We start from the raw sequence: 114469 nt of genomic DNA, 5'->3' as shown, positions 1-114469 counted from the left end.
GCATGGCCTGGATGAAGTCAACGGGGTGGTAATAGGAAATGAATTGCAGGGCGTCGGCAACGCTCTGAATCAGGTCGTCTTGCTTGATCACGGTCATGAGTCGCGCTCCTCTATAAGGGAACATTCAATAAAGGTGGCTTCAGTATTGCGTCGGTCGGCTGAAACCATCTTTCCAAGGCACGCCAAAGTGGTGCAGGCGCGACGCTAAAAAGGCGCGGCAGTATAACCCGGCGCGGTGGCCGATACACCCGACTATGGTCACGAATGCCCGGCCCGGTTATCTGTAGGAGCGAGCTTGCTCGCGAAAAGCGTGAATCTGGTGGGTTTCATCAGGTTGTCCGCGTTATCGTTAGCGATCTTCGCGAGCAAGCTCGCTCCTACCAATAGAGGTAACGGTGTTATGCCTGAACTGCACGTCGGCGAACGCCATTGGTCGGTGCCCACCGGCACTAACCTGCTGGATGCCTTGAACCAGGCGGGAGTCGCCGTGCCGTACAGTTGCCGGGCCGGCAGCTGCCATGCGTGCCTGGTGCGTTGCCAGGGCGAGGTCGATGACCAGCAGCCCGAAGCCCTGAGCCCGACGCAACGTCAGCAGGGTTGGCGCCTGGCGTGTCAGTGCCGGGTCGTCGGCGACCTCCAGGTCGAAGCATTTGATCCGCTGCATGACGGCGTGGCGGCCCAGGTGGTGGGCGCTGATTGGCTGAGTTCCACGGTGCTTTGCCTGCGCCTGCTACCGGAGCGTAGCCTGCGGTATCGGGCCGGGCAGCATCTGGTGTTGTGGGCAGGGCAGGTGGCGCGCCCGTATTCCCTGGCGAGCTTGCCCCAGGAGGATGCATACCTGGAGTTTCATATTGATTGCCGTCAACCCGGTGAATTCAGCGATGCCGCTCGCCATTTCAAGGTTGGTGAGCCTCTGCGCCTGGGCGAGTTGCGGGGCGGGGCGCTGCACTATGACCCCGACTGGCAATCGCGACCGTTGTGGCTGCTGGCCGCCGGCACCGGCCTGGGCCCGTTGTGGGGCATATTGCGCGAAGCGCTGCGCCAGGATCATCAAGGTGCCATCCGTGTCATTCACCTGGCCCATGATGCCGAGGCTCATTACCTGGCCGAACCCCTGGCGGCGCTGGCCACGCAGCATGGGAACCTGACGGTGGAGCTATGGACGGCGGCAGAGTTGAACCAGGCATTGGCGCAACTGCGGCTTGTTTCGCGGCAAACGCTGGCTTTACTCTGCGGTCACCCTGTCAGCGTCGAGGCTTTTTCCAAGCGCCTGTTCCTGGCCGGGCTGCCGCGCAATCAACTGCTGGCCGATGTGTTCCTGCCCCGTGGTTGAGCGCTGAAACCTTTTGCCGCGAGATTCGCCATGACCGACGCCATCCTGCAGCAACGCGAACGCGGGTTGCTGACCTTGCAGCTCAATCGCCCTGACAAGAAAAACGCCCTGACCCGTGCCATGTATACGCAACTGGCCGAGGCGCTGGAACAGGCCGATGCAAACTCGGATATTCGCGCCGTACTGCTACAGGGCAGCAGCGAGTGTTTTACCGCCGGCAATGACATCAGCGATTTTCTCGAACAGCCACCCAACGACCTCGACAGCCCACCGTTTCACTTTATGAAAAGCCTGCTCAACTGCCGCAAACCGGTGATCGCCGCCGTGGCTGGAGCGGCGGTGGGCATTGGCACCACGCTGTTGCTGCATTGCGACCTGGTGTATATCAGCCGCAATGCACGCTTGCGCATGCCGTTCGTTAACCTGGGTTTGTGTCCGGAGTTTGGCTCGAGCCTGATCCTGCCGCGGTTGCTGGGGCATGCGAAGGCGGCTGAACTACTGTTGTTGGGCGAGGGGTTCACTGGCGAACAAGCCGCAGTGTGGGGGATTGCCACCGAGGCGTTGGGCAGTGGCGAGGCGGCCTTGGCCAAGGCGCGGGAAATGGCCGAACGTTTTGAAAGCCTGGCGCCGGGGGCGGTGCAGGTCACCAAGCAGTTGATGAAAAGCGTTGATCGCGAGCAGTTGCGGCAGGTGATCGAGGAGGAGGGGGCGTTGTTTACCCAGCGCTTGAGATCGCCGGAGGCGATTGCGGCGTTGTCGGGGTTTATCACCCGGCGATAAAACGGTGTTGGCTGTTCTGGCGCCATCGCGGGCAAGCCCGGCTCCCACAGTTGACCGCATTCCAATGTGGGCCCCACCACTCGGCACCTCGCCCAGGCTCGGTGTGCCTGAAATGCAAAAAGCCCCGTCATTCGCATAACGGGGCTTTTGTTTGCAGCGTGTCAATCAGACCTGCGGGTCGCCCACGTGCAGGATCTTCATGCCATTGGTGCCACCGGTGGTGTGGTAGCTGTCGCCCTTGGTGAGGATGACCCAGTCGCCTTTCTCTACCACGCCGCGCTTGACCAGCTCGTCGATAGCCTTCTGGCTGACTTCGTTCGGTGCCAGCGAAGCCGGGTCGAACGGGATGGTGTACACACCACGGAACAACGCCGCACGGGCCTGGGCTTCGCGGTGAGGGGTAAACGCGTAGATCGGCACCGAGGAACGGATGCGCGACATGATCAGCGGCGTATAGCCACTTTCGGTCAGGGCAATGATCGCCTTCACGCCCGGGAAGTGGTTGGCGGTGTACATGGCGGCCAGGGCGATGCTCTGGTCGCAGCTTTCGAAGACCTTGCCGATGCGGTGGCTGGAGGTCTTGCTGGTCGGATGCTTTTCAGCGCCGACGCAGATGCGCGCCATGGCCTGCACGGCTTCGAGCGGGTACGGGCCGGCGGCACTTTCAGCCGAGAGCATCACGGCGTCGGTGTAGTCGAGCACGGCGTTGGCCACGTCGGACACTTCGGCACGGGTCGGCATCGGGTTCTGGATCATCGACTCCATCATCTGGGTCGCAACGATCACGGCCTTGTTGTGGCGGCGTGCGTGCAGGATGATCTTCTTCTGGATACCGATCAGTTCGGCGTCACCAATTTCCACACCCAGGTCGCCACGGGCAACCATCACGGCGTCGGAGGCCTTGATCAGGCCGTCGAGGGTTTCGTCGTCGGCCACGGCTTCGGCGCGTTCGATCTTCGCCACCAGCCAGGCGGTGCCGCCGGCTTCGTCGCGCAGTTTACGGGCGTATTCCATGTCGGCGGCGTCGCGTGGGAAGGACACAGCGAGGTAGTCGACTTCCATTTCGGCAGCGAGTTTGATGTCGGCCTTGTCTTTTTCAGTCAGGGCTGGCGCCGTCAGGCCACCGCCGCGACGGTTGATACCTTTGTGGTCGGACAGCGGGCCGCCGATGATCACGGTGCAGTGCAGCTCGGTCGGGGTCGCGGTGTCGACGCGCATGACCACGCGGCCATCGTCCAGCAGCAGTTCGTCACCGACGCCGCAATCCTTGACCAAGTCCGGGTAGTCGATACCCACGACGTCCTGGGTGCCTTCGGTCAAAGGGTGGCTGGTGGAGAAGGTGAATTTGTCACCAATCTTCAGCTCGATCCGCTTGTTGGCAAATTTGGCGATACGGATTTTCGGGCCTTGCAGGTCTCCCAGCAGTGCGACGAAGCGGCCATGCTTGGCGGCCAGGTCACGCACCAGCTTGGCGCGAGCCTTGTGCTCGTCCGGGGTGCCGTGGGAGAAGTTCAGACGGGCGACGTCCAAACCAGCCAGAATCAGCTGTTCGAGGACTTCCGGCGAGTTGCTGGCCGGGCCAAGGGTGGCGACGATTTTGGTGCGACGGACGGACATGCACAGACTCCTGAGTTCAAGCGCTGGAGAAGGCTACTATGCTCTTTCGTTGTAGTCATTGTTCGTTTGCACTACTTATCGACGATTGGCTTGTTTTTGCTGCGCTTGACTGGGCAAACATCCTTGAAGATTTTCGACCAGGGGTCGATACACTGCACAAGACAGGAGAACCCCCATGCGAATTTTGCTCGTTGCTGCCCTGGCCGTCAGTGTTGTCGGCTGTACTCGCTGGTCGATGGACCACCATTTGAACAACGCTTACCGTGCCTATGGGGTGGGCGATTGCGCGCGCGTCACCCTGGAGTTGTCCCAGGTGGATCGCGAAAGCCGTACCCGTCGTTATGTGCAACCGGAGGTTTCGATGCTGCGCGGGCAGTGCCTGGAGCGACAGAAACTGTTTGTTGATGCCGCGCAAACCTATCAGTTCATCATCAGCCAATACCCTTCAAGTGAGTACGCCTATCGCGCCCGTGCGCGGCTCGATACCTTGCAGCAACTGGGGCATTTCCCGAGTGCAGCCGCCGTAAAACCACGGCCTGCATCTTTGTAATGAAATTTGTCATTTTAGAGCTGGCCCGTCGCCAGTCCTGGGCTATTCTTTGAATGTTCGTTTGTACAAGTTTCTATTCGAACGGATGCAGGGCCTGGATTCGGCAGCTGTCTGGTGACAAACGGTACCGTTGTCACACCGAGATCCAGGGAGAGCGAGCGACTGCTCGTTCCGAATCACTGGCACGGCCAGACTCTTGGCCATTGGATGGCGACTTCATCATGTTTACCGAGCGACGGATCGAACGGCATCAACTGCCTTATTTTTTGCAGGTGTTCAATCGTGTTACCGACAAGCCGATTGGGTTCTTGGGCAATGTGTCTGAAAATGGGCTGATGCTGATCAGCCAATTACCCATGATGGTCGATGTGGATTTTCAGCTGTGCTTGAAAATTCCGGTGGCTCAAGGTGAATTCCAGACGATTGATCTGACGGCGACCTGCTTGTGGAGCCATGAAGATGTCAACCCGCAGCATTACGATTCCGGGTTCACGGTGCATCAGCCACCCGAAGCGTATGGGCAATTGATCAACGCGCTGGTGCAGTACTTCAGCTTTGATCCCCAGCAGGCCTCCGTCTGAATGCAGGCAATTTAGAACGCACCGGCTTTTTTCCACCCCAGGTAGCGCGTCACCAGTGTGGCGCCCAGTTCCGACGGCAACGTATCCAATACTGCAAGCCCATGGGCGGTCAAACGATCATGGAGTTGATTGCGGGTGTTGAGGTAATCAACCGTGCCACTGTAAGCCAGGGCTTCGGGCAAGGTCTGCAAGGGGGCTTGGCGTAACTGGTCAAGGATTTCCTCTCGCAGGCTTGCCACAAGTACCCGATGTTGCCGGCCAATACGTTTGGCGGCGGTCATCAGCGCTTCATCATCCTCATCTCGCAGGTTGGTGACGATGATCACCAGTGCCCGGCGCTTTTGACGCGCCAGTAATTGGCTGGCGGCAGCCTGGTAGTCAGCGGTTCTACGGGTGGTGTCCAGGTCGTAGACCGCATTGAGCAAGCTGTTCAATTGGCCACTGCCCTTGACCGGCTTGAGGTAGCGCGGCTGGTCGCTGGCGAAGGTGCACATCCCTACGGCATCGCCCTGGCGCAAGGCGACATAACTGAGCAGCAGGCAGGCGTTGAGGGCGTGGTCGAAATGGGACAGTTCATCATCCTGGCTACGCATGCGCTGGCCGCAATCGAGCATGAACACGATTTGCTGGTCGCGCTCATCCTGGTATTCACGGGCAATCGGCGTGCGTTGGCGAGCGGTGGCCTTCCAGTCGATCTGGCGCAGGCTGTCACCTTCACGAAACTCGCGCAGTTGATGAAATTCCAGGCCCAACCCTCGCCGCTGATGTTGGCGCACGCCCAGTTGGCTCAGCCAGTTATCCACACCCAGCAACTGCGCGCCGTATAAACGGGCGAAATCCGGGTAAACCCGGGTGGCATCATGGGTTTCGACGAGTCTGCGCGCCGACCACAGCCCCAATGGGCTGGGCAGCAGCAGTTCGCAGCGACTGAAGCTGAAATGCCCGCGGCGCAAGGGGCGAACGCGATAGCCCAGCTCAGCACGTTCGCCGGGGCGCAGTTGGATGGATTGGGGCTGGTTATCCACACTCAGGCCGTCAGGCACGTGGTCGAACACCCCTACGGTCAGTGGTTGAGGATAGTCATGCTCCAGGCACAGGCGCACCTCTTCCCAGCGCCCCAGCGCCAGGCTGCCGGGCAGTTTCCTGGTTACGCGCGCCGAGGGCCGGCGGTGCAAGCGTGCCGCATCCAGCGTCGCCAATAGCAGCAGGGCCAGAAGCAGGCCCCAAGCGATGGAATGCAAGGTTTGAGGTAGCTTGACCTGCAGCGCCATCGAAGCGCCCAACAGGGTGTTCAGGCCAAGTAGCACACCCAGCCAGATCAGCAACAGACGGGTCGGCTTCATGGCTGCGTCATTGCCTTGGTGCAGCAATCTGGTCAAGTAGCTGCTGGAGCACCTGGTCAACTTCCAGGCCGTCGATGTCCAGTTCCGGCGCAATGCGCACCCGGTGACGCAGCACTGCCAGCGCACAGCCCTTGATGTCATCGGGCGTCACGAACTCGCCACCGCGCAATAGCGCCCGGGCGCGGGCGCCGCGTACCAGGGCGATGGAGGCCCTGGGACCGGCGCCGATGGTCAGCCCCGGCCAACTGCGTGTGGCCCGCGCCAGCCGCACCGCGTAGTCGAGTACCTGTTCATCCAGGGGCAGTGCGCTGGCAATTTCCTGCATCAGCACCACGTCCTCGGCTTGCAGCACGGTGCGCAAAGGCTGTACATCCAGCATGTCGGCCCTGGACGAGCGGGTCACTTCGCGGACCATCTCCAGTTCCTGCCGGGCGTCGGGGTAGCCCATGCGCACCTTGAGCATAAACCGGTCCAGCTCGGCCTCGGGCAGCGGGTAGGTGCCTTCCTGCTCGATGGGGTTCTGGGTCGCCAGCACCATGAAGGGCTGGCCGATGGGCAACGCCTCGCCCTCCAGGGTAACCTGGCGCTCCTGCATGGCTTCGAGCAGTGCCGCCTGGGTCTTGGCCGGGGCACGGTTGATTTCATCGGCCAGCAACAGGTGGGTGAACAGCGGCCCCTTGCGCAGCTTGAACTGTTCGGTCTGCAGGTCGTACACCGCATGGCCGGTGACATCGCTGGGCATCAGGTCCGGGGTGAACTGGATACGTGCGAAATCACCGCCAAAGCAACGGGCCAGGGCACGTACCAGCAAGGTCTTGCCCAGGCCTGGCACGCCTTCGAGCAGGACGTGACCACCTGCGATCAAGGCGGTGAGCACGTCGTCAATCACCTGGTCCTGGCCTATCACGGCCTTGCGTAATTCCACACGCAGGGCCTGGGCCTGCTGGCTGGCATGTCCAAGGTTGTCTGCGGTCAGGGGGGTGGCCATTGGAGAGTCGCTCATAAGGCATTCCTGAGGGTTTGCAGGCACGCTACCTGTCGGCTGAAATCGGCATTGGAGAGCCGTTTCAGCGCAAGTGGTTCAAGCGCCTGGCTGATGATATGGGAAGGTTGCCGTGTCAAGTGTTCCAGCACCTGCCGTTGCTCTGCGCTGTCGAGGTGTTCAAAGCCTGGGTGGCGTCGCCGGGCGGCGCGCAGGAGGTCGAGTTGCAAGGCTTGCAGCAAGGTGCCCTGGCCGCTGCGGCGTAGCAGGAAATCGGCACTGGCCTTCAAGTGTTCCTGTAATTGCCGACGAGCCTTGGGCGCTGGTGCCTGGACCGGGCCGTGGCGCATGCCAGCGTGCCACAGCGCCAGGGCAACCAATGCTGCGAGAGCGACGAGGGCCTGGGGGAAAAAACGCAGCAACAGGGTAAACAGATCGTCCACGTCACTGTTGAACAACAAGGTTACCTGGGTGCCCTGGTTCAGGTACCAGAGCAGCCAGGCGTTATCGTGGTTGCCGATGCCAGGGGTTTTCCACAGGTCGCTATCGGTCATCACCGTGACACGGCCTTGCCCCAGGTTCAGCTGCATCAGGTGGCTGGACTGCGCGCTGTTGGCAGAGAACTGTGCCAGGTGCCTGGGGTCGATGAGGTTGAAGTCGGTGTCAAAACTGAAATACGCAGGGGCGGTTTCGTTGTCGACATAGAGTTTGGTCAGGTCCGGTGCCGGCTTTTTACGAGGCCGTGGCGGTTCATCGAAGGTTTCGCTCAAGGTTTGGCGGATATTGAGGCGATCAAGCAACAGATCGCCACTTTTGCCGGTTTCTTCGTCCCACAAGGCCTCGGCGACCAGCAGCAGGTGGCCCCCGGCTTTGGCCCACTGCAGCAGTTGCTCGACCTGGCGTGGAGTCATGTTGCTGCGTTCCCCCAGCAGCAACAGGCTATGGCCTTTGGCGGGCAGGTCGGCAAGGTGTTCAAGACCGTTGGCATGCTCCACCGTGAGGCCTTGCTTGTGCAGGAAATGCTCGGCAGCCAGATAGGGGTTGGCCCGTGCAACCGGCGATGGGCCGCGATCCACCACTTCGTCGTAGGGAATTGCCTTGTGCCAGGCATACACGCCGCCCATGCCCAGCAGGCACGCCAGCAGCAGCGCCACCCACACCAGCGGGCGGTTCATTGGCTCGCTCCGTCGCTGAACAGTGCACGCCAGTCGTCGCACAGCTTCTGCTGGGCAGAGGAGGGAGGCAGGCGATGGCCATAGGCGAGGTTTTGCCAGTGCCGCGTCAGTTCGTCACTGAATGCCAGTAACTGCGGCTGCTGCAAGCGATGCACGTGCTCCAGCACCTGGCCTTCGGTGTCGGCGCTTTTCAGCGGCAGGTTGTATTCGTGCAATAGCCGGCTGAGCAGGCCGCGATACAGCAGGCCGAGGGCTTCCCGTGGCTGGGTGGGCCATAGCTGTTCGGCGGCGCCGGCAAGGTCATCGGGCAATGTGTCGGTGCCCAATTCCAAGCCGAACAGCTGGGTGGGCATGGCACTGGCCGTTTTCGGGCGAGGCCGTCGGCTGCGACTGACAAAGGTGCGCAACCATTCGCGGTAACGCCACATCACTAGGGCCAGCCCGCCAATCACCAGGCTCCATAGCAGTATTTCCAAGGCTTTAGCGACGTGCTTGAAGGCATCGCTGTTGAGGTTGTCGAGCAAGGCCTGGAGCCAGCGGGGTAGTTTGCCATCGCCATGGCCTTGGTTTCCAACCGGCGCCTTTTCCTTGCCAAACCGGTAGCGTGTGACGGTTTCCGGGTTCTTGAACGGTGGCTTTTCCAACACCGCTTTGATGGATTGGCTGGCGGCCTGGGTACTAAGCGGTTTGGGACCAGGCGGTTCCTGCGCCATGGCAGATGGGCTGAGCTGTAGCAGTGTCAGGCCCACGACCAGTAACAATGCTGGCGCAACACTGCTCAGGCGCTGGCGCAAGCGTCGGAATACCAACTCCAGGTCCCAGGCCTCCAGGACCGTACGCCGATTGAGGTACAGGCTGAAACCGCAGGCGACGTAGATGGGTTCCCAGAACACCAGCACCATGGCATAGAACGCGTTGCCCAGATGTTCCAGCCATAGCACGTCCGAGCCCGTTGCCAAGGCCATCCGTTGCCAATCCCAGTCCAGTTCCACGTTTTGCGGAATGAACAGATAGAACAGGGCCAAGGCGCCGAACCACAGGCCGATTTCCAGGTGTACGCCGATGATCGTCAGCCAGCGTGCGGCCCCGGCATTGCGTTGCAGTAATACCCCCAGGCGCTGTTGGCGCCCATGACCATCGAGGCCTTCAAGTTGGCTCACCGGCAGGGTAAAGCTGCGACTCAGGCTCAGTCGCCGCCAGGTCAGGCTGGCGAACAATTGCCCCTTCAGCAGGTGCGGCCAATCGCGAACGGCCTGTTTGAGGCTTGGTGTTTCGCCAAACAGGGCCTTGGACAGGATGTACAGCGGCAAGCGGTCAAAGGCCGGCTTGAGCCACCAGAACAGGAACATCGCCAGCGACGGGTAACGCCACAGCAGCACAGTGAGCACCATAAATACCGGCAGGCTTACCAGTGCCCAACTGCCCATCAGCAAGAGGCGGTGTTGCCTGGCCATCAACACACCCAGGTCCATGGCTTCCCAGGCGGTACGCGGGCGAATCATCACACTGGAGTCAGTCAGGCGCATGATGAGTCCGCCCGGCGAATATCAGGTAGGCGGCCACCAGCAGCCAGAGCGCGGCGCCCACCAGGTATTTGATCCAGGGGGCAATGCTGGTGGTGGAGGACCAGTAGGCTTCGATAAACGCAGCGATGAGCAGGAGCATCATGACACCGCAGAGCATTCGCACACTTTTACGGGCCGCCAGGCGTAGGGCCTCGCCGCGTGCCAATCGCCCCGGCGCGACCAGTGACCAGCCCAATTGCAGGCCCGCGGCACCGGCCAGGGTGATGGCGGTGAGCTCGAATGCGCCATGGCCAATGGCAAATGACCAGAAGGTCTGGCCATAGCCAATATCCGTAAGGTGCCCGGAGACCGCGCCGATGACCAAGCCGTTGAAAATCAGGAAGAACACGCTGCCCAGACCGAACAGCAGGCCGGCCGCAAACGTCTGGAAGGCGATGCCGATGTTGTGCATCACGTAGTAGCCAAACATCATCCAGTCTTCGCTGGCGGCCCGCTCGGCGGCCCGGCCCAGGCGGCTGGCCTGGGGGTCGTACATGCCCTGCATCTCAGCTACTTGTTGGGGGCTGACGATGCTGTAGATAAGGTCGGGAAACAGGTAGACCAGCAGCGCTATCCCCACCAGGCTGCCAAAAAACAGCAGGCCGGCGATCAGCACGAAGCGCCACTGCTGGCGTACCAGGCGTGGGAAGTCGGCGAGGATGAACGCCAGCACGTTTGCCGGCAGCTGGCTGCGATGGCGGTACAGTTGTTGGTGGCCGCGCAGCGCCAGTTGTTGCAGCGGGTCTACCAGGTAGCTGCTGTAGCCGCGCTCCTGGGCCAGGGCCAGGTGCTGGCACAGGCGCCGGTATTGATGGGGGAAGCCCGCGACATCGGCGGCCTTGGCTTTGCCTTGCTCCAGTTGCTTGAGCTGTTCGGCGAAGGCTTGCCATTGTGGCTGGTGGCGGCTTTCAAAAAGGCTCTGCTTCATGTCGGCCCCAACAAGCCACGGGCCACACCGTTGAGTTGCTCCACGGCGCGGGCCGGGGGTACTTGCAGGGGCTCGGCGAGGATCGCGGCCAGCTCATGCACCCGTTCGGCAGAGAGCTCGGCCTGGCGCTCGGCGAAACCGAGGATGGCCCGCTGTTCGCTAAGTTGCAGTGCGAAGGGCAGGCGCAGCGCGGAGGCTTGAGGGATTCGCGGGCGTAACAGCGGCAGTTCGCGGTAGACCACCAGCGTGCCCGCGGCCAGGTCGCCAAGCCGCTTGAAATGCGGGTGTTGCAGGCAACTGATCGCACCGAGGAAGTAACCGAAGGGCAGCATGTCGACAAAGCGTAAAAGGTTGCGGATCAACGACCCCGACCAGCCAATGGGCGTGCCGTCGTCCTGTACCACCCGCAGGCCCATCACCTGTTTGCCCGGGGAGCAACCCTGGTTGAGCACTTCGAACAGCACCATGTACCACCAGCTCACCACAAACAGCAGCAGCGAGCCTAGCCCGACGCCAATGTTGCCAAGCAGCGCCAGGGGCACCAGCAGGATACCCATGATGATCCCACGTACACCCAAGTCGAAAGCAAAGGCCAATGCCCGAGGCGGCAGGCCGGCAGGACGCAAGGGCAGGTCGATGCCTTCCGGCGTCTCGATCTGGTAGTGGGTATCCAGGGGTGTTGATGCCATTGCGGTCCTTTGCATTACGACTAAGAGACACGGATGCTAGCAGTGTCGACGGTGGAAGCAACCCTTCAAGGTTTTACTGGGTATTTATACAGTAAAGGTATCGCTGGCCCCGAGCGCCTTGCAGCGCCTAGACTTTGTCGGTCTTCAGCACAGGAATAGCCCGTGACCTCGATTTTCTGGTACGACTATGAAACCACCGGTATCAACCCGCGTAATGATCGCCCGCTTCAGGTAGCCGGTATCCGCACTGACCTGGACCTCAACGAGGTCGGTGCGCCGATCAACCTTTATTGCCAGCCCAGCGACGATATCCTGCCCCACCCGGCTGCGTGCGCGATCACGGGGATTACCCCGGGTGTTCTTGCGCAGAAGGGCCTTGCCGAAGCCGACTTCATGACCCGGGTGCACGCCGAGCTGGCGGCGCCAGGCACCTGCGGCGCCGGCTACAATACCCTGCGATTTGACGATGAAATGACGCGCTACAGCTTGTATCGCAACTTTTTCGATCCTTATGCGCGGGAATGGCAGGGCGGCAACAGCCGCTGGGACTTGATCGATGTGATGCGTACGGCCTATGCACTGCGGCCCGAGGGCATTACCTGGCCAGAGCAAGACGGGCGCGTGACGCTCAAGCTCGAGCGGTTGACCGAAGCAAACGGTATCGAGCATGGCCAGGCCCACGATGCGTTATCTGATGTGCGAGCGACTATCGCCCTGGCGCGGTTGGTCCGGGAGAAACAGCCCAAGCTATATGAATGGTTGTTTCAACTGCGCAGCAAGCAGCGGGTCATGGACCAGGTGCGATTGCTGCAACCGATGGTGCATATCTCCGGGCGCTTTTCTGCCGAGCGCCATTACCTGGGGGTGGTGTTGCCCCTGGCCTGGCACCCGCGCAATCGCAATGCCTTGATTGTCTGCGACCTGGGGCTCGACCCACAGGGGTTGCTGGATCTGGACGCCGAGACCCTGCGCGAGCGCCTTTACACGCGCCGTGGTGAGTTGGCCGAAGGTGAACTGCCGGTGCCTCTCAAGTTGTTGCATATCAACCGCTGCCCGGTGGTCGCGCCGTTGAAGGTGCTGCGCCCGCAAGATCGCGAGCGTCTGCAATTGGATATGGATACTTTTCAGGCACGGGCGCTGCGGCTAACTGACGCACAAGCAGTTTGGCGTGACAAGTTGGCGGCCATTTACGCCGAGGAAGACTTTGCGGCGAACCAAGACCCGGAGCAGCAGCTCTACGATGGCTTTATTGGCGACCGTGACCGGCGTTTATGTGAACAAGTTCGCATGGCAGAGCCCGCGCAGTTAGCGCGCCAGCAGTGGCCGTTCGATGATCATCGTTTGCCGGAATTATTATTTCGCTACCGCGCACGTAACTTTCCTGAAACCTTGAACAATGAGGAGCAACAGCGCTGGAAACTTTTCTGTCAGCAACGCTTGTCGGATCCGCAGTGGGGAGCACCGAATACCTTGCTGGCATTTAAGCAGGCGCGTGAGGAGTTGGCAGTTAGTGCTACATCGTTTCAGTGTGGGGTACTCGAGCAATGGCAGGACTATGCCGACTCTTTAGCCGCTCGACTGAATCTGTAGGTGGATAACTACAGAATATCCTGACAATAAAAAACGCCAGCAAGCTGGCGTTTTTAATGTGTTGCGTATCGGTCGAAGGTCTGAGCAGGCTTAGCCCAGCAGGGTAGCCCAACCTTCAACCACATCACCGCCCCACTTGGCTTTCCACTCTTTCAGAGTCTTGTGGTTGCCACCTTTGGTTTCAATCACTTCACCGTTGTGCGGGTTTTTGTACTGCTTGACCTTGCGAGCACGCTTGGTGCCGGTAGTTTTCACAGCGCCGCGTGGTGCTTTAACTTTCGACTCTGGATCCAGCAGCGCGATGATGTCACGCAGGGATTTGGAGTATTCACCCATCAGGGTGCGCAATTTGCCTTCGAATTCCAGCTCGGTTTGCAGCTTGTCGTCTTGGGACAGGTTCTTCAAACGAGCTTGCAGCTCTTTGATGGCTTCTTCGGTGGCGCGGTATTCGTTGATCAGTGACATGTGGACTACCTTATGTAGAACGCTGATTGGCAGGGTGAGTGGCCCAATAATAGTCAGGCAATTTCGCCAAGTAAACATTTAAGACGGTATTTGTGTGAATTACATTGAATGTTTGTGGCAAAGCGATGCAAACGAGTTAATTAATAGGCGCTGGGCAGAAAGATAATCGCGTTAATTTCCTGTTAACTGCTCGAGTTTGCCTTATACGATCAAACAGCGGTGGTAAAAACCTTACGCGAATAAGGGGTGTTGCCAGAGCCAGCACCGCGAATAAGGCGTCAGGAATACTGCAGTTTTTCTGCGCAATCGCTAGAATAGCGGCCTTTGCGAAGTTCTGGAGTTTCCCCCTAATGCGCACTTTTCGGCTGGTGATTGCTTGCCCGGACCGGGTTGGCATCGTTGCCAAGGTCAGTAACTTTCTGGCTTCCCACAATGGTTGGATCACCGAGGCGAGCCATCACTCGGACGATCTCAGCGGTTGGTTTTTCATGCGTCACGAAATTCGTGCCGATACACTGCCCTTTGGCCTGGAAGCCTTCCGCGAGGCGTTTGCGCCGATCGCCGAAGAGTTTTCGATGACCTGGCACATCACCGACACGGAGCAGAAGAAGCGTGTGGTGCTGATGGCCAGCCGCGAATCCCACTGCCTGGCGGACCTGCTGCACCGTTGGCACAGCGATGAGCTGGACTGCGAGATTGCCTGCGTGATCTCCAACCATGACGACCTGCGCAGCATGGTCGAATGGCATGGCATCCCGTACTACCACGTGCCGGTCAATCCCCAGGACAAGGAGCCTGCGTTCGCCGAGGTATCGCGCCTGGTCAAGCAGCACGACGCAGACGTGGTAGTGCTGGCGCGCTACATGCAGATCCTGCCGCCGGAACTGTGCCGTGAATACGCCGGCAAGGTGATCAATATTCATCACAGCTTCCTGCCGTCGTTTGTCGGGGCCAAGCCCTATCACCAGGCTTCCCTGCGCGGCGTGAAGTTGATTGGCGCGACCTGCCACTACGTCACTGAAGAGCTGGATGCCGGCCCGATCATCGAACAGGACGTGGTACGCGTCAGCCACAGCGACAGTATCGAAGACATGGTGCGTTTCGGCCGTGACGTCGAGAAGATGGTGCTGGCCCGTGGCCTGCGTTATCACCTGGAAGATCGCGTGTTGGTGCATGGCAACAAGACCGTGGTGTTCTGATCAGCCCGTTGGGTTGAATAGTTGAATAAGAAAGGGCCTGGGGGTACAACTCCCTAGGCCCTTTTTATTTGTAGGACACCCACATGACCGACCCCCTCGATAAAGCCACCTCCAGGGCGCCCGCTACCTTGGGCGAGGGCTGTCTGAGTCGCTACGACCCGGATGCGCTGGATGCCGAGGATGGTACTGATTTCCCCGGGGCTGCCCGCTTGTGGGAACAGCTGCAGCAGGACGAACCTTGCGTGCCCCCCGAAAAAGACGTTTGAGCAGTGGTTTGCCGACCATTAATAGAAACACCGGTGCGCCGGCCAGCAGGTAGAAGTAATAGGTCACCGCCCGCCAGATCAGAATCGCCGCCGCGGCCGTGGTTTTGCCTACCATGGGCGCCAACAGTGCCGCCGAGGTCAGCTCGGCCGCCCCGGCCCCGCCCGGCAACAGGCTGAATTGCCCCGCCGTCAATGCCAGCATCTGGATCAGGAAGCTCCAGGCCCACTGCACATCGCCGCCCAGGCCACGCAGCGCCAGGTACAACACGCTGTAGCGCAATAACCAATGCAGGCTGGTCAGCGCAAACACTCGTAACAGCGTGTGCCAAGGCAATTTCAGGGTTTGGGTAAAGGCTGCGAGAAAGCGCAGTAACTTGCGCGCCCAGCGTCGGCGGGTGCTGGCGCGTACTTTCAGGGTCTTGAGCGCCAAGCCCGTAAGGCGAATCAGGCGGCGATGAAAACGCACGACCAGCCAGCCGCTGATGATCCCGCCGACCATCGATACCGCGCTGAGCCCCAGCAGCCACTCCATTCGTGGGTTGAGGCTATGGAACAGCGCATACAAGAGAATGCCCGCCAGCGCGCAGAGAAAAAACAGCAAGTCGCTCAACTGGTCCATGGCAAACACCGCACTGCCATGGGCAGGACGTATGCCATTGCGCGCCAGCAGCGCCATCAGTGTCAGGGGGCCACCGCTGCCCCCGGGCGTAGCGCACATTGCGAACTCGGTGGAGATCACCACGCCAAGGCTTTTGAGCGGCCCCAACTGGCCGCGCTGCTCGCCGAGCAGCAGACGGATGCGCAGGCTGTTGATCAGCCAGCAGCCGATAATCATGGCAAACATCCCCAGCAATTGGGGCAAGGGGAACTGCCGCAGGCGCAACAGGGTTTCTCCGCCGCCCAGCCAAACGGGAATCACCAGCGCGATGAGCAGGGCCAGCAATAACCAGATCAGCCTGCTCATGGCTGCGTCGCCAGCCAGGCGGCCTTGGTCTGTGGAGTGCGCCCAGCATTGAGCAGGCGTTGCAGAGTTTGTAGCCAGGCACGACGAGAAAACTCGTGGCGCATGTCCACCGGGTGCAGCCCCAACCGGATCACCGGGGCGGTCTGCCAGCGCTGCTCCCGTTGGTCGCTGAGGACTTTGGACAGGCCGCGGCGCCATGCGCTGCGGGCGCTCCAGACCAGGCCTGGGGCGTCGATGCGCGTGAAGTCAGGCAGTCGATAAAGATGCTGCGGGTCGCTGGTGTAACTCAGCGGCAACTGGCGCAATGCCTGGCGGGTGCCGTCGCTCATCAACCAGGCGGGGGCGACAAACCCGTGCAGCGGCCAGTCATTGCGCTGGAATATCTCGATGCCGGCAGTAAGCCGCTTTAAGGCTTCGGCCTGGGACAACTGGTAAAACTCGCCTTCATGGGTATAGATGCGCCGCATGAACCAGTCTTTTGGTGTACGTGGCCTGGGCTGGTCGTCGCAATGATAGTAGCCGTGCAAGGTCAGTTCATCGCCCTTGGCCACGCGGCTGTCGAGCAAGCGGCGAAAGTCGGCGTGGGCGGCCAGGTCGTCATGGTGATGGAAGTCCGGCACCACCAGCCAGGTGATGGGCACGTTGCCCAGCGCATCCACGGCCTGGACAAACGGGCGATAGTCAGCCCAGGTGCTCGGTGCTACATCGTGCAACACCAGCATGACCGAACGCTCAGCCATGGGCGAGCATCGGTTTGTGCGTGCCCAGCACGGCGTGATAATGGCCCAGCAGGCTATCGACTACGGTGTCCCACGCATAATGCTGCTCAACGTGCTGCCGCGCCTGGGCGCCCAGGCGTCGGCTGTCGGCACCGAACAGTTCGCGCACCGCATCAGCCATCGCCTTGGGGTTGTTGGGCGCACACAGCAGGCCACAGCGCTCGTCGACAATTTCAGTGAAGGCCCCGGCCGCAACGGCGACGACCGGGATGCCACAGGCCATGGCTTCCAGAATCACCAGGCCGAAAGTTTCCTGGTCGCCGCCATGCAGCAAGGCGTCGGCGCTGGCCATCAGCCGGGCGACATGCTGGGCAGGGCGGAATCCATCGACCACGGTGACATTATCCGGCACGTTGACCGGCATGCCCGAGCCCACCAGCAGCAAGTGGTAGCCGTCGCCCAGGCGCTTCATGCAATTGAGCAGCACCGGCAGGTTTTTCTCCTTGGAACCGCGTCCGGCGAAGATCAACAATCGGGTGTCTTCGCCAATCCCCAGCTCGGCGCGCAGGCCAGGGTCGCGCACGTCGGGGGTGAAGGTTTGCAGGTCCACCCCCAGCGGTTGGACGAAGACATTTCTGACCCCGAGGCCGGTGAGTTTGTCGGCCATCACCTTACTGGGGGCCAGTACCCGATCGAAATTCCCGTAGAGCTTGCTGACATAGGCCTCGACGTTGGGCGTAAACCAGGGCCCCATGCGGTTGCTTACCAGCAGCGGCAGGTCGGAGTGGTAAAAGCCGATCACCGGCACGTCCAGCTGGCGCCGGGCATCGAGCGCGGCCCAGGCGGTGAGGTAGGGATCGCCGACTTCGATAAGATCGGGCTGTAGATCGTGCAGTACATTTCGCCAGGGCGCCAAGCGGAGGGGGAAGCGATAGCCCTTGCCAAAGGGCAGGGCAGGAGCCGGCACCTTGAAGATCCCATCGTGCTCGCTCAAGTGCGCGCCAGGCACCAGCAGGCTGTGGCGAATCCCAGGCTTGAGCGCCAGGCGTCGGTGCTTGGCGTCGAGATAGGTGCGTACGCCGCCACTCGCCGGGGCGTAGAACATGGTTATGTCAGCGATATGCACGATAAACATCCCTCCGATCCATTGCTCTCATTAACGTGGACCTGAGACGCGCAGAGATGTTCGATTGGGATTGATGCCTTGAGGTATGTTCAAGCATTGAAAATGCTGGCAAATGTGGGAGGGGGACGCAGCTGGACCCTGTGGGAGGGGGCTTGCTCCCGATGGCGGCCTGTCGGTGTACATATCTATTCCTGCGATAACCGCCACCTTAACCAGCCGTTACCTGAATACCGCATATGTACCCGGCCTGATCCACCATTCTAGTCGCCTGTCAGGCCGCCATCGGGAGCAAGCCCCCTCCCACAAGGTTCAGCGGCGTACCCGGAGTTGTGTAGTCGAGTCGTCGCACTGCCTCCCACATTTTGACTGAGTACCGCCAGGCCCCTCTGTCTATCAGATACGGAAGCTGCCCACCAATTGCTTCAGGCGTGACGCTTGCCGTTCCAGGTCCGAGCAGGCGCGCAGTGTCGATTGCAGGTTTTCCACGCCTTCCTGGTTGAGGGTGTTGATCTCGGTGATGTCCATATTGATCGACTCCACCACCGACGTCTGTTCTTCGGTAGCAGTGGCGACCGACTGGTTCATGCCGTCGATCTCGCCAATACGCTGGGTCACGCTGTTCAAGCGCTCGCCGGCCAGGTTGGCGATTTCCACGCTGTCCAGGCTGTGGCGTTGGCTTTCACTCATGGTGCTCACCGAGTCTCTTGCGCCGACCTGCAGCTCCTCAATCATCTTCTGCACCTGTTGCGCCGACTCCTGGGTGCGGTGGGCCAGGTTGCGCACTTCATCGGCCACTACCGCAAAGCCGCGTCCGGCCTCTCCGGCGCGTGCCGCTTCAATGGCCGCGTTGAGCGCCAGCAGGTTGGTTTGCTGGGAAATGCTGGTGATCACTTCAAGAATCTGACCGATATTCACGGTTTTGCTATTAAGTGCTTCGATATTGCTGCTCGAGGCGCTGATCATGCTCGATAGCTGTGTCATCGCCTTGATATTGCGTTCAACCACCTGCTGGCCGTCTTCGGCCAAGTGGCGCGCATCGCTGGCCTGGTTGGAGGCTTGGGCGGCGTTGCGGGCGATCTCCTGGGCGGCGGCACCGAGTTGATTGATGGCGGCGGCGACGCTGTTGGTGCGGTTGGCCTGCTCGTCGGAGTTGACCATCGACGAATTGGAGGCGCTGACCACGCGCAGCGCCACTTCATTGACCTGTTCGGTGGCCGAAGACACTTCGCGAATCGAAGTATGGATACGCTCGACGAAGCTGTTGAAGGCATTGCCGAGGGTGCCGAACTCGTCGTTGTTCTGGATGACCAGGCGTCGGGTCAGGTCGCCCTCGCCGTCGGCGATGTCTTGCATGGCGCGGGTCATCAGGTGCAGCGGTTGCAGCAAGACACGGATCAACATGCCCAGCAGGGCGATGATGATCACCACCGCAATGATCGTGGCGATCACGGCCGAGGTGCGAAATTCACTGAGCATGGCGAACGACTTGGCTTTATCCACCGACACACCCAGGTACCAGTTCACCGATGGCAGGCCCTTGATCGGGGTGAAGGTCACGATGTTGGTTTTGCCGTTGGCTTGTACTTCGCTGAAGTCGCCGCTGATCTTCGGCGTGTCCTTTGGATACACGTCAGCCAGGGTCTTCATCACCAGGGTCTTGTCCGGGTGCACCAGCACTTTGCCGTCGGCACTGACCAGGAACGCATAGCCCATGCCGCCGAAGTCCAGCGCACCGATGTTATCCACCAGGGTTTGCAGACTGAGGTCGCCGCCTACCACGCCGATGCTCTGGCCGGCCTTGGCGCTGGGGGTGGCTACAGAAATGATCAGTTGACCGGTGGCCGCGTCGATATAGGGTTCGGTCAGGGTTGAGCCGTTGCTGGCCTGGGCGCCCTTGTACCAGGGGCGAACACGCGGATCGAAGCCGTCGGGCATCTTTGTATCAGGGCGGATGGTGAAAGTGCCCTGGCTGTCGCCGACGTAGGTTGCCATGAATGAAGAGGTCAGCGCTTTCTGTTCCAGCAGGCTGGCGACCACGGACGGTTCTGGGTTGATGGCAATATTTTGTGCTGCGTTTTCCACCAGCGCGATACGCCCGGTGAGCCAGGTCTGGATATTGCCGGCGGTGACGTCGCCCATTTCATGCAGGTAGTTATTGAGGTCGTCGCGAATCGCATTGCGTTGCAGGTAGTCGTTGTAGAGGGTGAACAACGCGAAGGCGGCGATGACGATAAGGGAGGCTGCAAGCAGGATTTTGTGGCTGAAGCGCAGATTTTTATTCATGGCTTGTAGGGTCCGCTAAGGTCTTAATATCCGAGGCGCTTCCTGGACGGGAGGCGCAAAATGGCAGCGTCAAAAAAGGTGTGGTATTTCTGGTGATAGCTCCGTCGGTCCATATCGGAATTATCTGACCATTTTTTAGTCTTTGTCGGGCTTACATCTGTCTATATCGACCTTGCGGCACTAAAGATTAACCATAGGTGACGAAATGCCTGACTCCACACAACTGCTTATCGGTGCCGGCCCAGACGGCCAGCCCATCGCCCAGTCCATGCGCCTGGCCAACCGTCATGGGTTGATCGCCGGCGCCACGGGCACCGGCAAGACCGTCACCTTGCAGCGCCTGGCCGAAGCCTTCAGTGATGCGGGTGTGGCGGTGTTCGCCGCCGACATCAAGGGCGACCTTTGCGGCCTGGGCGCCGCTGCCAATCCGCAGGGCAAAGTCGCCGAGCGGATTGCCGGCATGCCATTCCTTGACTACAAGGCCCAGGCGTACCCCGTTACCCTATGGGATATCCATGGCCAGTCCGGTCATCCGCTGCGTACCACCATCAGCGAAATGGGCCCGTTATTGCTTGGCAGCCTGCTGGAACTCACCGACAGCCAGCAATCGGCGCTCTACGCGGCCTTCAAGGTGGCGGACCGCGAAGGCCTGTTGCTGCTGGACCTCAAGGACCTCAAGGCGCTCCTTAACCACCTGCGTTACCACCCGGAACTGCTGGGCGAAGACGCGGCATTGATGACCACGGGTTCCAGCCAGGCGCTGTTGCGGCGCCTGGCGGTATTGGAGCAGCAAGGCGCTGAAGCCCTGTTTGGCGAGCCTGCCCTGCAACTCGAAGATATTCTGCAGCCCGCCAGCGATGGCCGTGGGCGCATCCACCTGTTGGACGCCAGCCGCCTGGTGCATGAAGCGCCCAAGGTGTACGCGACCTTCCTATTGTGGCTGCTGGCCGAGTTGTTCGAACAGTTGCCGGAGCGCGGCGATGCTGAAAAGCCGCTGTTGGCGCTGTTTTTCGACGAGGCCCATTTGTTGTTCGCCGATACGCCCAGAGCCTTGCAGGAGCGCCTGGAGCAAGTGGTGCGCTTGATCCGCTCCAAAGGTGTCGGCGTGTACTTCGTCACCCAATCGCCGGGCGACCTGCCTGATACGGTGCTGGCGCAACTGGGCCTGCGTATCCAGCACGGTTTGCGCGCCTTTACCGCAAAAGAACAGAAATCCCTGCGGGCGGTGGCGGATGGTTTTCGGCCCAACCCGGCGTTCGATAGCTTGTCGGTACTGACAGAACTGGGCACCGGTGAGGCGTTGGTGGGCACCTTGCAGGAAAAAGGCACGCCAGAAGTCGTCCAGCGTGTGTTGGTTGCCCCCCCGCAATCGCGGATCGGGCCGCTCAGCGAAGCCGAACGTGCGGCCTTGGTCGCCAGTTCGCCGCTGCTGGGTCGCTATGACAAGCCGGTTGATCGTGAGTCGGCCTATGAAGTGCTGATGGCGCGCAAGGAACTTGGGCCTACTGGCGAGACTGCACCGACCGCCGAAGAACCGAGCTTTACCGACAAGGCCGGTGCATTCCTCGGCACCACCGCAGGCAAGGCGTTGAAGTCAGCGATGCAGCAGGCCGCCAATCAGATGGGGCGCCAGTTGGTGCGTGGCTTGCTGGGCTCGCTGTTGGGCGGCAGCAAACGCAAATAGCGTTTCAGGGCTTGGGCCGGGCGTGGGCGGCCAGCCGTTCCAGGGCTGCACGCAGGCCCGGGTCGCTGATCCCTTCGGCCGTTGCCTGCAGGGTTTCGGCCGCATTTACCGACAGGTCCAGCGTGTGTCCCACCGTGCGCTGCGGCACGGAGGGCGGCTGTACCTTAAATTGTATGCGCGTCAAACCGGCGAATTCATCGAATACCATCAATTGCCGCTGCAAGCGTTTTTGCTGGTAGCGCAAACGGGTCGCCCAATGGCCGTCGGTCACAATTAACAGCAGGTTGCCTTCTCGCCAGGACGCCACGTGGCAGTGTTCACGGGCGGCTGGTTGCAATTGACTTTCAAGCAGGCGTTGCAAATGACCCAAGCGTTGCGCCTGGCCGAAGATGGCTTTCAACGGCTTGGCTTCGCGGAGCAACACGCCGGGAGCGCGGGCTGTAGGAGGGCGAAATGCCATGTCTGGACACCTTAAGTAACAGAGCGCTCATCTTAACAGAAAGCGCCGGTACGGCCCGGAGCCATGCTTCTGCAGGGCTTTTTCCATGAAATCAATAGGTAACTTCTTCACTTCATGGGTTGAAGTTCCAGCAAAAGCCCTTATTTTAAACAAGCCCTCTCACAGGCCCATGCCAGCATCGGGGAACAACGCCACTTTCCTCACCCACGATTCCGGGTAGAATGCGCGTTCGCATGCGGCCGTGAGGGCTGCTCGGGCCACTGACGGTGCGCCCTCCATCCCTATGTGTGGAAGAACCTGCCGATATGTTTGCGCCTTTGTTAAAGAAACTTTTTGGAAGCAAGAATGAGCGCGAAGTCAAACGCATGCTCAAGACGGTGCAGCTGGTCAATGCCTTCGAAGAGCAGATGGTTGCCCTGTCGGACGAGCAATTGCGCGCCAAGACCGAAGAGTTCAAGGCCCGCATAGCCAAAGGTGAAACCCTCGACAAGCTGCTCCCCGAAGCCTTCGCGGTCGCCCGTGAAGCCGGTAAGCGTGTGATGGGCATGCGCCACTTCGACGTGCAGTTGATTGGCGGCATGACCTTGCATGAAGGCATGATTGCCGAAATGCGTACCGGTGAAGGCAAGACCCTGGTAGCCACCCTGGGTGTCTACCTCAACGCACTGTCCGGCAAGGGCGTGCACGTTGTGACGGTGAACGACTACCTGGCCCGCCGGGACGCCAACTGGATGCGCCCGCTGTATGAGTTCCTCGGCCTGACCGTCGGCGTGGTAACGCCGTTCCAGCCGCCGGAAGAAAAGCGCGCCGCCTATGCCGCCGACATCACCTACGGCACCAACAACGAATTCGGTTTCGACTACCTGCGCGACAACATGGCGTTCAGCATGGAAGAAAAATTCCAGCGCGAACTCAACTTTGCCGTGATCGACGAAGTCGACTCCATCCTCATCGACGAAGCCCGTACCCCGCTGATCATCTCCGGCCAGGCCGAAGACAGCTCGCGCCTGTACACCGAGATCAACAAGTTGATCCCGCGCCTGGAGCAGCACATCGAGGAAGTCGAAGGCGTGGTGACCAAAGAAGGTCACTTCACCATCGACGAGAAGACCCGCCAGGTCGAACTCAACGAAGCCGGTCACCAGTTCGTCGAAGAGATGCTGACCCAGATCGGCGAGCTGGCAGAAGGTGAAAGCCTGTACTCGGCGCACAACCTGGGCCTGTTGACCCACGTGTATGCCGGCCTGCGCGCCCACAAGCTGTTCCATCGCAACGTCGAATACATCGTCCAGGACGGCCAGGTCGTACTGGTCGACGAACACACCGGCCGTACCATGCCGGGCCGTCGCCTGTCCGAAGGCCTGCACCAGGCCATCGAAGCCAAGGAACACCTCAACATCCAGGCTGAAAGCCAGACGTTGGCGTCCACTACTTTCCAGAACTACTTCCGTCTGTACAACAAACTGTCCGGCATGACCGGTACGGCCGACACCGAAGCGTTCGAATTCCATCAGATCTACGGTCTGTCGGTGGTGGTCATCCCGCCGAACAAGCCGCTGGCCCGTAAAGACTACAACGACCTCGTGTTCCTGACCGCCGAAGAGAAATACGCGGCGATCATCAACGACATCAAGGATGGCATGGCCAAGGGCCGTCCGATCCTGGTGGGTACCGCCACCATCGAGACGTCCGAGCACGTGTCCAACCTGCTCAACAAGGAAGGTATCGAGCACAAGGTCCTCAACGCCAAGTTCCACGAGAAAGAAGCCGAGATCATCGCCCAGGCCGGTCGCCCAGGCGCGCTGACCATCGCCACCAACATGGCCGGTCGTGGTACCGACATCCTGTTGGGCGGTAACTGGGAAGTGGAAGTGGCCTCCCTCGATAACCCGACCCTCGAGCAGATCGCCCAGATCAAGGCTGATTGGCAGAAACGCCACCAGGCCGTGCTCGAATCCGGTGGCTTGCAGGTAATCGCGTCCGAGCGCCACGAATCGCGTCGTATCGACAACCAGCTGCGTGGCCGTGCCGGTCGCCAGGGTGACGCCGGTTCCAGCCGTTTCTACCTGTCGCTGGAAGACAGCCTGATGCGCATCTTCGCCTCGGACCGCGTGAAGAATTTCATGAAGGCCCTGGGCATGCAGTCCGGTGAAGCGATCGAGCACCGCATGGTGACCAACGCCATCGAGAAGGCCCAGCGCAAGGTCGAAGGCCGTAACTTCGACATTCGTAAGCAATTGCTCGAGTTCGATGACGTCAACAACGAACAGCGTAAAGTGATCTATCACATGCGTAACACGTTGCTGGCCGCCGACAATATTGGCGAGACCATCGCCGATTTCCGTCAGGACGTGCTCAACGCCACCGTCAGCGCCCACATCCCGCCACAGTCCCTGCCTGAGCAGTGGGACGTCGCCGGTTTGGAAGCGGCGTTGAAGAGCGACTTCGGTGTTGATCTGCCGGTCCAGCAGTGGCTGGACGAAGACGATCACCTGTACGAAGAAACCCTGCGCGAAAAACTGATGGCCGAACTGCTGGCCGCGTACAACGAAAAAGAAGAGCAGGCGAGTGCCGAAGCACTGCGCACCTTCGAGAAGCAAATCGTACTGCGCGTGCTGGACGACCTGTGGAAAGACCACCTGTCGACCATGGACCACCTGCGTCACGGCATCCACCTGCGTGGCTATGCCCAGAAGAACCCGAAGCAGGAGTACAAGCGCGAGTCGTTCACCTTGTTCTCCGAGCTGCTGGATTCGATCAAGCGCGATTCGATCCGTGTGCTGTCCCACGTTCAGGTGCGTCGCGAAGACCCAGTCGAGGAAGAGGCACGCCTGCGCCAGGAAGCCGAGGCACTGGCTGCGCGCATGCAGTTCCAGCATGACGAAGCACCGGGCCTGGAAGCGCCTGAGGCATTGGGCGAAGAGGTCGATGTGGCCTTGGCGCAAACTCCGGTGCGCAACGATCAGAAACTGGGCCGCAACGAGCTGTGCTGGTGCGGTTCGGGCAAGAAGTTCAAACACTGCCACGGCGAAATCAACTAAGATTTTCCCCTGACGCTGCAACACCCCGCGCCGCGACCGGCACTAGCCGTCGCGGCGTTTTGCCATTAATTCCCACCGTCGATCGCGACGGCACAGACATCACCTATTTTTGAGGAGCGCATTCATGGCTGTTGGTCTTGGTCCTTTGCCCACATTGCACCCGGTTGCCGGTTTTGAGCTCGGTATCGCCTCGGCGGGCATCAAGCGCCCGGGGCGCAAGGATGTGGTAGTGATGCGCTGTGCCGAAGGCTCGACCGTCGCCGGTGTGTTCACCCTCAATGCCTTCTGCGCCGCGCCGGTGATCCTGGCCAAGCAGCGCGTGGCCGGCACGATCCGTTACCTGCTGACCAACACCGGCAATGCCAACGCCGGCACCGGCGAGCCTGGCCTGGTGGCCGCGGCGCGCACCTGCGCCAAGCTGGCCCAATTGACCGGCGTGGACGCCAGCCAAGTGCTGCCTTACTCAACCGGCGTGATCGGTGAACCACTGCCCGTGGAAAAAATCGAAGGCGCCCTGCAAGCCGCGCTGGATGACCTGTCTGTGGATAACTGGGCGGCTGCGGCCACTGGCATCATGACCACCGACACCTTGCCAAAAGGCGCAAGCCGTCAGTTTGTGCACGACGGCGTGACGGTCACCGTGACCGGCATCAGCAAGGGCGCGGGCATGATCCGCCCGAACATGGCCACCATGCTCGGCTATATCGCCACCGATGCCAAAGTATCCCGCGACGTGCTGCAGAGCCTGATCTTGGACGCGGCCAACAAGTCGTTCAACCGCATCACCATCGATGGCGACACCTCGACCAACGACTGCTGCATGCTGATTGCTACCGGCCAGGCCGACCTGCCGCCCATCACGCAAGCCAGCGGCCCGCTGTTCGCGGCATTGAAGCAGGCGGTGTTTGAAGTGTGCATGGACGTGGCCCAGGCCATTGTGCGTGACGGCGAGGGCGCGACCAAGTTCGTGACGGTTGAAGTCAACGGCGGCGGCAACCATCAGGAATGCCTGGACGTGGGCTACACCGTGGCGCACTCGCCGCTGATCAAGACCGCGCTGTTTGCCTCGGATCCGAACTGGGGCCGTATCCTGGCGGCTGTCGGTCGTGCCGGCGTGCCGGACCTGGACGTGAGCAAGATCGACGTGTTCCTCGGCGACGTGTGCATCGCCAGCCGGGGTGCTCGCGCCGAAACCTACACCGAAGCCCAGGGCTCGGCGGTGATGCAGCAGGAAGAAATCACCATCCGCATCGAATTGGGGCGCGGCGCGTGCAGCGAAACCATCTGGACCACCGACCTGTCCCACGAGTACGTGAAGATCAATGCGGAATACCGTACCTGATACCAAGAGGAAACTGGCGGTGAAACGAGTGCATGTAGCAGCAGCGGTGATCCGCGGTGTCGATGGCAGGATCCTGCTGGCGCGCCGTGCCGATACCCAGCATCAGGGCGGGCTCTGGGAGTTTCCCGGCGGCAAGGTGGAGGCCGATGAGTCGGTCGCCACGGCCTTGTCACGAGAACTGCAGGAAGAGCTGGGTATTCAGGTCACTACGGCGCGGCCGTTGATCAAGGTGCGGCATGATTACCCGGACAAGCAGGTGTTGCTGGACGTCTGGGAAGTCTCGGCCTTTACCGGCGAGCCCCATGGGGCCGAAGGGCAGCCGTTGGAATGGGTGACGCCACGGGACCTGGTCAACTATGAGTTCCCGGCGGCAAATGCGCCGATTGTTGCCGCTGCGCGCTTGCCCGCCGAGTACCTGATCACCCCAGGCGAGCTGGAAACCCCAACGCTGTTGCGCGGCATCCAGAAGGCCATTGCAGGGGGTATCAAGCTGGTTCAACTGCGTGCGCCCAACGGCTACGACCCTAAATACCGTGATCTGGCGGTGGATGCGGTTGGCCTGTGTGCCGGCAAGGCGCAATTGATGCTCAAGGGGCCGTTCGAGTGGCTGGGGGATTTCCCTGCTGCTGGCTGGCACATGACCTCGGCGCAATTGCGCAAATACGCGAGCAAGGGCCGCCCGCTGCCGAAAGACCGTTGGTTGGCGGCTTCTTGCCACAATGCTGAAGAGCTGGCGCTGGCAGAGATGATGGACGTGGACTTTGTCACCCTCTCGCCGGTGCAGCCGACCCAGACCCATCCGGATGCGCAGCCGTTGGGTTGGGAGCAGGCGGCGCAGTTGATTGCCGGGTTCAGTAAACCGGTATTCCTGCTGGGCGGGGTTGGGCCTGCGCAGCGGCAGCAGGCGTGGGAAGCCGGGGCGCAAGGGGTGGCTGGGATTCGGGCGTTCTGGCCTGAGGTTTGATGGTGCCCTCACGGGCCTAATCGGGGGCAAGCCCCTCCCACACTTGAATGTATTCACAATTTAAAATGTGGGAGGGGGCTTGCCCCCGATAGGGCCTTGCCACTCACCCGATAAATCTCAGTGTGGCTTGGCAGCGGCCTGCCATAACACTTCGGCAACACCTTGGCGCCGGGCAATCACCCTGGCCGCCACAAACAGCAAGTCAGACAACCGATTGATATACGCCAACCCGACCCCCTCCAGCGGCTCCAGCGCATTCAGGTGCTGACACCGCCGCTCAGCGCTGCGCGCCAGGCTACGGCACACATGGGCTTGGGCGATCAGCGCCGAACCACCGGGCAGGATGAAGTTCTCCAGCGGCCCCACTTCTTCGTTCCAGCGATCAATCGCCGCTTCCAGCCGATCCACCTCCGCTGCGTTCAGTGCCTTGTACACCGGCATCGCCAGCTCGCCGCCCAGATCGAACAGACGGTGCTGGCACGGCGTGAGCACTTCAATCACATCATTTAACGCCGGGTGCTTGCCGCTTTGTTCTTCCAGGTTGGCCAGCAACAGGCCCAACTGGCTGTTCAGAGTATCCACCTCGCCGATCGCTTCCACGCGCGGGTGGTCCTTGGGCACGCGGCGGCCGTCACCAAGGCCGGTTTCGCCCTTGTCGCCGGTACGGGTGTAGATTTTCGACAGGCGAAAGCCCATGGTCAGTGCTCCAGTTGGGTGAGTTCTGTGGGGGACAATTGGCTGCCGGCCAGGGGCAGGCGCAAGGTAAAGCAGGTGCCTTGGCCTGGGGTGGAATGCACTTCCATCTGGCCCTTGTGGTTGTTGGTGATGATGAAATACGACACCGACAACCCAAGCCCGGTGCCCTGGCCAATTTCCTTGGTGGTGAAGAACGGTTCGAAGGTGCGCTTGCGCACGTTTTCGCTCATGCCGATGCCGTTGTCTTCCACCTGTATTTCTGCCCACGGCGGGTTGAGGCGGGTGCGCAGGATAATACGCCCCGGCTCGCTGTCGTCTTCGCGCAGGTGAATGGCTTGGGCGGCGTTCTTCAGCAGGTTGAGCAGCACTTGTTCCAGCTCGTTGGCGGTGCCGGGCACAGGGCCCAATTGCGGGTCGAACTGACGGATGATCGCCTGGCCCTTGAAGTCGAAGCCGATGGTCAGGTCGAAATCGTTGCCGGCGATTTCCACGGCCTGGTCGATCAAGGCCGGCAAGTCGCAGGGTGCCATCTGGCGATTACTGCGGCGGCTGAAACTGAGCATATGGGTGACGATTTTCGCCGCCCGCGCCCCGGCCTGCTGAATACCGTCGAGCAACTGCGGCACTTCGCGGCCTTGCAGGTAACGATTGACCGTGTCCAGCTCGATGCCCACCTGCTCGGCGTACTCCAGGTTCTTGGGCAGCTCCGGAGACAGGCGGCGACGGATGTTCTGCACGTTATGCAGGATCGCGCCCAGTGGGTTGTTGATTTCGTGGGCCATGCCGGCGGCCAGGCCGCCCACCGAGAGCATTTTTTCCGACTGCACCATCATTTCTTCCAGGGACAGGCGTTGGGTGATGTCGTCGATTCGGATCACCACGCCACGCCCGGCACCACCCATCAATGGGTAAAACGTCAGGGCGTAATGCTTGGGTTCATCGTCCTTGATCCAGGTGACCCGCTCGATCCGCTCCACCGTATGTTGCTCCACGGTAGCCTTGATTTGCGGCAGGTACGGCTTGAGCGGCTGGAAGGCAAGGAAGATCGGCTGGTTCAGTGCTTCGTCCAGGCGCGTGCCGGAAAGGGCGGTGGCTTCCTGGTTCCACTGGGTGACATAGAGCTGTTCATCCAGGGCGATCAGCGCAGAGGGCATTGAGTCGATAATGCTGTTGAGGTAGTTCTGGAAGCCCGTGAGTTTTTTCTCGATCTTGCTGCGCACCTGGACTTCCAGTTCCAGCTTGCGGTTGGTATGCCGGGTTTCTTCGGCCAGCCCCTGGGCCTGGTCGTAAGCGGCCTGGGAATCGTCACGCGCACGCTTGAGCTGCTGCTCGCGGGCTTCGATACGCGACAACATGGTGTTGAAGGCTTCGGCCAGACTGCCGATCTCGTCATGGTTGCCACGCCCGGCGCGCAGGGCGTAGTTCTCTTCACGGGTGACCTGCCGCGACAGTTCTTCCAGTTCATGGATGGGCCGCGTGATCAGACGTTTGATTTGCCGGGCGATGACCAGCCACAACAGCACGCTGAAAATCAGGATGCCCAGGCTCGCGGTCAGCGTGCCGGTATAGAAGGCCACCGGCAGCTCACTGCTGGCCACCAGCAGTAAATGCCCGGAAGGCTGGGTGCCGCGGGGCAGGGTGATGACCTGGTTGCTGCGAAACTCGGTCAGGCGCCAGGCCTCGATATGCCGGTAATTGTCCGGCAGGTGCAGGCGGTCGCCGTGCTGCATCTGCGCCAGACGGTTGCCTTCACCGTCGTAGAGTGCGGCGGCGCGCAGGGGTGAGTAGCTGGTCAGTTCATTGAGCAGCGCCTCGGCCTTGGCCGGGGATTCGAGCGCGTCGGCGGCGAGCGATGGGTTGGACACCAGTCGGCCAATGGCCTGCAATGCCTGGGGCGCCATGCTTTCCTGGGAGATCCAGTAGGCGGCGCTGATAAATGTGAGATTGGCCACCAGCAACACCGTGGTCAATAGCACCAGCAGGGCCACCAGCAGTTTCTGCCCTACCGGTAGATTTTCAAGACGCTGGCGCAGTGGCATCAGGGTTTTCCCAGGTGATAGACAGGTAGGCAGGGTAGCGCGTGCCTCAGTCGCTGGCCAATCCGCGTGCCAGCAAATGTTCGACCAGCCGCGCTTGCAGCTGTTGCAAATGCGGCAATACCAACTGGTGGCGGGCCGCGGCCTGGCAAGCGTAGCCCAGCAGGTAGCTGATCTCGGTACGCCGGGCGTTGGCGACATCCTGGTACATGGACGAGTAATTGGCGGCGGTGGCCTGGATCACACGCTCCACTTCGCTGTGCAGGTCCTGTGCGGCCGCAGGCTGGCCGCAGCACTCCAGCAGTTCGGCCAGTTCGGCGCAGAGCGTGGCGACCTCACACTGATGGTCTTGCAAGCCGCCGTTGCGGCATTGGTAAAGCACGGTCAACGGGTTGATGGCGCAATTGAGCGCCAGCTTGCGCCACAGCCGCGTGAGGATATCGGTGGCCCATTGGTGAGGGATGCCCGCAGCTTGCAGGTCATCCAACCATAGCGGCGGGGTGGGATGGTTTGCGTCGCCCAGCCAGGTGTAGCCATGGCCGGCAAACACTACCCGCCAATCGCCATCGCGAAATGCGCCTTCGGTGCTGGACGCGTAGATGCAGCGGGCCGACGGCACTTGTGCAGCCACGGCGTCCTGGCTGCCGAGACCGTTCTGCAGCAGGATCAGTTCGGCATCCGGCGCCAGTCGAGGTTGCAACTGGGCGATAGCGCGTTGGGCGTCATAGGCTTTGCATGCCACCAGCAGGCGATGAATCGGCTCCGGGCTTTCGGCTGTTTCGCCAATCACCGCATAGGTGTGTTCCACACCGTGCTCAACCAGGGTCAGGCCCTGGCCGGCGCGATAGCTGGCCAGGCGCGCCTCATTACGCAGGATCAGCCTGACCGGTACGCCGGCACGCGCCAGCCGCGTGGCCCATAGGGTGCCCAGGCTGCCAGCGCCGAGAATATGCCAGGGGGTCGACATCAGTTTGTGCTCCGTAGGGTCGCTCACAGTGAACGGGGCGAAAGAACCGCTATAATGCCTCGGCATTTTAGCTCGGGCGCGCTCCATCTTTACTGAGCCCGCCCCTTATATTGGAGAAATCACATGCCTTCGTTCGACGTGGTATCTGAACTGGACAAACACGAAGTCACCAACGCCGTCGAGAACGCCGTCAAGGAACTGGACCGTCGCTATGACTTGAAAGGCAAGGGCAGCTTCGAATTCAAGGAAAAGGAACTGACCGTCAACCTGACCGCTGAAGCCGATTTCCAGCTGGAAGCGATGATCGAGATCCTCAAGCTGGCCCTGGTCAAGCGCAAGATCGACGTGCAGTGCCTTGAAGTCAAGGACGCCTACGCCTCCGGCAAGCTGATGAAGCAGGAAGCCGTGCTCAAGGAAGGCATCGACAAGGAGCTGGCGAAGAAGATCGTCGCGCATATCAAGGATGCCAAGCTGAAAGTCCAGGCCGCCATTCAGGGCGAGCAGGTGCGTGTCACCGGCAAGAAGCGCGACGACCTGCAAGAGGCCATCGCGGCCCTGCGCGCCAAGACCTTCGACATGCCGCTGCAGTTCAATAACTTCCGCGACTGATGGCACTTTGGGGAACCTGTGAGGTTTTTTGACGTCCCACGCCCCAGACTCAGCGCCTACAATTGAGCCCTACGGGGCTCAATTGCGTTTTCAGGCAGTCAATCAAGCCGCATATCCGCGAAGACAGGAGAAGCTACATGGATTTAAACGCAGAAGTGGATCATTTGATCAAGGCCTCCCAGTCCTGGATCCCGATGATCATGGAGTACGGCAGCCGTGTATTGCTGGCCGTGCTGACCCTGGCCATCGGCTGGTGGCTGATCAACAAACTGACCCATCGCGTGGGCCGCTTGCTGGCGGTGCGCAACGCTGACCTGGCGCTGCAGCACTTCATTACCAGCCTGGCAAACATCGTGCTCAAAGTCATGCTGGTGGTCAGCGTGGCCTCGATGATCGGTGTGGAAACCACCTCGTTCGTCGCCGCTATCGGCGCCGCGACCCTGGCCATCGGCCTGGCACTGCAAGGCAGCCTGGCCAACTTCGCCGGTGGCGTGCTGATCCTGCTGTTCCGCCCGTTCCGCATTGGCGACTGGATTGAAGCCCAAGGCACCTCCGGCACTGTCGACAGCATCCAGATTTTCCACACCGTGCTGCGTACCGGCGACAACAAGACGGTGATCCTGCCCAACGGCATCCTCTCCAACGGCATCATCACCAACACCAACCGCCAGCCAACCCGCAAGGTGGTGTTTGATGTCGGTGTGGATTACGAGGCTGACCTGCAAAAAGCTCGCGAAGTGCTGCTGGAACTGGCCAAGGACCCACGGGTGCTGGCCGACCCTGCACCGGTGGCGGTTGTTTCGACCTTGGGCGACAGCTCCATTACGGTTTCCCTGCGCTGCTGGACCAGTACCCCGGATTATTGGGACGTGATGTTCATGTTTAATGAACTGGCGCGTGATCGTTTGAAAGCAGCGGGGATTGATATTCCGTTTCCGCAGCGTGTTATTCGTGTGATGCAGGAAAGTGCGGCGAAATAATTTGGCGTGAAGCTGCCGAACTTGGCCGATAGGTCAGCTTCGGTAAACTAGTTACTTAGCTTGCTAGTTGTTTTTTTGGTTGAAACAAAACTGCAATAAAAAAGCCGCTCCTTGTTTAAACAGGGAGCGGCTTTTTTGTTTAAGGCCGAAGCCTTAAGCCATCGTTGTAATTAAAGAGACGATTACAAGATGTTCAGCGGGTAGTTTGCGATCAGGCGCAGTTCGTCGATAGAAGGCGAACCGTAGTAAACGCCATCACCGGAGCGGTAAGTCGCTTGACGCAGACGCAGGCTGAGGTCTTTAGCCGGGCCGCTCTGAATCACGTACTTGGCTTCGATGTCGCGTTCCCACTCTTTGCCGTTGCTGGTTGTGCCAGTGTTGGCGCCGCTACCGGTGACGTAGCGAGTCATGAAGCTCAGGCCAGGAATGCCGAAGGTCGCCATGTTGATGTCGTAACGCGCCTGGTAGGACTTCTCGCCTTCGGCGTTGAAGTCGGAACGGGCGATGGAGTTGGCGAGGAACACCGTGCCGCCGCCGTCTACGCCGTAACCGTAGTCGCCGTCACCGGTAACCTTCTGGGCTGCCAGGGTGAAGGTGTGAGCGCCGATGGTGTACGCGCCCTGCAAGCTGAACGCGCGGTTGTCGAGCTTGGTCACGCCATCCTTCTCTGCGCGTTGCAGGCCTGCGCCCTCGCTTTTGGTGTCGTAGATGTTGAAGTCCAGCGCGAAGGACTGATCATCGCTCAGTGCGTGGGTCCAGTTCAGGTTGCTGTAGTACTTGCGGAAGTAATCTTCGGTTTTCGCGTAGTACAGGCTACCGGTGAATTCCGGAGTGAACGCGTAGACGCCGCCGACAAAGTCGGTTTTCGTCAGGCCCAGGCTGTCATGGTAGGTCTGTGCCTGCGCGACGCTGGAAGTAAAGTGGCCGCCCTCAAGCTTGAGGCCCTTGATCTCGTTACTGGTGATCGAGATACCCTGTGGCAGTTCCGGCAACAGACGGCTGTCGTCGGAGGCGAACACTGGCGCGGTAGTGTACTGGTCACCGACTTTCAACACGGTGTTGGAGATGCGGAACTTAACCGCGCCGCCGCCCTTGGAGTAATCGTCCTGCGAACGACCGTCGGAGCCTGTAGGGAATAGGCCGGTGCCAGCGCGACCCTTGCCGCTGTCGAGCTTGAGGCCCATCAGGCCGATCACGTCAACACCGACACCAATGGTGCCTTGGGTGAAGCCCGACTCGTACAGGGCATTGAAGCCAAGGCCGGTCTCTTCTGCACGGCTCTTCGAACCCGGGCCCGAAGGGTTGTTACGGAAGTCGCGGCTGAAGTACAGGGCGCGAGTATTGATAGTGAACGTACTGTCTTCAACAAAGCCCTTGGAATCGTCCTGGGCGGACGCCATTGCGAACTGCGAGGTGCCTGCTGAAACAGCCAGGGCGATCATGCTCCACTTCATCACGCGCATCGTGATTTGCTCCTTTGGTTTTAGGAAGAGTACTGCCGTCCCACCTGTATTTTTATCTGGGCGGCTCTTTCTTTATTTGTGTCGGCGCAAAGTTATATCACGCAGACTCTAATGACGATACTTACCCATCTTTCCTTTCAGCTTCTTTACGAGGCTGTCGTAAATCGCTAGATCCATGTCGCAAATTCACAGCCCGAATGTAACCGGGCTGACAACTTCAATGCTCTTTTCCTACATCTTTCTAACTTTGAAGGCTTCCTTGATGCGCATTGAACCGCCGCTGGTTTTTATCGCGAAACACCTGCTTCCAAACGGGTGCCGTTGCCGACGATATGAGGGTGAATGCAACAAGCGTGCTCAAACTGGTAGCCGAATGTCATTTTTTCGTGAAAAGCGTGAAGGGAGTGTAAAAACCGCATAAACACGGGGCCTTTAGACCCTTTGGTTCGAGCTTGGCGACGGGCTGTTACACCTGTGCGTTCATTCACAAAAGCGTTCGCCTGGGTAAAACGTTACCGGTCCACCCCATCAGTGGGTACTTGGCGGATCCCTTTGATGCACAAGCGAGTCATTTTGGTGCGTGCCGCCGAGGCCCGAGGTAGCGTGTTCGACCGTGCGCCTGCCTCGAAAGGGTGCGTAGTTTTTATCCGATTGCCTCAAGGCTTGTGCCCATTCGCCGTGAACGCGTAGGCATTCGAAGGTATGCTGGGCGCCTGAAACTGACCTGCCGAACGGAGTGCCCACGTGTTCGCCCTAGATCAACGCCTGCAACAAGATACCTTGGCCATTGGGGACTTCCCGCTGTGTCGCCTGCTGCTGTCCAATGACTCGAACTACCCCTGGTTCATCTTGGTACCGCGCATCGACGGTATCAGCGAAGTGTTTCAACTGGATGTCGCAGATCAACAAACCTTGTGGCAAGAGACGACGGCCCTGGCGCAGCTGCTTAATGAAGGGCTGGCCGCCGATAAGATGAACATCGGCGCGCTGGGCAACGTGGTCAGCCAGTTGCATGTGCACGTGATCGTGCGCAAACGCGATGACGCCGCCTGGCCGGCTCCGGTGTGGGGCAAACATCCCGCTCAACCTTATAACCACGAGCAAGTGTCGGCGATGCGCGCCCGTTTGCGTGAGCTATTGCCCGCCGACTTCATCTTTACCCAGGACTGAACCATGGACCTGCAAGATCGCGTCACCGACCTGGAAAGCCGCCTGGCCTTCCAGGACGACACCATCGAGACCCTCAATGACATCCTGGTCACCCAGCAGCGGGCGGTCGAGCGCCTGCAATTGCAGATGACGGCATTGCTCAAGCGTCAGGAAGAAATGGGCGGGCAGTTCGAGTCGTCCGAAGAAGAAGCGCCGCCGCCGCACTATTGAAACGGCAGGCAATAAAAAACCGCGATCCAGGCAACGCTGGATCGCGGTTTTTTTTGCTGCGAAGGCTGGGATCAGCGACGCGGCAGGGCAGCGATGACATCTTCGGCTTGCAGACCCTTGTCACGGTTCATCACCGAGAACTCCACGCGCTGGCCTTCGACCAGGACGCGGTGGCCTTCGCCACGGATAGCCCGGAAGTGGACGAAGATGTCGTCGCCCGAATCGCGGGAAATGAAGCCGAAGCCTTTGGAGGTGTTGAACCACTTGACGGTCCCGGTATCCCGGTTGGTCATGTCGTAGCTTTGCGACGCGGCCGCTGGGGACGAACGGTAGAAGCTGATGGCCAGGTGAAGAACGATGGCAACCACAGCAATCACCAGGCTGAGCAGGATAGCCGGATGGCCACCGACTTCAGGCATGGGCGCCAGGAGGGTGAGGGTTTGTACGACAACAGTCAGCACCAGCAGCGCACTGACCAGGTTTTGCAGTTGATGACGCGTGCCTTTGTTCCAGTAAGGGATTACCGGTGCGAGCGTCAGGTTAAGAAGGCCGAACAAGGCCAGGTACAGAGCGTCGTGTTGTTGCAGGTAGGGCAGGCTTTCAGGCTGCAGGCTCGGGATAAAGGACAGCAGCAAAGCCGCAACGCCCGTTAGCAGGTGGACGATTTTCAACATTTTGATTAACTCACGTTAAGACGGATCACAAGGAAGAGCTGACTGGCACGGTTCGCTTCTGAACAATGGGAGGCGTTGAGCACGTACGCGGGTATCAGCCTATGTGGCGTGCCGCAGAAATAAACGGCAGCCACACGGCGTCTATTTAACAGCAAAGGCCGTGCCTACTCAAATCAAGCATTTCGGCGTGTTGCGCCGGGTACGGCATTTCTGCGGCAAACCCTTGTCCTAGACAGGTGCAGGTTTTTTTGGTGGCCTACAGAGACGCTTCCTACGGGGAGAAAGGCTTGCCAATTCACGTCTGCAGGCGGTGCAGGGGCGATTTGCCGCACGCTGCCCGGGTGTGTGGGGCTGCACGAGGCCCGCTCTCTTGCTAGAGTGGTCCTGCACCTGATCAATGAATGCTCGTCAATTGAAGGGGAAAAACATGGCAATCGATATTGGTATCAGTGAAGAAGACCGTAAATCCATCGTCGACGGACTCTCGCGGCTGCTGTCCGATACCTATGTTCTTTATCTGAAGACCCACAACTTCCACTGGAACGTCACGGGCCCCATGTTTCGTACGCTGCACCTGATGTTCGAGGAGCAGTACAACGAACTGGCGCTGGCAGTGGACTCCATCGCCGAGCGCATCCGGGCCCTGGGTTTCCCGGCACCTGGCGCCTATTCGATCTACGCCCGCTTGTCTTCGATCAAGGAAGAAGAGGGTGTGCCGAGCGCCGAAGAGATGATCAAGCAACTGGTGGCAGGCCAGGAAGCGGTCACGCGTACCGCCCGTGGCATTTTCCCATTGCTCGACAAGGTCAGTGATGAGCCGACGGCGGACCTGTTGACCCAGCGTATGCAGGTCCACGAAAAAACCGCGTGGATGCTGCGTTCCCTGCTCGAAAACCAGTAACTGTCGAACCCTGGCGGCGCCTTCTGGGCGCTGCCTGCTTGTTTCCCTGCGCTTCCTGGCGTTGTCCTACGACTAACAACTCTCCGTCTTCTGGCTGCTCCGCGCGTCCTGCGGTTTTATAGGCCCATCGCCCAATGGGAGAAGCCCATTGGCTGCTGTTTGGCAATGGAGTGTCAGGTGTATGTCATGTGGAATAGGTAAGGGAGTGATGGAAACCGGTGGTTTTCACAAGATAAAGATCGACCCCTTCGATAAGGGGTTCGATATGGGGATGGCCAAGCCATTGTCACGGTCGGTCAGGCTCAACGGGTTCTCTACCTGCCTGCGGCTTGAGCAGATCTATTGGAACATCCTGACGGAGATCGCCAGGATCAATACCTGCTCAGTCAGTGCCTTGTTGTCCTATGTCGATCGGGAAGTGCATTTGCGCTACGGAGGAGTGAAGAACTTCAGTGGGTTGGTGAGGGTGGTATGCGTGGTTCATGTACTCAAGGGCCGCGCCGCCGCCGCGTCTGCGGACACGCTTGCGCAATAGCCCGCTGGCTTCGGGGCCGGCCCTTCAACCTCGCGGGCCGGGCCAGGGGCAGAAAGCCGGCTGCGCTGCCTCGATTTACCAGATATAATCCCGCGCTTTGCTGCGCATGCCGGGCTTTATGCACAGGGCAGGGCGTGGCGCTGTAACGTTCTGATCGCCGAGACATCCCCATGCCCATGTACGACTATCAATGCGCTTCCTGTGGTCACCAGTTGGAAGCCATTCAGAAGATCAGCGCAGCGCCGCTGGTCGATTGCCCTGCCTGCCAGGCACCTGAGTTGAAGAAGATGTTGTCCATGCCGGGCTTCCGCCTGAGCGGCAGCGGCTGGTACGAGACCGATTTCAAGACCGGCGCCAAGAAGAACCTGGCGGGCGGCGACAAAGCAGACTGAGTTGAACTCTACGCGCAGGCTCCTGCATTATCCGTCCCCTGCTTTAATGTACGGTGACGAGGCAAGCCTGCCACCGAAATTCGAATTACGAGAAGTGAAACCACGACCATGATGCGCAGCCACTATTGCGGCCAACTGAACGAGACCCTGGAAGGTCAGGAAATCACCCTTTGCGGATGGGTTCACCGTCGCCGCGACCACGGCGGGGTAATCTTCCTCGATATCCGTGATCGTGATGGTCTGGCCCAGGTGGTGTTTGACCCGGACCGCGCCGAGAGCTTCGCCGCCGCCGACCGTGTGCGCAGCGAATACGTGGTGAAGATCACCGGCAAGGTACGCCTGCGTCCGGCCGGTGCCGTGAACAAGAACATGGCTTCCGGCGGCATCGAGGTGCTGGGCTATGAGCTGGAAGTGCTGAACGAGTCGGAAACCCCGCCGTTCCCGCTCAACGAATACTCCGACGTGGGCGAAGAAACCCGCCTGCGCTACCGCTTCCTGGACCTGCGTCGTCCGGAAATGGCCGAGAAGCTGCGCCTGCGTTCGCGCATGACCACCAGCATTCGCCGTTTCCTGGATGAGAACGGCTTCCTCGATGTCGAGACGCCGATCCTCACCCGGGCTACCCCGGAAGGCGCACGTGACTACCTGGTGCCTAGCCGTACCCACGCGGGCAGCTTCTTTGCCTTGCCGCAATCGCCGCAGTTGTTCAAGCAGCTGCTGATGGTGGCCGGCTTCGACCGTTACTACCAGATCGCCAAGTGCTTCCGTGACGAAGACCTGCGTGCCGACCGCCAGCCTGAATTCACCCAGATCGACATCGAGACCAGTTTCCTCGATGAAAAAGAGATCATGGGCCTGACCGAGCAGATGATCCGCAACCTGTTCAAGGAAGTGCTGGACCTGGAGTTCGGCGAATTCCCGCACATGACCTTCGAAGAGGCCATGCGCCGCTACGGTTCCGACAAGCCAGACCTGCGTAACCCGCTGGAACTGGTGGACGTGGCCGACCAGCTCAAGGACGTCGACTTCAAGGTGTTCAGCGGCCCGGCCAACGACCCCAAATGCCGCATTGCCGCCCTGCGCGTGCCTGGCGGCGCGAGCATGCCGCGCAAGCAGATCGACGACTACACCAAGTTCGTCGGCATCTACGGTGCCAAGGGCCTGGCGTACATCAAGGTCAACGAGCGCGCCAACGGCGTTGACGGCCTGCAGTCGCCGATCGTGAAAAACATCCCTGAAGCCAACCTGAACACGATCCTTGATCGCGTCGGTGCGGTCGATGGCGACATCGTGTTCTTCGGTGCCGACAAGGCCAAGATCGTCAGCGAAGCCCTGGGCGCCCTGCGTATCAAGCTCGGTCACGACCTGAACCTGCTGACCTGCGAATGGGCACCGATGTGGGTCGTCGACTTCCCGATGTTCGAAGAGAACGACGACGGCAGCTTCAGCGCCTTGCACCACCCGTTCACCGCGCCTAAGTGCTCCCCGCAGGAGCTGGAAGCCAACCCGGCAGGCGCGCTGTCCCGTGCCTACGACATGGTGTTGAACGGTACCGAGCTGGGTGGCGGTTCGATCCGTATCCACCGCAAAGAGATGCAACAAGCGGTGTTCCGCCTGCTGGGCATCAACGAAGCGGAACAGGAAGAGAAGTTCGGCTTCCTGCTCGACGCCCTGAAGTACGGTGCACCGCCCCACGGTGGCTTGGCCTTCGGCCTGGACCGTCTGGTCATGCTGATGACCGGCGCCCAGTCGATCCGTGAAGTGATTGCATTCCCGAAAACCCAGAGCGCTGCGGACGTCATGACCCAGGCTCCGGGTGTGGTGGATGCCAAGGCACTGCGCGAGCTGCACATTCGCCTGCGCGAGACGCCGAAGGCTGAGTAAGGCTGCGGCGTGAAAGCGCGATAAGGTTGTACGCAGTCAAAAAGGCGCATCTTCGGATGCGCCTTTGCGTTTAGAAAGAAGGAAATCCTGCCTGGTGCGGGATTGATAAGGTTTCTAGAGAATTCGGAGTTGTGTTATGGCTGGCCATTCCAAGTGGGCGAACATCAAGCACCGCAAAGAGCGTCAGGATGCCAAGAAGGGCAAGATCTTCACCAAGTGGATTCGCGAACTGACCGTCGCTGCCCGCCAGGGTGGCGGTGATCCTGGCTCCAACCCGCGCCTGCGCCTGGCGCTGGACAAAGCCTTGGGCGCGAACATGAGCCGCGACATCATTGACCGCGCCGTGGCCCGTGGTGCTGGTGCGGCCGATACCGACGACATGGTCGAGTTGACCTACGAAGGCTACGGCCCAGGCGGCGTGGCGGTGATGGTCGAGTGCATGACCGACAACCGCAACCGGACCGCCGCAGCTGTACGCCATGCGTTCAGCAAGTGCGGTGGTAACCTCGGCACGGATGGTTCGGTCGCGTACCTGTTCGAACGCAAAGGGCAGATCACCTTCGCCCCCGGCACCGATGAAGACGCACTGATGGAAGCCGCAATGGAAGCGGACGCCGACGACGTGGTTACCAACGAAGACGGTTCCATCGACGTGTTTACCTCGTTCGCCAGCTTCTACGCCGTGCGTAATGCCCTGGAAGCCGCTGGTTTCAACGGCACCGATGCAGAAATCGTGATGCTGCCGACCACCAGTGCCGAACTGGACCTGGAGGGAGCGCAGAAGGTGTTGAAGATGCTGGATATGCTTGAAGACCTGGATGATGTGCAGAATGTCTACTCGAATGCCGACATCCCGGAATCGGTGGCTGAACAGCTAGGCTGAAGAACGATGTAGATCCCAATGTGGGAGGGGCTTGTGTGGGAGGGGGCTTGCTCCCGATGGCGGGGAGTCAGTCACAAATTTACTTACTGACACTCCCTCATCGGGGGCAAGCCCCCTCCCACATTAGAGTCTCTGTGTATCAAAAAATGTGTTTACCCCAACCGCAGGCGTTATGACTTTAATCCTAGGTATCGACCCCGGTTCGCGCATCACCGGTTTTGGCGTGGTGCAGCACACCCCGCGCGGCTGTATCTATGTGGCCTCGGGTTGCATCCGCACCGGCGCCGGCGAGTTGGCCGAGCGTTTGCAGATCGTCTATCGCGGCGTACGTGAAGTCATCCAGACTTACGGCCCGGTCACCATGGGCATCGAAAAGGTGTTCATGGCCAAGAACGCCGACTCTGCGTTGAAACTCGGCCAGGCCCGTGGCGCGGCGATCGTGGCGGGGGCCGAGGAGGGCATGGAGATCGCCGAATACACCGCGACCCAGGTCAAGCAGGCCGTCGTTGGCACTGGTGCAGCGAACAAGGAGCAGGTGCAGATGATGGTCATGCACATGCTCAAGCTCACTTCAAAACCGCAGATCGACGCCTCCGATGCCCTGGCCATCGCCATTTGCCATGCGCACACCCGCTCCAGCCTGTTGCCTCACGGCTTGGGCACCGCACGTAGTCGTGGCGGGCGGCTACGTCTCTGATAGCATCAGCGCATTCGTTATTTGCGGTCAGGCCCTGACCTGACCCTCAAGCCTTAAGGATCTGAACCGTGATTGGACGCTTGCGCGGCACCCTGGCTGAAAAACAGCCGCCGCACCTGATTCTGGATGTGAATGGATTGGGTTATGAGCTGGAAGTGCCCATGACCACCTTGTATCGGCTGCCGTCGGTCGGCGAGCCGATAACCCTGCACACGCATTTAGTGGTGCGTGAAGACGCGCAACTGCTCTATGGTTTCATCGGCAAGCGTGATCGCGATTTCTTCCGCGAGCTGATTCGCCTCAATGGCGTGGGGCCAAAACTAGCCCTGGCATTGATGTCGAGCCTGGAAGTGGATGAGCTGGTACGTGCCGTTTCCGCCCAGGACACCTCGGCCCTGACCAAGGTGCCGGGCGTGGGCAAGAAAACCGCCGAGCGCCTGCTGGTGGAACTCAAGGACCGCTTCAAGGCCTGGGAGGTGGTGCCGAACATGTTCGCCCTGGTACCGAACCAGCCGGATATGCCGGCAGGCCAGGTCGCGAGCGCCGAAAGCGATGCAGTCAGTGCGTTGATCTCCCTGGGCTACAAGCCCCAGGAAGCGAGCAAGGCGGTATCGGCCATCAAGGACAAGAACCTGAGCAGCGAAGACATGATCCGCCGAGCCCTGAAGGGAATGATTTAAGTGATTGAAGCTGATCGTCTGATCGCGGCCACCGGCCCGCGTGACCGTGAAGAAGTCCAGGACCGGGCCATCCGCCCCCTGAGCCTGGCCGACTACATCGGCCAGCCTACCGTGCGCGAGCAGATGGAGCTGTTCATCCAGGCTGCGCGCGGGCGTAGTGAATCCCTGGACCACACCTTGATCTTCGGCCCGCCGGGGTTGGGCAAGACCACCCTGGCCAATATCATCGCCCAGGAAATGGGCGTGTCGATCAAGTCCACCTCCGGCCCGGTGCTGGAGCGTCCTGGCGACCTGGCGGCGCTGTTGACCAATCTTGAACCTCACGATGTGCTGTTTATCGACGAGATCCATCGATTGTCGCCGATTGTCGAGGAAGTACTGTACCCGGCGATGGAGGATTTCCAGCTCGACATCATGATTGGCGAAGGCCCGGCGGCCCGTTCGATCAAGCTGGATCTGCCACCGTTCACCCTGGTCGGGGCGACCACCCGCGCGGGCATGCTGACCAACCCGTTGCGAGACCGTTTCGGCATTGTTCAACGTCTAGAGTTCTATAGCACTGCCGACCTTGCGACCATCGTCAGCCGTTCGGCGAGCATCCTGGGCTTGCCCCTGGACCCGGAAGGCGCGTTTGAAATCGCCCGCCGCGCCCGCGGTACGCCACGGATTGCCAACCGCTTGCTGCGTCGGGTGCGCGACTTTGCCGAGGTGCGTGCCAAGGGCCATATCACCAAGGCGGTGGCGGACCTGGCATTGAACCTGCTGGACGTGGACGAACATGGCTTCGATCACCAGGACCGGCGCCTGCTCTTGACCATGATCGAGAAATTCGACGGTGGCCCGGTTGGCGTGGACAGCCTGGCCGCGGCCATCAGTGAAGAGCGCCATACCATCGAGGATGTGCTGGAGCCATATCTGATCCAGCAGGGCTACATCATGCGGACGCCGCGGGGCAGGGTGGTCACGCGCCACGCTTACCTGCACTTCGGGTTAAATATTCCGTCACGATTGGGGGAGATGCCTGCTGTAGACGAATTCCTCGATGCAGTGGACGATTAAAAAGGTCACGCCAGACGATTTATCTGAAGTTTGTGCTGTCCCAGTGTCTGGTGTCGTCATTCAGGCAGTGGAAAATGTTGTCAGGCATTGAAAAAACAGTTGCCCAGCCAATTGGCAACCTGAGGAGTAAGCACTAGAGTATGCGCGCGCAAAACGGGGATCAGTCGTTCGCACATCGCTGTCGCGTTTATTACGAGGACACCGATGCCGGCGGCATCGTGTATTACGTCAACTACCTCAAGTTCATGGAGCGGGCTCGCACCGAGCGGCTACGGGAGCTGGGCTTTGCCCAATCCACGCTGGCAGGGGAGGACCTGTTATTTGTCGTGCATTCCAGCGAGGCGCGTTACCACGCACCGGCGCGACTGGACGACGAGTTGCTGGTCAGCGCTGAAGTCATCGAATTGAACCGTGCCAGCCTGCGCTTCAAACAGCAGGTCAGGCGGGCTACGGATGCAACGCTGCTCTGCGAGGGGCAGTTCCTGGTGGCGTGTGTGCGCACCAACAGCTTGAAACCTCGGGCCATTCCCGAAACTCTACGTGCGGCCTTTGCTGCCGTGAGCGGCGCGGGTCAACAATCAAAGCAGGAGATTTAGCGTGGAACCTACCGTCGTCGACCATTCCTCCATGTGGAGCCTGGTCAGCAATGCCAGTGTCGTGGTTCAACTGGTCATGCTGACCCTGGTAGCCGCATCGGTTACCTCTTGGGTCATGATTTTTCAGCGCAGCAATATGCTGCGCGCCGGTCGACGTGCCCTGGAGAGCTTTGAAGAGCGCTTCTGGTCGGGTATCGATCTGTCCAAGCTGTACCGCCAGGCCGGCAGCAACCCGGACCCGGATTCGGGTGTCGAGCAGATTTTCCGCGCCGGCTTCAAGGAATTCTCGCGTCTGCGCCAGCAGCCTGGGGTTGACCCGGAAGCCGTGATGGAAGGTGTGGCCCGTGCCATGCGCGTGGCCATCTCCCGTGAGGAAGAAAAGCTCGAGCAAGGCCTGCCGTACCTCGCCACCGTAGGTTCCGTCAGCCCGTATATCGGCCTGTTCGGTACCGTGTGGGGGATCATGAACTCCTTCCGCGGCCTGGCCCAGGCCCAGCAAGCCACATTGGCCACCGTGGCCCCGGGTATTGCCGAAGCCCTGATCGCCACCGCGATCGGCCTGTTCGCCGCGATCCCCGCAGTAATCGCCTACAACCGTTTTGCTGCAACCAGCGAAACCTTGATCGGCCGTTACTACACCTTCGCCGATGAATTCCAGGCGATCCTGCACCGTAAAGTGCACACCAGCGAAGAATAAGCAGGTAATTCCCAATGGCTTTAATCGCTCGAGCTCGCAAAAAGCGCAAGCCGGTCGCCGAGATGAACGTAGTGCCCTACATCGACGTGATGCTGGTGCTGCTGGTGATCTTCATGGTGACCGCGCCGATGCTCAACCAGGGCGTGAAGGTTGATCTGCCCAAGGTTTCCAGTGAAGCCTTGCCGCAGGACAACAACACTCAGGTCCTGACCATTTCGATCAAGGCTGACAAGACCTACTACTGGAACCTTGGCAGCGAAGTCGACACCCAGAAGCAGCAGGACAAGGCCCTGACCTTGCCGGCGATGACCGATGCGGTGACCAAGATCATTCGCTCCGGCAACGAAGGCGGCAAGCACACCCAGGTGTTCATCCGCGGCGACAAATCGGTCGACTACGGTTCCGTCATGGGCGCCATGGGCGGGCTGCAGAAGGCCGGCGTCGGTAACGTTGGCTTGATTACCGAGGCGCCCTGATGCAGCAACAGCGAGAGCCGTCCGCCTCGGAAAGCTACTTCTGGCCTGGCGTGTGGGCGATTGCCCTGCACGTACTGGTGTTCGGCATGCTGTTCGTCAGCTTCGCCATGACCCCGGACCTGCCGCCAGCCAAGCCGATCGTGCAGGCGACCCTGTATCAGCTGAAATCGAAAAGCCAGGCCACCACCCAGACCAATCAGAAGATTGCGGGTGAGGCCCAGAAGTCGGCTGCGCGCCAGACTGAAGTCGAGCAGATGGAACAGAAGAAGGTCGAGCAGGAAGCGGTGAAGGCTGCTGCGGAACAAAAGAAAGAAGAGGCGGCTCAAAAGGCCGAGGAATCGAAAAAGGCTGACGAAGCCAAGAAAGCTGACGAGGCGAAAAAGGCTGATGAAGCCAAGAAAGCCGAGAAAGCTGCCGAAGCGAAAAAGGCCGAAGAGAAACAACTGGCTGATATAGCCAAGAAGAAATCTGAAGAAGAAGCCAAGAAGGCTGCCGAGGAAGAGGCCAAGAAGAAGGCCGCTGAAGAAGCCAAGAAAAAGATAGTCGAAGACGCGAAGAAGAAAGCCGCCGAAGACGCCAAGAAAAAAGCTGAAGCAGACGAGGCGAAAAAGAAAGTCGCCGACGAAGCGAAGAAGAAAGCTGCCGCCGACGCCTCCAAGAAGAAGGCCCAGGAAGCAGCACGCAAATCCGCCGAAGAGAAAAAGGCCCAGGCCCTGGCAGATTTGCTTTCCGACACGCCGCAGCGTCAGCAAGCCTTGGCCGATGAGCGTGGTGATGAAGTCGCGGGCAGTTTCGACGACCTGATTCGGGCGCGGGCAGCGGAAGGCTGGACACGTCCACCTTCGGCACGTAAAGGCATGACAGTAGTGCTGCAGATCGGCATGTTGCCGGACGGTACGGTGACTTCGGTCAGCGTGGCCAAGTCCAGTGGTGACGGTTCGTTCGACAGTTCGGCGGTTGCCGCGGTCAAGAATATTGGCCGGTTGACCGAGATGCAGGGAATGAAACCAAGTGACTTCGCTCCCTATCGTTCATTCAAGATGACATTCACACCTGAGGATCTAGCCTTGTGAGAAACCTTCTTCGAGGAATGCTTGTCGTTATTTGCTGTATGGCAGGGATAGCGGCGGCGGATGAAAAGAACATCCTGGTAACCAGCGGCAGCGATCGGGCCACCCCGATCGCCGTCGTACCCTTCGGTTGGCAGGGCGGCAGCGTGCTGCCGGACGACATGGCCCAGATCGTCAGCGACGACCTGCGTAACTCCGGTTACTACGCGCCGATTCCCAAAGGCAACATGATCAGCCAGCCCAACCAGGCCAGCGAAGTCGTGTTCCGTGACTGGAAAGCCGTGGGCGCGCAGTACCTGATGGTCGGCAACATCACGCCGGCCGGCGGTCGCCTGCAGATCCAGTACACCTTGTTCAACGTGGCTACCGAGCAGCAGGTCCTGACCGGCAGCGTATCGGGTACCGCCGAGCAACTGCGCGACATGGCCCACTACATCTCGGACCAGTCGTTTGAAAAACTCACCGGCATCAAGGGCGCTTTCTCGACACGCCTGCTGTATGTAACGGCTGAGCGTTTCTCGGTGGACAACACCCGCTACACCTTGCAACGCTCGGACTACGACGGTGCACGTGCAGTGACGTTGCTGCAGTCCCGTGAGCCGATCCTGTCGCCGCGCTTTGCGCCGGACGGCAAGCGTATCGCTTATGTATCGTTCGAACAGCGCCGTCCGCGTATCTTCGTCCAGCACATCGATACCGGCCGCCGTGAGCAGATCACCAACTTTGAAGGCCTCAACGGTGCCCCGGCCTGGTCGCCGGATGGTTCGCGCCTGGCTTTCGTACTGTCCAAGGACGGCAACCCGGATATCTACGTGATGAACATGGCCTCGCGCCAACTGAGTCGCGTGACCAGCGGCCCGGGTATCAACACCGAACCGTTCTGGGGTAAAGATGGTTCCACCATCTATTTCACCTCCGACCGTGGCGGCAAGCCTCAGGTCTACAAGGCAAACGTGAACGGTGGGGGTGCTGAGCGTGTGACCTTTATCGGTAACTACAACGCCAACCCTAAGCTTTCGGCCGATGAAAAGACGTTGGTGATGATTCACCGTCAGGATGGTTTCACTAATTTCCGGGTTGCGGCCCAGGATTTGCAGCGCGGAACCGTGAAAATCCTTACAGATACCAACCTTGATGAGTCAGCCACTGTTGCGCCCAACGGCACCATGGTAATCTACGCCACCCGCCAGCAGGGCCGGGGAGTCTTGATGCTCGTGTCCATTAACGGACGCGTAAGGCTCCCGCTTCCTACCGCACAAGGCGAAGTCAGAGAACCATCCTGGTCCCCTTACCTGAACTGACGCGGCGCTACAAAAAGAAGTACTTAACACACTGGGGTTCATTAGGAGTTTCACGATGGAAATGCTGAAGTTTGGTAAGTTTGCTGCTCTGGCTCTGGCTCTGTCCGTAGCCGTTGGTTGCTCCTCTAAAGGCGGCGACAATGCCGGTGAAGGCGCTGCTGTTGATCCAAACGCTGGTTACGGCGCTAACACTGGTGCAGTTGACGGCTCCCTGAGCGAAGAAGCTGCTCTGCGCGCTATCACCACTTTCTACTTCGAATACGACAGTTCGGACCTGAAGCCAGAAGCCATGCGCGCTCTGGACGTTCACGCCAAGGACCTGAAAGCTAACGGCGCTCGCGTTGTTCTGGAAGGTAACACTGACGCCCGTGGTACTCGTGAGTACAACATGGCACTGGGCGAGCGTCGTGCGAAAGCCGTTCAGCGCTACCTGGTACTGCAAGGTGTTGCTCCAGGCCAACTGGAACTGGTTTCCTACGGTAAAGAGCGTCCAGTTGCAACTGGCAACGACGAGCAGTCGTGGGCTCAGAACCGTCGCGTCGAACTGCGTAAGTAATTCGTCATGCGAACGTGCCGTCGTGCTCTAACTGTATTGGCTCTCAGCCTCGCACCGCTTGCGGTGTGGGCTGCGGTTCCTGTAACGGATAGCAACTCAGGCTATAACAATAGCGGGAGCAGTTATCCGCCAGCGGGTTATGGCACGAACGGCGCCTATGCTGGGGGAGCGGCTACGTCCGCTCCCTCGGCACAGGGCGAGCTGTTCAACCAACTGCAACGCATGCAGGATCAATTGTCGCAGCAACAAGGCGCCATTGAAGTGCTGCAGAATCAGGTGAACCAGCTCAAGCAAGAAGGCCTGGAGCGATACCAGGATCTTGATCGTCGTATTGGAGCCGGTGTTGCACCTGCCGCTACTCCTGATAATTCTTCTACCGGTGGCGCGCCAAGCGCTGCCGCCGGTGGCGCAGCAGCTGGGGCCGCCGCGGCTGCCCCTGCCGCCAGCAGCGAACCGGGTGATCCAGCGAAGGAAAAGCTGTATTACGATGCAGCCTTCGACCTGATCAAGGCCAAGGATTTCGATAAGGCCAGCCAGGCCTTTACCGCATTCCTGCGCAAGTACCCCAACAGCCAGTACGCGGGCAATGCCCAGTACTGGTTGGGCGAGGTCAACCTGGCAAAGGGCGATTTGCAGGGGGCAGGCCAGGCTTTTGCCAAGGTCAGCCAGTTGTACCCCAAGCACGCCAAGGTGCCGGATTCGCTGTACAAGCTTGCTGACGTAGAACGCCGCCTGGGTCATACCGACAAGGTCAAAGGCATTCTGCAACAGGTGGTTGCCCAATATCCGGGGACGTCCGCCGCCCAGTTGGCCCAGCGGGATCTGCAGCGCTTGTAAGCGCATCTTTCCCGTTGAGAAGAAACCCGCGCCTGGCGCGGGTTTTTTCGTTAGAATCCACGCCCTTTTATGAAATACGCTTCCTGGGGTTGGCGCGTTGGCGCAATCCCTTGAAGTGCCTGACGGAGGCGGACAGCCTGTTTAGCTGTTACGCCCGTGGCGACTATGCAAGACACATTACGTATTACCGAAGTCTTTTACTCGTTGCAGGGTGAAACGCGCACTGCCGGCCTGCCCACTGTATTTGTGCGGTTGACCGGCTGCCCATTGCGTTGCCAATACTGTGACAGCGCCTACGCCTTCAGTGGCGGCACTGTGCGCACCCTCGACGACATCCTGGAACAGGTTGCCAGTTACCGGCCGCGCTACGTCTGTGTGACGGGCGGTGAGCCGCTGGCGCAACCCAATGCCATTCCCTTGCTCAAGCAGTTGTGTGACGCCGGTTACGAGGTCTCACTGGAAACCAGTGGCGCCCTGGACATTTCCGCTGTTGATCCGCGTGTAAGCCGGGTGGTCGACCTCAAGACGCCAGGCTCCAAGGAAGCGCATCGCAACCTGTACGCAAACATGGACCTGCTGACGGCCAATGATCAGGTCAAGTTCGTGATCTGTTCCCGTGACGATTATGACTGGGCCAGCTCCAAGCTGATCCAATACGGCCTGGATCGTCGTGCGGGCGAGGTGCTGTTCTCGCCCAGCCACCACGACCTCAACGCTCGCGACCTGGCTGACTGGGTCGTGGCAGACAACCTGCCGGTGCGCCTGCAATTGCAGCTGCATAAGTACCTGTGGAACGACGAGCCGGGGCGTTGATCAGGCGGCTGCGAGAGGCGTTCTACCGGCCGAATTACCGTTCAAATGCGTTTTTTCTGATTTATTTCAAATAAGGTGTTGAATAATCCTTAGAAATCAGTATTATACGCGCCACAACACAGCGGGTCGTTAGCTCAGTTGGTAGAGCAGTTGGCTTTTAACCAATTGGTCGTAGGTTCGAATCCCACACGACCCACCATTTTTGGCGGTTTAGAAAATCCGGAAGGCCCACGTAAGTGAGGATTTCCGGGTTTTTTTTTGCCTGTGAATTGAGGGCGAAGCTGCAAGTTTGCAGAAAAATCGCCGCGCATGTCTGATATGCAGCCGTCAGCGCTTCACATCATTTTTTTAAAGCCCACCGGTTTCCATTCCTGCGCGCTCGGTGACCATTCTAGCTGTCGCCGCGTGTAGCCCCTTACCCCTCTCTCCGATCTCACCATTAAATCGCTTGACGAATTGAGCGACTGCTCAATATCATTGTTTTGAGCAGTCGCTCAATAAATTCACAAGACGATGACGACGATGAACAAGCCACTCAGGAACACGTCAGTTGACCTGATCCGTACCGCCGCCCTGATCGGTATCTGCGTAGTTAACCTGCCGTTTCTTGCGCTGCCGCCGGCGCAGGCAATCGGCATTCCCGATGCCCACGGTGACCGCGTCGCGGCGTTCTTGATCGAGTTCTTGTTCCAAGGGAAGTTTTTCCTGATTTTCTCATTCATTTTTGGCTGGGGCGTGCATATTCAAATCCAATCTGCGGCGAGGGCCGGTGTGCAATTCAAAGGGCGCTATTTCAGAAGGCTCATCGGTTTAGCGATCTTTGGCTGCCTGCATGCGGTTCTGGTTTTTCCCGGTGATATATTGTTGCTCTATGCATTTCTTGGATGTTTACTTTGGCCATTTCGGAACTGTGCACCTCGCACGCTTATAAGAACGGCGATGTCCATGGTCGGTTTAGAGCTTATAACCTTAGTTGTCCTGGCGGTTCTTCTTTCGATCTACCCGACTACACCTGTTAATCATGCGTTGGATTACAACTTTGTAGGATCCACGCTTACAAGGATTTCCGAATGGCCAGGAACGTTCGGTTTTCTAATTCTATTTCAAGGGCCATTAGCCTTTGGTGCAATCCTCTTGGGCCTGGCGGCTGCGAAAGCAGGTTTTTTTGAGCCTGGGAGTCGAGGGCAAAAACAACTCACGCGTATTACCCCTTTATTGCTGTTACAAGCAGTCCTGACAAATCTCGCTTTCGCGCTAGCGCCTAAAGAAGGTGATCTTGTAGAGCTAATGGGGCTTTTATCTTTCGCAGTAGGCGCTCCTTTAATGTCAGCTGTCTACATCAACGTGCTATTGCGATACAGCACATGGATAAACTTGCCAGATGTTCTGATTGCAGCAGGCCGAAACTCTCTCACTGCCTATGTCCTTCAAGGGCTCATTGCAGGTGTGTTTTTCGGTGGGTATGGGCTTGGCTTCTTCGGTGAGCTTGGCAATCTCGCGTTGATACCACTTGCTGTAGGCATAGCGCTCATCTCGATGACCCTCACTGGCTTGATAGCCAAGTATGCGGGCCAGGCCCCTTTAGAAAAAATTTTGCGGTTAATCACCTATGGCCCTCAGCGTAACGGGGGTAAAGAGCAGAGGGCCTGACCGATCTTTACAAATATAAGTTTTCTTTGATTTCGCTGAGCAATATTCAAATATTTAAATACTGGAGTACATCATGAATGATCTACCTACCCGAGATTCAAGTGTTTCCTTTCGCCGAATAACTTCTGCGACAGTGTGGGATGTATGCATGCTCAGTGAGACGCTTTCAGCGGCTCAGAGAAGTATGATTGCAGACAACGGCGCTTCGATTGCAGAAGCACACTTCTCTGAGAACGCTTGGTTTCGAGCAATCTACGCAGATGAAACCTTGATTGGTTTTATCATGCTGCATATTGGCGCCGATCACGATGAGGGCATTTATTACCCTGGCGTATTTCTTTGGCGTTTTATGATCGCTGGTCCCTATCAGAAAATGGGATATGGCAAGAAGGCAATCGAGCTTCTTACCTATGAGTTGAGCTATCGGGGCTTTAAGGAGATTCGCGTAGGATACGGAGTAGGAGAGGGCAGCCCAGAACCTTTTTATAAGCGCATGGGCTTTGAACTGACCGGGGGCACCTATGGTGACGATGAAGATGAACTTGAGGCGGTACTCAAGTTCGCAAGTTGATCCCTGAACATGAGGCCGGGTTTTTTTGCCTGGAGTCTGGCCTGCCCCACCGACGCGGTGCCAGCTGCGATCAGATGCTGATTGACGTTCAAGAGCAGCCTTAATTTGTCCATTTTTGAAACCACCACGGGCGCACTTCGCATCGAAAACAGTGGCCTGCTGTCTGTGAACGGCACAGATGCTTCCGTATTGTTTTTTATGCAGGCACCGTCGACTCCATCCTCAACACCGGCACCCTCGAAGCCAAAGGCACCAACGCCAAAGCGGTCGATCTCCTGAGCGCCACCTTCACCCAAAACAGCCACCGGCTCCCGTGGCATCATCAACCGCGGCACGATCACCGCCGATGGCACGGCGATTTCTGTCGACGCGGCTGAGCAAACCTCCGTCTTCGAAATCAACCAGCAAGCCGGTGAGATTCGCAGCAACGCCGGTATCGCCATCGACGCAGCCAGCCGCGCCGTCCTGAACTGGACCGGCGGCAAAATCGTCGGTGATGTGCTCGATGTCAGCGCGATGAACATCGCGGGCCAGGCTGATTTTTCCGGTAATCGCATCATCGCGCCGGTGTCTATCAACTCGGGTTCCTTGAACCTGACGGCCCCAGGCACCGTGCTTACGGGCGACCTCAACGTCGCCAGCGGTGCAGGCATTGATATGCGCCTGGCCAATAGCGTGGTACCGACCACGCCGTACCTGACTGTCAATGGTGCGGCAAATTTTGCCCAGGCATCGAAAGTGACCTTGAGCGCCAACCCAGGTGATTTCACCGCCGTGCCAAGCGGCACGGAGTACACCTTGTTGCAAGCCAGCAGTGTGCAGAACAACGGCCTGTCCAGTACCTCTTCGTTGCTGGATCTGCTCAGTTACTCGGCCGATCGCCTCTCGGGCCAGCGTGATAATCGTGAAGCCGTGAGTGTGTGGTTGCAAGGCTTGAGCAGCAACATGGATCAGGATGGCCACAGCGGCGATAACGGCTATTCGGCCAACAGCAGCGGCATGGCGGTGGGGGTGGATGGTCGGTTGAACGACAGCACCACGGTGGGTGTGGCTTACAGCTACCTCAATTCCAACATCCATTCGGACCTGGGCACCAAGACCGACGTGCAGGGCCATGCGCTGTCGTTGTACGGCAACTGGTCGCTGCAGAACTGGTTCGTCGACGGCAGCCTGAGCTATGGCCATAACGACAATGACAGCAAGCGTCGTGTGGCGGGCACTACCGCCAAGGGCAGCTACGACAGCAATGTGTTGTCGGCCAGCGTATTGGGCGGCTACAGCTTCAAGCTGTCGGATGCTGCCGTGATAGAGCCGAGAGTGGCGGCGCGTTATTCCAACGTGCGCATGGACAGCTTTACCGAGAAGGGCTCTTCAGCGGCGCTGAGCACCGGCTCGCAACGCTATGAAGTGGGCGAGTTGGGTGCGGGTGTGCGCTTGGCTGGCAACTTCCCGTTGGCCACTGGCAGCCTGCAACCGGAAGCGACCTTGATGGCTTATCACGACCTGATGGGCGACCGCGTGGCGCAAACCTCCAGTTTTGTGCTGGGTGGTTCGGCGTTTACCGTCACTGGCGCTTCGGTCGCACGTGACAGTTACGAAGCCAGCCTGGGCCTGAATTATCAGGTGTCGGCGCTGACGGTGGGCGCCAGCTATACCCGCCAGGCGCGTAGCGGGTTTGATGCTGATGGCGTGATGGTCAAGGCGCGTTACGCGTTTTAGGGTTAAACGCAAACAGGGGCTCTTTGCGAGCCCCAGAAGAAAAGGGGACGGATTTATTTGGTTCCCCATTTTTGAGGCTCACCCCGCCAGACAAACCACACGCATTCATCAAAAATATGCGCCAATGCATTTGAATATTTGCGTATATGCATATTAACGCCTAGGGTTACCCCGAGCCAGATCGCAACGCCCCCATCAAATATGGGCCACCTTGAACGTCCATAGCTCAGCAACACCGCTACGCGCTTACCAGCAGGACGCTGGTTTTCATTCATGGAGGATTGAAAAATGTTATCCACTGAAACAACCCGACTCACCGGCGACACACCGCCCAATTGCCTGGTCGGCCATCTGCTCGATCCGCAACTGGTCGAAGTCAAAGCGGCTGCACAGCCCCAAGCAATGGCTGCCGCCAGTCTCAATTTCAGCATGCAGAGACAAACCCAGAGCAATTGGTGCTGGGCGGCGCTCTCTGCCTCGGTCGGCAACTACTATGGCACCGGGTCCTGGACCCAGTGCGGTGTAGCCAGCAGCGAGCTTGACCGCAACTGCTGCAACCAACCTGGACCGTGCAACGTCTACGGCTATCTGGATTCCGCCTTACGAACCACGCGCAGCTACAACGGCATGAATCAAGGCTCGTTGCAGATGTCGGCCATCCAGAACCAGATCAACAGGGGCCGCCCCATCGGTTTGCGTTGTGCCTGGTACGGTGGCGGTGCGCACTTTTTGGTGATCTATGGGACCAACGGCAACTACTTGTTGATCGCAGATTCGATCTACGGTTACTCGACCCGTGCGTTGAACGCGTTCCCCGGTTCGTACAACGGCGGCGGCAATTGGACCAACACTTACTTCACCGTAAAAAACTGAGGAGGGCTGCATCATGCAACTGATTTATCCAAAGGCGCCCTCAAACGGCGTACAGACACTGCGTCCGGCGTTGCAAGCCGCGCTGCAAACCCAGGGCCTGGGACGCAATCACTCATTCGCGGCCGCCGCACCGGGCAACATCAGGCTGAGCGAGGCCTATCGTGGGTACTCGCTCACCCTCGAGGATTTGACTCACGGTAAAGGCCTGAAAGACGCTGAGGTCGGCGATTGGCATTACTTGGTGTTTGCCGATGGTGTGACGATTGCGGATGCGCAATTGGCCGACCTAGGCGGGCATGTCGAGTTCGCTTCGCTCAACCATGGGCCCCTGGCTGCGGCGACGGTGGATGCGCTGAAAATGGCGGAACAGTCCGCGCAATTGCAAGGTAAAACCGTTGAGCTGCGAGTGCTGTTCATCTCGGCATTGCACGTTGTGGCAATCTGGCTGCACGCAGACAGCGAAGATGTGCTGATCCCGATTGAGCCGACCCCCAAGGAACTGGCGGTCACTCAGTTGTACAGTGAGGCGGCGCTGCTCATGCAGCTCAAACCGGCGGCTGATCAGGCCCGCAAGCGCTTCGAGGCGGACACCAGTGGACTGTTGGGCAGTTGATCAACCCTTAGGTAATCACCGGACACTGTCCGGGTTTGCCTTGTAAATAAAGGCGCCGCCTGTAAAAAGGCGGCGTTGAATGGAGTTTTTCCATGATTCGTGCACCTTGGGGAAATAAGCAGTATTGGGATGATCATGAGGCAAAAGATCTGCAATGGATTGAGCGTGCCGGCAAGATTCTGTCGGAGCCTTCGGCTAATCCCGTATATAGAGCGCAATTTACATTCGACTTTGCCAAAGATAATTTGCGTGCGGCTATACGGGGCTACTCGAGTGGCGGAAATATTACGACGATTGCAACATTCTTCCCCGGCGTTCTGGATGCATGGGAAATTTCCAACCGAGAGTCCGACAAAATATGCGCTGAAAATTATCTTAAGACTTGCCGAGACTGGACCTTCGAACTGACCGATTTAAACCATTACATCTATTGTTTCTGGTTGGTGGGGCTAGCGCTTGCTCTGGAAATTCCCGATGAGCAGTGGCTTCGATTGGTTGCGTTAATAGGTGATGGGGGGCAGGATATTCTGCTGGATCGGATCATTGCGTACCGCCAACCAGAGCGGGAAATTGGGGAGAAGCTGCTACACGCCAAGCCATATGCGAGACTGCTCAAGGCAATTGATGCGCAACAGGCGCAGCAAGCAACTCTACTGCTGGCGTTCGTGGAGCATTGGTATCCAGAGCTGAACCGGCGCGGTAAACAGCAACCGTGGTGGTACATTTATGGTGATCCGGTAATGCACCCACTTGAGATGGGAAGCTACTTCGGCCGCTGGTGTTTTGAGGCGGTCGCCGCCGTGAAAGTATTTGGGCTTGAGGACAGCGATTGCATTGGGCACGAGCACTATCCGGGTGATTTGCTACATCCCAATGAGAAAGTGATACCAACACCTAATTCAAGTGCCGAGTCTGGGTGGTGGGGGCGGTTGCTGGGGCTGAAAAGCCGTAAAGACAGCAAAGGGCACTAGTATTGGTGTGGCAGTGGGAGAAGGGGATATGGTCTCCAATCCGAAATAGGCTTACACCTGTTTCGGGACTAAATATCCTTTTATCCGTCATATTGCTATAAGGCGTGAAGCTAGTGCTGTTTATTCTTTTTTATTAAAAGTCTCGGTATGTATAATAAAGAGAAGTATGAAATCAAGGTAATAAAGTAAATGATAAATAGCACGCCCGAAGAGAATGTTGCATATGTGAATATGTGTGTGCCAAACAATCGCCATTTCAAGTTGTGAGCCGCCAGATCATGCGGGTAAAAATAGCTCACGGATACGATCATATAGATAAAGCTCGATAAAACTATCAAGCCGAACAGATATTTGCTGATGGTCATGTTTGCATATTGATCGGCATCGATGATCATCCCCTTGCGGACCTTCAAGAAAAAGATCACCGCAAATATCGGTCCGAGCAAGCCAATGTAGTTTGTTATGACTGTGGAGCTGAAAGGGAAGTTAGACGACCAAAACCCTACCACGCCGAGCAGGTAGGTGTTTATGAAGCTTTCAATATTTGTATAGGGCGCGGATGTGGCCTTTGCAGGAAACAAAAAAGCTATGAAAAATATAGGTGCCATGGTCATTGCAATGAATAAATAGGGCAGAGGTATGCACTGTTTGATTGACTTGTTCATTGCTCGGAAATCCTGTTGTACGATTTTTAATGCTAACACGCTGGGTCCGGACGAGACTCGGCTCGCCCGGATCCTTTGTTTTAGTTAAGAATCAGGTTGTTGATCTCATCGACTTTGGCTGCATCAAAATACGCAGCGGTGGCTGCCATCATCAAGGCCACCACGACGACTCCAGCGGCAGCCGACGCAAAAACAGGAAAGAAGAACGCCATGCTGGTGGCGAGCAAAATTCCAGCACCTGTGCCGACTGCCATCGCTTCAAGTTCAAGCATCAGAGGCTTCCAGTCGCCGGTTTGAAAACCGGAGACGGTTTTCTCGCGGATGGCTTCTGCTTGTACGACTTTACCGACCACGCCGAATGCTTTGCCCAAACGGGTGATGTTATCCGCAAAGGTCGCCTTATCCAGTGCATTCAGCGCATCGACCACTGCTTGTGTGTCCAACGCATTCAGTTTCATAGCGGGGTTGGCGCTGATTTTCTCAAAGGTCGCCATTGCTTCTGCATAACTTCTGATTTTCTTGCCAGAGATCTCAGCTTGCATGTCTTGGGCAACTTTGCTCAAGTTGGCACCATATTTTTGAAGCATTTGTTCATTGGCAGTCGATACGAAGCTGACAGCGTCTGTATAGGCAGCCTTTTCATCGGGTGTGAGCTCTTTGGTAACGGTAACTGCGGTTTCGCCTTTGATCACGACCTCAAAGGGCATAGCGCCATGAGCGTCAAATACGCTTTGAAGCGTATTTGCAGCCGCTTCGCCGATGGCTGCTTTGAAACCGGCAGGCATCGAATCGTAGGTGTGGTTGGCGGCGGATACGGAGCCGTTAAATTGATAACTACCGTCCTGAGCCTTATTGAGGGTGCCTTGCAAGGTCAGGGAAAGATTGTCTATCCACGTTGCAAGCTGCCAGGACGTGGCATCTGGCGTAAAAGGAATGTTGCCAATGGAAATCGGCGACGTTCCAATTGGCGCTGAGGCTAGAACATCATTGAACACAGCGCTTGAGATACTCGGTGAGTTCAGCCCGAATAAGTTGATTGAGGTTTCGGTTGGAGTACCTTTGCCGTAAAGGAAGTGCCCAACGGCTGCGACCGGAGTCAGGTCGCCGCCCGAGAGGCCTGGAGAGGAGGTTACGCCACCTGATTGGAAATATTGCTGGGCGTAATTCAAACCATGGCCAGAAGTCAGGCCCGGATTAAAGTAAAGGTAGCTATCTGCAAACGGCACCGATTGCAAATCATGGACGATCCCTGGCGCTGGCCCACCTGTCATTCCCCAGGTGACCTGTTCGTTGGCGATTTTGATTAGCATCTCGCGCCACAACCCCTGGCGATAATAAGCAAAGCGTTCCAGCATCTGCCCTTGGAACACAACTGCCGGGTTCGGCGCGGGAAACGGCAGGCCTCCAGGATTTGCCGGGTAACCGGGCTCGGTGGCAGTGACGACGATGGGTGGAAGAACGATAGTCATGAGTCGATATCCTTATCGATATATATTTCGGTCAATTGTTGGGAATTACCCCTCTGGCTCGGCCTCGCCGCGCTGCTCGTCGGTAGCGATGAATCGGCATAAGATGAGGCCTGTTGGTACTGTGTATCCGTACAGTAAAATTTTCAAGGCGAAAATATGCATTTGTGCATTTTTCTGGTGTGCGGGTTGTTTCTGCACTCAAGACGCGCCGGAGGCTCCTGGCGGTCTGCCCTAAAAAGGAGAAACGATATGATGCTCACAGCCTCTTCCTGCAATTGCCGACATAGCTCGCTTCTCTCAAGACGAGCAAACGCCGCGATGGCCTGCTGAAATGAACGCGCCTACCCCATTAGCCGCGCTCGCCGCTAACTATGAACACGGCCACATCGTGGCGCCCCATCGGCATGACGAGGGCCAGCTCGTCTATGCCATCAACGGCGTGATGCTGGTGTCGGTGGAGGCGACGGCCTGGGTGGTGCCTTCCGGGCATGCATTGTGGGTGCCTTCAGGGAGGGAGCATCAGATCCGCATGACCGGTGAGGTGCGTATGCGCACCTTGTTGATCTCGCCGGGGGCGCATCGTGGCTTGACGGCGGAGTGCGAGGTCATCAGGGTTTCGCCGCTGTTGCGCGAGCTGATTGTCGCTGCGGGCGATGAAGTCGACAGTGAGCCGGCGTTGTTGCGCCATGCGCAAATTGTCGAGTTGATTTTCTCGGAGCTCGACCGGGCACAACGGGTGCTGGCGCATGTGCCGATTCCGGATGAGCCGAGGCTCAAGTCGCTGTGTGCGGGCTTTATCGACAACCCTTCCCAGGAGTCGACACTGGAGAGTTGGGCGCTGCAGCTCAATATGAGTTCGCGTACCTTGGCGCGGCTGTTCCAGAAAGAGTTGGGCATGAGTTATGGCGAATGGCGCAAGCGCACGCGGTTGTTGCTCAGCATGCAGCGCCTGGCCTGTGGCGTGTCGATCCTGGAAGTGGCGCTGGAGCATGGTTATCAGAGCCCGAGTGCGTTTACTGCGATGTTCAAGCGCACCATGGGTTACACCCCGCGTAACTGTCGATTGGTGTGATTTGACTCGGCGACAGGCTTCCCTGTCACCCTCGGTTCAAATGTGGGAGGGGGCTTGCCCCCGATGGCGGTGGGTCAGTTACAGATTTGCTAACTGATACTCCCTCATCGAGGGCAAGCCCCCTCCCACATTTGGACTAAGTACTGCCAAGCCACCCCGCACCTTGTCCCAATCAAAACGATGGTTGTCCGGAACTCGGGAGATTCGTACCTCGTTGCGCTCTTACCCTGGGTCTCTACTTGGCCTTCTGGATTTCTTCGATGGGTTCGCCTTCTTTCCCCCCACGGCATGGCCGTCTTGCGCTGCTTGGCATTGCGCTGGTGTTGTCGGCGGGGTGTTCGTCCTGGGTTGCCCATGCGCCCGCACAGCCACATCCGCAGCGCATCAATGCCCTGAGCCACTTGCCACAAGGCGTATCGGCCCAGGCGTTACCCGAGCGCTGGTGGCAGTTGTACAACGACCCGCAGCTCGATGGGCTGGTGCTGCAGGCATTGCTGCACAACCGCGACCTGGCGGCGGCCCAGGCCCATGTGCAAGCGATGCTGGCCGGGATCATGCAGGCCGATGCCGAGCGCTGGCCGGCCACCCAGGCGTCAGTGGGCGCCGAGTACGGCAAGACGGCCGATGACCAGACCCTGGCCAAGGCCACCGATAGTCATGCGCCGTCAGAGTGGGCGTTCAACCCGGGCTTTGAACTGGCTTATCAAGTGGACGTCTGGGGCAAGGTCCAGCGCAGTATCGAGCGGGCCCAGGTGCAAGCCGCGGCGGCGCAGGACGCCGAAGACTTGTTGCGCATTACCGTCGTGGCGCAAACCACCCGCGCCTATGTGAATGCCTGCGCCCTCGGTGCACGTGCCAAGGTCCAGCGTCATTCGTTGGACGTGGTCGGGCGCAGCCTGGCGTTGATCGATCGCCAGCGCCAGGCCGGTGTGGTGACGGACCTTGAATACACGCGCATGCAAGCCCTGCAGGGCGAAACCCAGGCCTTGCTGCCGATGCTTGAGGCGCGTCGGCAAGCGGCGCTGTACGAGCTGGCGATGCTGACCGGCGTGGCTGATCTGGAACAAAGCGCTGGCGCTGCGAGCTGTGAAGTGGTGCCACAACTCAATGCCGAACTGCCGGTGGGCGATGGCTGGCAATTATTGGCGCGCCGCCCCGATATCCGTCAGGCCGAGCGAGCGTTGCAGGCGGCCACGCTGCAAGTGGATATCGTCCAGGCCGACCTGTACCCGAAGGTTACCTTCGGCGCCTCGGTGTCTTCATCGGCCAACAGGCCCCATGAGCTGGGCGACAGCAGCGCGGTGATGTTCGGCATCGGCCCGCTGATCACCTGGCAGTTCCCCAATTGGCGCGCCAACCGCGCACGGGTCAACCAGGCGCGGGCGCTTGAGCAGGTGGAGGTGGCGCAATTCGAGGCCAGCGTACTCAAGGCCCTCAAGGAGGTGCGCCAGGCCCTGGCCTTGTATGACGGCGAGCGCCAGCGCCACGCGGCCTTGAGCCAGGCACTGGACAGCAGCCGCCACGCTTACAGGTTGGCCCAATTCAACTACGACGCCGGGTCTATCGATTTCCTGGACGTGCTGGACAGCGAGCGTGAACTGATCCGCCTACAGGCCACTCGCGCCGACGCCGATGGCCAGTTGCTGCAACGCCAGATCAGCCTGTTTCGGGCGCTCGGCGGTGGTTGGCAACCTTCAGCTCCCACCCACGCTTACACCACTTTTTCCGGTACCCAACCATGAATATCGCCGTTGATGAAAAAACTGCTGTCCAGGATGAATCGGCGCATACGCGCAAGCAACGTCGCAAACGGCACCTGATCCTGCTGGGCGGCGCGGCGCTGTTGATCGCAGCGGTGGTGTTCGGCGTGTACTGGATGACGGTCGGCCGGTATCTGGAACAGACCGATGATGCCTATGTGCGTGCCGACTGGATTCCCATCAGCCCCAAGGTCTCCGGGTATGTGGCCGAGGTATTGGTTGCGGACGACCAGCCCGTCAAGGCCGGGGATGTGCTGGTGCGCATCGAGGACCATGACTACCAGGCACGTTTGGAACAGGCCCGTGCACAACTGGCCGAAACCCAAGCCTCGGTGGCGGCGCAACAGGCCAACCTCAACGTCACCGACAGCCTGATCGCCCAGCAACAGGCCGGCGTTGCCCAGGCTCAGGCCCACGCCCGCAGCGTGGCGGCCGAGTTGCACCGCGCACGCCTCGACCAGCGTCGCTACGAAGGGTTGGTGCGCGACCACGCCGCCAGTGCCCAGCGCCTGGAAACGGCGGCCGCCAGCTACACCCAGGCCAGCGCCGCGGTGGAAATTGCCAAGGCCATGCAACGTCAACAGGAAACCCGGCTGACCGTTGCCATCAATCGCCGCCAATTGGCCCAAGCCTCGCTCCAACAACAGATAGCCCGACGCAGCCAAGCCCAGGCGCAGTTGAACCTGGCGACCCATGCGCAGGAAGACACCTTGATCCGCTCGCCCATCGACGGCGTGGTAGGGCAGCGCAAAGTGCGCACCCGCCAGTACGTCGCGCCAGGCTTGCCGCTGCTTGCGGTGGTGCCCTTGCAGCAGGCCTACGTGGTGGCCAACTACAAGGAAACCCAATTGCGCGACATGCGCGCCGGCCAACCCGTCGACATCAGCATCGACAGCTATTCAGGACGCAAGCTCAAGGGCCACGTGGTGAGTTTTTCGCCAGGTTCGGGGGCGGTGTTCGCACTGTTGCCGTCGGATAACGCCACCGGCAACTTCACCAAGATCGTGCAGCGCTTCCCGGTGAAGATTGTCATCGATGAGCATGATCAGGGCGGGCCTATCCTGCCAGGCATGTCGGTGATCACTACGGTCGATACCCGGCCAGCCAACCAGGGCGTTGCACATGACTGAAGCCGCTGAAAAGAGCGTGTCCTTTCGCGCCTGGGTGGCGGTGATCGGTGGGCTGTTCGGCTGTTTCATGGCCGGCATGAACGTGCACGTGACCAGCGCGGCATTGCCGGAAATCGAAGGCTCCCTGGGGGCGACGTTCGAGGAGGGCTCGTGGATCTCCACCGCCTACCTGGTCGCAGAAATCGTGATGATCCCGCTGACCGCCTGGCTGGTGCAGGTGTTCTCCCTGCGCCGGGTGATGCTGGTGGGTTCGTTTGTATTCCTGGTGGCGTCCATTGCCTGCTCCTGGGCGCCCAACCTGGAAGTGATGATCATCATTCGGGTGATCCAGGGTGCGGCCGGCGCGGTACTTATCCCCTTGTCATTCCAGTTGATCATCACCGAGCTGCCGCCAAGCAAGATTGCCATGGGCATGGCCTTGTTCGCCCTGTCCAACAGCGTTGCCCAGGCCGCCGGGCCGTCCATCGGTGGCTGGCTGACGGATGCTTATTCCTGGCGCTGGATTTTCTACCTGCAACTGGCCCCGGGTATTCTCTTGCTGCTGGCGGTGGCGTGGTCCATCGACGCCAAGCCCATGCAGTTGAGCCTGCTCAAACGCGGCGACTGGGGCGGCATCATCGCCATGATCGTCGGCCTGGGTGGCTTGCAGATCGTGCTGGAAGAAGGCGGGCGCAAGGATTGGTTCGGCTCCGATTTCATTGTGTGGATGTCACTGGTCGCAGGCGTTGCCCTGGTGTACTTCGTGATGTCGCAGCTGTATGGCAGTCGCTCCTTCATCAACCTGCGCCTGCTCAAGAGCTATAACTTCGGGGTGGCCAGTGCGGCGATGTTCATTTTCGGCGGGGCGACCTTCGGCCTGGTGTTCCTGGTGCCCAACTACCTGTCCCAGTTGCAGGGCTACAACGCCCGGGAAATCGGCATCAGCCTGATCGCCTACGGCATGGTGCAACTGGTGCTGGCGCCGTTCATGCCACGCTTGATGAAGTGGCTCAACCCGAAACTGATGGTCGCCAGCGGCTTTTTCATCATGGCGCTGGGGTGTTATCTGGGGGCGCATCTGGATGTGGATAGCGCTGCCAACGTGATCATTCCTTCCACGGTGGTGCGCGGTATCGGACAACCGCTGATCATGGTGGCGCTGTCGGTGCTGGCGGTATCCGGCCTGGCCAAGGATGAAGCCGGTTCCGCCTCTGCCTTGTTCTCCATGCTGCGTAACCTGGGTGGGGCTGTAGGTACTGCGGGGTTGACGCAGATCGTCGCCATGCGCGAGCGCTTTCACTCCGAGCGGGTAGGGGAGTCGATCACCTTGTTTTCGCCGTCCTTGCAGGAGCGTTTGCGCGTCAGCATGGCCGACAGCGAGGGTTTCATCTTCAACCAACTGTTACCCGCTCAACAGCAGGTTCTTGAGGGGCTGATCCATACCGTGCGGCGGGAGGCGTACCTGATGGCTTACAGCGACGCGTTCTACGTGTCCTGTATAGCGTTGGTGCTATGTGGTGTGGCGGCCCTTGCCTTGCGGCAACAAGCCAGGAATTAGGTCTACAAATGTGGGAGGGGGCTTGCTCCCGATAGCGGTGGGTCAGATACAGATAAGCTGACTGACACACTGCAATCGGGAGCAAGCCCCCTCCTACATTTGGATCTGTTTCGTTTAGTAAATCGGGTGCTTAACCTTTTAGTTGATGCCTTGATCAATCCCCGCCTGCAAGGCCTGGCTTTCACTGTGCCCACCCGCTCGCAGTGGTCCCAGGTTGAAGGCTTGATCCTTGCGCGTGGCGTCGTCCTGCTTCTGAGTCAATTCATCCTTGGCCCCCAGTGCGAGGTTGACCGGTGATTTCGAGACGTTCAGGCCGACATCAGCACGGTAGTCGCTGCCGGCCAATGCCGTAGCGGTGACTTTGGAACCGCCCAGCTCGACCTTGCCATGCTCGGCGCCGATCCGCGCACCCGTGAGGCGCGTATCACCGCTCACCTGCAGATTGACGCCCTGGCTTGCGCGAATGCCAGACGCCTGGGTGACGCTGTCCTTGACCACGTGGCTGACGTCCAGATACAGGGTCGGGGTGTAGTTGGTGTTGCCACTCTTGTCACCGAACAACACGCTTTCGGCGGTATTGGCTACCGAGCTGCCGGTGGTGTTCTTGCCGCTGACGACGTAGCTGTCGCTGTTTTTCGGCCAGACCTTATCCTTGAAGCCCGACAGGCGTGTGCCCAGGGCCTCCTTCTTGTCCGCCAGGTAAGCCTTGGCCTTGTCCACACGGGTGCCGAAAGCGCCACGGGGCTCGGGGTTCACATCGTAACTGCCGCTGCGGGTGAGTTTTTCTTCCAGGCGTTCCTTGGCGTTGACGACGCCGTTGACCACTTTGTCCTTGGCCGAAGCCAGGTGCCCGGTGCTTTTGTCTACGACGTTCTCCAGTTTGTCGCGATGCTTGTCGAACGCACCTTCGGCCTTGGCTTGCACTTTGTCCTTGAGCGGGCCAGTGGCAGTGGCGAGTTTATCCACCACGCCGGGCTGGTTTTTTTCCACATCCAGCCTGGCATCGACATTCACCTGGGTGCTGTTGACCTGGTCCTTGCGACTTTCGACGATGAGATCGCCACCTACCTTGCCGTTCACCTGGTCGGCTTCGATGCGTGCCCCGGCCAGGTGGTTGTCGCCGGCACTGTTGATGACCACGTTGTCGGCCTTGATCAGGCTGTCGTGCTGGGTGGTGCTTTGCAGGTGATCCACGTCGACCTTGGCTCGCGCATTGATGCCGCGCTGGGTCTTGGGTGTGGCGTGCTCACCGGCATCGGCCAAGGTGGTCTTGCCAACGCTGCCACCCGCGCCCAGGGTCACGCCCCAGTTGTCATGGGCCTGGGTTGACTGTGCAGACTCTTGCAGGATGCCGCCGTTCTGCGCGACGAGGTCGACTCTGGCCGCGTTGATCTGAGTACCCTGCAAGTGCAGGGCATCAGCCGCCTCGGCACCACTGGCGAGGCTGACCTTGCCGTTGCTGTGCAACTGCCCGACGACGATGCCCTGGTCATTTTCCGCCACCTTACCGATGTTGAAATTGGCACTGAGGCTGCCGGTCTTGCTGCTGCTTTCGGCAGTGCTGGTCTTGCCGGCGCCGGCAGTCAGGCCGCCACCCAGGTTGCTGCCTTTGCTGATGTGGCTGTTGGTGGCGGCTTGCAGGTCGAGCTTGCCCCCGGCATTGAGGCTGATATCGCCGGTCTTGGCGTTGGCGGTGCCGATGTGCGTGCCTTGCAGGGTCATGTCGCCGCCGCTGCTGAGCTGGATCGGCCCGCTGCCCTGGACCGACGCGACGCGGGCCTGGCTGTCCTGGGTGTCCAGGCGTTTGTTGTCCAGTTGCACACCGGCACCGAGGTTGACGTTGTTGCCATTGGCGCCCGGCGCGGTGCCCACGGTCAATGAACCGTTGCCGCGCAAGGTGCTGCTGTTTTTGCTCTGGGTTTCGTTGGCCTGGTTGAGCGCCAACTCACCGCCGGTCTTGAGGTTGACGCCTGCCTGGCCGCCGTTGAACTTGCTGCCTTCATAGCGTGCATCGCCCTTGGCCTCGATGCTCACCCCCTGGGTGCCGGCATAGCTGCCGACCACCGCCGTGCTGCTGGTTTCACGCACATCGCTACTGCCACCCAAACCGCTGCCGCGCAGATTCAGGTCTTCACCGGTGGTGGTGTAGATCCGCACGCCCGCCTTGGCGTCAACGCCTTGCTCGCCGCTGTCGTGGGTATTGGCCGCTGCCGTGGCGACATGTTCGCCGGCCTTGATCGTCAGCCCGCCATCGGTGGCCCGATATTGAGTGCCTGTATCCTGCAGTTTCCCAGCGGTATCGACCTGCACCGTGGCGCCACTGAACTGGCTGACCACCGCCGTGCTGTCCTGCTGTGTGCGGGTTTTGTTGGTATGTCCGACTTCAACGTCCAGGCCGACATTCGGCTGCTCGAACGCGTCCAGTAGACCGGGCTGATGAAACTTGACCTGGGCCACACCTTCGACAGCTTTTTCGATCGGGCGGGTGATGCCTTTGTACTCCACGTTGGCGCCGACATCGGCGGTCCAGCCGTTTTGCTTATGGGTGCTGCTCTCGGTGGAATGGGCTGCCTGGTTGTCGATCTGGCCTGCATTGACCAGCAACTCGGAGCCAGCCTTTACCTGTGCGCCCTGGCTGGTGAGGGTGTTGCCGGCGTTGATGGTCAGCTTGCCGGCCGCTGCCACGGTGCTGGTGTGCGCGGTAGTTTTGCTGCTGGTGTCCTCGCTGCTCTGGTGGCTGAATTGCGCACCACTGCCAGCCCGATCAAGGCCGCCGGTGTAGTAGAAGCTACCGCCGGTGGTGGTCTTGTCGACGGCTTGGGTGCGGCTGTCGTCAGCTGCCAACAGCTCGACGTTTTTACCGCTCAGGCTTGCATCACCCTGGGTCGCCTTGACGTTAGAACCCTTGATGCTCACATCGCCGCCAGCGCTGACTGCCACACTGTCGCCTTCAAGGCTGGACGCCTGTTGCCGGGTGGTGTCGGTCTTGCGGGTTTGCTGCTGGTCTTCATAGCTCACCCCCGCACGATACTGACGGCTGCCGTCGGCGGTTTCCTTGGCGTAGCCATCGAAGCCACGGGTGTGCGTGCTGGTGGTGTCGTGGCGGGTATTTTCAGCCGCAACCACCTTGATATCGCCTTTGGCATCCGCCTGCAGTTCGCCGGCGGCAGACACCTGCGAGCCGCTGACGGTGATGTCCTTGGCGCTTTGCAGCTTGAGGTTGCTGTCCGAGCGCAGGTTGCTGGCGACAACGGTGCTGTCCTTGAGGTTCTTGCGGCTTTCATCCTTGGAGATGCCGAAGAATTTGCTGTCGTTGCTGTAGCGGTTGTCGTGGGAGCTGTCCTGTACGCCGTCGATCACCAGCGAGCCCTTATCGCTGATGACACTGGCCTGCTTGCCGCCACGGGCCTGGCTGCCGCTGATACGTACGGCGTCGGCCTTGACGATCAGCTTGCCATCGGCGTTGACCTTGCTGGCAGTGTTCAAGGTCTTGCCCTGATTGCCGTCGCCATTCTTGCCGAAGAAGCTGCCACCTGTCAGGTCACCGGAGTAGGCGTTGTCGCTGCTGCTCTGGGTACGGCTGGCGCTGGCAATTTCTACTTGGCGGCCAGCCAACTGGATATCGCCTGGGGTTTGCAGTTCGGCGCCTTGCAATTGCAGTTTTTGCTTGCTGGTCAGCTCCAGCGTGTTGCCTGCCTTGAGGCTGCTGGTGATGCTGCGTTGTTCGCTGCTGGATTTGTCCCAGTTGGCTTTCCACAGGTGCTTGCGATGGTTGCCCTGGTCGCGGGTTTCATGGGTTTCGGTGGCGGCGTTCACCTGCAAGTCGGCGCCGCTGTTGACGCGCAAGGCGTTGCCCGCTTCCACGTGACTGGCTTTGATCTCGGTCTTGGTGCCGGACGACAGCGCGGCATCTTGTTGCGCGACAACCTTGTTGCCGTGCTGGCGCGAGTCCTTGTCGGTGGTGGTGCGGTCATAGTTTTCGTAGGTGAACAGGAAGTTGCTGTTGTCCCACTGTTCACGCTTTTCCTGGAGCTTGCGGCTTTCCAGGCTGCTGAGGGTCAGGTTGCGGCTGGCAGCAAGCTTGACGTTACGCCCGCTGATGTCGGTGGCCGCCAGGTTCAAGTCCCTGGCACTGTGCAAGTCGACATCGCCCTGGCGGCTCTGCACACCGGCGCGGGCGGCGTCGAGGCTGTTTGCGTGAACCTGGCCGCTGATATCGAGGTCGCCGGCCGAGCTGATTTTCACGCCGTCACGGCCGTCCACCTGCACGCCGCCCACGCGCACTCCGGCACCTTCGGCAGTGCTGATGATATTGATGCGCCCGGCCAGCATCGCCCCGAACAGGCGTGCGTCGATGCGCTGGTCCTGGGTCTTGCTGGCCGGGTCCACGTGGCTGACTTGCCCGCTGGCGAAGTCGACCTGATTGCGCCCGACCGTGAGGTTCAATTGATCATGGGCACTGATGCTGCCGTCGCTGTCGATACGTGGCGCGATCAGGTTGATGGAGCCTTCGCGGTTGTGCAGGCCCTGGCCTTGCACCGTCAGTTGGCCGGTGGCATCCCGGGTGCTCAAGGCTTGCAGTTTGCCGTTGTCGAGTTCAGGGCGGCCGACCACCAGGTTGGCATTCGGGGTGTTGATGAAACTGCCTCCATTCACAGAAATGCCGTTGGGGTTGGCCAGTACATAATCGGCGGCCTGGCCGAAAATCTCCTGGGCGCCGTTGAGGGCCGAGGCATTGCGACTGATCACTTCGTTGAGGATCACGCTCGCCGCCTGGCCGTGGAACTGCGGGTTGGCCGCCAGTTGCCCGGCGAGCTTGGACACGTCGGCCTGCAAGGCATTGTTCAGCACCAGGCCCTGGCGGTCGACGTTGTAATCCAGAAACTGGTTATGAGACAGGCCGCCGGCATTCGGCGCAACGATATTGACGATGGGCACGCCGCCCTGGTTTTGCAGTTGCGGCGTGCCGCCAGGGCCTTCGACCACGGTCACGCCCGCGGCGAGCACAAGCTGGGGCAGCAGGAACAGGCTGGCAATGGCCCAGCGCAGTTTGCCCTGGGGCGAAAGGTGAAAGCTGTGGGAAGTAGTCGGCATAAATGATCTCGCTCTGTGTTGGCTGATCCACGACGTGCGTTGTTCGTTGCAACGCTATTGGGGTGATCAGGTACGGCGGTTGACTCAGGCTAAAAAACAGCTCATGGCTCAAATCTGTAGGCTCAGGCGTGTCAGCCAGACCTCCGGCTCCTGGCGAAAACCTGTTGGGGTGTTGAGGTTGCGTTGGTAATCGAAGTCGAGCTGCACGTTTTTCCAGCTCAGGTTGAGCCCCGCGCTGGCGCCACTCAGGCGTTGGCTTTGGGCGCCGTGTTCGCGCTTGACCCAGCCGTTGTCGAAGCCCAGGCGCGGGGTGATTTTCACCGGCAAATCGCTGTTCAACGGCAGGCGCAAAGTGTTGCGCCACACCGCGCCAATCGCGCCGGAGCTGCTGTTGTCGCGGTAGCCGCGCACGGCCGAGTCGTCGGTGACCAGTAGTTGTTCGATGGCAGGCAGCGCGTCCGGGCTGTATTGCAACGACAACTGGCTCTGCCACTGCCAGGGTTGCGCCGACCATTGGCCATTGCGCCATTGGCTGAGGTTGGCGCGGTACTTGTGGAACTGGGCCTTTGGCCGGTTTTTCTGCACCTGATCGGCATCGCGATCGGCGCCGAACCAAGTCAGGCCCTGGGCGTAATTGACGTCCAGGTTCCACACCGCGCTGTTGAGCCAGAACAGGTTCAGGCCGGCCTCGGCCACCGTCAGCGTCGGGCTCTGGATGTCCAGGTGGGCTTTCTGCAGGTAGCTGTCGACGTCCTTGTAGGCCAGTTGCAGGTTGGCGCTCAGTTGATGACCCTGGTCGCGCCACAGCACCCGGTCGCTGCGCAGGCTGACCTGATCGGTGCGGCCGCTGTTGTAGAGCGTCGTGCGGCTGAGTTTGAACGGCGAGCGGTATTCGGCATGGCTGGCGAACAGGCTGTAGGTCCAGTAGCCATAGGGGATTGAGTAGAACAGGCTGTGGCTGCGGCTGTAGCGCGGCCCATGGTTGAGCGTGTCGCTGAAACTCAGGTTGAGCGAATCGCCCAATTGCAGCGGGCTGTCCAGGCTCAGGCTGAGGGCATTGCGATCACGCCCGGTGCCGGCGCTGCCGAGGTTATCCAACCCAAGCCCCAGGGCCCAGCGCGACGCACTGCTGCGCGAGCGCAGGATGATGCGCGAGGCGCCCGCCTGGCTGCCAGGGGCGATATCGGCGGTGAGGTCGACCGAGCGCAGGCGGTTGAGCTGGTCCAGGCCCTGTTCCAGGTCGCGCAGGTTCAGCGGCTTGCCGAGCATCCCGGGAAACGCTGCGCCTAACGACACGGGCAGGCTCTGGTCGGCTAGTTCGATGGCTTCGAGATAACCTTCCTCGACGTGAATATCCAGTGGGTGCCCGGCGCTCGGCGCACTGATCAAGTAGGGGCGGCTGGCGATATAGCCGGCCTCGACATACAGCCGTGTGATCTCGGCCAGCAGGCGGTTGATCTGGGTGACGCCCATGCAGGGGGCAACGTAGGGCTCAATGTGGTTGTCCAGCTCGGTGCGGCTGAACAATGTGACCCCGGCCAGGCGTGTACCGCGCAGGGGCCAGCAGCGTTCATCCTGGGCGATGTCTTTGGGCGCGGTCGGTGTGCTCGGCGGTGTACCGAAACGGCCGCGCTGCATCTGGCGCTGGCGCTGCTCCAGTTGTAACTGCTGCAGGTCGCGCTGCTGTTGCTGCTGCAAGCGAAGGGCTTCCTGGCCTGGCTGCGGCGCATCGGCGGCAGCCGCAGGCAGCGCGCACAGGCAGAGCAGGGTGATGCCCCACTTTTGAATACGACACCAGTGTCCGGTTGTGGGCTGAATTGGCACTCGACATCCTTAACGTAGAAATACACACGATCTATGCCTCCTGAGCCAAACCGTTAACTCAGGGGAGTTGCCACACTGGAGTCATCATTAAACGGTTCGTTACATGAGTGGGGGATTTATTGCACAAAACGTGAGGAGTACCACGTTATTTAGGGAAAAAACGCACAAAAATAGTGCGTAATAGGCGAGTGGTAACCTGAGGTTTCAGTGTTTCAAGGGTGTTGGTGGCGATGGAGGGGGTGGAGGTTTTTTGGATTGTTGCAGTTATTGCGCTTAATCATTGTGTTTATGGCAGGCGGCGGTGCGCCCAACAGCCGCGTACCGGCATACCAGATTAGGCTTTTGAATCCATTCGATATTCTGTAGCCTTGCGCGGCTTCATCTTTACCCGTGCTTGATGAACACAAACACTTCGTCCGGCGGCGCCCGAAGGGCTCCAGAGCCGGTGGTACACTCGACTTTCGCGCTACTGCGCCTGCAGGTCTTGCGAACATGACGCACATTTCCGAACGCCTACTGGTTCAAGCCCACCTCGACGCCAAGCAGCCCAAGGTGCTCAGCGCCGCGCAAGAGGCGAGCCTGCGCGCCGCCATCGCCGCCGAGCTCAAGGCTCAGGATGCGGTGCTGGTTGCCCACTTCTATTGCGACCCGGTGATCCAGGCCCTGGCCGAAGAAACCGGTGGCTGTGTTTCCGACTCCCTGGAAATGGCGCGCTTTGGCGCCGCCCATCCGGCCAAGACCGTGCTGGTGGCCGGTGTGCGGTTCATGGGCGAGACCGCCAAAATTCTCACCCCTGAAAAACGCATCCTCATGCCGACCCTGGAAGCCACTTGCTCCCTGGACCTTGGTTGCCCGGTGGATGAGTTTTCAGCGTTCTGCGACCAGCATCCGGAGCGCACCGTGGTGGTGTATGCCAACACCTCGGCGGCGGTCAAAGCCCGTGCCGATTGGGTCGTGACCTCCAGCTGCGCGCTGGAAATCGTCGAAAGCCTGATGGACAACGGCGAGACCATTATCTGGGGCCCGGACAAACACCTGGGCACCTACATCCAGCGCCAGACCGGTGCCGACATGCTGCTGTGGGACGGTGCCTGCATCGTCCATGAAGAGTTCAAGTCCAAGCAGTTGGAAGACATGAAGGCGTTGTACCCGGACGCGGCGATCCTGGTGCACCCGGAATCGCCGACCTCGGTGATCGAGTTGGCGGATGCCGTAGGCTCGACGAGCCAACTGATTGCTGCGGCGCAGCGCCTGCCGAACAAGACTTTTATCGTGGCAACTGATCGCGGCATTTTCTACAAGATGCAGCAGCTGTGCCCGGACAAAGTCTTCATCGAGGCGCCGACTGCGGGTAACGGCGCGGCATGTCGCAGTTGCGCGCACTGCCCGTGGATGGCGATGAATACGCTGGAGCGTACGTTGCAGTGTCTGCGTGAGGGCAGTAATGAGATTTTCGTCGAGCCGTCGGTGATTCCACAGGCGGTGCGACCGCTCAAGCGCATGCTCGACTTCACCCAGGCTGCACGCCTCAAGCTGGCAGGTAACGCATAGCCCAGGTGTGAACACTTGGATCTACGCTATTGTGCGATTACTTCTTTTGCTTGGGGATCCGCACCAGCTGCGTATCCGAATAGATGTCATGCCAGCTGCGTTTGTGTTTATCGAACAACGACCAGACAAACCCCAGCCCCACGCATAACCACGACGCAATCGACACCACAAAACGCAACAACGCCTGCCATAGGCTGATCCGCGAACCGTCGGCATTTTGTACACGCACGCCCCACACCTGCATGCCCAGGGTTTGCCCGGAATGGGTCCAGAACTTGGCGAAGAATCCAAACAGCACAAACAACAGGATTGTCGACAGCAACGGATCACCGTCCAGGGCGCCGGACTCGGTGAGGGTGCGCATTTTCGCTTCGCCCACAAAGGCGATCCACACCAGCTTGTAGACAAATGCAGTGACGATCAGCAGCGCCGTGCACAACAGGAAATCGTAGAACATCGCTGCCAGGCGACGGCCCAGGCCAACGGCGGGGAATTGGCCTTGGGGGCTTAGCAGGTGCTTCGACATGGCAGGGCTCTCAGAAGGAAAAGCAGCATTTTACGGACAAACGCCCATAAAAAAGCCCCTGATGTCATATCAGGGGCTTTTTGTCGCAGGAAGGATCAGGCTTCTGGTTCTACTTCGTCAGCCTGCATGCCTTTCTGGCCTTGTGCCGGAACGAAAGTTACTTTCTGGCCTTCTTTCAAGCTCTTGAAGCCGTTGCCTTTAATGGCGCGGAAATGCACGAACAGATCCGGGCCGCTTTCAGGAGTGATAAAACCAAACCCTTTTTCGTCGTTAAACCACTTGACGGTACCGCTCTGACGTTCAGCCATTTTCTTCTTTCCTTTGACGCTAAAATTAATGACAGCCCCTTTCACATGAAAGAGTACTGGGCTGGGTTGCAGGAAAGTAAGAGACGTCGAACGGGTTGTAGCAAAACTTTTAGCTACTGCCCAGGTCCAGGTTCCAAGCGACCCATGCAAACACAGTGAACGAACTCTACGCCAACTAATATGAAAAAAACAAGCCCTGCGAAAGGCCTTGTTTTTGCTCGGGCATATGACACTTTGTTGAACGTAGGAGTGGTGAGTTATTCGATAGAGTTATTCACTTGTTATAGGAGATTTCCTATAGAAAAGACTATCGGATATGCACTGTTTTATGGCGGCTGCGTTACAGTTTAGTGCGCGTTAACGCAGCCGCGTTACTTATTGAAACATTTATTCAGCCGCGATAGTAACGCTGTGGCACGAATGGCATTTTACTTACACGTAATGGCACCTTTTTCCCACGTACCAGTGCAGAGACTTCGGTATCCAGTGCAGTAAAGGCGTTGTCCAGGTAACCCATGGCGAGCGGGCCGCCCAGAGTTGGGCCAAAGCCACCGCTGCACACGCTGCCGATCACGGTGCCGTGTTCGTCGACGATCTCGGCACCTTCACGCACCGGGGTGCGTTCCTGGGGCAATAAGCCTACGCGCTTGCGGCTGACGCCGGCTTGCTGCTGGGTGAAAATCCGGTCGGCACCCGGGAAGCCACCTGCGCGTGCGCCGTCAGCGCGACGAGCCTTGGAGATCGCCCACAACAGGCTGGCTTCGATTGGCGTAGTGTCGGTGTTCATGTCATGTCCATAGAGGCACAGGCCGGCTTCCAGGCGCAGGGAGTCGCGGGCGCCCAGGCCGATGGCCTGTACTTCGGTTTCGGCCAGCAGGCTGCGGGCGAGGCTTTCTGCGTTGGCCGCCGGTACGGAGATTTCAAAACCGTCTTCACCGGTGTAGCCGGAGCGGCTGACGTAGCAGTCGACGCCCAGCAGACGCAAGGTGGCAAATTGCATGAAGGTCATCTGGGTGACCTCCGGCGCCAGGCGCGCCAGTACCTTCACCGCCGCCGGGCCCTGCAGGGCCAGCAGGGCACGCTCTTCAAACAGCGGCTCGATGGTGCATTGGTCGCCGATATGGTTGCGCAGATGCGCCAGGTCCTGGTCCTTGCAGGCGGCGTTGACCACCAGGAACAGTTCGTCGTTGCCTAGGTTGGCGACCATCAGGTCGTCGAGGATGCCGCCTTGCTCGTTGGTGAACATCGCGTAGCGCTGCATGCCCACCGGCAGGTCGATGATATCCACCGGTACCAGGGTTTCCAGGGCCTTGGCGGCATTGGCGCCGGTCAGACGGATCTGGCCCATGTGGGACACGTCGAACAAGCCGGCCTGTTCACGAGTGTGCAGGTGTTCCTTCATCACGCCCAGCGGGTATTGCACCGGCATGTCGTAGCCGGCGAAAGGCACCATGCGCGCGCCCAGTTCGAGGTGCAGGGCGTGCAATGGGGTTTTCAACAGGGTTTCGGTGGACATATTCAGCTCCTGAACAACGTGCTGGCGCGCTGGTAGGCGCCAGCACTCGATAATGTTGTCAAAAATGTGGGAGCAGGCTTGCTCGCTCCCACATTTGATCGAGTTGACCTTCAGGTTATGCGTAGCTCTCGATCGAGGGGCATGCGCAGACGAGGTTGCGATCGCCAAACACGTTGTCGACCCGGCCAACCGGTGGCCAGTATTTGCCTTCGATCAATGACGGCACCGGGTACACCGCTTGTTCGCGGGTGTATGGATGCGTCCACTCGCTCACCAATTCAGCCGCGGTGTGTGGTGCGTTTTTCAGCGGGTTGTCGTCCTTGTCCAACGTGCCGTTTTCCACCGCACGGATCTCTTCGCGGATGGCGATCATGGCGTCGCAGAAGCGGTCCAGTTCTTCCTTGGATTCACTTTCGGTCGGCTCGATCATCAAGGTGCCAGCCACCGGGAACGACATGGTCGGCGCATGGAAACCAAAATCGATCAAGCGCTTGGCCACGTCGTCCACGCTGATGCCGCTGCTGTCTTTCAAGGGGCGCAGGTCGAGGATGCATTCATGGGCCACCAGGCCGTTGCTGCCGGTGTAGAGCACGGGGTAGTGCTCTTCCAGGCGACGGGAGATGTAATTGGCATTCAGGATCGCCAACTGCGACGCACGCTTGAGGCCAGCGCCGCCCATCATGCTGATGTACATCCAGGTAATCGGCAAAATGCTTGCGCTGCCGAACGGTGCGGCACACACCGCGCCTTCCTTGCGTTCCATGGCCGCGTGGCCGGGCAGGAATGGCGTGAGGTGCGACTTGACGCCAATCGGGCCGACACCCGGGCCACCACCGCCGTGGGGGATGCAGAAGGTCTTGTGCAGGTTCAGGTGGGACACGTCGCCGCCGAACTTGCCCGGTGCGCACAGGCCAACCATGGCGTTCATGTTGGCGCCGTCGATGTACACCTGGCCGCCGTTGTCGTGGATGATCGCGCAGATGTCGCGGATGCCTTCCTCGAACACGCCGTGGGTGGACGGGTAGGTGATCATCAGTGCGGCGAGGTGCTCGCGGTGCTCGATGGCCTTGGCGCGCAGGTCTTCGATATCGACGTTGCCACGCGCATCGCAGGCGGTCACCACCACGCGCATGCCGGCCATGTTGGCGGTGGCCGGGTTGGTGCCGTGGGCTGATGACGGGATCAGGCAGATGTCGCGACGTGCTTCGCCACGGCTCTGGTGATAGGCGCGGATAGCCAAGAGGCCTGCGTATTCACCTTGGGAGCCTGCGTTTGGCTGCAGGGAGATCGCGTCGTAACCGGTGGCCGCGCAGAGCATGGCTTCCAGTTCGGTGGTCAGTTGCTGGTAACCGGCGCTTTGCTCAGCCGGGGCGAACGGGTGCAGGGCGCCGAACTCGGCCCAAGTCACCGGGATCATTTCGCTGGCGGCGTTGAGCTTCATGGTGCACGAGCCCAGCGGGATCATGGTGCGGTCCAGTGCCAGGTCCTTGTCGGCCAGCTTGCGCAGGTAGCGCATCAGCTCGGTTTCCGAGTGATAGCGGTTGAATACCGGGTGGCTGAGGATTGGTGACTGGCGCAGCAAGGCGGCAGGCAGCGCGCTGTCGGTGGCGGCGAAGGCGGGCAGGGCCTTGCCGTCGGCGAAGATCGCCCACAAGGCCTGGATATCGGCCTGGGTGGTGGTTTCGTCGACCGACAGGCCAACGTGCTGGGCGTCCACTACGCGCAGGTTGATGCGCTGGGCGTGAGCCTTGTCATGCAGGGCTTTGGTGTTGGCGCCGGTGTTGAGTGTGATCGTGTCGAAGAAGTTTTTCTGCTCGACCTCAAGACCCAGGGCGGTCAAACCCTTGGCCAGGATCGCAGTCAGCTGGTGTATGCGCTGGGCGATCTGGGTCAGTCCCTTGGGACCGTGGTACACGGCGTACATGCTGGCGATGTTGGCGAGCAGCACTTGGGCGGTGCAGATGTTGCTGGTGGCTTTCTCGCGACGGATATGTTGTTCGCGGGTCTGCATGGCCAGGCGCAATGCCGGCTTGCCGAAGCGGTCGACGGAAACACCGACCAGGCGCCCTGGCATATCACGCTTGAACGCATCCTTGGTGGAGAAGTACGCCGCGTGCGGGCCACCAAAGCCCAGCGGCACGCCGAAGCGTTGCGCACTGCCGATAGCGACATCGGCGCCGAACTCACCCGGTGGGGTCAGCAGGGTCAGGGCCAGCAGGTCGGCGGCTACGGCCACCAGGGCGTTGGCGGCGTGGAAGCGTTCGGTCAGCTCGCGGTAATCAAATACATCGCCATTGCTGGCCGGGTATTGCAGCAGGGCACCGAAGAACGGGCTGACGTCGGTCAGTTCGCGCTCATCGCCCACCACCACGTCGATGCCCAGTGGTTCGGCACGGGTGCGCAGTACGTCGAGGGTTTGCGGGTGGCTGTGGACTGAGGCGAAGAAGGCATTGCTGCCTTTGTTCTTGCTCAGGCGCTTGCAGAAGGTCATGGCTTCGGCGGCGGCGGTGGCTTCGTCGAGCAATGAGGCGTTGGCAATCGGCAGGCCGGTGAGGTCACTGATCAGGGTCTGGAAGTTCAGCAGCGCTTCCAGGCGGCCTTGGGAAATCTCAGGCTGGTATGGGGTGTAGGCGGTGTACCAGGCCGGGTTTTCCAGCAGGTTGCGCAGGATCGGCGACGGCGTATGGCAGTTGTAGTAGCCCTGGCCGATGTAGGTCTTGAACAGTTGGTTCTGGCTGGCAATGGCCTTGATTTTGGCCAGGGCCTCGGCTTCGCTCAAGCCGTCTTCCAGGCCGAGCACGCTGGTGCCCTTGATGCTTTCCGGGATCACGCTGGCGCTCAGGCCTTCGAGGGAGTCAAAGCCCAGGGTGGCGAGCATCTGCTGCTCATCTGCCTGGCGCGGGCCGATGTGGCGGGCGATGAATTCGTTGGCGGTGGTCAGATTAACGGTCATGGCGCGCTCCTCAGGCTTCTGCGTTGGCTTTGATCAGGCGGTCGTACGCATCCTGATCCAACAGCTTAGCCACTGCCTCGGCGTCGGTCGGTTTAAAGCGGAAGAACCAGCCTTCACCCATCGGGTCTTCGTTGACCAGTTCCGGGCTGTCACTCAGCTTTTCGTTTACTTCCAGCACTTCACCCTTCAACGGCATATACACGCCGCTGGCGGCTTTTACCGATTCCACGGTGGAGGCTTCAGCGCCTTTGTCGTAAGCCTGCAACTCCGGCAGTTGCACGAAAACCACATCACCCAGCGCATTCTGCGCAAAAGCGGTGATGCCCACGGTGACGCTGCCATCGGCTTCGGCGCGCAGCCATTCGTGATCTTCAGTGAAACGCAACTCGCTCATGGAAACTCCTCAGGGCCAGAATCGTCTGGTGGACGGGATTGGAATAATGGGGAGTTGATTAGCAATATTGCGGCCAAGGTTGTTAAATCGTTATAAATCAATAAGTTAATAAAATTGGTTATGGCGTTAGTGCATTTGACTGTAGCGATTTCGCTACAGTCGGGTGCTTGAAAAAAAGCCTATGTGGATCAAAGCCTTGCATGGCGCGTAAAAAACAGGGCTGTGGCGATATCGTTACGCTGTAGCGCTTTCAGTACACGCAATGTCGTTCTCAGACCAAATCTGTAATGCGCCCCACTGTAGGAGCGAGCTTGCTCGCGAAGATCGTCCACGATGACGCGGGAAGCCTGGATGAACGTGGCGCCCTCGGGTTTTTCGCGAGCAAGCTCGCTCCTACAGTGGATAGCACATGGCTCAAGGCTTGTTGGGGATGCCGTACTTGCGCAAGCGATGGGCAATCGCTGTATGGGAAGTCTGTAACCGACTGGCCAGTTGGCGGGTCGAGGGGTAGCTGGTGTAGAGCTTTTCCAGCAGGTCGCGCTCGAAATCCTCCACGGCCTGTTCCAGGCTGTCGATTTCGCCATCGTTCTGGCGTGCTACGGAGGTGCCGGCGATGTCCAGGTCGCCGATGTCCACCAGGCTGCTTTCGCAGATGGCAGCGGCGCGGAAGATCACGTTTTGCAGTTGCCGCACATTGCCCGGCCAGCGATTGTCCAGCAGTGCCGGATAAGTGCCGGGCGCCAGGCGGCAGACCGGGCGCTGGATCTGCGCACAAGCCTGCTGCATGAAGTAGCGGGCTAGCAGCAGGATGTCCTGGCCGCGTTCGCGCAGGGGCGGTACTTCGACGTTGAGCACGTTGAGGCGGTAAAACAGATCTTCGCGAAAAGTGCCTTCGCTGACCATCTTTTCCAGGTTGCGGTGGGTGGCGCTGAGGATGCGCACATTGACCTTCACTTCGCGGTCACCGCCCACACGGCGAAAGCTGCCGTCATTGAGAAAGCGCAGCAACTTGGCTTGCAGGTACGGCGACATCTCGCCGATTTCATCCAGAAATACCGTGCCCTGGTTGGCCAGTTCCATCAGCCCCGGCTTGCCGCCGCGTTGGGCGCCGGTAAAGGCGCCCGGGGCGTAACCGAACAACTCGCTCTCCGCGAGGTTTTCCGGGAGTGCCGCGCAGTTCAAGGCCAAAAACGGCGCACTGTGGCGTGCGCTGGTGGCGTGACAGGCGCGGGCCACCAGCTCCTTGCCGGTGCCGGTTTCGCCCTGGATCAGCAGCGGTGCATCCAACGCCGCCACCCGTTGCGCTCGCGCCTTGAGGGTGCGGATGGCCGGGGATTCGCCCAGCAGCGCATCAAAACCTTCGGCATGGTCGTGGTGCAGTGCCGACAGTTGCTCGCCGATGCGATTGGGTTGGTAGAGGGTGAGCAGGGCGCCTGCGTCAGTGATTGGCGTGGCGTCCAGCAACAGGGTCTGGCCGTTGACGCTGATCTCGCGCAACGGTAAGCGAAAGCCATGTTCCAGCAAGGTGTCCAGCAGCGTTGGGTCATTGAACAGCTCGGCAATGCTTTCCCCGGCAGGCTCGCGTCCGTACAGGGCGATCAACGCCGGGTTGGCCAACAGGATCTTGCCCGCGCTGTCCAGGGCCAGTACCGGGTCGGTCATGGCCGCCAGCAGGGCGTCGAGTTGCAGGTGGCGGCGTTGGCCCGGCAGGATGTCGACCACCTTTACCGCTTGCACGCCGTGCACGCTGAACAAGGCGTCACGCAGTTCCTCGAGTACCTCGGCGCTGAGGGTCGGCGCATCGATATAGACGTTGGGCGGCACCATCTCCACCGCATCCAGGTTGAGATTGCGCCCACCGAGCAAGGCCAGGACTTCCTGGGTGATGCCGACGCGGTCGATGAAGCTGACGTGGATACGCATGGGGCGGTTGGTAATTCTGGAGAGCAGAGGCGGCAAGTATGCCTTGGAGCGGGGCGTAGGTGAAATCTGACAAATGATGGAGATCAAAATGTGGGAGGGGGCTTGCTCCCGATTGCGGTGGATCAGCCAATCAACCTGTGGCTGACACACTGCTATCGGGAGCAAGCCCCCTCCCACATTTTGAACTGTATTGTGTCAGTGCAGGCGTGTTACTCCAGGTGTTCGGGTTTGACCGGGTCGCCTGGCTTCACATCCAACTGATGCCGCACGTCCTCAAACATCAAGTCGTACTGCTTGTGCATCGAACCGTTCAACACCGCGACCTTCGGCATGCCGTATTTCTGCGCGATGTTCATCGCATGCCGCGCAAAGTCGAATGCCTGGTCCTTGGGCAGGAAGAACTCCTCCTTGAGGTCCTTGCCCTGCACCGAACCGTGCAGTTTGAATAACATGCCTTTGCCTTCCTTGGGGTCCTGGCTGACTTCATAGTCGATGCACAGGTTGTAGCTGTAGTCGTCCTTGTTGAGCGCGTGGCGTTCAACGTGCAAGTGGCCGGGTTCAAAGGTAGCCATAGGCGTATCTCCTCTACTTCACAGATAGGTGATGCCAGGTTTCGCCGTGCTGATGCGGGTGCCGGCGCTGCCCTGGACGATGGCTTCGATGTCGGAGAGTGAACCGATCACCGCGGTTTTGCCAGTCTGGCGGGCGAACTCGCAGGCCGCTTGCACCTTGGGGCCCATGGAGCCGGCGGCGAAGCCGAGTTTTTCCATGTCATCCGGGTGAGCCTGGCCGATGGCCTTCTGGGTTGGCTTGCCGAAGTCGATAAAAGCGGCATTGACGTCGGTGGCGATTACCAACAGGTCGGCGTCCAGTTGCGCGGCCAGCAGCGACGAGCACAGGTCTTTGTCGATCACCGCTTCAATGCCGCGCAGCTTGCCGTCTTCGCCATACATCGTCGGGATGCCGCCGCCGCCGGCGCAGATCACGATGGCTTTTTTCTCCAGCAGCCATTTGATCGGGCGGATTTCAAAGATGCGTTTGGGGCGCGGGCTGGCAACCACACGGCGGTATTTGTCGCCGTCGGGGGCGATGGCCCAGCCTTTTTCGGCGGCGAGTTTTTCTGCTTCGGCCTTGGAATACACTGGGCCGATGGGTTTGGTCGGGTTCTGGAACGCCGGGTCCTTGGCATCGACTTCAACCTGGGTGAGCAGGGTGGCGAACGGCACTTCGAAGTCCAGCAGGTTGCCCAGTTCTTGTTCGATGATGTAGCCGATCATCCCCTCGGTCTCGGCGCCCAGCACGTCCAGCGGGTAGGGCGAGACACTGGTGTAGGCCGCCGCCTGCAACGACAGCAGGCCGACTTGCGGGCCATTGCCGTGGGCGATCACCAGCTCGTTGCCGGCGTGGATCTTGGCGATCTGTTCGGTAGCGATGCGGATATTGGCGCGTTGGTTGTCTGCGGTCATGGGTTCACCACGGCGCAGGAGGGCGTTGCCGCCCAGGGCTACGACGATGCGCATAATGCAATCCTTTTAGGGTGTGAGCAGAGCCCAATGTGGGAGGGGGCTTGCTCCCGATGGCGGCAGGACAGTCAATCTATCTATAGCTGAGCCACCGCTATCGGGAGCAAGCCCCCTCCCACATTTTTGAACCCTGTTCCGACAGTGAGAGTTAGATATCCGCCAACGCCGACACCAGAATCGCCTTGATGGTATGCATGCGGTTTTCCGCCTGTTCAAACGCGATGTTGGCCGGCGACTCGAAGACTTCTTCGGTCACTTCCACACCATTGGCCAGGTTCGGGTACCGCGCAGCGATGTCCTTGCCGACCTTGGTTTCGCTGTTATGGAACGCCGGCAAACAGTGCATGAATTTCACCCGGGGGTTGCCCGAGGCTTTCATCATCTTGGCGTTGACCTGGTAGGGCAGCAGTTGCTCGATACGCTCGTCCCAGGCTTCCACCGGCTCACCCATGGACACCCAGATATCGGTGTGGATAAAGTCCACGCCTTTCACTGCTTCTTTCGGGTCTTCGGTGATGGTGATGCGTGCGCCGCTTTCCTCGGCAAACGCCTGGCATTGCTTGATGAAATCCTCGTGTGGCCACAGCGCTTTCGGCGCGCCGATGCGCACGTCCATGCCGAGCTTGGCGCCGATCATCAGCAACGAGTTGCCCATGTTGTAGCGCGCATCACCCAGGTACGCGTAGCTGATGTCATGCAGCGGCTTATCGCTGTGCTCGCGCATGGTCAGGGTGTCGGCGATCATCTGGGTCGGGTGGAATTCAGCGGTAAGGCCGTTGAACACCGGCACACCGGCGAACTTGGCCAGTTCTTCGACGATTTCCTGTTCGAAGCCACGGTACTCAATGGCATCGAACATCCGGCCCAAGACGCGGGCGGTGTCTTTCATACTTTCTTTGTGGCCGATCTGCGACGACACCGGGTCGATGTAGGTTACGTGGGCGCCCTGGTCATGGGCCGCGACTTCGAAGGCGCAACGGGTGCGGGTCGAGGTTTTTTCGAAGATCAGTGCGATGTTCTTGCCTTGCAGGTGCGGACGCTCGGTGCCGGTGTATTTGGCGCGCTTGAGGTCGCGGGACAGGTCCAGCAGGTAATGCAGCTCGCGGGTGGTGTGGTGCATCAGCGACAGCAGGCTGCGGTTGCGCATATTGAAAGCCATGATGGAATCTCCTTAATAGTCGATAGGGTCGCGGATGATCGGGCAGGTCATGCAGTGGCCGCCGCCACGGCCACGGCCGAGTTCACCGGCGCTGATGGTGATGACTTCCACACCGGCCTTGCGCAGCAAGGTGTTGGTGTAGGTGTTGCGGTCGTAGCCGATCACCACGCCAGGCTCTACAGCCACCACGTTATTGCCGTCATCCCACTGCTCGCGTTCGGCGGCGAAGCTGTTGCCGCCGGTCTCGACCACGCGCAGGGCCTTGAGGTTGAGGGCCGCGGCAACGGTATCGAGGAAGTTGGTGGTCTCGCGTTGGATATCGATGCCATGGGGCTTGCTGTCGTCAGGGCGCAGGGTAAAAGGCACGATCTGGTTGACCACTTCGGGGAAGATGGTGACCAGGTCGCGGTCGCAGAAGCTGAACACGGTGTCCAGGTGCATGGCTGCGCGGGATTTGGGCAGACCGGCAACGATCACCCGCTCAACGGCGTTGTTCTTGAACAGGTTGCGCGCCAGTTGGCCGATGGCCTGGTGGGACGAGCGCTCGCCCATGCCGATCAACACCACGCCATTGCCAATCGGCATGACGTCACCGCCTTCCAATGTGGCGGCGCCGTGTTCCTGGTCGGGGTCGCCGTACCAGATCTGGAAGTCGGCGTTGGTGAATTCCGGGTGGAACTTGTAGATGGCGGAGGCCAGCAGGGTTTCCTGGCGTCGCGCCGGCCAGTACATCGGGTTGAGCGTTACACCGCCGTAGATCCAGCAGGTGGTGTCGCGGGTGAACTGGGTGTTGGGCAGCGGCGGCAAGATGAAGCTGGCGTGGCCGAGGAAGTCGCGGAACATCTCGATGGTCTTGCCACCAAAGCTGCTCGGCAGGTCATCGGCCGACACACCACCAATCAGGAACTCGGTGATCTTGCGTGGCTCCAGGCTGCGCAGCCACGAGCCGACTTCATCGACCAGGCCCAGGCCTACGGTATTGGCGGTGATCTTGCGCTCCAGGATCCAGTCCAGGGCTTCGGGGATGGCGACGATGTCGGTGAGCAGGTTGTGCATTTCCAGCACATCAATATCCCGCTCGCGCATCTTGGTCACGAAGTCGAAATGGTCGCGCTTGGCCTGGGCCACCCACAGCACGTCATCGAACAGCAGTTCGTCGCAATTGTTGGGGGTCAGCCGCTGGTGGGCCAAGCCTGGGGAGCACACCATGACTTTGCGCAGTTTGCCGGCTTCGGAATGTACGCCGTACTTAACTTTTTCCGTGGTCATTACAAATCCTCCAGTGAACATACAATTACAGAGTCAGGAAGCCGTCGTAGAGCCCATAGGCCGCCACCAGGGCGCCAATGACCACTGCGGCGAAAATCAGCTTCTCGACGTTGGTGAAAATCGGTTTGCCCAGTTCACGCTTGGCCTTGGCGAACAGGATCGCGCCGGGGGCATAGAGCAGGGCGGAGAGCAGCAGGTACTTGGTGCCGCCGGCATAGAGCAGCCAGATCGCGTAGATCAGCGCGACGGCGCCGATGAACAGGTCTTTCTTGCGCTCCTTGAGGGCGTTTTCGTAGGTTTCGCCACGCACCGCCAGCAGCAGGGCGTAGGCCGCCGACCACAGGTAAGGCACCAGGATCATCGAGGTGGCGAGGTAGATCAGCGACAGGTAGGTGCTGGCCGAAAACAGCGTGATCACCAGGAAGATCTGCACCATCGCGTTGGTCAGCCACAGGGCATTGACCGGCACGTGGTTGGCGTTTTCCTTACGCAGGAACTCCGGCATGGTGTGGTCCTTGGCGGCGGCGAACATGATCTCCGCACACAGCAGCACCCACGACAGCAACGCGCCCAACAGCGAGATGATCAAGCCGACGCTGATCAGCACCGCACCCCAGTGGCCCACCACATGCTCAAGCACGGCAGCCATCGACGGGTTCTGCAACTTGGCCAGTTCCGGTTGGGTCATGATCCCCAAAGACAGCACGTTCACCAGCATCAGGAACAGCAGTACGGTGATAAAGCCGATCACGGTGGCCTTGCCCACGTCGCTGCGTTTCTCGGCACGGGAGGAGAAGATGCTCGCGCCTTCGATGCCGATGAAGACCCACACGGTGACCAGCATCATGTTGCGCACCTGGTTCATCACACTGCCCAGGTCGGGGTTTTTCACGCCCCAGATGTCAGCGGTGAAGATATTCAGCTTGAACGCGAACAGGGCGATGAGCACGAACAGCAGCAGCGGCACGACCTTGGCAACGGTGGTCACCAGGTTGATGAACGCCGCTTCCTTGATCCCGCGCAGCACCAGGAAATGCACGGCCCACAGCAGCACCGACGCACCGATCACCGCCGCCGGAGTATTGCCTTCGCCAAAGATCGGGAAGAAGTAGCCGAGGGTGCTGAACAAGAGTACGAAGTACCCGACGTTGCCCAGCCAGGCACTGATCCAGTAACCCCAGGCGGACGAGAACCCCATGTAGTCGCCGAAACCGGCCTTGGCGTAGGCGTACACGCCGCCGTCCAGGTCAGGCTTGCGGTTGGCGAGGGTCTGGAAGACGAATGCGAGGGTCAGCATGCCGATGGCGGTAATTACCCAGCCAATCAATACTGCCCCTACGTCGGCACTGGCGGCCATGTTTTGCGGCAGTGAGAAGATCCCGCCGCCAATCATTGAGCCCACGACAAGTGCAACCAGCGCACCAAGCCTAAGTTTTCCGGGAGAATCAGACATTGCGTGACTCCAATGCAGGAGAAGAGAGATCACAGAATAATTCCGTGCGCTAAACAAACAGCTGACTCAGATCACTTCATTGGCACATTCCATTGTGAATTAACGACTTAGGGAGCAGAAGTTGCTGGGCGACGCAGTCCGCGGGGGGCGCTTGCTAGAGCGGGCTCCTCCGATGTGGTTAATCATTTCGTCCGGGACATGGTGGTTGACGCTAGTTCGTATTTGCGGATGTGCAAACTTTTTGTACGGCGTCTGACGAACGCTTCATAATTGACTTATTTAAATTCTAAATAAGCCTAAACTTCTCGCGTTTACATGCACTTATGTTATGAAGCGCTAGCGTGATTAAATTGAATTAGTTGAGTTCGCAGTGGTCGGCTCAAACTTTTATTGCGAGGAACCTGCATGTCCCAACCAGCCCAGAAACTTAGGCTCAGTGCCCTGATCGCCCTGGTCGTGGGTTCGATGATTGGCGGCGGGATCTTCTCGCTCCCGCAAAACATGGCGGCCCGTGCAGAAGTGGGCGCCGTGCTGATTGGCTGGGCAATCACGGCGGTCGGCATGTTGACCCTGGCCTTTGTGTTCCAGACCCTGGCCAACCGCAAACCGGAACTGGATTCCGGGGTGTACGCCTACGCCAAGGCCGGTTTTGGCGATTACATGGGGTTCTCATCCGCCTGGGGTTACTGGATCAGCGCGTGGATGGGCAACGTCGGTTATTTCGTGTTGCTGTTCAGCACCCTGGGTTACTTTTTCCCGGCGTTCGGCCAGGGCAATACCCCGCTGGCCATCGGCTGTGCGTCGCTGTTGCTGTGGGCGGTGCATTTCCTTGTGATGCGCGGGATCAAGGAGGCGGCGTTTATCAACCAGGTCACCACGGTGGCGAAGATTGTGCCGTTGTTGATGTTTATCGTGATCGCCGCGGTGGCATTCAAGGCGGATATCTTCACCCGCGACATCTGGGGCCTGGGTAACCCGCAGATGGGCAGCGTGGTCGAGCAGGTGCGCCACATGATGCTGGTCACGGTGTTTGTGTTTATCGGCATCGAAGGCGCCAGCGTGTACTCGGCGCGGGCCGAGAAACGCTCGGATGTAGGTCGCGCCACGGTGATTGGTTTCCTGGGCGTGCTGGCGCTGTTGGTGCTGGTGAATGTGCTGTCCCTGGGCATCATGAGCCAGCCGCAATTAGCGCAGTTGCAGAACCCATCCCTGGCGGGCGTGCTGGAACACATCGTCGGGCCCTGGGGCGCGGTATTGATCAGCATCGGCCTGGCGGTTTCGCTGCTCGGGGCGTTGCTTTCATGGGCGCTGCTCTGCGCGGAAATCCTCTATGCCACTGCCCAGGACAAGACCATGCCGGCGTTCCTGAAAAAGGAAAATGCCAATCAGGTGCCGGTTAACGCGTTGTGGCTGACCAATGTGATGATCCAGGCGTTCCTGGTGATCACGCTGTTTTCGGCCAGCACCTACACCACCCTGATCTACCTGGCGTCGTCGATGATCCTGGTGCCCTACCTGTGGTCGGCGGCCTATGCGGTGTTGTTGAGCGGGCGCGGCGAGACCTATGCCGGCGCCCAGCGCCAGCGCCTGAAAGACTTGGCAGTGGGGCTGATTGCCCTCGGCTATGCGGTATGGCTGTTGTACGCCGGAGGCTTGAAGTATTTGCTGCTGTCGGCGCTGCTGTATGCCCCGGGTGTGATCCTGTTCGCCCAGGCCAAGCGCGAGCAAGGCCAACCCTTGTTTACCCACGTGGAAAAAGGCATTTTCAGCTGCGTGATCGCGGGCGCCGGGTTGGCGGCATACGGGTTGTATAGCGGGGTATTGTCGTTGTGAGATTGGCGTATCAGCCGCCCTACGATTGGGCGGCAATGTTGGCGTTTTTGTCAGCTCGAGCCATCAATGGATTAGAAATCGTTGAGGCTGGCGCGTACCGTCGCAGCATCAGCGTGAACGGGCAACAGGGTTGGCTAAGCGTGGCGCCGGGCGCCGGCGATTGGCTGGAGGTGGGCGTCGCGTTTCCTGACGCGGCGGCCTTGCCCGAGATCGAGCGACGCCTGCGGGCGATGTTCGATCTGGATGCCCGGCCCGAGGTGATCAATGCCCAGTTGGCTGGCGACCCGTTGATGGCGCAACTGGTTGCGGACCGTCCTGGCCTGCGCGTGCCCGGGGCCTGGGACGGGCTGGAGCTGGCGATTCGTGCGGTGCTGGGCCAGCAGATTACTGTGGTGGCGGCCATTCGCCTTGCGGGCAAGCTGGTGGCGCAGTATGGCCAGCCGCTGCACACCCCATACGCCGGTATCACCCATGTGTTTCCGACACCCCAAGTGCTGGCGGCGGCGGACCTCGCAACCCTGGGCATGCCCAAGGCGCGAGGCCGTACCTTGTCTGTCGTGGCCCAGGCAGTGTTGGATGACCCCCAGGTGTTCCAACCCAAGGCCAGCCTCAAGGACGGCGTTGCACGGTTGGTGGCGTTGCCGGGGATTGGCGACTGGACCGCGCAGTACATCGCCATGCGCCAGTTGCGCGAAGCGGATGCGTTTGCATCAGGGGATATCGGCCTGATCAATGCGCTGTCGGCGCTGGAGGGGAGGCCGGTGTCGGCGCGACAGTTGCTGGCCCGGGCCGAGGCGTGGCGGCCGTTGAGGGCGTATGCGGCGCAGCATCTGTGGACAACCCTGTAGGAGCGAGCTTGCTCGCGAAAAACCTTAGATTGCCGCTGGGTGTCAGGTTTCCCGCGTTATCGTTGGCGACCTTCGCGAGCAAGCTCGCTCCTACAGTGTATTAATCACCATTGAGGCCGGTGCGCGCCCAATTCTCCCGCTGGCAAATCCCACTGCAACGGCGTGCCACTGATGCTCAGCGGCGCCAGCAACCGATGGGCCTGCCCCCACGCCGTCTGCTCCACCACCAAACCCTGATCGCCTGGCTCTTCGGCACGCAACGCCGCTTGTTCCGGCACTTGCCCTGCCTCCACCAGCAATTTCGCCGTACGCGCCAATGACAAGCGCGCCGAGCCACCGCGGCCGGATGCCAGGCGTTCGCCCAAGGCCCGGATCGCACTGGCAGCCATCAGGTAGCCGGTGGCGTGATCCAGCGCCTGCACTGGCAGCGGCACGGGTGTTTCCGCCTGCTTCCAGGCCATGCCCGCCTCGGCGATCCCACTGCTCATCTGCACCAGGCTGTCGAAGCCGCGACGGTTACGCCACGGGCCGCTCCAGCCGTAAGCGTTGAGGCTGACGTCGATCAGCCCGGGGGCGAGGTCTTGCCGTTCGCCGATGGTGTAACCCAGTTGCTCCAGTGCATCGGCGCGGTAACCGTGGAACAGCACGTCAGCATCTTTGAGCAAGGCTTCGAATACCTGCCGGCCTTCGGGGCTTTTCAAGTCAAGGCGAGCGCAGCGCTTGCCCAGGGTCATTTCCGGCACCACGCCGGGCTCGTTCCAGGTCGGCGCATCGATGCGCAACACATCCGCACCCAACCCGGCGAGAAAACGACTGGCCACCGGGCCGGCCAATACGCGGGTCAAGTCCAGCACCTTGATACCGGCCAGCGGGCGCGCAGGCGAACCGAGCCAGGGTTTGTCGGTGCCGCTTTCGAAAACCTGGCGCTGTATCAGCTCTTCACTGTTCACCGCCAAGCCTTGCGGATGCTGTTGCCAGGCTTGCCACCCACGCATCTGCGCGGCGCAACCGCCGACGTCGACAATGGCCTGTTCCAGTTCGGCGGCGTTCCATGCCGCGACTTTGGCCGCCATCTCGGCGCGGTCGGCCACAGGCCCCAGCACCCGCTCGGCCGCGGCACGGTGATGGGGCGCGTTGGTGTGCAAGCGAATCCAGCCATCGGCGCAGGCATAGTCGCCGGCCACTGGGTCCCACAGCGGCGGCACTTGCCAACCCACGGGGCGAATCGAGGAGGAGAACCACAAGGAGGCCAGGCGCCGGTCCACGCTGACATTGGGCAAACGCCCGGTCTGCTGCTGGAGCAACTGGGCGACGGCCTGGCCGGCGGCGCCGATGCTGGCAGCGGCCAGGTCGGTGACGGCGAAGGCCGAGGGCAGGGCCCCGGTTTCGGTCATGGCTATTGCTGCGTGTGGTAAATCGAGTGCGGCTTGGATGGGAGTCAGCAGGTCAGTCATCAAAGGCCCTCCGTAAGAGAAGGGCCACTATAGAAGATCCTCACACCGGTGTGACAACCCCAGGTTCCAATGGCAGGTCGATACTGGCGATAAAACCGCCCTGGGCATGATTGGCCAGGAACAGGCTGCCGCCATGACGCTCCGCCGCGCGCCGCGCAATTGCCAGGCCCAGGCCGTGGCCTTGTGCAGCCTGGCCTGGGGCGCGGTAGAACGGCTCGCCCAGTTGACTCAGGTGTTCGGGGTCAACGCCGGGGCCATGGTCGCGCACGCTGATCACAATATGCTCGCCGTGAAGATGCGCGTGCATCTCGATTGGCTGATCGGGCGGGTTGAAGCGCTGGGCATTGCGCAGCAGGTTATCCACAGCGCGTTCGATCATGGTCGGCCAGCCCTTGAGGTGTAGGTCGGCGTCAGCGGTGAGCTGTACCACCTGCTCCGGCGCGCCGAGTTGGGCGTCCTTTTGCAGAGTCCTGAGCAGCGGGTTGAGGTCGATGTCTTCGGCGCTGGCGTTGTCGGCATCGACCCGAGCCAGTACCAGGATCTCGCTGATCAAGGCTTCCAGGCGGTCGCATTCGCGGGTCAGGCGCGGCCAGAGTTTCTCCCGCTCCTCGGGGCTCGCACGTTCGGCCAGGGCCAGGGCGATCCGCAAGCGCGCCAGCGGCGAGCGCAGTTCGTGGGACACGTCACGCAGCAACTGGCGCTGGCTGCCGATCAGGCTTTGCAGGCGCGCACCCATGCGGTTGAAATCGGTGGCCAGCACGCCGAATTCATCACGGCGGTTGGCCAATTGCGCCAGGCTGTTTTGCTGATAGGTGGCTTGCCCCAGATCATGCACTGCGCCGCGCAGGCGGCTGAGTGGGCGGGTGATGGACAGCGTCACCAGCAGGCTGAACAGGGTCAGCACCACCAGGGCAATCGCCAGGGCGCTGAACGGCCACAACAGGCTGCTGCGGTGCCAGGCATCCAGCTCCGGGTGAGGAATGCGGTAGATCAACAGGTAGGTGTCGCCGGTTTTGTCGCTGGTGTACTCGGCCGTCAGGCGCCGCCAGGGCAGGTGGCCGTCCTGGCTGTCATTCTGCCGGGCCTCGAAGGCCGCGGCGCGGCGCGGGAAAGTGCCGCGCACCACTGGCTCGCCGCTTTCGTTGAGCACTTGCACGTCGATGTGGTACTGGCGTTTGCGTTGTTGCAGCAAGTCCTGGGCAGCGTCCTCGCCCTGGGCTTCGTAGAGTTGGGTCCATTCCTGCGCCAGGTTGTTGAGGCCGGGATGGCGGCTGAGAATCCAGGCGTCCTGGTTGAGCATATGCCCGAGCAGGATCGACAAGCCGGCAACCAGGGCGATGGCCAGCCAGAAACTTGCCAGGATACGCCAGAACAATGAACGCACAGGAAACCCTCAAACAGGAAAAGCCCAGCGGCGTGAACCACTGGGCTGTAGGCATTACGCCTCGCGCATTATTGCGCTTTTTGCGCCTGCTGGGCTTTCCAGGCCTGGAATTCCTTCCACTCGGCGCGACGCTCGGCTTGCTTCTTGACGATCTCGTCGTACTTCTTCTGTTGGTCGGGCTTGAGCACGGCACGGATATCGGCCTGGGTTTTCTGCTTGCCGGCGGCGATTTCATCCTGCATGGCTTTCTGGTCGGCGGCCGGCAGTTTGTCCAGGTACTTCTTGACCAGGTCTTTGCGAGCGTGCCATTGGTCACCCATGAGCTTGCGGATCTGTTCGCGTTGTTCCTTGCTCAGGTCCAGTTGGCTGAACGGTCCACCTTTGCCACGCGGACCATGTTCACCGCCGTGGCCCGGGCCACCCATCATGTGGCCGGAGGGTTCGCCCATTGGGCCTGGGCCTTCTGGCATGGCCATGGCAACGGTAGGCAGGGCAGCGGCGAGCATTAAAGCGATAAGGGTCTTGCGCATGGTGATTCTCCTGTCTCTATTCCGGTGAGTCCGGATGTGAGTAGATTAGGGAGATCAAGGTCAGCCGCCGTCAGGAGAGGGTAAAGATTTGGTAAGGCTGCCTCTAGAGGCTGTAGTAGTACCCGCGACTGCGCAACGCGACGATCCGTGGCCGACCATCCGGGTGCGGGCCGATTTTCTTGCGCAGGTTGCTGACGTGCATGTCCAGGCTGCGATCGTAGAGGGTCAGCTTGCGGCCCAGGGCGATCTGCGCCAGTTCCTGTTTGTCCAAAGGCTCGCCGGGTTGGCGCAACAGGGCTTCGAGCAGGCGACTTTCGGAAACAGTGAGGGTGAATTCCTGCTCATCGATACTGACCACGCCGCGCACCGGGCTGAAGCACAGGTCGCCCAGTTCCAGTTGGGTCGACACCGCGGCCGGGTGGCTGCGGCGCAATACCGCGCGCAGGCGCGCCGTCAATTCGCGGGGATCGCAGGGCTTGGCCAGGTAGTCGTCGGCTCCCAGCTCCAGGCCGAGGATGCGGTCCAAGGGTTCGCCCCGGGCCGAGAGCATCAGCACCGGCAACTCCGGGTGGTCGTTGCGCAATTGCTTGAGCAGCTCCAGGCCGCTGCCGTCGGGTAGCATCACATCGAGCACCACCGCCGCCGGGGCGGCTTCGGCCAAGGCTCTGCGGGCGCTCAAACCGTCGTGGCAGGCGCGCACCTGGAAGCCTTCCTGGCTCAACCAACTGGTCAGCAGCTCACAAAGCTCTTGGTCATCATCTATCAGTAACAGCTCGCTCATGACTCACTCAATTTAGCCATTGTCGACGGCGACGGTGCCCACCGCTGGCGAAGATCCCACACAATAGGGCGATCAGCGCGACGGCCGCGCCGATGACGAACCACTGCTGCTGTTCGGTCAGCCAGCGGGTCAAGGCGCCGCCCTGTATCTCTTTGAGTTGCTGGGCCAGGCGTTGGTTCTCTTGGCGCAAACGACTCAGTTGGACGCTTTCGCGGGCAGCGTCTGCGCTTTGCAGTTGCTTGCCCAGTGCTTCACGCTGGCGTTCGCTTTCTTTCAAACGTTGCTGCAACTCGGTGACCTGGGCGTCGGCACTCAAGGACAAGGGCGCGGAACCGCCGCTGTACGAGGGCTCTTCAGCGTGGGCCGTAGCCCCGATCGTTAACACTGCCAACAGACACAACTGACGTAAGCGCATCGGAACTCCTGATTCCACACGAATATTCAGAACGTTGTCGGCAGGTCACCGGGAATAATGAGCCATTGGCAGTGCGCCGAACCGATTTGCTTCGGCGCCGCCGGGCTCAAGGCAGGACTTGCTTGAACGGCTTGATCACGACTTCGGCGTACACGCCGGCCGCGACATAAGGATCTGCCTTGGCCCAGGCCTGGGCGTCGGCCAGGGAGGCGAACTCGGCGACGATCAAGCTACCGGTGAAACCGGCTTCGCCCGGGTCATTGCTGTCTACCGCAGGATGTGGCCCAGCCAGTACGATCCGGCCTTCGGCCTGCAGTTGTTTGAGGCGCTCGACATGGGCCGGGCGCACGCTCAGGCGTTTTTCCAGCGAGTTGGCAACGTCAGTGGCGATGATGGCGTAGAGCATGTCAGTCCTCGGTTTTCGGCGTGGTAGGGGCGGTGTCATGCAGGTGACGCGACAGGTAGATACCCTGGCCGATCAGGAACAATACGGTCATGCCCAGGCTGCCGAACACTTTGAAGTCGACCCAGTAGTCCTGGAAGGTGAATGCCACGAACAGGTTGGCGGCACCGCAGAACAGGAAAAACACGATCCAAGCCACGTTCAGGCGCACCCATACCGGTTCCGGCAAAGTCAGCGCATGGCCCATGATGCGCTTGATCAGCAGGCGGTCACCGATAAAGTGACTGCCGATAAACACCAGCGCGAACAGCCAGTTGACCACCGGGGCTTTCCATTTAAGGAAGGTTTCGCTGTGGAACGCCAGGGTCAGGCCGCCGAAGACCAGGCAGGCGATGAGCGTGAGCCATTGGCTTTTTTCCAGCTTGCGCTGGGAGATGAAGATGGCGCCGTAGACCACGATGGAGCTGATGATCAGTACCGCGGTGGCGCTGTAGATGCCGCCGAACGACAGCTCGCGACCGGCGATTTCGATGACCCTGGGGTCGAGTTTGGTAACGATGAAAAACAGCAACAGCGGGATGAAGTCGATGAATTGTTTCACAGTAAGAGCCAGAAGCTGGATGTGGCGGCATAATAACAAACATCCTTGGTTGCGATAGCGCCAGCTGACTTGAGGTTACATACCCACGTGAATGTTGATTTGCACTGCCACAGCACGGCCTCCGACGGCGCCCTGGCGCCCGCGGTACTGGTTGCGCGGGCGTTTGAAAAAGGCGTGCGAGTCCTGTCGTTGACCGACCATGACACCCTCGAGGGCCTCGATGAAGCCCGTGACGCCGCCCATTCCCTGGGCATGCAGTTGGTCAACGGCGTGGAGTTGTCGTGCACCTGGGGCGGTGCCACCATCCATGTGCTCGGCTACGGCTTCGACCAGAACGCCCCACCCCTGGTGGCCGCCATCGCCCAATTGCACGATGGCCGCTGGCTGCGGTCCGAAGAAATAAGCCGCAAGCTCAGCCTTAAAGGCATGCCCGGTGCCCTGGACGGTGCCCGCGCCATCCAGCAGGAGCTGGGTGACAGTGGCAACGCACCGGCCCGTCCGCACTTTGCCGACTGGATGGTGCGTGAAGGCTATGTCAAGGATCGCGCCGAGGCCTTTCGCAAATGGCTGGGCGCCGGCAAGTTGGGCGATGTGAAGCTGCATTGGCCGACCCTTGAAGACACCGTCGAGACCCTGCGGGCCTCCGGGGCCTGGGTCAGCCTGGCGCATCCCTGGCATTACGATTTCACCCGCAGCAAGCGTCGCAAGCTGATCAGCGACTATATTGGAGCGGGCGGCCACGCGATCGAAGTGGTCAACGGGCATCAACCTGCCGAACAGGTTGGCAGCCTGGCGATTCTTGCCCGCGAATTTGGTCTGCTGGTCAGTGCCGGCAGTGATTTCCATGGCCCAGGCGGCTGGTCCGAGATTGGCGAGTATCGCCAAGTCCCGGAAGATCTGCCGCTGTTGTGGGGGCGATTCAAGCATGACCCCATTATTGCCACCGTCTGAACAGGTAGAACACGTGAGTCAATTCTTCCAGATTCATCCGGAAAACCCGCAAGCGCGCCTGATCAAGCAGGCCGTAGAGATCATCCGCGCTGGTGGCGTGGTGATCTACCCGACTGATTCGTCCTATGCCATTGGTTGCCAGATCGGCGACAAGGGCGCGGTCGAACGCGTAAGGCGCCTGCGTCAACTGGATGACAAGCACAACTTTGCGCTGATCTGCAGCGACTTGTCCCAACTGGGGCTGTTTGCCAAGGTCGATACCGGCACCTTCCGCCTGCTCAAAGCCCACACGCCGGGGCCCTACACCTTTATTCTCAACGCCACCCGCGAAGTGCCGCGGTTGTTGCTGCACCCGAAGAAACGCACCATCGGCCTGCGTGTGCCGGAGCATCCGATAGCCCTGGCTTTGTTGGCCGAGCTGGGTGAACCGCTGATGAGCGTGTCGTTGATTCTGCCGGGTGAAACCGAGCCGCTGTATGACCCTTACGAAATGCGCCGCCTGCTGGAAAAACATGTCGACCTGATCATCGACGGCGGTTATGGCGGCAACAAGGCTTCCACGGTGATCAACCTCGCCGATGGCGAACCGGAGGTGGTGCGCGTGGGTTGCGGCGACCCGACCCCGTTCTTGGTCGAGGCCTGAGTGTCGGCCGTGGAAACCGCTGACCCCCAGGCCGGCGCCCAGCAGGAACTGCCGTTTGCCATGGTGTATGGCCAGGCGGTCATGGAAATGCCCCTGGACCTGTATATCCCGCCGGATGCCCTGGAGGTGTTCCTCGAAGCCTTCGAAGGCCCGCTGGACTTGCTGCTGTACCTGATCCGCAAGCAGAACATCAATATCCTCGACATCCCGGTGGCGGAAATCACCCGCCAGTACATGGGTTATGTCGAGCTGATGCAGTCGGTGCGCCTGGAGTTGGCTGCCGAGTACCTGGTGATGGCCGCCATGCTCGCCGAGATCAAGTCGCGCATGCTGCTGCCGCGCTCGGAAACGGTGGAAGCCGAAGAGGATGACCCGCGCGCCGAGCTGATCCGCCGCCTGCAGGAATACGAGCGCTTCAAGGCCGCTGCCGAAGGCATCGACAACCTGAGCCGTGTGGGCCGCGATGTGGTGGTGCCCAAACTCGATGCGCCCGAAGCGCGTGCGCGTAAATTGCTGCCGGATGTGAGCCTGGAAGAACTGCTGATGTCCATGGCCGAGGTGTTGCGCCGTGGCGATATGTTCGAAAGCCATCAGGTCAGCCGTGAAGCCCTGTCCACTCGCGAGCGTATGAGCGATGTACTGGAACGTCTCAAGGGCGGTGGGTTTGTGCCGTTTGTCGAGCTGTTCACTGCCGAAGAAGGCCGACTTGGGGTGGTGGTGACCTTTATGGCGATCCTCGAACTGGTCAAGGAGTCCTTGGTGGAGCTGGTCCAGAATGAGCCTTTTGCGGCTATCCACGTGCGGGCGCGAGCCGAATAACGAGCTGAATCGATGAATCTGACTGAACCCCGCGAACTGGCACCCTTGCTGGAGGCCTTTCTCCTGGCCTCGGGCAAACCGCAATCTCTGGAGCGCCTGTTCGAACTCTTTGAAGAAGCCGAACGCCCGGAGCCGCCGGTCTTCAAGAAAGCCCTGGAGATCCTGCGCAAGTCCTGCGACGGCCGTGCCTTTGAACTGCGCGAAGTGGCGTCGGGTTACCGCCTGCAGATCCGCGAGCAATTTTCGCCGTGGGTGGGCCGTTTGTGGGAAGAGCGCCCCCAGCGTTATTCCCGGGCAATGTTGGAGACCATGGCGCTGATCGCCTATCGCCAGCCGATCACCCGCGGCGAAATCGAAGACGTGCGTGGCGTGGCGGTCAACAGCCATATCGTCAAGACCCTGCTGGAGCGCGAGTGGATCCGCATCGTCGGCTACCGTGATGTGCCGGGTAAACCGGCGATGTTCGCCACCACCAAGGTGTTCCTCGACCACTTCAACCTGAAAAACCTCGACGACCTGCCGCCCCTGGCCGAACTGCGCGAAATGGAAGCCGAGCCGGTGCTCGATTTCGACGACGCGCCGGTGCCGGCCAGCCTGCAGGAACTGGCCGACGCCAGTGCCGAGCCGGAGGAGCCAAAGGACGAGACCAGTTTCCATACGCTGTTGTTGGAGCTGGACGATATGGAACAGGGGATCAAGACCGACTTTGATGACCTGTTGCGTGACGGCGCGGCTGAACCTGAAACCCAGGTGAACGTTGAAGTTGAGCCTGAAGTCGAAGAAGACACGCTAGGCATCGCCGAAGCCCGGGAAAAACTGCTGGCCGCCGTCGCGGCCCTCGAACAGCCGCCGCTGAGCGACGAAGAAGACGAAGCCCGGGCGCTGGCAGAGGCCATCGAAAACGAACGCCGCCAACTCGAAGACTGATGCTGATTTAGTGTGGGAGGGAGCAAGCCCCCTCCCACATTGGATCTCCATTGTCTGGATGGTCTGGGAGAAAAAATGAGTTCAACCAAAGACCCGTGCATCAGCATCTGCAAGTTCACCGACGACGTCTGCGTCGGCTGCGGACGCAGCAAGCGTGAAATCCGCGCCTGGAAGAAACTCGACAAAGTCGACAAGCGCACGGTTCTCGCCGAAGCCGAGCTACGCTTGCTGGCCCTTGGCGCCACCGGTCGGCGGAAAAGCAAATGACTTGGGCTTTATCGACTAGTCTGTGATGCGCAACACGCGCCATGCGCGTATGATTCGCGACCCCTTGGCGACCTATTCGCCCAAGGCCCCGCTTTCAATACCCTTCAGGCCACGCCTGAATCGACCCACCGGGAGGTGCTTACGATGAATGACCAAGACCAGAAAGACCAGGAAATCGGCCCAGCAGGCGAAAAGCTGCAAAAAGTGCTGGCGCGTATCGGCGTGGGCTCGCGCCGCGACGTCGAAGCCTGGATCACCCAGAAGCGCATCAAGGTCAACGGCGTCGAGGCAACCCTCGGCCAGCGTGTCGACCTGCACGATGCAATCACCATCGATGGCAAGGTGATCAAGCGTGAAGAGGCTGCCGAATCGGTGCGCCGCGTGATCATGTACAACAAGCCCGATGGCGAAATCTGCACCCGTGACGACCCGGAAGGCCGTCCGACCGTGTTCGACAAGATGCCCAAGCCCAAGGAAGGCCGCTGGATCAACATCGGCCGCCTGGACATCAACACCACCGGCTTGCTGATGTTCACCACTGACGGCGAACTGGCCAACCGCCTGATGCACCCGTCCTACGAGATGGACCGTGAATACGCCGTGCGTGTACGTGGTGAAGTCGATGACGAGATGATCGAACGCCTCAAGGCCGGCGTGGTGCTGGAAGACGGCCCGGCCAAGTTCACCGATATCAAGCAGGCCCCAGGCGGTGAAGGTTTCAACCATTGGTACCACTGCGTGGTGATGGAAGGCCGCAACCGTGAAGTGCGCCGCCTGTGGGAATCCCAGGGGCTGGTGGTCAGCCGCTTGAAACGCGTGCGTTTCGGCCCGGTGTTCCTGAACTCCGACCTGCCGATGGGCCGCTGGCGCGAAATGAGCCAGTACGAAGTCGACATCCTCAGTGCCGAAGTCGGCCTGACGCCGGTCGCGATGCCGCAGATGAATGCCAAGAGCAAGGACAAGCTTGAGCGTATGCAGCGCAAATCCTCGCGCCCGGTAGCGCGTACCGAGCGCGTGGCCCGTACCCTGCGCCCGGCGCTGAATGCCCCGGCCACTGGCGGTCGTATCTCCCGTGAGCCGCAGATCGAAGGTGAGCGTCGCCCTACCGCACCGTCCCGTCAGGAAGGTGAGCGTGCGCCCCGCACACCACGTCCTGCTCGTGGCGAAGCGCCAAGCGGTGGTCGCAGCAACCGTGGTGAAGCGGATCGCCCGGCCGACAGCGCCAGTACCAAGCGTCCAGCCAAGCCAGCGGCGAACAAGCGCCCTGGCCCGAAACTGGTAGCCGATGAGCCATCGGGCAAGCGCCGCGGCGCCCCGGCCGGTTCCGGCCAGCGTCCGGGTTTTGGTCGCAAGAAGCCGCAGTGATGCGCTAAGCGCTGCACAAAAACGCCAACCCTAGGGTTGGCGTTTTTTTTCGATCTGAATTTGAAATGCAATCAACTGTGGGAGGGGGCTTGCTCCCGATAGCAGTGTGTCAGTAACAGATACTTAGGCTGATATACCGCTATCGGGAGCAAGCCCCCTCCCACATTTGGTCTCCGGTGTTTTTGAGTCTTGTGTTCAGAAGGCAAACGTTCCATCGAAAACCGGTTTATCGTCCAAGGCCAACACCCCACTGGCAAAGATCAAATCCAGGTGATGGCTGCCTTTCTGCCCGCCGCCCAGGCCCAGGTGCAACCCGCAATGGCGCTCCTCGAACCCGGCGTTGCGCGCATACAGATCCTTGACCCCTTCATTGGTGCCAATGCCCAACTCCTCCACGCGACGGTTGGACGGGTTAGCATTCAGGTATTTGTTGAAATCATCCGCCAGCCCCGGCACCTCGCTGGCCACGCTGCAAATGGTCGAATTTTCGATCCACAATTCCAGCGGTGATTGCAGCACGCCGTATTTGCGTGCAAACGGAATAGTGCTGAGGAAGGTGCCGACAAACCGCACCTGGCCATTGATGGCTTCGCTGTGGGTGGCGATTTCGCCGGGGGCCAGGTCGTGGTTGCCGACGCCGTTGATATTGGTCCACTTCTTGATGCTGCTCATCGGCGCTTCCAGGCGCGAGCCGTGCTTGTCGGTGAAGCTCAGTACATTGGCCTGGGACATGCGTCGGATCAGCGTGGCGTTAAGGTCGGCGATGCGCTGCGGCTCGACGCTGAATGTGTCGTAGAAGTAATCGCCGTAATCCTTGAATAGCAGGGATTTCTTCCAGTGCTCGGCCATCACGCCGTGCAGGGCGCGGATAAAATCAGGGCCTTCAGCACGTGGATTGGGCAGGGTCGAGGAGTCGTAGAGAAACAGGTACAGGTCGCAGGCTTCGATGGCCTTGACCAGAGTGTCGCTGGGCGCCAGGTCCAGGCGTTGCAGCTGGAAGTTGAAGCGCGCGGCGCTACCGTGGGTGATTGCCTGGGCGATGGCGTCGTAGCGCTCGGTATGGCCCAGCAGCACGGTGGGACGATGCAGGCCGCTGAGGGCCGGGTGGTGTGCGAGGTAGTAGAGAAAGTGTTCGACGGCGCGGGCCTTGTCCATGACGTGTGTCCTTCTGTGCCTGGGTAAGGGGGCAGGTGCCGTGCACAGCACCTGCCGAATGCCTGCCGGGTATTAGAAAGGCCACATCGCGGTGCCGAAAGGCACAACGGCATCGGCTTGCATCATTTCAACGGCGGCCTCATGGGTCGGCGCTTCAAACCAATCGTCGAGTTGCAGTTCGGTTTCCAGGTCTTTTTCCAGTGCTTGCATGGTGTATCTCCTAGAGGACGTTGTTTGAGAACGGCTTGCCCGCGGGCTTTGCGGGCAAGTGCAAAGAACCTAGAAGAGTGTGTTTCAGAATGCAAAAAATTTATTGACACGGTCTCATTTGGATTTTTTCTTCTGTTTTTTTGCGGATTTTTTTATTCAAGCAAAACAGTGAATTGGCTGAACCGATTCTGCGGAAAATTCGCACCGACAATTTTCTGGTGGATGACGGTAAAAGCCGGCTGTAACGTAGGTTTTCCATGATGTAACGATAAGTTTACGATTTTGCCCTGCTATTTCAGCGTGTGCCGAACGCGTAAGAGATATCTGCCAGTTTGTCGCGTGCGCTTTGCAGGCTCGGCCCGAAGCCGTCGAGCGGTGTACAATGCGCCGCGTTTTACTGTGACCCCCCTTGCGTACCCACGCAAAAGGCCAAGACCCAGGGTTTGTTCGCCCTGATCACTCCGCCCGGCCACGAGCCGGACGGGTTCGATTTCGTCACAGATAAAAACAAACAGGTGACGCATGACCGTTAGAAAGACGCTGTACTCCTGGTGCCTGCGCTGGGGTTTGAGCGGCGCTGCTTGAGTCGGTAATTCAAGACAGCAACCTGCATTCAACATCTTCAAACCTTGCGTGAGACCCTTTTCATGAGTGGACCCCATTCTTCTTCAGGCGAGCTGAAACGCGGCCTGAAAAACCGGCATATCCAGTTGATCGCCCTCGGGGGCGCCATCGGCACCGGCCTGTTCCTGGGCTCGGCCGGGGTGCTCAAGTCCGCCGGCCCGTCAATGATCCTGGGCTATGCCATCTGCGGCTTTATCGCCTTCATGATCATGCGCCAACTCGGCGAAATGATCGTCGAAGAGCCGGTCGCCGGTTCCTTCAGCCATTTTGCCCACAAGTATTGGGGCGGCTTCGCCGGCTTTCTGTCGGGCTGGAACTGCTGGATCCTGTACATCCTGGTGGGTATGTCGGAGCTGACGGCCGTGGGCAAGTACGTGCACTACTGGTGGCCAGAGATTCCGACCTGGGTGTCTGCGGCGGCCTTCTTCGTGCTGATCAATGCGATCAACCTGGCCAACGTCAAAGTCTTTGGTGAAGCCGAGTTCTGGTTCGCGATCATCAAGGTGGTGGCCATCGTCGGCATGATCGCCCTGGGCAGCTACCTGCTGGTCAGCGGCAGCGGCGGCCCGCAGGCCTCGGTCAGCAACCTGTGGGACCACGGCGGCTTCTTCCCCCATGGTGTCGGCGGTTTGGTGATGGCCATGGCGATCATCATGTTCTCCTTCGGCGGCCTGGAAATGCTCGGCTTTACCGCGGCCGAAGCCGACCAGCCTCGTACCGTGATCCCCAAGGCGATCAATCAGGTGATCTATCGCATCCTGATTTTCTACATCGGCGCCCTGGTGGTGCTGTTGTCGCTCACACCATGGGACAGCCTGCTGGCGACACTCAATGCGTCCGGCGATGCCTACAGCGGGAGCCCATTCGTGCAGGTGTTCTCGATGTTGGGCAGCAACACCGCCGCGCATATCCTCAACTTCGTGGTGCTGACCGCAGCGTTGTCGGTGTACAACAGCGGCACCTACTGCAACAGCCGCATGCTGCTGGGCATGGCTGAGCAGGGCGATGCGCCCAAGGCCCTGGCGAAAATCGACAGGCGCGGCGTGCCGGTGCGGTCGATCCTGGCCTCGGCGGCGATCACCCTGGTCGCGGTGCTGATGAACTACCTGATGCCCCATGACGCGCTGGAACTGCTGATGTCCCTGGTGGTGGCCACGTTGGTGATCAACTGGGCGATGATCAGCTTCTCGCACTTCAAGTTCCGCCAGCACATGAACCGCACCGGCCAGGTGCCGCTGTTCAAGGCGCTATGGTACCCGTACGGCAACTATGTGTGCCTGGCATTCGTGGTGTTTATCCTGGTGGTCATGCTGATGATCCCGGGGATCCAGATGTCGGTGTACGCGATCCCGGTCTGGGTGGCGTTCATGGGCGTTTGCTACTGGGTCAAGAACAAGCGAAGGGTGCAACAACCCTTGGATATGGCCGCTCCTGCGGTGAAGTGATCTTCCAATGCTGTTGAGCAGACCCGGCCTAGCGCCGGGTTTGTTGTTTGAGAGGATGGGCAAGATGCATTCGCGTATCCTGGGACTCCTTCTGGAGGACCTTGTTGATCATGCTGGTGATTTCCAACAACCTACACTTGCCCGATGCCGAGATCGAGCTGACCGCCATTCGCGCCCAAGGTGCCGGCGGACAGAACGTCAATAAGGTCTCGAGTGCGGTGCACCTACGCTTTGATATTCCCGCGTCGTCGTTGCCGGCGTTCTACAAGGAGCGCCTGCTGGCGTTGCGCGACAGCCGTATTACCAGCGAAGGCGTGCTGGTGCTCAAGGCCCAGCAATACCGTACCCAGGAACAGAACCGCGCCGATGCGCTGGAGCGCTTGGTGGAGTTGATCCAGAGCGCCACCAAGGTCGAGAAAAAGCGTCGTCCGACCAAGCCCACCCTGGGCTCGAAGAAACGCCGTCTGGAGTCCAAGACCAAGCGCGGCAGCATTAAGGCCGGGCGCGGCAAGGTCGACTTCTAGGCGTCGCGTGTCTCGCGGGCCTTGGGCGCCTGGCGGTACAGGTAGAGGCTCAGCAGCAAGCCCGCTGCGGCGGCGAGGGCGGCGAACAGGAAGATCGACGCAAAGCCAAAACCTGCGGCCACGGCGCCAGCCAGCGGCCCGGTGATGCCCAGCGACAAGTCGATAAACAGCGAATAGGCGCCCACCGCCGAGCCACGGCTGGAGGCCGGCACCAGGTTGACCGCCTCCACCCCCAGTGCCGGGAAAACCAGGGAAAAGCCGAAGCCACTCAACGCCGCACCTGCCAACGCCAGTTGGGCATCTGGCGCCAGCCACAGCAGCAGCAGGCCGAGCACTTCCACCGACAGGCAGGCAATCGCGACCCGAAAGCCGCCAATGCGGTTGATCAAGTTGCCGAACAACAAGCGTGCGCCGATAAAGCTGGCGCCGAACAGGCTCAAGGCCCACACCGCGTTGTCCCAGTGCTGGGTGCTGTAGTACAGGGTGATAAAGGTGGCGATGGTGCCAAAGCCGATTGAGCCCAACGCCAGCGCGCAACCATGGGGCAGTACCCGGCCCAGCACATTCATGAACGGCAAGCGGACGCCAGGCACAATTGGCGCCGCTTGCTTTTTCCAGGCCAGCAGCACACCCACTACCGCCAGCAGAATGATGCTGACGCCCATGCTCCACAGTCCGAAACGGCTGACCATCAGCACCCCCAGCGGTGCGCCGACCGCCAGCGCGCCGTAGCTGGCGATGCCGTTCCAGGAGATGACCTTGGCCGTATTCGCCGCTCCGACGCGGCCGATGCCCCAGCCAATCGCGCCCGAGCCCACCAGGCTTTCAGCGCTGCCCAGCACCAGTCGACCGATCAGCAGGCTGCCCAGGCTGAGCGCCGGCAGGCTGGAAAACCACGCTGCCAGCAGCATGAACACCCCGCTCAATCCGCAGCCCACCAGGCCGATCAGCACGGCGCGCTTGCTGCCCAGGTTGTCGATAATCTTGCCGGCATAGGGGCGGCTCAATAGGGTGGCCAGGTATTGCACGCTGATCACCAGCCCGGCGATCACCGCGCCATAGCCCAACTGGCTATGGACGTAGCCCGGCAAGACGGCCAGGGGAATGCCGATATTCAGGTAGCCGATAAAGGTAAACAGCACGATGGAGACAACTTGCAGCGTGACCGCCATGGGTCGCTGGGAATCTGGCATGGGAGAGGTCCACTGTCGCAGCAGGCAAAGATAGGCTGCTAATGATACCGGCGCGCAGGCCGGGCAGGGCGGGAAAAATGTAAAACGTCAGATCAACAACGCATCAAGCCTGGGCAGGGGCCAACAGTTGAGTTGTTACCAGGGCCGCCAGGGCGTTTTCCTGGGTGCCGAAGCGCTTGAGCAATGCGGCCTGCTTGTCTGCACTGAGGCGGTTCCAGACTTCGACCATCTGCAAGGCAGCGTCGAGCACGGCGGCGTCCGGGGTATCGGGAAGGGTAGTGGTCATGATGAAGGTCTCGGGTGATTCAGGCAGTGTGGAAAGCGCTCAAAGGTGCGCTTTCCACACGGTCTGGTACGGCGTCAGTCCTGGCTTTCGCGGTCGACTGGTTTTGCTTCTTTGGCCTCAGGCTGCTTGTCGCTGGCCTGCTGCGGTGTTGGCTGCTCAGTTGGGTGCAGGCTTGGGAAGGGGAGATTAGGTATCTCGTGCATCGTCGTCGCTCCTCGCAAGGTCTGTTTTTTCAATCGCAGGTGATTCCGCGCTCTCAAAAAGCCTTGGCAGGATACAGCACCGTAAATGACAAAAAGACTTTTATCTCGGCGAATTCACATTTTTTCATGGTTCAAACGCAAGTGACATGAGGTCACACCCTTAGAACGGCACTTTGCCCAGGATCATGTCGCGGTACATCACAAAATCCCCCAACAAGCTGTAGAGCGGATGCTGGAAGGTCGCCGGGCGGTTCTTTTCGAAGAAAAAGTGGCCGACCCAGGCAAAGGTGTAGCCGGCGACGGGCAAGGCCAGCAAAAGAACCAGTGAGCCCCTGCCAATGGCATACGCAAAGATGCCGATCACCAAGGTAGTGCCGATAAAGTGCAGGCGCCGACAGGTGCTGTTGCCATGCTCGCTCAGGTAATACGGGTAGAACTCGGAAAAACTGTTGAATTTCTTGACGTTTTCCACGACTGCCGGCCCTCGGGTTGTTATACCGCCCAACAGATGTTCGGCGGGGAGCTTATTTGAGTCTAGAGTCATCGGAGGTAACGGCCAGTGACAATAGATGCCATTTTAGTATCCTTGGCTTCCTGGCTGCCGTTTGAGCCTGCTTTCCAATAAGAAGACGCCATGAGCGAACGAACAACTTCTGCAAGCTGGGCGATGGGGATAGTCAAGGCACTGGAAATGGACGGCCTGGATTGCCGTGCCTTGTTCAGGCAGCTGGGCCTGGATTATGCGGCGCTGAATGACCCCGACGCGCGTTTCCCTCAGGATGCCATGACTCGCCTGTGGCAGCGGGCGGTGGAGTTGTCGGGCAACCCCGCGATTGGCCTGAACATGGGCAAGGTGGTGCGTCCTGCCTCGTTTCATGTCGCCGGTTATGCCTTGATGTCCAGCAACACCCTGGCCCAAGGCTTTATGCGACTGGTGCGCTACCAGCGCATCATCGCCGAAAGCGCTGACTTGAGCTTCCGACTTTTAGCTGAAGGCTATGCGTTGATTCTGACGGTGCATGGCGATCACCTGCCGCCGACCCGACAAAGCGCCGAAGCCTCGTTGGCCAGCGCCCTGGCCTTGTGCGGCTGGCTTACCGGACGCACCCTGCAACCGCGCAAAGTGCTGCTGCAAGGCGATCAACCAGCGGACCTGGCGCCGTACAAACAGGCCTTCCATGCGCCGCTGCAATTCAATGCGCCCTATGACGCGCTGATCTTCGAGCAAGCCGACATGGATGCACCGTTGCCCACAGCCAACGAAGCCATGGCACTGCTGCATGACCGTTTTGCCGGTGAATACCTAGCGCGTTTTTCTGAAAGTCGCGTGACCCACAAGGCACGGCAGGTGTTGTGCCGTTTGCTGCCCCAGGGTGAACCCAAGCGCGAAGCGGTGGCCCAGACGTTGCACCTGTCCCAGCGCACCTTGCAGCGGCGTCTGCAGGAAGAGGGCACCAGCTTCCAGACTTTGCTCGATGACACCCGTCGCGAACTGGCCGAGCAATACCTGGCGCAGCCGAACATGACCTTGCTGGAAATTGCCTACCTGCTGGGTTTTGCCGACCCGAGCAACTTTTTCCGTGCGTTTCGTCGCTGGTTTGATGCCACCCCCGGCGAATACCGGGCGCGGTTGCTGGCAATGTCGGCGGTCAGTGACGCCAGAACGCCGGAATGCACAGCACAAACACGGTAATAATCTCCAGTCGGCCCAGCAGCATGCCCAGTGACAGGATCCACTTGGCCGCATCCGGCAGGGTGGAGAAGTTGCCGGCCGGGCCAATGGTTTCGCCCAGGCCCGGGCCGACGCCGGATACGGTACTGGCGGCGCCGGTCAGGGCGGTCATCCAGTCCACGCCCAGCAGTGACAAGGCCAGGGCGATGGTGCAGATGGTAATGGCGAAGAAAAACGAAAAGGTCAGGATCGAGCGCACAATTTCTTCGTCGAGGCGATGGCCGTTGTACTTCTGCTTGATCACCGCGCGTGGGTGAATCAGTTGGTTCAAGTTGGCCTTGAGCAGGATGTAAGCGACCTGGAAACGGAAGATCTTGATACCGCCGGCTGTAGAGCCCGAACAGCCGCCGATAAAGCCCAGGTAGAAAAACAGCATCAGTGAGAAGTTGCCCCACAGGCTATAGTCTCCCAGTGCAAAGCCAGTGGTCGTCACCACTGACGTCACATTCAGCGCCACATGACGCAAGGCATCGAGCCAATGCAGATTGGTGGTCCACCAGTACCAGGTGCCGAGTACCAACCAGGTCACGAGCAACAGGCCGAGTAAGCCTTGCACCTGCTGGTCCTTGATCAGCGCCCGACGGTTGCCGCGCAATGTGGCCACATACAAGGCGAACGGCAAGCTGCCGAGGATCATCACCACCACGGCGACCCAGTGCACCGCGGGTTGTTTCCAGTGCGCGAGGGACTCATCCGACGTGGAAAACCCACCGGTGGAAATTGCCGACATCGCGTGGTTGATCGCATCGAACAAGCCCATGCCGGCCCACCAGAATGCCAGGCTGCCGAAGATGGTAATGCCCACATACGCCGCCACGATCAGCCGCGCCACCATGTGCGAGCGGGGCATGACCTTTTCCGAGCGGTCCGAGGATTCGGTCTGGAACAGGCGCATGCCACCAATGCGCAGCAGCGGCAGGATCGCCACCGCCATACCGATAAAGCCGATACCGCCAAGCCAGTGCAACAGCGAACGCCACATCAGGATGCCCGGTGACATGCTGTCCAGCCCGCTCAATACTGTGGAACCGGTGGCGGTGATACCCGACATGCTTTCGAAGAAGGAATCGGTGTAGCTGATGTGCTGGGTCAGCAAAAACGGCAGGGCGGCGAAGATGCACACCACCACCCAACTGCTGACCGTCAGCAGGTACATGTCCCGAGGGCGCAGGTGCACATGTTCGGGGCGACCGGGGATGACCAGGGCCAGCCCTGCGATAAAGGTGATCAGGCTGGCCCACAGAAACGAGGGCAGATCGCTGGTGCGTTCGAAAATCACCAGGGTGGCCATCGGGATGACCATGGCGACCGCAAGGGTGATCAGGAAGATGCCGATGATGAAACCAATGATGCGTAGGGTCGGCAACGCCATGAAGTTCGCTCGGGTGATTGGTCAGAGGCGCCATTCTACCTACGGTACAGGGCATGTAAACCAGAGTGCTTGAGGTTACACGGAGCAAAATGTGGGAGGGGGGCCCCCGATAGCGGTGGGTCAGTGAAGCATGTGGTTGCTGGTCCGCTGCTGTTCGGGAGCAAGCCCCCTCCCACAGGGGATCTGCAGTGTTTGAAACAGGTATAAAAAAAGCGACCCGAAGGTCGCCTTTTCAACAGCGTACGGATCAGAACTCGTGATCAGCGCTGTCCGGGTTCAAGTCGCTGATGCCCAGCTTGCCCGCAGCGGCTTCGATCGAACCGGTCTGCTTGACCAGTGCGGCGATGGCGTCACGTACGATCTGGTTGCCCGCATCGTTGCCGGCGGCGATCAGTTGGTCGTAGTGCTCGCCTTTCTCGGCGTGGTCGACCATGACCTGGATTTTCGCTTCGGTCGCCGCCAGGTCAGCCTTGAGGGTCGAATCGGCTGCCGGGTCGGCCTTGGCCACCAGGGATGACAGGCTGGCACCGGTCATTTTGGTGCCGTCAACGCGAGTGTATTCGCCCAGGTAGACGTTACGGATGCCCTTGGCATCGTAGAAGTGCGAGTAGTGGGTGTTGTCGCTGAAGCAGTCCTGCTCGTCTTCCGGCGAGTTGGCTTCCAGGGACACCTTCATGCGCTCACCGGCTAGCTCGCCCAGGGACAGGCTGCCCATGCCGAACAGCATTTTGCGCAGGCCGTCGGTGGCAGGTTCCGACTCCAGAGTGGCGCGGTAGTTGTCTTCGACGTTGGGTTTCCAGTTGCCGACCATTTCTTCCAAGTCGCTGACCAGCAGCTGGGTCACGGCACGCAGGTAAGTGCGGCGGCGCTCGTTATGACCGCCGGTTGCACCGTCACCGGTCAGGTAATCCGAGGCCGGACGGTTGCCCGCGCCAGGGCCGGTGCCGTTGAGGTCCTGGCCCCAGAGCAGGAATTCGATGGCGTGGTAGCCGGTGGCAACGTTGGCTTCGGAACCGCCCAGCTCATTGAGGCTGGCGAGTTTTTCCGGGGTGATGTCCTTGACGTCGACCTTGTCTTCGCCGACCTGGATCTCGTTATTGGCGATGATGTTGGCGTTGGCGCCTGGGTTACCCAGGGCGTGCTCGTAGGATTTATCGACATAGTCGATCAGCCCTTCGTCCAGGGGCCAGGCGTTCACCTGGCCTTCCCAGTCGTCGATGATGGTGTTGCCGAAGCGGAACACTTCGCTCTGCAGGTAAGGTACGCGGGCGGCGATCCAGGCGGTACGGGCCGCTTTGAGGGTTTCGTCGTTCGGGTTGGCGAGGAACGTATCGACTGCGGTCTGCAGGGTCTTTGCGGTGGATTCGGCATCGCTGTACACCGCAAACACCATGTCTGCGTAGTGCGCGACCACGGCTTTGGCAGCCGCTTCGTCGACCTGGCCTGCCGCGGCAGCCGCAGGTGCGGTAGCGCTGGCGGCTGCGGGAGCTTGAGGCGCGGCGGCCTTGTCTTTACCTTCGCCGCAACCGGCGAGCGAAATGGCAATGGCCAGCAGACTGGCGGTGGCCAGGGGCATACGAATCATGGCGAACATCCTGCTTCGGTGGTGAATAGGGCGCGCGGGGAGCGCAAAAGCTGCGACATAATGCGAAAGATTTGCATTTTGTGTAAAGGCTTATGCGTGGGAAATATTCAGTATCGTTTTTCGTGGTCAGAGACTGACGGCGTTATTGCGCTCGGACTGTTTCAAATAAGCGGCCAACTCCCGTGCCTGCAGGGGTTTGCTGTAGTGATAGCCCTGGCCCTCATGACAGCCCTCGGAGATGATGTAGGCCTCTTGCTCGGCAGTCTCCACGCCTTCGGCAATCACCTGCATGCCCAGGCTTTTGCCCAGTTGGATAATGGCGCGCACGATCGTGGCGTCGTCGTCGTCATCCTGCAGGTCCTGGACGAAGCTCTTGTCGATCTTGATCTTGTCCAGCGGCAGGCTTTTCAGATAGCTCAGGGATGAATAGCCGGTGCCGAAGTCGTCGATGGCAATCAGCGCCCCGGAGCGGCGCAGGCTCAGCAGGTGCTGGGCGGCGGTGCTGATGTCTTCCATCAGGCCGGTCTCGGTCACTTCCAGCTCCAGGCTGCGTGGTGGCAAGCGGTAGATCTGCATCAGGTTGTTGACCACCCGCGGTAACTCGGTGTGGTGCAATTGCACGGTGGACAGGTTGACGGCCATGCGCAGTTCAGTGAAGCCCAGGTCATGCCATTCGCGCAGTTGCCGGCACGCCTGGTCGAGCACCCATTCGCCAATCGGGATGATGGTGCCATTCTGTTCCGCCAGGGGGATAAACAGGTCGGGCGGCACCAGGCCGTGTTCCGGGTGTTGCCAGCGCAGCAGGGCTTCTACGCCAACCACACGGTGATCGCGGTAGCTGATCTGCGGTTGGTAGACCAAATGGAACTGGTCGCGGCCCAGGGCGTCGCGCAGGTCCTTTTCCAGTTCGCGGCGTCGGCGCATTTCGCTGTCGACACTGGCGATATAGAACTGATAGCGATTGCGCGAGCGGCTCTTGGCCAGGGTCATGGTCTGCTCGGCTTTTTGCAGCAGCTTCTCGGTAGTATCCCCATCTTCCGGGAATAGCGTAATGCCGATGGTGGCGCGCAGGCGAATCAGGTCATGGTCGAGTACGAATTCCGCTTCCAGGTCATCGAGAATGCTTTGTGCCAGTTCGGCGGCTTCGTAGGGCTGGTCGATATCGGCTTGTACCAGGGCGAACTGATCGCCGCCCAGGCGGGCGAGCGTACCGAGGCGTCCGCTGTGGGCGCGCAAGCGGTCGGCCAGGGCCAGCAGCAGTTTGTCGCCGGCCTGGTAGGTAAATTGTTCATTGACGCTCTTGAAGTCATCGAGCCCCACGCACAGTACAGCTACACGTCGTTGCCGGCGGCCAGCGTCGGTGAGGATCTTGTCCAGTTGCTCCTGCAGCTTCTGGCGGTTTGGCAGGCCGGTGAGGAAGTCGTACTGGGCCATGCGCAACAGGCTCGACTCCGCTTCGTGGCGCAGGTGGGTATTGCGCTCGATGGATTCGAGCAACTGGTTGGCGGTGTTTATCCACAGGCCCAGTTCGTTGCGTTCGTGCCCCTTGAGCTGAGGAATCTTATGCTCGCTGGGGCGGTCGGGGTTGACCGAGGTCAGGTGCCCGATAAGCCGTGACAGCGGCTTGGTCAGCAGCCAGTGGTACACCAGGTACAGCACCAGGCCCATGGCCAGCGCGCGCAGGACGCCGGAAATAAAAATGATCACCGAACTGACAATAAAGCCGTTGCCGTAGGTGGCGGTGTCGAGGGTGATGCTCAGGTCACCGTAGTATTCGCTGTAAGGGCCCTTGCCGACCAAGGCCGTGGTGAATGTACGCTCCTGGTCAAGAATCAGATCGGTCAGCCAGCGGCTGGGGGATTGCTGCAAGGCGCGACTCTTTTCCGCGAGCATGGTCTCGTTGGGGTGACCGATGGAAGCCATGCGCACCGCGTCGTCCTGGAACAGTCCCTCAATCACCTGCATACCCATTTCGCGATCCAGGCTGTAGACGGCCTGGGTCGAGGGGTCACGAAACATGTCGAGAATACGTTGGGCATCGCCGGCCACGGCCTGGCGTGTCTTGTAGGCATCGAAAACGATCTGCGCCACGCTCAGCGCCACGCCCACGATTAAGGCCGACAGCAGCGCAACCCGTAGCAACTTCACCGACAAGCTGTTCTTGAGTTCCAGCTTCAAAGGGGCATTCCTTGTCTCATGCGGGTGGCCTTCAATATGCCATGAGTATTGGCAATCTGATGATGGCAGTCAAAGGGACATTGGGGCCTGGGCTCAATTGAGGTTTTGGCTGGACAAACTTATAGAATGGGCAGTGGGCTGAAAGCCAGGCAGGGGAGAAGGCGGAGGAGATCCGCCTTCGAGTTGACGACGATTAAAAGTTGACCGGCTCTTGGGGCGGTTGCTCTTGCCCACCGATCTTCGAGCCTTCACCGGCCATGTCCATGGCTTTGTTGCAGAGGTCCATTGCGCCGTTTGCCAAGTCCAGACCTTTATCAACAATACCCGCTACCAGTGGGACTGCACCCGCAGCACCTGCTACCAACGAAATAGGATCCATCGACATTCTCCACATTGAAAATTAATCAGGAGGTTTATTCCTCCTGCTGCTTGTGTGGTGAATTGTTACTGTTGGGTTCCGGTATTTTTGGGCGGTCTATCTGGCGCGCAAAAAAAAGCCCGGCAATCGCCGGGCTCTCTTCAATGAACGAGCTGTTTAGGCAGTGAAGGCCTTGCCTTCGAACTGCTCAGCCACGAACTTCCAGTTGACCAGGTTCCAGAACGCTTCCACATACTTTGGACGCACGTTGCGGTAGTCGATGTAGTAAGCGTGTTCCCACACGTCGCAGGTCAGCAGCGGGGTGTCGCCGCTGGTCAGCGGGTTGCCGGCGCCGATGGTGCTGGCCAGGGCCAGGGAGCCGTCAGCCTTTTTCACCAGCCAGCCCCAGCCGGAACCGAAGGTGCCCACGGACGTCTTGGTGAATTCTTCCTTGAACTTGTCGAACGAACCGAACGCCGCGTTGATGGCTTCAGCCAATGCGCCGGTCGGTTGGCCGCCGGCGTTTGGCGCCAGGCAGTTCCAGTAGAAAGTGTGGTTCCAGACTTGAGCGGCGTTGTTGAAGATGCCGCCCGAGGAAGACTTGACGATCTCTTCCAGGGTCTTGCCTTCGAACTCGGTGCCTGGCACCAGGTTGTTCAGGTTCACGACATAGGTGTTGTGGTGCTTGTCGTGGTGGTATTCCAAGGTTTCCTTGGAGATATGCGGCTGCAGGGCATCGTGTGCGTAGGGCAGCGGCGGCAATTCGAAAGCCATGATGATTCTCCTAATCAGGTCAGTTGCGGTGAGCGCAAGGCCGATCACGGGCGGCCAGACATGCGCCGGGGAGTTTGTACTCTTTGCGGCGCAGGGGTCTGATCATAGCACCGGGGGTGCGGCATAACCACGCAACAACTGTGTGGGATAGAGGTTCCAGAGCGTTTTGGAATATTTGTCAGGCGCTGATCAATTGATAGGCCACAGTGAACATCATCACCGCGACCAGCAGGTCCAGCAGGCGCCAGGTGGCCGGGCGTGCCAGCCAGGGCGACAGCCAAGCCGCGCCGAGCGCCAGGGTGGTGAACCACAGGAACGATGCACTGGCTGCGCCGGCCACGTAGGCGCCCGGCTCTGTTTGTTGCGCGCCCAGGGAGCCGATCAGCAGGACGGTGTCCAAGTACACATGGGGATTAAGCAGGGTCACCGCCAGCGCGCTCAACAGGACGGCGCGCAACGAGCGGGTCTTGAGGCTGGCTCCCTGATCCAGGCTTTGCTTCGAACAGGCCCTGCGCAGCGCGCACGCGCCGTACCAGAGCAGGAACGCCGCACCGCCCCAGCGCGCCACCGCCAGCAGTATCGGGCTCTGGGCCAGGACAGTGGCCAGGCCGAACACTCCGGCGGCCACCAGCAGCGCATCGCAGATCACGCACAAAGCCGCGACGGGCAAATGATGCTCGCGGCGCAGGCTTTGCGCGAGGACGAATGCGTTCTGCGTTCCGATTGCCATGATCAGCCCGAGGGCCACCAGCAATCCGTTCATATAGCTCTGCCACATACTGAAGGATCCTTGTGAATGCTCAAACGGTGCTGGCTATGATGCGCATCGTGCCTGTATAAGAAAAACCAATATTGCTGATCGCTCATTAGAGAAACTGATGTTCGACTATAAGTTGTTGTCTGCCCTGGCGGCGGTGGTGGAACAGGCCGGCTTTGAACGTGGCGCCCATGTATTGGGGTTGTCGCAGTCGGCCATCTCCCAGCGCATCAAATTGCTGGAGGGCCGTATCGGCCAGCCGGTGCTGGTGCGCGCTTCGCCGCCGACGCCCACCGATATCGGTCGGCGCTTGCTCAACCATGTGCAACAGGTGCGCTTGCTCGAGCGCGACCTGCAAAGCCAGGTGCCGGCCCTTGACGAGGAGGGCATGCCCGAACGCCTGCGCATCGCCCTGAATGCCGACAGCCTCGCCACCTGGTGGGCAGAGGCCGTCAGCGACTTCTGCGCCGAACAGCACTTGCTGCTGGACCTGGTGGTGGAAGACCAGACGGTTGGCCTCAAGCGCATGCGTGCCGGTGAAGTGGCAGCTTGTATCTGCGCCAGCGAGCGCCCGGTGGCCGGTGCGCGCAGCCTGTTGCTGGGTGCCATGCGTTATCGCGCGCTGGCGAGCCCAGCCTTCATTGCCAGGCATTTTCCCGAGGGCGTGCGGGCCGATCAATTGGCGCGCACACCTGCGCTGGTGTTTGGCCCGGATGATTTCCTGCAACACCGCTACCTGGCCTCTCTTGGGGTGAATGGTGGTTTTGAACACCATCTATGCCCGTCATCCGAAGGCTTTATCCGCCTGACGGAAGCCGGCCTGGGCTGGGGCCTGGTGCCCGAATTGCAGGTGCGTGACCAGCTTGAAACCGGCGCATTGGTCGAGTTATTGCCAGATAAGCCCATCGATGTGCCGCTGTACTGGCATCATTGGCGCAGTGGCGGGCAGTTGTTAGGCCTGTTGACCGACCATCTGGCCCAGGCGTGTGGCCAATGGTTGGTGCCGTTGGAGTAGCGGCAGGCGTCAAGGCAACAGCGATGAAAAACGAAAGAACACGGAGTACTACATGAAAATTCTGGTCACCGGCGCAAGCGGCTTCATCGGCGGGCGCTTTGCGCGCTTCGCCCTTGAGCAGGGCCTGGATGTGCGGGTCAACGGGCGGCGCGCCGAAGGTGTGGAACACCTGGTACGGCGTGGTGCCGAGTTTATCCAGGGTGATTTGAATGATGCCGACCTGGTACGCGACCTGTGCCGCGATGTCGAAGCCGTGGTGCATTGTGCCGGTGCCGTCGGGCTGTGGGGCAAGTACCAGGACTTCCACCAGGGTAATGTGCTGGTCACCGAAAACGTGGTCGAAGCCTGCCTCAAGCAGCGCGTCGGGCGCCTGGTGCACCTGTCGTCGCCGTCTATCTACTTCGATGGCCGCGATCATTTGGGGCTCACCGAAGAGCAAGTGCCCAAGCGTTTCAAGCATCCCTATGCCGCCACCAAATACCTGGC

105 protein-coding genes, 1 tRNA gene and 2 pseudogenes (2 of these 108 cut by a window edge) are annotated in these 114469 nt (G+C 59.9%); 55 read left to right on the top strand and 53 right to left on the bottom strand.

Features of this window, described 5'->3' with window-relative positions; all coding sequences use genetic code 11:
• Positions 1-97, bottom strand: partial view of a fumarate hydratase gene (locus QZR30_RS21820; protein ID WP_311904127.1) — the 5' portion only. Its footprint begins 1427 nt before the window's first position; 97 of the gene's 1524 nt are visible here — the first part of the coding sequence; its start codon is at positions 95-97; the stop codon falls past the left edge of the window.
• A gap of 303 nt (positions 98-400) precedes the next feature.
• On the opposite strand from QZR30_RS21820, the gene QZR30_RS21815 reads away from it, so the two are divergent.
• Together QZR30_RS21815 and QZR30_RS21810 are read left to right on the top strand one after the other, a co-directional pair.
• Positions 401-1333 carry an iron-sulfur-binding ferredoxin reductase gene (locus QZR30_RS21815; RefSeq protein WP_046069362.1) on the top strand — a complete coding sequence of 311 codons (933 nt, stop codon included), beginning with the start codon at positions 401-403 and terminating at the stop codon, positions 1331-1333.
• A gap of 30 nt (positions 1334-1363) precedes the next feature.
• The gene (locus QZR30_RS21810; RefSeq protein ID WP_274355738.1) at positions 1364-2113 is read left to right on the top strand and encodes an enoyl-CoA hydratase-related protein; all 750 of its coding nucleotides are present in this window, start codon (positions 1364-1366) and stop codon (positions 2111-2113) included.
• Positions 2114-2278: 165 nt separating this feature from the next.
• On the opposite strand, the gene pyk is transcribed toward QZR30_RS21810, so the two are convergent.
• Positions 2279-3730, bottom strand: coding sequence for a pyruvate kinase (gene pyk, locus QZR30_RS21805; RefSeq protein ID WP_043050041.1), 1452 nt, complete (start codon positions 3728-3730; stop codon positions 2279-2281).
• 175 nt (positions 3731-3905) lie between these two features.
• On the opposite strand from pyk, the gene QZR30_RS21800 reads away from it, so the two are divergent.
• Both QZR30_RS21800 and QZR30_RS21795 read left to right on the top strand, forming a co-directional pair.
• On the top strand, positions 3906-4280 hold the full coding sequence (locus QZR30_RS21800) for a tetratricopeptide repeat protein (RefSeq protein WP_046069360.1): 375 nt from the start codon (positions 3906-3908) through the stop codon (positions 4278-4280).
• A 221-nt stretch (positions 4281-4501) separates the two neighbouring features.
• On the top strand, positions 4502-4861 hold the full coding sequence (locus QZR30_RS21795) for a PilZ domain-containing protein (RefSeq protein WP_046069359.1): 360 nt from the start codon (positions 4502-4504) through the stop codon (positions 4859-4861).
• An 11-nt stretch (positions 4862-4872) separates the two neighbouring features.
• On the opposite strand, the gene QZR30_RS21790 is transcribed toward QZR30_RS21795, so the two are convergent.
• Genes QZR30_RS21790 through QZR30_RS21765 form a run of 6 tightly spaced genes read right to left on the bottom strand, consistent with a single transcriptional unit; the run spans position 4873 to position 11543 of the window.
• Positions 4873-6204 (bottom strand): DUF58 domain-containing protein, encoded by a 1332-nt coding sequence (locus QZR30_RS21790; RefSeq protein WP_311904123.1) that lies wholly within the window; start codon positions 6202-6204, stop codon positions 4873-4875.
• 7 nt (positions 6205-6211) lie between these two features.
• The gene (locus tag QZR30_RS21785) at positions 6212-7207 is read right to left on the bottom strand and encodes an AAA family ATPase (protein ID WP_056847606.1); all 996 of its coding nucleotides are present in this window, start codon (positions 7205-7207) and stop codon (positions 6212-6214) included.
• A complete protein-coding gene (locus QZR30_RS21780) occupies positions 7204-8361 on the bottom strand; it encodes a DUF4350 domain-containing protein (protein WP_311904121.1) in 1158 nt (385 codons plus the stop codon). The genes QZR30_RS21785 and QZR30_RS21780 overlap by 4 nt, the downstream gene beginning before the upstream one ends.
• A complete protein-coding gene (locus QZR30_RS21775; protein WP_311904120.1) occupies positions 8358-9887 on the bottom strand; it encodes a DUF4129 domain-containing protein in 1530 nt (509 codons plus the stop codon). The genes QZR30_RS21780 and QZR30_RS21775 overlap by 4 nt, the downstream gene beginning before the upstream one ends.
• Entirely contained in the window at positions 9874-10854 is a 981-nt protein-coding gene (locus QZR30_RS21770) for a stage II sporulation protein M (RefSeq protein ID WP_046069337.1), read from the bottom strand. The genes QZR30_RS21775 and QZR30_RS21770 overlap by 14 nt, the downstream gene beginning before the upstream one ends.
• Positions 10851-11543, bottom strand: coding sequence for an RDD family protein (locus QZR30_RS21765; protein ID WP_046069336.1), 693 nt, complete (start codon positions 11541-11543; stop codon positions 10851-10853). Before QZR30_RS21765 ends, QZR30_RS21770 begins: the two co-directional genes overlap by 4 nt.
• Positions 11544-11705: 162 nt before the next feature.
• Between QZR30_RS21765 and sbcB the strand changes: the two genes are divergently transcribed.
• A complete protein-coding gene (gene sbcB / locus QZR30_RS21760) occupies positions 11706-13133 on the top strand; it encodes an exodeoxyribonuclease I (protein WP_311904118.1) in 1428 nt (475 codons plus the stop codon).
• A 90-nt stretch (positions 13134-13223) separates the two neighbouring features.
• Here sbcB and mvaT read toward each other — a convergent pair whose 3' ends face one another.
• Complete coding sequence (mvaT, locus tag QZR30_RS21755; RefSeq protein WP_005790963.1) at positions 13224-13598, bottom strand: histone-like nucleoid-structuring protein MvaT; 375 nt, start codon at positions 13596-13598, stop codon at positions 13224-13226.
• A gap of 350 nt (positions 13599-13948) precedes the next feature.
• Between mvaT and purU the strand changes: the two genes are divergently transcribed.
• The gene (gene purU, locus QZR30_RS21750) at positions 13949-14797 is read left to right on the top strand and encodes a formyltetrahydrofolate deformylase (RefSeq protein WP_019821236.1); all 849 of its coding nucleotides are present in this window, start codon (positions 13949-13951) and stop codon (positions 14795-14797) included.
• Between the two features lie 123 nt (positions 14798-14920).
• Here the strand turns inward: purU and QZR30_RS21745 are convergent, their stop codons facing one another.
• From QZR30_RS21745 to QZR30_RS28070, 5 genes and pseudogenes are all read right to left on the bottom strand, one after another.
• The gene (locus QZR30_RS21745) at positions 14921-16027 is read right to left on the bottom strand and encodes a lysylphosphatidylglycerol synthase transmembrane domain-containing protein (RefSeq protein ID WP_046069334.1); all 1107 of its coding nucleotides are present in this window, start codon (positions 16025-16027) and stop codon (positions 14921-14923) included.
• On the bottom strand, positions 16024-16767 hold the full coding sequence (locus QZR30_RS21740) for a polysaccharide deacetylase family protein (protein WP_311904114.1): 744 nt from the start codon (positions 16765-16767) through the stop codon (positions 16024-16026). The genes QZR30_RS21745 and QZR30_RS21740 overlap by 4 nt, the downstream gene beginning before the upstream one ends.
• On the bottom strand, positions 16760-17881 hold the full coding sequence (locus QZR30_RS21735; protein WP_311904113.1) for a glycosyltransferase family 4 protein: 1122 nt from the start codon (positions 17879-17881) through the stop codon (positions 16760-16762). The genes QZR30_RS21740 and QZR30_RS21735 overlap by 8 nt, the downstream gene beginning before the upstream one ends.
• Positions 17882-18265: 384 nt before the next feature.
• Entirely contained in the window at positions 18266-19030 is a 765-nt protein-coding gene (locus QZR30_RS28075; RefSeq protein ID WP_370881239.1) for a methyl-accepting chemotaxis protein, read from the bottom strand.
• A 93-nt stretch (positions 19031-19123) separates the two neighbouring features.
• Positions 19124-20155: pseudogene (locus QZR30_RS28070) on the bottom strand (HAMP domain-containing protein); the annotation flags it as partial.
• 205 nt (positions 20156-20360) lie between these two features.
• On the opposite strand from QZR30_RS28070, the gene QZR30_RS21725 reads away from it, so the two are divergent.
• Complete coding sequence (locus QZR30_RS21725) at positions 20361-21839, top strand: helicase HerA-like domain-containing protein (protein ID WP_046069330.1); 1479 nt, start codon at positions 20361-20363, stop codon at positions 21837-21839.
• 4 nt (positions 21840-21843) lie between these two features.
• Here the strand turns inward: QZR30_RS21725 and QZR30_RS21720 are convergent, their stop codons facing one another.
• Positions 21844-22299 carry a DUF721 domain-containing protein gene (locus QZR30_RS21720; protein WP_311904112.1) on the bottom strand — a complete coding sequence of 152 codons (456 nt, stop codon included), beginning with the start codon at positions 22297-22299 and terminating at the stop codon, positions 21844-21846.
• Between the two features lie 305 nt (positions 22300-22604).
• Here QZR30_RS21720 and secA point away from each other — a divergent pair, with 305 nt between their 5' ends.
• From secA to QZR30_RS21705, 3 genes are all read left to right on the top strand, one after another.
• Positions 22605-25340, top strand: a complete 2736-nt coding sequence (gene secA, locus QZR30_RS21715; protein WP_311904111.1) for a preprotein translocase subunit SecA — start codon at positions 22605-22607, stop codon at positions 25338-25340.
• A gap of 124 nt (positions 25341-25464) precedes the next feature.
• Complete coding sequence (gene argJ / locus QZR30_RS21710; protein ID WP_056847615.1) at positions 25465-26682, top strand: bifunctional glutamate N-acetyltransferase/amino-acid acetyltransferase ArgJ; 1218 nt, start codon at positions 25465-25467, stop codon at positions 26680-26682.
• A gap of 19 nt (positions 26683-26701) precedes the next feature.
• Positions 26702-27646, top strand: a complete 945-nt coding sequence (locus QZR30_RS21705) for a Nudix family hydrolase (protein ID WP_059397480.1) — start codon at positions 26702-26704, stop codon at positions 27644-27646.
• Positions 27647-27763: 117 nt separating this feature from the next.
• On the opposite strand, the gene QZR30_RS21700 is transcribed toward QZR30_RS21705, so the two are convergent.
• From QZR30_RS21700 to QZR30_RS21690, 3 genes are read right to left on the bottom strand one after another with little or no spacing between them, the layout of a single operon-like run.
• Positions 27764-28342: a cob(I)yrinic acid a,c-diamide adenosyltransferase gene (locus QZR30_RS21700; protein WP_046069325.1), complete on the bottom strand. Its 579-nt coding sequence runs from the start codon at positions 28340-28342 to the stop codon at positions 27764-27766.
• A gap of 2 nt (positions 28343-28344) precedes the next feature.
• A complete protein-coding gene (locus QZR30_RS21695; protein WP_046069324.1) occupies positions 28345-30381 on the bottom strand; it encodes a sensor histidine kinase in 2037 nt (678 codons plus the stop codon).
• 46 nt (positions 30382-30427) lie between these two features.
• Positions 30428-31345 (bottom strand): putative 2-dehydropantoate 2-reductase, encoded by a 918-nt coding sequence (locus tag QZR30_RS21690; protein WP_059397479.1) that lies wholly within the window; start codon positions 31343-31345, stop codon positions 30428-30430.
• Positions 31346-31468: 123 nt separating this feature from the next.
• Here QZR30_RS21690 and QZR30_RS21685 point away from each other — a divergent pair, with 123 nt between their 5' ends.
• A complete protein-coding gene (locus QZR30_RS21685) occupies positions 31469-31954 on the top strand; it encodes a YajQ family cyclic di-GMP-binding protein (RefSeq protein ID WP_003193880.1) in 486 nt (161 codons plus the stop codon).
• Positions 31955-32091: 137 nt separating this feature from the next.
• Positions 32092-32934 carry a mechanosensitive ion channel family protein gene (locus QZR30_RS21680; protein WP_046069322.1) on the top strand — a complete coding sequence of 281 codons (843 nt, stop codon included), beginning with the start codon at positions 32092-32094 and terminating at the stop codon, positions 32932-32934.
• 182 nt (positions 32935-33116) lie between these two features.
• On the opposite strand, the gene QZR30_RS21675 is transcribed toward QZR30_RS21680, so the two are convergent.
• Complete coding sequence (locus QZR30_RS21675) at positions 33117-34397, bottom strand: OprD family porin (RefSeq protein WP_046069321.1); 1281 nt, start codon at positions 34395-34397, stop codon at positions 33117-33119.
• A gap of 744 nt (positions 34398-35141) precedes the next feature.
• Between QZR30_RS21675 and QZR30_RS21670 the strand changes: the two genes are divergently transcribed.
• On the top strand, positions 35142-35567 hold the full coding sequence (locus tag QZR30_RS21670) for an HIT domain-containing protein (RefSeq protein ID WP_046069320.1): 426 nt from the start codon (positions 35142-35144) through the stop codon (positions 35565-35567).
• A 3-nt stretch (positions 35568-35570) separates the two neighbouring features.
• A complete protein-coding gene (locus QZR30_RS21665; protein ID WP_017847119.1) occupies positions 35571-35777 on the top strand; it encodes a SlyX family protein in 207 nt (68 codons plus the stop codon).
• 71 nt (positions 35778-35848) lie between these two features.
• Here QZR30_RS21665 and QZR30_RS21660 read toward each other — a convergent pair whose 3' ends face one another.
• Entirely contained in the window at positions 35849-36451 is a 603-nt protein-coding gene (locus QZR30_RS21660; RefSeq protein WP_046069319.1) for a cold-shock protein, read from the bottom strand.
• A 427-nt stretch (positions 36452-36878) separates the two neighbouring features.
• Here QZR30_RS21660 and QZR30_RS21655 point away from each other — a divergent pair, with 427 nt between their 5' ends.
• From QZR30_RS21655 to QZR30_RS21545, 23 genes and pseudogenes are all read left to right on the top strand, one after another.
• Positions 36879-37352, top strand: a complete 474-nt coding sequence (locus tag QZR30_RS21655) for a Dps family protein (RefSeq protein WP_003193874.1) — start codon at positions 36879-36881, stop codon at positions 37350-37352.
• A 181-nt stretch (positions 37353-37533) separates the two neighbouring features.
• Positions 37534-37887 carry a ribbon-helix-helix domain-containing protein gene (locus QZR30_RS21650; protein ID WP_046069318.1) on the top strand — a complete coding sequence of 118 codons (354 nt, stop codon included), beginning with the start codon at positions 37534-37536 and terminating at the stop codon, positions 37885-37887.
• 170 nt (positions 37888-38057) lie between these two features.
• A complete protein-coding gene (locus QZR30_RS21645) occupies positions 38058-38279 on the top strand; it encodes an FmdB family zinc ribbon protein (protein WP_003193872.1) in 222 nt (73 codons plus the stop codon).
• A 108-nt stretch (positions 38280-38387) separates the two neighbouring features.
• Positions 38388-40163 carry an aspartate--tRNA ligase gene (aspS, locus tag QZR30_RS21640; protein WP_005790914.1) on the top strand — a complete coding sequence of 592 codons (1776 nt, stop codon included), beginning with the start codon at positions 38388-38390 and terminating at the stop codon, positions 40161-40163.
• 136 nt (positions 40164-40299) lie between these two features.
• Complete coding sequence (locus QZR30_RS21635; protein ID WP_043051417.1) at positions 40300-41046, top strand: YebC/PmpR family DNA-binding transcriptional regulator; 747 nt, start codon at positions 40300-40302, stop codon at positions 41044-41046.
• A 172-nt stretch (positions 41047-41218) separates the two neighbouring features.
• Positions 41219-41743: a crossover junction endodeoxyribonuclease RuvC gene (ruvC, locus tag QZR30_RS21630; RefSeq protein ID WP_032862494.1), complete on the top strand. Its 525-nt coding sequence runs from the start codon at positions 41219-41221 to the stop codon at positions 41741-41743.
• 68 nt (positions 41744-41811) lie between these two features.
• Positions 41812-42423, top strand: coding sequence for a Holliday junction branch migration protein RuvA (gene ruvA, locus QZR30_RS21625; protein WP_046069316.1), 612 nt, complete (start codon positions 41812-41814; stop codon positions 42421-42423).
• The gene (gene ruvB, locus QZR30_RS21620; protein ID WP_017529216.1) at positions 42424-43482 is read left to right on the top strand and encodes a Holliday junction branch migration DNA helicase RuvB; all 1059 of its coding nucleotides are present in this window, start codon (positions 42424-42426) and stop codon (positions 43480-43482) included. It abuts the gene before it with no gap.
• 140 nt (positions 43483-43622) lie between these two features.
• Positions 43623-44078 carry a tol-pal system-associated acyl-CoA thioesterase gene (gene ybgC / locus QZR30_RS21615; RefSeq protein WP_005790903.1) on the top strand — a complete coding sequence of 152 codons (456 nt, stop codon included), beginning with the start codon at positions 43623-43625 and terminating at the stop codon, positions 44076-44078.
• A 1-nt stretch (position 44079) separates the two neighbouring features.
• Positions 44080-44775 carry a protein TolQ gene (gene tolQ / locus QZR30_RS21610; protein ID WP_043049112.1) on the top strand — a complete coding sequence of 232 codons (696 nt, stop codon included), beginning with the start codon at positions 44080-44082 and terminating at the stop codon, positions 44773-44775.
• 23 nt (positions 44776-44798) lie between these two features.
• Positions 44799-45251: a protein TolR gene (gene tolR, locus QZR30_RS21605; RefSeq protein ID WP_161793227.1), complete on the top strand. Its 453-nt coding sequence runs from the start codon at positions 44799-44801 to the stop codon at positions 45249-45251.
• Positions 45251-46324 (top strand): cell envelope integrity protein TolA, encoded by a 1074-nt coding sequence (gene tolA, locus QZR30_RS21600; protein WP_003193863.1) that lies wholly within the window; start codon positions 45251-45253, stop codon positions 46322-46324. The genes tolR and tolA overlap by 1 nt, the downstream gene beginning before the upstream one ends.
• A 17-nt stretch (positions 46325-46341) precedes the next feature.
• The gene (gene tolB / locus QZR30_RS21595; protein WP_034115766.1) at positions 46342-47622 is read left to right on the top strand and encodes a Tol-Pal system beta propeller repeat protein TolB; all 1281 of its coding nucleotides are present in this window, start codon (positions 46342-46344) and stop codon (positions 47620-47622) included.
• Between the two features lie 55 nt (positions 47623-47677).
• A complete protein-coding gene (pal, locus tag QZR30_RS21590; protein ID WP_003193861.1) occupies positions 47678-48178 on the top strand; it encodes a peptidoglycan-associated lipoprotein Pal in 501 nt (166 codons plus the stop codon).
• Between the two features lie 6 nt (positions 48179-48184).
• Positions 48185-49015: a tol-pal system protein YbgF gene (ybgF, locus tag QZR30_RS21585; RefSeq protein WP_046069314.1), complete on the top strand. Its 831-nt coding sequence runs from the start codon at positions 48185-48187 to the stop codon at positions 49013-49015.
• Positions 49016-49180: 165 nt separating this feature from the next.
• A complete protein-coding gene (gene queE / locus QZR30_RS21580) occupies positions 49181-49828 on the top strand; it encodes a 7-carboxy-7-deazaguanine synthase QueE (RefSeq protein ID WP_046069313.1) in 648 nt (215 codons plus the stop codon).
• Between the two features lie 123 nt (positions 49829-49951).
• Positions 49952-50027: transfer RNA gene (locus QZR30_RS21575), tRNA-Lys, on the top strand.
• 323 nt (positions 50028-50350) lie between these two features.
• The gene (locus QZR30_RS21570; protein ID WP_158528906.1) at positions 50351-51478 is read left to right on the top strand and encodes a DUF418 domain-containing protein; all 1128 of its coding nucleotides are present in this window, start codon (positions 50351-50353) and stop codon (positions 51476-51478) included.
• 73 nt (positions 51479-51551) lie between these two features.
• Positions 51552-52049, top strand: a complete 498-nt coding sequence (locus tag QZR30_RS21565; RefSeq protein WP_046069311.1) for a GNAT family N-acetyltransferase — start codon at positions 51552-51554, stop codon at positions 52047-52049.
• 117 nt (positions 52050-52166) lie between these two features.
• Positions 52167-53768: pseudogene (locus tag QZR30_RS21560) on the top strand (autotransporter outer membrane beta-barrel domain-containing protein); the annotation flags it as partial.
• A gap of 288 nt (positions 53769-54056) precedes the next feature.
• A complete protein-coding gene (locus tag QZR30_RS21555; RefSeq protein WP_005790869.1) occupies positions 54057-54641 on the top strand; it encodes a papain-like cysteine protease family protein in 585 nt (194 codons plus the stop codon).
• 13 nt (positions 54642-54654) lie between these two features.
• A complete protein-coding gene (locus QZR30_RS21550) occupies positions 54655-55254 on the top strand; it encodes a hypothetical protein (RefSeq protein ID WP_311904109.1) in 600 nt (199 codons plus the stop codon).
• Between the two features lie 92 nt (positions 55255-55346).
• Positions 55347-56225 (top strand): PoNe immunity protein domain-containing protein, encoded by an 879-nt coding sequence (locus QZR30_RS21545; RefSeq protein WP_311904108.1) that lies wholly within the window; start codon positions 55347-55349, stop codon positions 56223-56225.
• 110 nt (positions 56226-56335) lie between these two features.
• On the opposite strand, the gene QZR30_RS21540 is transcribed toward QZR30_RS21545, so the two are convergent.
• Entirely contained in the window at positions 56336-56890 is a 555-nt protein-coding gene (locus tag QZR30_RS21540) for a hypothetical protein (RefSeq protein ID WP_056847623.1), read from the bottom strand.
• Positions 56891-56970: 80 nt separating this feature from the next.
• Complete coding sequence (locus tag QZR30_RS21535; protein ID WP_046069307.1) at positions 56971-58359, bottom strand: lipid II-degrading bacteriocin; 1389 nt, start codon at positions 58357-58359, stop codon at positions 56971-56973.
• Positions 58360-58690: 331 nt separating this feature from the next.
• On the opposite strand from QZR30_RS21535, the gene QZR30_RS21530 reads away from it, so the two are divergent.
• The 4 genes from QZR30_RS21530 (at position 58691) to QZR30_RS21515 (ending at position 63858) form a co-directional block, all read left to right on the top strand.
• Positions 58691-59431 (top strand): AraC family transcriptional regulator, encoded by a 741-nt coding sequence (locus QZR30_RS21530; RefSeq protein WP_274355682.1) that lies wholly within the window; start codon positions 58691-58693, stop codon positions 59429-59431.
• A gap of 260 nt (positions 59432-59691) precedes the next feature.
• Positions 59692-61173 (top strand): efflux transporter outer membrane subunit, encoded by a 1482-nt coding sequence (locus tag QZR30_RS21525; RefSeq protein WP_046069305.1) that lies wholly within the window; start codon positions 59692-59694, stop codon positions 61171-61173.
• A complete protein-coding gene (locus QZR30_RS21520; RefSeq protein ID WP_046069304.1) occupies positions 61170-62321 on the top strand; it encodes an HlyD family secretion protein in 1152 nt (383 codons plus the stop codon). The genes QZR30_RS21525 and QZR30_RS21520 overlap by 4 nt, the downstream gene beginning before the upstream one ends.
• Positions 62314-63858 (top strand): MDR family MFS transporter, encoded by a 1545-nt coding sequence (locus tag QZR30_RS21515; protein WP_046069303.1) that lies wholly within the window; start codon positions 62314-62316, stop codon positions 63856-63858. The genes QZR30_RS21520 and QZR30_RS21515 overlap by 8 nt, the downstream gene beginning before the upstream one ends.
• 138 nt (positions 63859-63996) lie before the next feature.
• Here the strand turns inward: QZR30_RS21515 and QZR30_RS21510 are convergent, their stop codons facing one another.
• Both QZR30_RS21510 and QZR30_RS21505 read right to left on the bottom strand, forming a co-directional pair.
• Positions 63997-68952, bottom strand: a complete 4956-nt coding sequence (locus tag QZR30_RS21510) for a hemagglutinin repeat-containing protein (RefSeq protein ID WP_311904107.1) — start codon at positions 68950-68952, stop codon at positions 63997-63999.
• A 108-nt stretch (positions 68953-69060) separates the two neighbouring features.
• Complete coding sequence (locus QZR30_RS21505; protein ID WP_442967580.1) at positions 69061-70776, bottom strand: ShlB/FhaC/HecB family hemolysin secretion/activation protein; 1716 nt, start codon at positions 70774-70776, stop codon at positions 69061-69063.
• Between the two features lie 492 nt (positions 70777-71268).
• On the opposite strand from QZR30_RS21505, the gene nadA reads away from it, so the two are divergent.
• A complete protein-coding gene (gene nadA, locus QZR30_RS21500) occupies positions 71269-72327 on the top strand; it encodes a quinolinate synthase NadA (RefSeq protein ID WP_046069300.1) in 1059 nt (352 codons plus the stop codon).
• A gap of 37 nt (positions 72328-72364) precedes the next feature.
• On the opposite strand, the gene QZR30_RS21495 is transcribed toward nadA, so the two are convergent.
• From QZR30_RS21495 to arcD (QZR30_RS21440), 11 genes are all read right to left on the bottom strand, one after another.
• Positions 72365-72853: an RDD family protein gene (locus QZR30_RS21495; protein ID WP_046069299.1), complete on the bottom strand. Its 489-nt coding sequence runs from the start codon at positions 72851-72853 to the stop codon at positions 72365-72367.
• A gap of 95 nt (positions 72854-72948) precedes the next feature.
• The gene (locus QZR30_RS21490; RefSeq protein WP_046069298.1) at positions 72949-73161 is read right to left on the bottom strand and encodes a cold-shock protein; all 213 of its coding nucleotides are present in this window, start codon (positions 73159-73161) and stop codon (positions 72949-72951) included.
• Positions 73162-73552: 391 nt separating this feature from the next.
• Positions 73553-74677, bottom strand: coding sequence for a glycine cleavage system aminomethyltransferase GcvT (gene gcvT / locus QZR30_RS21485; RefSeq protein WP_056847632.1), 1125 nt, complete (start codon positions 74675-74677; stop codon positions 73553-73555).
• Positions 74678-74792: 115 nt separating this feature from the next.
• Complete coding sequence (gene gcvP / locus QZR30_RS21480) at positions 74793-77630, bottom strand: aminomethyl-transferring glycine dehydrogenase (protein ID WP_046069296.1); 2838 nt, start codon at positions 77628-77630, stop codon at positions 74793-74795.
• Positions 77631-77640: 10 nt separating this feature from the next.
• Positions 77641-78024 (bottom strand): glycine cleavage system protein GcvH, encoded by a 384-nt coding sequence (gcvH, locus tag QZR30_RS21475; protein WP_046069295.1) that lies wholly within the window; start codon positions 78022-78024, stop codon positions 77641-77643.
• Between the two features lie 414 nt (positions 78025-78438).
• Positions 78439-79947, bottom strand: coding sequence for a sigma-54-dependent transcriptional regulator (locus QZR30_RS21465; RefSeq protein ID WP_046069294.1), 1509 nt, complete (start codon positions 79945-79947; stop codon positions 78439-78441).
• Positions 79948-80156: 209 nt separating this feature from the next.
• Entirely contained in the window at positions 80157-80519 is a 363-nt protein-coding gene (locus QZR30_RS21460) for a DUF5064 family protein (protein WP_046069293.1), read from the bottom strand.
• A gap of 18 nt (positions 80520-80537) precedes the next feature.
• Positions 80538-81467 (bottom strand): carbamate kinase, encoded by a 930-nt coding sequence (arcC, locus tag QZR30_RS21455; protein WP_046069292.1) that lies wholly within the window; start codon positions 81465-81467, stop codon positions 80538-80540.
• A 151-nt stretch (positions 81468-81618) separates the two neighbouring features.
• Entirely contained in the window at positions 81619-82629 is a 1011-nt protein-coding gene (locus QZR30_RS21450) for an ornithine carbamoyltransferase (protein WP_027605559.1), read from the bottom strand.
• Positions 82630-82641: 12 nt separating this feature from the next.
• Positions 82642-83898: an arginine deiminase gene (gene arcA, locus QZR30_RS21445; RefSeq protein WP_046069291.1), complete on the bottom strand. Its 1257-nt coding sequence runs from the start codon at positions 83896-83898 to the stop codon at positions 82642-82644.
• Between the two features lie 25 nt (positions 83899-83923).
• Complete coding sequence (gene arcD / locus QZR30_RS21440) at positions 83924-85351, bottom strand: arginine-ornithine antiporter (RefSeq protein WP_311904105.1); 1428 nt, start codon at positions 85349-85351, stop codon at positions 83924-83926.
• A 405-nt stretch (positions 85352-85756) separates the two neighbouring features.
• Here arcD (QZR30_RS21440) and arcD (QZR30_RS21435) point away from each other — a divergent pair, with 405 nt between their 5' ends.
• Together arcD (QZR30_RS21435) and QZR30_RS21430 are read left to right on the top strand one after the other, a co-directional pair.
• Positions 85757-87184 carry an arginine-ornithine antiporter gene (arcD, locus tag QZR30_RS21435; RefSeq protein ID WP_046069290.1) on the top strand — a complete coding sequence of 476 codons (1428 nt, stop codon included), beginning with the start codon at positions 85757-85759 and terminating at the stop codon, positions 87182-87184.
• On the top strand, positions 87181-88032 hold the full coding sequence (locus QZR30_RS21430) for a DNA-3-methyladenine glycosylase family protein (RefSeq protein WP_274355664.1): 852 nt from the start codon (positions 87181-87183) through the stop codon (positions 88030-88032). Before arcD (QZR30_RS21435) ends, QZR30_RS21430 begins: the two co-directional genes overlap by 4 nt.
• Before the next feature lie 104 nt (positions 88033-88136).
• On the opposite strand, the gene QZR30_RS21420 is transcribed toward QZR30_RS21430, so the two are convergent.
• From QZR30_RS21420 to QZR30_RS21390, 7 genes are all read right to left on the bottom strand, one after another.
• Positions 88137-89486, bottom strand: coding sequence for a CoA transferase (locus QZR30_RS21420; RefSeq protein ID WP_059397467.1), 1350 nt, complete (start codon positions 89484-89486; stop codon positions 88137-88139).
• Between the two features lie 40 nt (positions 89487-89526).
• On the bottom strand, positions 89527-90870 hold the full coding sequence (locus QZR30_RS21415) for a sensor histidine kinase (RefSeq protein ID WP_046069288.1): 1344 nt from the start codon (positions 90868-90870) through the stop codon (positions 89527-89529).
• A 68-nt stretch (positions 90871-90938) separates the two neighbouring features.
• Entirely contained in the window at positions 90939-91400 is a 462-nt protein-coding gene (locus QZR30_RS21410; RefSeq protein WP_046069287.1) for an LTXXQ domain protein, read from the bottom strand.
• 103 nt (positions 91401-91503) lie between these two features.
• Positions 91504-92181 (bottom strand): response regulator transcription factor, encoded by a 678-nt coding sequence (locus tag QZR30_RS21405; protein WP_046069286.1) that lies wholly within the window; start codon positions 92179-92181, stop codon positions 91504-91506.
• Positions 92182-92188: 7 nt separating this feature from the next.
• The gene (locus QZR30_RS21400; RefSeq protein ID WP_046069285.1) at positions 92189-92596 is read right to left on the bottom strand and encodes a translation initiation factor 2; all 408 of its coding nucleotides are present in this window, start codon (positions 92594-92596) and stop codon (positions 92189-92191) included.
• 106 nt (positions 92597-92702) lie between these two features.
• Entirely contained in the window at positions 92703-93002 is a 300-nt protein-coding gene (locus QZR30_RS21395) for a YciI family protein (RefSeq protein WP_046069284.1), read from the bottom strand.
• Position 93003: 1 nt separating this feature from the next.
• Entirely contained in the window at positions 93004-93600 is a 597-nt protein-coding gene (locus QZR30_RS21390; protein WP_311904101.1) for a septation protein A, read from the bottom strand.
• 87 nt (positions 93601-93687) lie between these two features.
• On the opposite strand from QZR30_RS21390, the gene QZR30_RS21385 reads away from it, so the two are divergent.
• The 6 genes from QZR30_RS21385 (at position 93688) to rluB (ending at position 98572) form a co-directional block, all read left to right on the top strand.
• Positions 93688-94551 carry a PHP domain-containing protein gene (locus tag QZR30_RS21385; RefSeq protein WP_046069283.1) on the top strand — a complete coding sequence of 288 codons (864 nt, stop codon included), beginning with the start codon at positions 93688-93690 and terminating at the stop codon, positions 94549-94551.
• 13 nt (positions 94552-94564) lie between these two features.
• Entirely contained in the window at positions 94565-95194 is a 630-nt protein-coding gene (locus QZR30_RS21380) for an L-threonylcarbamoyladenylate synthase (RefSeq protein ID WP_311904144.1), read from the top strand.
• Positions 95195-95314: 120 nt separating this feature from the next.
• Positions 95315-96013 (top strand): segregation and condensation protein A, encoded by a 699-nt coding sequence (locus QZR30_RS21375; RefSeq protein ID WP_172833438.1) that lies wholly within the window; start codon positions 95315-95317, stop codon positions 96011-96013.
• A gap of 12 nt (positions 96014-96025) precedes the next feature.
• Complete coding sequence (gene scpB / locus QZR30_RS21370) at positions 96026-96940, top strand: SMC-Scp complex subunit ScpB (RefSeq protein ID WP_046069282.1); 915 nt, start codon at positions 96026-96028, stop codon at positions 96938-96940.
• Between the two features lie 75 nt (positions 96941-97015).
• Positions 97016-97207: a DUF1289 domain-containing protein gene (locus tag QZR30_RS21365; protein ID WP_046069281.1), complete on the top strand. Its 192-nt coding sequence runs from the start codon at positions 97016-97018 to the stop codon at positions 97205-97207.
• Positions 97208-97351: 144 nt separating this feature from the next.
• Entirely contained in the window at positions 97352-98572 is a 1221-nt protein-coding gene (gene rluB, locus QZR30_RS21360) for a 23S rRNA pseudouridine(2605) synthase RluB (RefSeq protein ID WP_046069280.1), read from the top strand.
• 195 nt (positions 98573-98767) lie between these two features.
• On the opposite strand, the gene QZR30_RS21355 is transcribed toward rluB, so the two are convergent.
• A complete protein-coding gene (locus tag QZR30_RS21355; RefSeq protein WP_056847641.1) occupies positions 98768-99727 on the bottom strand; it encodes a hypothetical protein in 960 nt (319 codons plus the stop codon).
• 72 nt (positions 99728-99799) lie between these two features.
• Positions 99800-99937, bottom strand: coding sequence for a hypothetical protein (locus QZR30_RS21350; protein WP_003237751.1), 138 nt, complete (start codon positions 99935-99937; stop codon positions 99800-99802).
• Between the two features lie 647 nt (positions 99938-100584).
• Here QZR30_RS21350 and QZR30_RS21345 point away from each other — a divergent pair.
• Together QZR30_RS21345 and arfB are read left to right on the top strand one after the other, a co-directional pair.
• Positions 100585-102006: an amino acid permease gene (locus tag QZR30_RS21345; protein WP_046069277.1), complete on the top strand. Its 1422-nt coding sequence runs from the start codon at positions 100585-100587 to the stop codon at positions 102004-102006.
• A gap of 110 nt (positions 102007-102116) precedes the next feature.
• A complete protein-coding gene (arfB, locus tag QZR30_RS21340; protein WP_043049058.1) occupies positions 102117-102530 on the top strand; it encodes an alternative ribosome rescue aminoacyl-tRNA hydrolase ArfB in 414 nt (137 codons plus the stop codon).
• Here arfB and QZR30_RS21335 read toward each other — a convergent pair.
• The 3 genes from QZR30_RS21335 to QZR30_RS21325 form a co-directional block, all read right to left on the bottom strand.
• Positions 102527-103723, bottom strand: a complete 1197-nt coding sequence (locus QZR30_RS21335; RefSeq protein WP_311904098.1) for an MFS transporter — start codon at positions 103721-103723, stop codon at positions 102527-102529. The two genes, arfB and QZR30_RS21335, sit on opposite strands and share 4 nt — an antisense overlap.
• A gap of 103 nt (positions 103724-103826) precedes the next feature.
• A complete protein-coding gene (locus QZR30_RS21330; protein ID WP_032879737.1) occupies positions 103827-104009 on the bottom strand; it encodes a hypothetical protein in 183 nt (60 codons plus the stop codon).
• Positions 104010-104372: 363 nt separating this feature from the next.
• On the bottom strand, positions 104373-104684 hold the full coding sequence (locus QZR30_RS21325; RefSeq protein WP_059397466.1) for a DUF962 domain-containing protein: 312 nt from the start codon (positions 104682-104684) through the stop codon (positions 104373-104375).
• A gap of 162 nt (positions 104685-104846) precedes the next feature.
• On the opposite strand from QZR30_RS21325, the gene QZR30_RS21320 reads away from it, so the two are divergent.
• Positions 104847-105905, top strand: coding sequence for an AraC family transcriptional regulator (locus QZR30_RS21320; RefSeq protein WP_059397465.1), 1059 nt, complete (start codon positions 104847-104849; stop codon positions 105903-105905).
• Here the strand turns inward: QZR30_RS21320 and QZR30_RS21315 are convergent.
• The 6 genes from QZR30_RS21315 to QZR30_RS21290 form a co-directional block, all read right to left on the bottom strand.
• Complete coding sequence (locus tag QZR30_RS21315) at positions 105862-107316, bottom strand: TrkH family potassium uptake protein (protein ID WP_046069272.1); 1455 nt, start codon at positions 107314-107316, stop codon at positions 105862-105864. The two genes, QZR30_RS21320 and QZR30_RS21315, sit on opposite strands and share 44 nt — an antisense overlap.
• Before the next feature lie 247 nt (positions 107317-107563).
• Positions 107564-108901 carry an imelysin family protein gene (locus tag QZR30_RS21310; RefSeq protein ID WP_046069271.1) on the bottom strand — a complete coding sequence of 446 codons (1338 nt, stop codon included), beginning with the start codon at positions 108899-108901 and terminating at the stop codon, positions 107564-107566.
• A gap of 126 nt (positions 108902-109027) precedes the next feature.
• Positions 109028-111079: a putative bifunctional diguanylate cyclase/phosphodiesterase gene (locus QZR30_RS21305; protein WP_046069270.1), complete on the bottom strand. Its 2052-nt coding sequence runs from the start codon at positions 111077-111079 to the stop codon at positions 109028-109030.
• Between the two features lie 193 nt (positions 111080-111272).
• Complete coding sequence (locus QZR30_RS21300; RefSeq protein ID WP_056847648.1) at positions 111273-111458, bottom strand: hypothetical protein; 186 nt, start codon at positions 111456-111458, stop codon at positions 111273-111275.
• A gap of 156 nt (positions 111459-111614) precedes the next feature.
• Positions 111615-112211: a superoxide dismutase gene (locus QZR30_RS21295; RefSeq protein WP_043049045.1), complete on the bottom strand. Its 597-nt coding sequence runs from the start codon at positions 112209-112211 to the stop codon at positions 111615-111617.
• 178 nt (positions 112212-112389) lie between these two features.
• Positions 112390-112989 (bottom strand): LysE/ArgO family amino acid transporter, encoded by a 600-nt coding sequence (locus QZR30_RS21290; RefSeq protein WP_046069268.1) that lies wholly within the window; start codon positions 112987-112989, stop codon positions 112390-112392.
• Between the two features lie 100 nt (positions 112990-113089).
• Here QZR30_RS21290 and QZR30_RS21285 point away from each other — a divergent pair, with 100 nt between their 5' ends.
• Positions 113090-113983 (top strand): LysR family transcriptional regulator ArgP, encoded by an 894-nt coding sequence (locus QZR30_RS21285; protein WP_046069267.1) that lies wholly within the window; start codon positions 113090-113092, stop codon positions 113981-113983.
• A gap of 52 nt (positions 113984-114035) precedes the next feature.
• Positions 114036-114469, top strand: partial view of an NAD-dependent epimerase/dehydratase family protein gene (locus tag QZR30_RS21280; protein ID WP_046069266.1) — the 5' portion only. It continues 565 nt past the right edge of the window; the window shows 434 of its 999 coding nt (coding positions 1-434); it begins with the start codon at positions 114036-114038; its stop codon lies off the right edge, out of view.

The sequence above is a fragment of the Pseudomonas sp. rhizo25 genome, assembly GCF_031931935.1.
Classification (GTDB): domain Bacteria; phylum Pseudomonadota; class Gammaproteobacteria; order Pseudomonadales; family Pseudomonadaceae; genus Aquipseudomonas; species Aquipseudomonas synxantha.
This window is presented reverse-complemented; position numbering and strand designations above follow the sequence as displayed.

Bases quoted from the DNA above. Each gene is read 5' to 3' on its own strand.
- QZR30_RS21495 (WP_046069299.1), bottom strand. From the start codon at position 72,853: ATGTCGAAGCACCTGCTAAGCCCCCAAGGCCAATTCCCCGCCGTTGGC.
- QZR30_RS21735 (WP_311904113.1), bottom strand. From the start codon at position 17,881: ATGTTTATCGTGCATATCGCTGACATAACCATGTTCTACGCCCCGGCG.
- nadA (WP_046069300.1), top strand. From the start codon at position 71,269: ATGACGCACATTTCCGAACGCCTACTGGTTCAAGCCCACCTCGACGCC.
- secA (WP_311904111.1), top strand. From the start codon at position 22,605: ATGTTTGCGCCTTTGTTAAAGAAACTTTTTGGAAGCAAGAATGAGCGC.
- QZR30_RS21780 (WP_311904121.1), bottom strand. From the start codon at position 8,361: ATGAACCGCCCGCTGGTGTGGGTGGCGCTGCTGCTGGCGTGCCTGCTG.
- QZR30_RS21785 (WP_056847606.1), bottom strand. From the start codon at position 7,207: ATGAGCGACTCTCCAATGGCCACCCCCCTGACCGCAGACAACCTTGGA.
- QZR30_RS21555 (WP_005790869.1), top strand. From the start codon at position 54,057: ATGTTATCCACTGAAACAACCCGACTCACCGGCGACACACCGCCCAAT.
- queE (WP_046069313.1), top strand. From the start codon at position 49,181: ATGCAAGACACATTACGTATTACCGAAGTCTTTTACTCGTTGCAGGGT.
- QZR30_RS21295 (WP_043049045.1), bottom strand. From the start codon at position 112,211: ATGGCTTTCGAATTGCCGCCGCTGCCCTACGCACACGATGCCCTGCAG.
- QZR30_RS21690 (WP_059397479.1), bottom strand. From the start codon at position 31,345: ATGTCGACCCCCTGGCATATTCTCGGCGCTGGCAGCCTGGGCACCCTA.
- QZR30_RS21815 (WP_046069362.1), top strand. From the start codon at position 401: ATGCCTGAACTGCACGTCGGCGAACGCCATTGGTCGGTGCCCACCGGC.
- arfB (WP_043049058.1), top strand. From the start codon at position 102,117: ATGCTGGTGATTTCCAACAACCTACACTTGCCCGATGCCGAGATCGAG.
- arcC (WP_046069292.1), bottom strand. From the start codon at position 81,467: ATGCGCATCGTCGTAGCCCTGGGCGGCAACGCCCTCCTGCGCCGTGGT.
- QZR30_RS21655 (WP_003193874.1), top strand. From the start codon at position 36,879: ATGGCAATCGATATTGGTATCAGTGAAGAAGACCGTAAATCCATCGTC.
- QZR30_RS21745 (WP_046069334.1), bottom strand. From the start codon at position 16,027: ATGAGCAGGCTGATCTGGTTATTGCTGGCCCTGCTCATCGCGCTGGTG.
- QZR30_RS21810 (WP_274355738.1), top strand. From the start codon at position 1,364: ATGACCGACGCCATCCTGCAGCAACGCGAACGCGGGTTGCTGACCTTG.
- QZR30_RS21725 (WP_046069330.1), top strand. From the start codon at position 20,361: ATGCCTGACTCCACACAACTGCTTATCGGTGCCGGCCCAGACGGCCAG.
- QZR30_RS21570 (WP_158528906.1), top strand. From the start codon at position 50,351: ATGAACAAGCCACTCAGGAACACGTCAGTTGACCTGATCCGTACCGCC.
- QZR30_RS21765 (WP_046069336.1), bottom strand. From the start codon at position 11,543: ATGGCATCAACACCCCTGGATACCCACTACCAGATCGAGACGCCGGAA.
- gcvT (WP_056847632.1), bottom strand. From the start codon at position 74,677: ATGTCCACCGAAACCCTGTTGAAAACCCCATTGCACGCCCTGCACCTC.
- QZR30_RS21660 (WP_046069319.1), bottom strand. From the start codon at position 36,451: ATGTTGAAAATCGTCCACCTGCTAACGGGCGTTGCGGCTTTGCTGCTG.
- tolA (WP_003193863.1), top strand. From the start codon at position 45,251: ATGCAGCAACAGCGAGAGCCGTCCGCCTCGGAAAGCTACTTCTGGCCT.
- QZR30_RS21315 (WP_046069272.1), bottom strand. From the start codon at position 107,316: ATGGCGTTGCCGACCCTACGCATCATTGGTTTCATCATCGGCATCTTC.
- QZR30_RS21355 (WP_056847641.1), bottom strand. From the start codon at position 99,727: ATGGACAAGGCCCGCGCCGTCGAACACTTTCTCTACTACCTCGCACAC.
- QZR30_RS21510 (WP_311904107.1), bottom strand. From the start codon at position 68,952: ATGCCGACTACTTCCCACAGCTTTCACCTTTCGCCCCAGGGCAAACTG.
- QZR30_RS21770 (WP_046069337.1), bottom strand. From the start codon at position 10,854: ATGAAGCAGAGCCTTTTTGAAAGCCGCCACCAGCCACAATGGCAAGCC.
- QZR30_RS21410 (WP_046069287.1), bottom strand. From the start codon at position 91,400: ATGCGCAAGACCCTTATCGCTTTAATGCTCGCCGCTGCCCTGCCTACC.
- QZR30_RS21330 (WP_032879737.1), bottom strand. From the start codon at position 104,009: ATGACCACTACCCTTCCCGATACCCCGGACGCCGCCGTGCTCGACGCT.
- arcD (WP_311904105.1), bottom strand. From the start codon at position 85,351: ATGTCTGATTCTCCCGGAAAACTTAGGCTTGGTGCGCTGGTTGCACTT.
- scpB (WP_046069282.1), top strand. From the start codon at position 96,026: ATGAATCTGACTGAACCCCGCGAACTGGCACCCTTGCTGGAGGCCTTT.
- QZR30_RS21310 (WP_046069271.1), bottom strand. From the start codon at position 108,901: ATGATTCGTATGCCCCTGGCCACCGCCAGTCTGCTGGCCATTGCCATT.
- QZR30_RS21405 (WP_046069286.1), bottom strand. From the start codon at position 92,181: ATGAGCGAGCTGTTACTGATAGATGATGACCAAGAGCTTTGTGAGCTG.
- QZR30_RS21665 (WP_017847119.1), top strand. From the start codon at position 35,571: ATGGACCTGCAAGATCGCGTCACCGACCTGGAAAGCCGCCTGGCCTTC.
- QZR30_RS21520 (WP_046069304.1), top strand. From the start codon at position 61,170: ATGAATATCGCCGTTGATGAAAAAACTGCTGTCCAGGATGAATCGGCG.
- tolB (WP_034115766.1), top strand. From the start codon at position 46,342: ATGCTTGTCGTTATTTGCTGTATGGCAGGGATAGCGGCGGCGGATGAA.
- QZR30_RS21800 (WP_046069360.1), top strand. From the start codon at position 3,906: ATGCGAATTTTGCTCGTTGCTGCCCTGGCCGTCAGTGTTGTCGGCTGT.
- QZR30_RS21350 (WP_003237751.1), bottom strand. From the start codon at position 99,937: ATGCAAGCACTGGAAAAAGACCTGGAAACCGAACTGCAACTCGACGAT.
- QZR30_RS21345 (WP_046069277.1), top strand. From the start codon at position 100,585: ATGAGTGGACCCCATTCTTCTTCAGGCGAGCTGAAACGCGGCCTGAAA.
- QZR30_RS21300 (WP_056847648.1), bottom strand. From the start codon at position 111,458: ATGGATCCTATTTCGTTGGTAGCAGGTGCTGCGGGTGCAGTCCCACTG.
- QZR30_RS21450 (WP_027605559.1), bottom strand. From the start codon at position 82,629: ATGGCTTTCAATATGCGCAACCGCAGCCTGCTGTCGCTGATGCACCAC.
- aspS (WP_005790914.1), top strand. From the start codon at position 38,388: ATGATGCGCAGCCACTATTGCGGCCAACTGAACGAGACCCTGGAAGGT.
- purU (WP_019821236.1), top strand. From the start codon at position 13,949: ATGCGCACTTTTCGGCTGGTGATTGCTTGCCCGGACCGGGTTGGCATC.
- QZR30_RS21795 (WP_046069359.1), top strand. From the start codon at position 4,502: ATGTTTACCGAGCGACGGATCGAACGGCATCAACTGCCTTATTTTTTG.
- QZR30_RS21565 (WP_046069311.1), top strand. From the start codon at position 51,552: ATGAATGATCTACCTACCCGAGATTCAAGTGTTTCCTTTCGCCGAATA.
- arcD (WP_046069290.1), top strand. From the start codon at position 85,757: ATGTCCCAACCAGCCCAGAAACTTAGGCTCAGTGCCCTGATCGCCCTG.
- QZR30_RS21320 (WP_059397465.1), top strand. From the start codon at position 104,847: ATGAGCGAACGAACAACTTCTGCAAGCTGGGCGATGGGGATAGTCAAG.
- QZR30_RS21545 (WP_311904108.1), top strand. From the start codon at position 55,347: ATGATTCGTGCACCTTGGGGAAATAAGCAGTATTGGGATGATCATGAG.
- QZR30_RS21335 (WP_311904098.1), bottom strand. From the start codon at position 103,723: ATGCCAGATTCCCAGCGACCCATGGCGGTCACGCTGCAAGTTGTCTCC.
- QZR30_RS21635 (WP_043051417.1), top strand. From the start codon at position 40,300: ATGGCTGGCCATTCCAAGTGGGCGAACATCAAGCACCGCAAAGAGCGT.
- QZR30_RS21680 (WP_046069322.1), top strand. From the start codon at position 32,092: ATGGATTTAAACGCAGAAGTGGATCATTTGATCAAGGCCTCCCAGTCC.
- QZR30_RS21395 (WP_046069284.1), bottom strand. From the start codon at position 93,002: ATGCTCTACGCCATCATCGCCACTGACGTTGCCAACTCGCTGGAAAAA.
- argJ (WP_056847615.1), top strand. From the start codon at position 25,465: ATGGCTGTTGGTCTTGGTCCTTTGCCCACATTGCACCCGGTTGCCGGT.
- QZR30_RS21465 (WP_046069294.1), bottom strand. From the start codon at position 79,947: ATGCGTATCCACGTCAGCTTCATCGACCGCGTCGGCATCACCCAGGAA.
- QZR30_RS21285 (WP_046069267.1), top strand. From the start codon at position 113,090: ATGTTCGACTATAAGTTGTTGTCTGCCCTGGCGGCGGTGGTGGAACAG.
- mvaT (WP_005790963.1), bottom strand. From the start codon at position 13,598: ATGTCACTGATCAACGAATACCGCGCCACCGAAGAAGCCATCAAAGAG.
- QZR30_RS21535 (WP_046069307.1), bottom strand. From the start codon at position 58,359: ATGACTATCGTTCTTCCACCCATCGTCGTCACTGCCACCGAGCCCGGT.
- QZR30_RS21515 (WP_046069303.1), top strand. From the start codon at position 62,314: ATGACTGAAGCCGCTGAAAAGAGCGTGTCCTTTCGCGCCTGGGTGGCG.
- gcvP (WP_046069296.1), bottom strand. From the start codon at position 77,630: ATGACCGTTAATCTGACCACCGCCAACGAATTCATCGCCCGCCACATC.
- rluB (WP_046069280.1), top strand. From the start codon at position 97,352: ATGAATGACCAAGACCAGAAAGACCAGGAAATCGGCCCAGCAGGCGAA.
- ruvC (WP_032862494.1), top strand. From the start codon at position 41,219: ATGACTTTAATCCTAGGTATCGACCCCGGTTCGCGCATCACCGGTTTT.
- QZR30_RS21400 (WP_046069285.1), bottom strand. From the start codon at position 92,596: ATGCGCTTACGTCAGTTGTGTCTGTTGGCAGTGTTAACGATCGGGGCT.
- QZR30_RS21525 (WP_046069305.1), top strand. From the start codon at position 59,692: ATGGGTTCGCCTTCTTTCCCCCCACGGCATGGCCGTCTTGCGCTGCTT.
- QZR30_RS21365 (WP_046069281.1), top strand. From the start codon at position 97,016: ATGAGTTCAACCAAAGACCCGTGCATCAGCATCTGCAAGTTCACCGAC.
- QZR30_RS21645 (WP_003193872.1), top strand. From the start codon at position 38,058: ATGCCCATGTACGACTATCAATGCGCTTCCTGTGGTCACCAGTTGGAA.
- QZR30_RS21685 (WP_003193880.1), top strand. From the start codon at position 31,469: ATGCCTTCGTTCGACGTGGTATCTGAACTGGACAAACACGAAGTCACC.
- QZR30_RS21740 (WP_311904114.1), bottom strand. From the start codon at position 16,767: ATGGCTGAGCGTTCGGTCATGCTGGTGTTGCACGATGTAGCACCGAGC.
- QZR30_RS21460 (WP_046069293.1), bottom strand. From the start codon at position 80,519: ATGGCTACCTTTGAACCCGGCCACTTGCACGTTGAACGCCACGCGCTC.
- pyk (WP_043050041.1), bottom strand. From the start codon at position 3,730: ATGTCCGTCCGTCGCACCAAAATCGTCGCCACCCTTGGCCCGGCCAGC.
- QZR30_RS21695 (WP_046069324.1), bottom strand. From the start codon at position 30,381: ATGCCACTGCGCCAGCGTCTTGAAAATCTACCGGTAGGGCAGAAACTG.
- QZR30_RS21720 (WP_311904112.1), bottom strand. From the start codon at position 22,299: ATGGCATTTCGCCCTCCTACAGCCCGCGCTCCCGGCGTGTTGCTCCGC.
- QZR30_RS21540 (WP_056847623.1), bottom strand. From the start codon at position 56,890: ATGAACAAGTCAATCAAACAGTGCATACCTCTGCCCTATTTATTCATT.
- QZR30_RS21530 (WP_274355682.1), top strand. From the start codon at position 58,691: ATGAACGCGCCTACCCCATTAGCCGCGCTCGCCGCTAACTATGAACAC.
- QZR30_RS21650 (WP_046069318.1), top strand. From the start codon at position 37,534: ATGTCATGTGGAATAGGTAAGGGAGTGATGGAAACCGGTGGTTTTCAC.
- arcA (WP_046069291.1), bottom strand. From the start codon at position 83,898: ATGACCACGGAAAAAGTTAAGTACGGCGTACATTCCGAAGCCGGCAAA.
- QZR30_RS28075 (WP_370881239.1), bottom strand. From the start codon at position 19,030: ATGGTCAACTCCGACGAGCAGGCCAACCGCACCAACAGCGTCGCCGCC.
- QZR30_RS21700 (WP_046069325.1), bottom strand. From the start codon at position 28,342: ATGGGCTTTCGCCTGTCGAAAATCTACACCCGTACCGGCGACAAGGGC.
- QZR30_RS21490 (WP_046069298.1), bottom strand. From the start codon at position 73,161: ATGGCTGAACGTCAGAGCGGTACCGTCAAGTGGTTTAACGACGAAAAA.
- QZR30_RS21420 (WP_059397467.1), bottom strand. From the start codon at position 89,486: ATGACTGACCTGCTGACTCCCATCCAAGCCGCACTCGATTTACCACAC.
- ybgF (WP_046069314.1), top strand. From the start codon at position 48,185: ATGCGAACGTGCCGTCGTGCTCTAACTGTATTGGCTCTCAGCCTCGCA.
- QZR30_RS21775 (WP_311904120.1), bottom strand. From the start codon at position 9,887: ATGCGCCTGACTGACTCCAGTGTGATGATTCGCCCGCGTACCGCCTGG.
- QZR30_RS21790 (WP_311904123.1), bottom strand. From the start codon at position 6,204: ATGAAGCCGACCCGTCTGTTGCTGATCTGGCTGGGTGTGCTACTTGGC.
- QZR30_RS21675 (WP_046069321.1), bottom strand. From the start codon at position 34,397: ATGCGCGTGATGAAGTGGAGCATGATCGCCCTGGCTGTTTCAGCAGGC.
- pal (WP_003193861.1), top strand. From the start codon at position 47,678: ATGGAAATGCTGAAGTTTGGTAAGTTTGCTGCTCTGGCTCTGGCTCTG.
- QZR30_RS21550 (WP_311904109.1), top strand. From the start codon at position 54,655: ATGCAACTGATTTATCCAAAGGCGCCCTCAAACGGCGTACAGACACTG.
- ybgC (WP_005790903.1), top strand. From the start codon at position 43,623: ATGCGCGCGCAAAACGGGGATCAGTCGTTCGCACATCGCTGTCGCGTT.
- QZR30_RS21290 (WP_046069268.1), bottom strand. From the start codon at position 112,989: ATGTGGCAGAGCTATATGAACGGATTGCTGGTGGCCCTCGGGCTGATC.
- gcvH (WP_046069295.1), bottom strand. From the start codon at position 78,024: ATGAGCGAGTTGCGTTTCACTGAAGATCACGAATGGCTGCGCGCCGAA.